This is a genomic window from Dyadobacter sp. OTU695 (assembly GCF_038440355.1).
Lineage (GTDB): Bacteria > Bacteroidota > Bacteroidia > Cytophagales > Spirosomataceae > Dyadobacter.
Genome location: NZ_JASATN010000002.1, coordinates 1 through 115,343, shown reverse-complemented (window position 1 = coordinate 115,343; position 115,343 = coordinate 1). Strand labels below are relative to the sequence as shown.

Here is a 115,343-nt window from a genome sequence, read left to right as displayed (position 1 = left end):
GAGAAAAGAAGAAGGTAGGGCCTGGTTCCGTTATTTTCCAGGCGTCGAATCAAATGCACACGCTACGCAACGCAGGCAAAACACCGGCGACTTATCACGTGATCAGCTGGCATTCGCCGGGGACGATGGAGAAGTGATTATTTCTTTTTAAAAAGGTGTTCCGGGACTGGGTTAAGTTCCAGAAAACGCCTTGCTTCCTCGGCTTTCTTTTCGAAGAATTCGTAATAATTAGGTGGCAACTCGTCGTGGACGTAGTCTCGCTTCACCTTTTTTTCTTTTATAGCTGGCATAGTGTTAAATATTAAATAGTATCTCCAAGTTAGTGATTGCAGGGTCAAAAAGCAAAAACGCTTTGTAGGATTTCCCCAGCTCAACTTCCTGCCACTTTGGTTTACGGCCATACCTGGCCGATTCTGTATAATCAGCTAGTCTATCTTCGCTGGTCGATCCAACAATCTGGTACTGTTCCAGCGTTGGTAAAATCCGGTTAATCCCCATTTGATACAGCCGGGTTCGCGAAGGCGTGCTTCCGGTTGCGTATATCACAGCGCCGGGGTGATCTTCCATAAATTCAAGGGCGATTGCGGCGACAGTTGCCAGTATTTTTTTACTATCACCATTCCTGACCTCAATCAAATCATTCAATCGGCCCGACGCAGATTCTACAACACCGAAACCGAGATTAAATATATTACGCCCCAGATAACTAAACCGGACGTGCATTTTGAAAGCTCCCTTTGGTCCATTGCTGTAAAATCGAAAGCCAAACTCACTAAGTTGATCAATCTTATATCGTTCCAAATCCATAACCAACAGATTATTTAGCAAAAAAATAGCCAGCGAAAAGTCGCTGGCTATCCTCTCATTCTGCTAGTATACAAACTATTCCGTCTTCGCGTACGCTGCTGCCAGGTCGTTTAGCGTGGCATCTTTCAAATGCTCGGAAGCAATTACCAGGCGGTAACGGAAAGTGGTCGATTCGCCTTTCTTCAACTTAAAATTGAGCGTTTCCTTGCCGTCGCTGAGTGCTTTCATCCCCAACGGGTTCACTGCAAACAATCCGTAGCCTCTCGCGTGCCAGTAGGCTGGATAACCTACGTTCTTGGGATGATCGATCATCGCCACGCTGATGTTTTCGTCCTTGATCTTGCCCGTCAGGTTACACCAGATGGCACGTTTACCCCATACCGTTTCACCTTCAATGCCATTACTGTTGCGGTAGTTACCAGTGATACCTTCATTGTTCATCACAGGCACTTTGGTGGCGATACCGCTTGCATCGGTAAAGATCTCAGGCTTGTTAGAAGGCAATTCCAACTCACGCGCCACCCGTATTGCGTACATACCATCTTTTACGTCGGGCATACTCACCTCTGGTAATACGGCCGTCAACGTGGTACTGCGGTCGATGATGCGGGTATCGCCTTTTCCGCTGAAAGTGTATTTGGTAACCTCTTTCAGGGTCAGCGTACCGTCTTTGTCCACCCAGTCGGCAGTTACCGTAAGCTCGCCTTTGTCCTTACCGCTTTTTACGGAAGTAATGCCGGTATGAATGATGGTTCCGTATGCGCGTTTCTCATGGTTTACGGCATCGGAGTTGTTCCAGTAATCATTACCGTTCACATCCTCGTAGTTGAGCCAGATACCCACGTGATGCGGGTGATCTACGCGCTCTCCCGCGCGAGGGTCCAGCGGCCAACCACGGGTAATTACCGTTCCTTTGGCAGTCATTACCGGGTACAAAACAGCTTTTTTTAACGTTTTTTCGCCCGGGTAATAATATGCTGTGAATCGCTTGCCATCGATTTTAACCTCCACTTTTTTGTCGTTGTCGTTGCGGACAAGATCAACCTTCTGCGCAAAAGCACTTCCGGCAAAAGCGACAGCGGTAAGTGCCAAAGCAGTATGTTTTAAATTCACTGTCAGATCTTTTAAAATGATTAGCTAAGCACGATTTCCTTTTTCTTCGGATCCCAGTTCACACGTTTTCCCGTATGCAATGCCTGGGTAGCCATAATGTTCGCTACCGAGTGGTTAAATCCTACACGGGCGGGGGCATTCGTCTCCTTGCGGCTGCGGATACATTCCATCCAGTTGCGCATGTGCAGGGAAGTCATCGGATCGGCACCGGTATTGGCGTCGGTCGCGATTTTGTCACCGGTTTTCAGCGACATTTCGGGCAGCAAATTTGCCTGCATACCCATTCCTTTGGCATCCTTCTCCTTTAATCCGCCTTCGGACGTGATCTTGTTCGTATCGAGGTTGATCATCCCCCCGTTCGAATAGTAATATTCCTTCACACCACCTGCCTCATTGTTGAAGCGCGAAGAATAAATTACCTGGAAGCCTTTGCTCTTGTCATCGAAAGGACCGTATTCGAATGCCGCGCTGAATGTATCGACATTGGTACGGCCATCTTTCCAGGTATAAATACCACCATTGGCGACCACATTGCGTGGTGCATCAAGGCCTGAGAACCAGTGCACGGTATCGATCTGGTGGGCCATCCATTGCCCCGGAATACCCGACGAGTATGGATAGAAAAGACGGAATTCGAGATAGTAACGTGGGTTCCACTCCACTTTTGGACGGTTCATCAGGAAGCGGTCCCAGTCGGTATCCTCTTTGCGGATTTGTGAAACGAGCTCTTTACGTCTCCAGCGGCCAGGCTGATTCACGTTCCAGGTCATTTCAACCGTGGTAATATCCCCGAATTTGCCCGATTTGATATATTCATAAGCTGCCCAATAGTTCGGCGCACTGCGGCGCTGCGAACCTACCTGAACAATCTGCTTCGACGCCTCCACGGCTTTCAAAGCTACTTTCGCATCTTCCAGCGTTTCAGCAAATGGCTTTTCAACATACACGTCACGGCCCGACTTCACGGCTTCCGCGCAATGCAATGCGTGCTGAAAATCGGCGGTACTAATGATCACCGCGTCCACATCCTTGCGGCCAAGCAATTCTTCGTTATTGCGTGCCTTTACAAATTCGCTTGCTGCATAGGGTTTGCTCTTCATGAATGCCTCCGCTTCGTCACGGCGACGGTTCCAAAGGTCGGAAACGCCCATAAACTCAAAGTTCAGTTCCTTGGCGTGATCCGAGAAGGAAGGTGCAAGCGAGCTGCGGAAACGGTCCGAAAAACCGATAATACCTACCCTTACGCGGTCATTGGCTCCCACGATACGACGGTAGCTGGCCGCACTGAAAGCATTGGCGCCTACTGCGACACCCGCAGAAGCCAGTGCTGCATTTTTAAGAAAATCCCTTCTACTGGTCATGATATTGGATTTGAATAAAAGTTGATTTTTTGATTGCCTTTGGGTCCGATTTGCGGGCAATCGTTTCTAAATGTCCGGCGCCCGTTTATCTACTGTAATTTTTTACCTTTTTTCACCTGTTCGCCTTATTTGATCTCCTTCACTTTCAAACTGCGGAAAAACACATTGTCACCGTGATCCTGCAACAACAAATTCCCCTCTTGCGACAGCCCGAAACCTTCGAATTTGGCAAATTTCGAACCTGCAACAAACTCCTTGAACTGCGGTGAGCCGCGCACATATTCCACCACTTTATAACCATTGAGGAAATGCTGCACGGTACCGTCCTTCTGCACCACAATGCGTCCCTGGTTCCACTCACCTATCTTTTTTACAGCATTCCTCGGACGGTCGGCCGGAATGACGTCGTAGAACGAGGCGATCGTACGGTTGCCGTTTTTACCCAGTTTCGCGTCCGGGTGACGCTCGTCGTCGAGCACCTGGTATTCGCAGCCGATGCCCGATTTGCCATTGGAATTGAATTTCTGGTCTACAAAATATTTGACACCACTATTAGCACCTTCGGTTAGCTTAAATTCAAATTCATATTCGAATGCCGGGCCGTAAAGCTTGCGCGTAACGATATCATTCCCGGTTTCAGAGCCATCCGATTTGGTAATTGTAATGGCACCGTCCTGATAGTTCCATCTCTTGGTCGGGAATTCTGTCCCGCCGTAAGAACGCCACTGATCCACCGATTTACCATCGTACAATAGGGAATATCCCTGCGCCTTTTCGGCTGGATCGAGATTATTAGGGATCAGGTTCACAATGCGGACATTGGTTGCCGGGCTGGGTTTCAGGTTCGTGGTTTTAATGCGGACATTTTTCCAGCTCACCTGCGTGCCCTCCATTTCTTTGCTGCCGATCGCGTGTACTTGCAGACATATGAAACCTACGGGCGTCATATCATCCACCACATGCGCCACAGGCACGCCATTCAGGAAAGTCCGGATCGAATGGCCGATCGCTTCGATACGGTATTTGTTCCAGGCATCTCTTTTGAATGCTTTTTTGGCTTCCGGGTTCAAATCGAGCGGGTATAGCCAACCGCGGCGTGCCTCGTCATAAATGCCTGCCGAGTAAGCGCGGTCGCTAGGATCGATCTCGACCTGGTAACCATGCACGCGGCCGTTCATGTAGTCGGGTTTGGACAAGCTGCGGATCTGAATGCCCGAGTTCAGTTTATTATCAACCTTTACGTCGAGTTCGAGAATAAAATCGCCGTAGTCTTTTTCGGTTGTCAAAAACGAATTGGGCGTGCCCATCACGGAGGTGCCTACGATTGCCCCGTCTTTCACTTCGTATTTGGCCTGGCCGTTGAGTTGTTTCCAGCCGGTCAGATCCTTGCCATTGAAGAGATCTACCCAACCATCTTTCGACTTCTGGGCCTGCAACGGAGCGGTAAGGAGGAACGCGGCCATCGCGACCAGCGATAATCGGAATTTTTTCATTGTGTTGAATAAAAAATGATGAATAACTGAAAAATGCGAAAGGGTATCCTATCTAATATCAGTTATTACATTAATAACGAAATATTAATAGGAATACCCTTACAAATCCAGTTCGGGCTATACCGGATATTTCAAAACCTCGGTAATGTACTTTTTATTGATTTCCGCACAAATCAGCGGCGATTTCTCCGGATCCGGCACGCCGTCGAGTTCCACCACGGCCCAGCCTTTGAACTTCACCTTGTCCAATGCTTTAAAAACCGCCGGAACATCCACCCTGCCCTGCCCGAGTTCCACAAACTTGTAGCCACTTTTGGTGTCAGCCGGTTTGGTGTCTTTCAAATGCAGCGAATGCAGGATATCCTTGTATTTAATGATCGCCTCGTGCGGCTCGCCGCCTCCTTGCTTGTAGTGCGCAATGTCGAGCAGCAACTTAATGTAACGCGGGTCCATTGCCTGCACGATCACATCCACTTCTTCGGGTGTTTCGCCCAGCTGGTTCATGTGGTTATGGTAAACCGCCTGCACACCGAGGTCTGCAGTTTGCTTTCCAACTTCGTTCATTACCTGTGCCAGCTTTTTCAGTTCTTCCACTGAAGGTGCGCGATCTTTGGGCCGGAGGCTGTTGGTGAGCTGCATAGCATTGCCGCCCAGGGCCTTCACAAAACTGGCGTGCGCAACGTGTGTGTCGACGGTACTTTCAAATTTTGCAGGGTCTATCTCTACATTCCCACTCGAAAACATGCAGAGTGTCAGGTTGTTCTTCACCAATGCATCTTTTAACTCGGAAGGTTTGTTACGGTACGGCCCGAATGTATTGGCCCTCAATTGGATGCCTTTAAAACCAAGCCCGGCCAGGTCGGCCATCGCCTGTTCGTCCTTACCGCCCCAGGTAATCGCCGAGTAGCCGATTTTTATGTCTCCTTTTTTCACGGCGGCTTCCAGCCAACCGGCGCCAGCCATGGTGGCAGCCATTGCCAGTGAAGTGTTTTGTAGAAAATTCCGTCTGTTCATTTCAGGTTTAGATTGATGTAAAAATCCATAACTCCCAGACGATATAAAACAGCAATGACCCGCTATCTAGGGGCCATTGCTGGTAATTTTATTTAGGTATCTCCGTCAGTGGCGGCACATTTCGCTCATAACCTGCATATCCCTTGTTCTGATTGATTCTAGCCTGCGTATTCCCGTCGATCGCCGACTGTGGAATAGGCCACAATACGTGGTACGGACTCATGGTGTATTCATCGGCGTGGCGTGTCTTTACACCTTTGTTATAGAAATCATTTTTCTCCATAACCCTGTCATAGAAATAATTGTCGTCCGAAAACTTGTCGAGGCTGTACGTTTTGCCATTCGGAGCGGGTTTGCCGGTTTGTGCGAAAATATAGGCAATGCGCGTCAGCTCGGTTTTACGCGGCTCTTCGAAATACAGCTCACGTGCCCGCTCGTCGAGAATGGTGCTTATGCTGATTTTACCAGCCGGGATCGGTGCGCAATTGGCACGGGTCCGGACCGCATTCACATCCTCGGCCGCCTTCGCGAGGTCTCCTTTCCACGCATATGCTTCCGCACGCAGCAGATAGGTTTCCGCCAATCGGAATACATACCAATCGGAATTCCCTCCCTGCGGCTGTATGCGCAGAGGGTCTTCGACGAAAAGTTTGTAATTCGGCCAGTCGAACCAGCAGCGGATGGTATCGATCGTAAGCACTACACCTTCGGCATTTTTCAGCTGCAAATTCTTGCCGTAGAAGCTATCCTTGTCTTTAAGGGCCGGATTGTTATACAAAATATCCTCCATTCTCGTCCAGTTACCGGGTGCATGGCGCAGATCGTTCTTATCATCCCAAATCTGGTTCTGAGAGTAATCGGTTGGACGAAGACGTCCAATCCCGCGTCCATATTTCACAACCTGATCGATCTCGATGCCGTAAGTGTCTATGGTCCCGCGGTTTCCATTAGGAGTGTTAATGTTGTTGAACCAAAGCGGAACGGCGTTGCGCATGATGAGCATACCGCCTTCGACATTCCCTTCAATATTCAAGCGGTCGATCACCAGCATTAACCCTTCCGTGTTATTCGCGATCGCCTTGTTCTGAGGCCGGTGCAAATCCCAGATCACATTCCGGCTGGCATCATTGGCGTTTACGCCGAAACGCGAAGTCATTAGCTTGTGTGTACCGCCGTCGATCACATTCGTCGCCGATTTGATCGCGTCGTCAAACAGCCCCAGCGCGAGATTGACTTTGGTCAGCAAATGGCTTACCGAACCCTTGTTGACCATTCCCTTATCCGTGACGGCAGGCACCCATTGCTCGGCAAATTCGAGGTCTTCCTTCATTTTTTTCAGGATTACCTCGCGTTTCGTGGTCTGAAAATCCAGCTTCGGACCATTGATTTCGCTGAGAATCAACGGGACATCGCCGAACTGCTGTGTGAGCCGGTAGTAGCGTGCCGCTCTATGGAAATAAGCCGCGCCCAGCAATTCGTTCTTTTCTTCCTCGCTTTTGTACTTGGGCAAATTGATGCGCGAAATAGCAGTATTGGCGTACTTAATGCCCTTATACCCTTCCAGCCAGTACCAGCCGATCCGGTTATAATCGATGTGGTTCAACTGAGCATCGGGGGTGATCAGCAGATTCAGGTTTTGCGCCGGTCCTGATTTATCGGTCGTTCCGTCGACGGCAATATCCGAAAAGATCGATTCGGTGATCATCGGCATTGCGTCTCCGTACCATTCCAGACGCAGGTTGCGCTCACAGGCCACGAGCGTTGCCTTCAATCCGCCCAGGTCCTTGAATGTCAGATCTGGCTCGTAAAACGAAAGTGGTTCAGGTTTTAGCCAGGTTTCTTTGCAGGAGGTCATCGCCGCCCCCGCACCGAGCAGGCCTATTGCCAGTATATATTTTGATGTTTGGTTAAACATAATCCATATAGTTTTGTGTGATAGTGATTACAGGGTGATATCCAGCCCGATAGTATAAATCCGCGGGCTCGGAACGGACGTGGCAATACTGTTGTTGGTGGTTCCGTTCGTTCCATTTTCGGGATCCCAGAAATTCCACTGAGGCGCCCAGAAGCCTATATTGCGGATGTTACCGTAAATGCGCAGATTCTGTACGGCCACCTTTTGCGAAACAGCTTTCGGTACGGTATAAGCCACGGAGAGGTTTTCGAATCTCACGAAAGATTTGCTCCTGTAAACCGCATAACCCGTTGCCGAACCTTCGCTGGAATAGAGCCTTGCCCATTCGTTCGAGCGGTTTTCTTCCGTCCAGTAAGGAAATACATAAGAACTGGTGCGGTCTACGAAGCCATCGCGGTTCTTCATCTGGTTAAATGTGCCTTTCTGTCCCCAATAGGAATAGATCATGAACGACACGTCCAGGCTTTTGAAGAGTTTGAACTCATTCCGGAACGTCCAGCGAAAGCGTGGGGATGTGTAGCCCAGAAACTCCTTGTCGTCGTTGGTGAACTTGCCGTCGTTATTCACATCTTTCAGCTTGAAATCACCGGGTTTTACCCCATACTTGGCCGCTTCGGCTTCCTCCTCTTTCTGCCAGACGCCCAGGATCCGGTAGTTCCAGATCTCGTCCAACGCATGACCAATGAACCAGCGGTTGGTAACATCGTCCGCCTCCCTGCGACCGGTCACCTTGCCCGCACCGTCCTTGATGTCGACATAATTACCGTACAAATGCACGATTTTGTTGCGGTTGAGCTGGAAGTTGAAAGTACTGCGCCATGTGAAATTTTCCCGGCGCATATTGTTGGAATTCAAACTGATTTCCAGCCCTTTGTTGTGTACTTCGCCGAGATTGTCCCAAACGTTGTCAAAACCCAGCACATTAGGCAGCGCCCGTTTCACGAGCAAGTCCTTCGTGGTCGACTTGTAAAATTCAATGCTACCGTCGACCAGGTTGTTAAACAATGCGAAGTCGAGCCCCACATTCAATGCATTGGTTTTCTCCCATTTCAAATTCGGGTTCGCCATCCGGCTTACGTAGAGCTGGCTCACCTGGTAGACGGTCCCATCCGGTTTTACGTGCAGGTATTTGCCGCTCGCAAGGTCGGCAAGTGCATCATAGCGTGGAATGTCGCGGTTGCCGTTGTTACCATACGAAACGCGCAGTTTTCCGTAACTCAGCCATTTGGAATGCAAAAATCCTTCATCCGTAAATACCCAGCCCAATGCCGCCGACGAGAAAACGGCCCGAGGGTTTTTCTGCCCGAAAGCAGAATAACCATCCCGCCGGCTCGACAGTGTAAGCATGTATTTATCTTTAAATGAATAGAACAGCCGGGCCATCAATGCGTCCGCGGTGCTGGTCTGGTCGTCGGTATAAACTACCGGCAGCCCGCCAGCCTGGATATTATGGTATCCCAAAACGTCGGTCGGGGCGAAGCCTTTGTTGGAAATACTGTCGCGCCAACTTTTAAAACGCTCGGCATTGGCTAGGAAAGTGAGGTCTATCTGATGTTTTCCGGCAATGGTTTTGCTCCATTTGAGGATATTATCGACCTGCCAGTTGAATACTGTCGAATCCTTGCGCGATGCCCGGCCACCTTCGGCGGCCCATTCGGCATGCTTGGAAGACTCGGCATTGTAGCGGTGTGTATAGTCGAAACGGGGCGTAAAATTGATTTGATAGGTAAATCCAAAAGGCAGGCTAACCTTGGCAAAAAGAACGGAATTCAATGTCTGGGCGCCCTGGTCACGTTTGATGAAGCTCGGGGTATAGTATGGATGGTTTCCTCCGCTTGCCTCGCCGTTGGGCCGCCAGGAGTAATTGCCATTCGCATCGAACTCCGAGCCCCAGGGAGAAATGACTCTTGCCAGATCGTAGTTCACCGGCACCTGACTCTCGTCACGCCGCGCGAATTGCGTGTTCATGCCCACTGTCAAATGCTTATTCACTTTGCCTTCGAGGTTCAGCCTTGCACGAACGGTACTGTATTTATCGCCGACCACAATGCCCTCATTATTCAGGTATCCCAAAGACATGTAGTAGGAAATACGGTCGTTACGGCCTGAAAGGCTCACTGTATGGTCTTGCCTGAAACCTTTCTGAAACACTTTGGAATACCAGTCTACGCTCTTGCCGTCCTTGTAGTTCTGGATTTCCGCGGGTTGCATTCCCAACCGTTGGAGCCAAACTGTCGTCGGGTCCCCTTTCGAACCATCATATGCAAGCCACTGATCAAGCGTTACGCCAGCCGGGAGGTGGTTAGGATCGGCGAAGCGCGCAGGCTCGGCCGTAGCGTTGATGTTCCGCATTACTTCCTGCCGCCAGCTGATAAAACCTTGCGGGCTAAGGACCGGCTGATTTTTAGCGACCTCGGCGAATCCGAAATTGCTGTTGATATTGATGACGGGCTTGCCTTCCTTTCCTTTTTTAGTAGTAATCAAAATAACCCCGCTGGCCGCCTTAGCGCCGAAAACGGCCGACGAACTCGCGTCTTTCAGCACATCGATGGTCTCAATATCGTTCGGGTTGATATCTTCCAGACCTCCGTAATAAATCGTCCCGTCGAGCACGATCAATGGGCTCGAACCTGCATTGACAGAATTCTGTCCACGCACCGAAACACTTCCGCCGCCTTTCGCAGAAGTTGAAAACCCGACGTTCATACCCGGCACATTGCCGCGCAGCACATCCTGGACCGACTGTGGATTTTCATTTTCGAGCCGGGTCGCATTGACCTGTGATACCGCGCCGGTGAGGTCGCGTTTCTTTTGGGTTCCGTAGCCAACCACCACTACTTCATTGAGCGTCTTCAAGTCGGTTGCAAGCGAAATGTCCACGACATTGGCATTGCCTGTCTCCCGCTCCTGTGTAACGTAGCCGACGGCCGAAAATACGAGCACCGCTGAATTGCCGGTGATCTCGATGGTAAACCTGCCTTCCGCATTGGTTGTCGTGCCCTGGTTTGTTCCTTTGACAACCACCGTTACACCGGGAATCGGCGTGTTCCCGTCTTTGGCCAGAACGGTGCCGGTAATGGTCCTGTCGGCCTGCATGATATGGCCAACGCTTGCAAGCGGACTCGCGACGACACTGGCGGGCACCGGCGGGTGCAGGCATATCGCACATATGCATACCCCGCTTATGCGCCGCAAAGAGGTAAAAAATCCTTTTGTGATGTGCATAGGTCAGTGAATTAAGATGATGTTTAGGTGAAATATACCACCCTGACGCCACCCATTCCAGCCCGCCCGCACTGACAAACTGTCCTAATTTTTAACCGTATAGTACCAATGATTCACCGGTAATATTTTTTTATTTTTTGTCCTGAAAAACAAAAAAGGATGGCTGCACGGGGCAACCATCCTCTTGACTTCTATACTTTCTGAACTGCTCAGTACCCCGGGTTCTGCGGGAATACCGACTTGCCATCGGATGTTTTCGCACTCCGGTCGATCTGCGTTTGAGGAATAGGTCGTACCACGTGATAGGGCTGGATGTTGGCAGCTTGCGGGTTGTATTTTTTCACCCTTTCCACAAGCAATCCCCAGCGTTTCAGGTCCACCCAGCGGGTTTGCTCACCGGCCAGCTCTCTGGCACGCTCCTCAATAATCGTCTCCATCGTAAGATCCTTGGCAGCAATGAGCATCTTTTCCTTTTTACCAGGCCAGCCTGCGCGGTATCTCACCATATTCAGCGCTTCTGCCGCACCTGTTTTGTCACCGGACTGGAACAATGCCTCAGCGAGCATCAAATACACATCCGCCAGACGTACCACGTAGTAATCCCGGCTACCTGGCTCATAAGTCATGTCAGGGCGTTTCGAATCGAAGAACTTTTGCAGAGTCGGAAATAAGGCTTCCGAGTACTTGCTCGGCACAAGCACCTGATATGGTTTCTTAGCACGTTCCTCCTTGGTCATTTCGTAACCTGGGATAAAAATCGTCGTATCGCCGGCCGCAAACGTCACTTTCGTTTTGGAATCATCAAATGACGCTGCATTATAGGTGCCCGGATTGTTGGAAAGCCAGGTATCGCGGAAAGTTTTCTTGTAACGCGAATCGTTGACACGATCGGCGAAAACGGTGTTGAGCAGATATTCGGTCGGTCTGAGACGTTTGAATGGCCGCCCCCAGTAAGTATCCCGTTTCATACCCGGCTGCACATCGTACTGCATACCGAAATAAAGGTGCAAACTGTTACCCGTACCGTTCGTCAATGCATCGCTGGTATATTGCACGGCAAACACTACCTCGCTGTGATTTTGGTTATTTTCATCGAATACAGCCGAGAAATCGTCGAGCAATTTGTAACCGTATTTGGTAGAAACCTCTTTCAGCAGATCAGCTGCTTTGGTAAAATCGTCCGGCGCTTTTTCAGTTGAGTATCCTTTTGCCAGATATACTTTCGCCAGCAAAGCCTGGGCGTGAGGCTTGGTAGCGCGGCCATAGTCGCCCGACTGTGCCTTCGCTTCAAGATCCGTCACCGCGTCGCTCAAATCTTTGATGATCGTCGCATACATCTCGGCATCGGTTGCGCGCTTAGTATCCTTGGTTGGCACCAATGTTTCGGTCAGGCGAAGATCTACACCGCCGTACTGCTGATGCAGCAGATAATAATAATGTCCACGCAAAAATTTGGCTTCTGCCACCCGTAGCTTCTTAACATTATCTGCAATGCCCGTCACATTCGGGGCACGGTCGATGACCGCATTACAGGTGTTGATCCCTCTGTAGAGCTCATCCCATGTGGTTGCCAGGTAATCCACCGTCGGGTTCAACTGCCCGTCGTAGAAATGAAATCCTTTATAACCACCATCCGCGCCGGTTGCGTAGATATCAGTACCATACTCGCTCAAAGTCAACCCCTGCTGAGTAGCGTAATAGAAGCGAAGCGACGAATAGGCGGCCTTCACGCCGTCTTCAAAGCCTTTGGGGGTGTTCAGATAATCGTTGCCAACCCCCGAGACGATCTTCTCCTCCAGAACATCCTTACACCCCTGCCCCGCAAGCATCAGCGCCGCCATACCGCACACCACAATCGATTTTCTTATATTTTTCATTTGTCAGTATCTTTTAAATTTCAAAACCAGGCCGTTAGAATTTGGCGTTCAATCCGAATGTGATTACCATCGTAGCTGGGGTTATACCTGTACCACCCGCTGCCAGTCCGGTAGTTTCAGGGTCAACACCGTTGTATTTGCTGCGGTATTTGGCCCAGATGAACGGCTGCTGAATGCTCGAATATAAGCGCAGCGATTCCATTCCCAACTTTTTCGACAATTCCGGCGTGAATGTATAACCTACGTTCACGTTTCTGAGCTTCACGAATGTTCCGTCGAAGTAGGTAAGCGTGCTTCCGTAAACCGGAAACTCCTGGTTGCTTTTCGGACGAGGAAACTCGTTGGTCGGGTTGTTTGGCGTCCAGTAATCCACTTTCATTTGCTGATAGCGGCCAGCCAGTGCGTTATTGTTTCTGTGGAATTCGCTGCGGATCAGGTTACCTACACGTGCAAAGAAGAAGAACGACAGGTCGAAGCCTTTGTAGCTCAGACGGTTGGTAATACCTCCGCTAAAATCAGGAACGTCGGAACCGATGATCTCGCGGTCCTGGGCGTTGATCTTTCCATCACCGTTGATATCCTTGATTTTGATCTGACCCACTTCACTACCGAATGATTTCGCAGCATCCGCCTCGTTAGTTTGCCAGATACCCACTTTTCTGTAATCGTACACCGTGCTGAGCGGACGTCCGATAAACCAGCCGTTACCCAGGTCATCCACTTTTCCATTGTAAAGCGACAGGATGGCTTCGGTATTTTTGGTAAACGTAAAATCGGTGGTCCATTTGAAACCGCCAGCAGTGTTAACGTTATTGGTTGTCAAACTCAGCTCGATACCACGGTTGCGGGTCTCACCTACGTTACGGGTAACCGCCGCAAAGCCGATAGATCCTGGCAGCTGGTCAGATAAAAGCAAATCGGTCGTATTGGTCTGATAAAATTCCAGTGAGCCCTGGATCTTTCCGCGGATAAAGCTGAAATCCAGACCGACATTGGAAGTTGCCGAAGACTCCCAGCGCAAATCGCCGTTTCCGATCGTTCCCGGGCGGTAACCATATGCGGCGTTGGTGTTCCAGGCGTAGCTGGTGCGGCCAAGGAATGCCTGCGTTTGGTAAGGGGCCAAACCGGTATTACCCACTTTACCCCAACCGGCGCGGATTTTCAGAAGATCAAGCCAGGTTACGCTTTTCAAAAAGTTCTCGTTGCTCAGGTTCCAACCTAATGCTATACCCGGGAAGTTACCGTATTTACTGTTTTCCCCGAAACGGCTCGAACCGTCGCGTCTGATGGTCAGCGTCACCAGGTATTTATCGTTGTAGTCATAGTTCACACGGCCCATGTACGAGTTGATCGTCCATTCCACCAGAGCGCTGGCAGGTGAGAAGATCGTCGTTGCAGCGCCCAGGTTGTAGAATGACTGCGTTTCAACCGGTACCCCCTGCACGGAAGATCCGAAACCTTCGGCACGGTCGCGCTGAATGGAGTGGAGCAAGGTCACGTTCAGATTGTGCTTCCCTCCGAATGTTTTAGAATAGTTTACAATGTTTTCCAACGTCCAGTTGAAACCGAAGTTGTTAATGTTACTAGCCTGCGAGTCTCCACCTTTTCTGGCATTGGTTTGTGCGCCAATGAACCGCCCGTAGCGGGTAATGGTAAAGTCCGGACCAAAGTTGACGCGGTATTTCAAGCCCGGCAGAATGCTGAACTCGGTATAAACACTGTTAAAAATCCGGTAGCGTTTCAGCTGGTCAATCTGCGCACCCTTCACCAGTTCCGCAAGCGGGTTGGTAAGCAACGCATCGTTGGTAGGCGAGAAAATCAGCTTGCCATTTTCGTCATAAGGAACCGCCAGTGGGTTTTGGTTGATCGTCATCCCGTAGGTATTCAGGTTTTCACCATTACGGATGCTGTTCATCATATAGGACGATAAACCCACTTTCAACCATTTGTTTACGTTATGATCGATATTCGAGCGCAGTGACAGACGGGTAAAATTCGCTTCTTTCACCACACCCTTATCCTGGAAAAATCCTCCCGAAATGTAGAACTGTGTGCGATCGTTGCCGCCCTGGATACCCACCGAGTGATTCTGCATGACGCCCGTTTTAACAATGAGGTCCTGCCAGTCGGTGCTGGTTCCATTTGCAATACCTTTGGCAACATTAGGGTCACCGCCGAGTACGGCCACTTTTGCATCTGCCTCCGCGTTGATCACACCAGTAGGAATGGCATTACCGGCAGCATCCTTATAACCACCCGTAGCACGGTAGGCCTCCCGGACGAACTCCGCAAATTCGGTTCCGTTGAAAAGCTCCACTTTGTCCAATGCTTTGGAAACCCCTACATAACCGTCATAGCTGACCGTCGTCTTACCCTTAGGCGCCCCACGCTTGGTTGTTACGATCACAACGCCGTTGGCGCCGCGTGAACCATAGATCGCCGTCGCGGTAGCATCCTTCAATACCTCCATCGACTGAATATCGTTGGGGTTCATATCGTCATAACCTGCTCCCAAAGGAATACCGTCCACGACATAAAGCGGATCGTTACCTGCATTGAACGAGCGGCGGCCGCGGATCAGGATCTTTGGCACCGTTCCCGGCTTGGAACCCGATTGCGTTACGTCCACCCCGGCAGCACGGCCCTGCAAGGCCTGGCCGAGGTTGGTAATAGGCATTTCATTGATTTCTTTTGAACCGACCGAAGAAATTGCGCCGGTCAGCTGGCTTTTCTTTTGCGTACCGTAGCCCACAACCACAACCTCGGTCAATATTTTCTGATCGCTCGCAAGCACTATATCCACCACACTTTTATTACCAACAGCAACTTCCTGCGTCACGAAACCTACTGCTGAAAACACAAGGACCGCATTATCTTCCGGGATGCTCATCTTGAAAGCGCCGTCGGCATCGGTATTGGTACCGGTTTTACTTCCTTTCAACACTACCGAAACGCCGGGGATCGGAAGGTTGTCCTCTACGGAGGTCACCTTGCCTGAAACTGTCCTGTCGATAACCCTGATGGTCGGATTTGAAGGCCTCATTGCATAGACCTGCCCTGTAAAACCCGTCATCACCGCACCAGCCATTGCCCAACGCATCATACAGTGGCCAATACTCGTAAAGTTTCTTTTCATACGCATTGATTGTTTAACCATTAATAGTTCACCATAAACTGTCATTCTGACGATCACTTGATAGATTTCCCCTTACAAATAATTATATTTTTCCTACCAATAGTCACAAACATACATGCGGTTACTTGCACAGATTTGTAACTAATCTGTCGGAAAATTTTATCTGGAAAGAGGCACAGGGATGATAAGTACTCTTGATTTCCGATGGTATGGCAATTTGAACAATTCCAATAAGTACATTTTTTGCACTTATAATACCATTCGGAACTCAGTTTGAGGATAGAGATTCGGGGAGAAAATTGAAAACGATCTGCGAAGTTTATTTATGCAATCGTTATCGGGAACGTTGCCAAAATAGACTAGTTCCAATATTTTATTATAAAATATTTGCACGAAGCAATACAAAACTGCCATATTCACCGGGCAAGCTCCGCCTCAATATTGCATTTAAACAATATTTAGTAAGAGAATTACCAAGCAGACATGGCAGTCAGGATGTTGATAAAGCGGTAATCTGACGCCTATTTATAATGGTCCGGATTCTCATCCTGCCACTCGTTTACACCATCACGGATACGGTTCCGGAAGGTTAATGTATCCTGGGCAAACGAAGTGGTACCATCCTCATTTTCATATTTATAACTTAAAAATAATTTACGGTCCTGCAACAGTTTCGGCCGGTTGAAACTGCTCGGGCCGTCGGGTTTCACGTTGACAGCAGAACCATCGGCTTTGCTGATCCGGACGGTATTTCCCTCGAGCGTAATCTTGAAGGAGCCTTCCTGGTCGCTGATCTTATTGGTCAGAAGCGCATCGGGGGCAACCGTTTTCAGCTTGAAAATTTTTGCCTCGGGCGAGGGTATGCTCGTGTAGTACTTCACGGTCTTCACTACCTTGCCCGCAGCGTCTTTCACCGTCGTGACGCCTCCATGCCAGTAGTTTCCAAAAAGCATGTTCTCATATTTGAGCGCCACCACGGCCGATCGCTTCGCATGGATGACCGAATCGGCATCTGCGGAGGTGATGTAGAACGGAATGGCATATTGAGCGCGGATCGTGCCGGCGTCTTTCAGGAAACGCGCCGAATCGGCTTTGATCACCACCGAACCCATGTGCGTTCCGGCCTTGATCACCATCCTGGAATTATCCGAGATCGTAAAATAGTCGGCCGGCAACGGTATGAGCGTATCAACCCCGCTCACAGCCTCCCGGATGTAACCCGCCCCGGCTTTCATCGCTTCCAGCGCTTTGGCATTCACCAGCGCTGCGTCCATCTGAAAGCCCACCACACGGTCGTGGCGGTTTTCGCGTACACCTGCAAGCGCAGCGCCTACTTCTATGCTCATTCCCTCGCCCACCACGAACGTGCGCGCGTTGGTCTGGTACATAAAATACACGGAAGTGTAGTCGAAATCCTTGATGTAATCGTCATAACAGGCACTAAGCGCCATGGTGAGCCCCAGGGCGACGGCAATTCTCTTTTTCATAGCATTCATATTTATTTCCAGGCTTCCCAGCCATCGTTTTGTACCAGGTTTGACATTCTAAGCATTTCATCATAGGGAATCGGCAGGAATGCGGATGAATACGACCGCGCTTCCACTACTTCATCGAGCTTATATTGAAATGTGCCATCGGAATTGCGGGTAATCTTCGCCATTCGCACGGGCTTGTTCAGGTCGGAGAGACTGGTCGTCCAGCGGCGAAGGTCGAAAAATCGCAAACCTTCAAAACAGGTTTCGATCCTCCTTTCATTCTTGATAAATTCATTGAAAGCAGCCTTTCCCTTCGACGCGATTTCGGTGAAATACGGGTCCTTTTCGAAGCCCTTGCCACCGTCCGAATTGTCTTTCTGCCGAAGGTATTGCATGGCTTCCTTGGCCGACATGCCGTATTTGCCACCGTCGGGTCCCTCCACCTGATTAGCCGCTTCGGCGAATGTGAGCAGCATATGCTCCCAACGGATAAAGAACTTCGAATGCGGCTGACGGTTAATGGAGTTATCCGACCAGTTAAGGCCCATGAACACCATCTTTTTGATGTGGTAATTGGTACGGCTGTTCACGGCCGGGCCGGCGGCATCTTTCGCATTTTGCCAGTTTTCGAACGTATACATCACTTTGTCTGAGTTGATCCGAACGGCCTGCGCATTGTTGTGAAAAATAGCCGCGTAAAACCGTGGATCGCGGTTGGCATATGGATTGGCTGGGTCGTAGTTACCGCGCGGATCGGTGATGGGGTAGCCGTTTTTCATCGGGAATGCATTCACCAGGTCTTGCGTTGCGCCTACCGAGCCCGTTCCCTGAAAGCCGCCAGGGTAATACATCCGCTCCATGGCGTCGTTGGCATTGTTATAGCGCGAGGCCCACACGATTCCCGGATAATTGGGATCGAACCAGTTGACGCCCTTTTTCACATTGAAACCATTGGTAACCGCATCGGTCTTCATCTTGAAATCGATCACCTCCATAGCGTTCTGCGCGGCCAGGTCCCAACGCGTTACGTCGTTCGTAGGGTTGAAGCGCGGACTGGCCCAGGTAAGGTATACCATCGCTTTGATCGCCCGTGTGGTAATGCCGTCCATCCGGCCCCAGAAGCGGCCGCCCGCATAAGCCCTGTCATTCGAATTCTTGACCAGAAAATCGCGGTGTGCGATGGGCAGGTACTTGTGCGCAGAGTCGCAGTCGGCGACGATCTGCTTTACGCATTCCTCGTACGTATTGCGTTTGAGGTTCGTTTCCGCTTTCACGTCCACGGGTTCAAGTACGATCGGGAAGCCCAGCAACTGGCCACCAGCCATGCCGCCAAACTTCTGCAACAAATCCCATTGAAACCACGCCCGCAATGCATAAGCCTCGCCCTGCAACCGGTTTTTGACCAGGCTATCCAGATGCGGGTCCACCAAAAAACGGGTATTATAGCCCCTCCGGTCTTTCAAAAACAGGTTCACCAGAAAGATAGCCCTGTAATCCCTGTCCCAGTAGGTACGGAACGGGTCTTGGCTGGTGGGCAATGAGCCCAGGGCAAAACGGGTCAGGGCGTGGGTGGTGCTGGTGATCACCACGTCGTCGGTCGCCCCATCCAGGTACACGCCTTCGTTGTCGTTGTAGTTGCGGGGCATTACGTCGTAGCATTGCCCAACGAGGCCCTGTACCATATCCTGGTACTTCCAAATGTCCTCGGTGGTGCGGTTGCCGTTCGGATAAGGTTCGAGGTAATCGACGCAGGAAGTGAATGCCAACGCGGCAAGCGCCAGCGACAGGATGTTTTTGATATATATTGATTTCAAATGCATAGCTCTGGCTTTAAAATGTCAGTTTAACCCCGCCGGTGAATGTGCGGAACAACGGATAGCTGGTAATCCCTGAGTTGATCGACTCGGGATCTACGTCTTTGATTTTCGAAAAAGTGAGCACATTGGCCCCGCGCACATACACACGAATACCACGCGCAGCGATCATATTGCCCAGGCGTACGGGCACATTATAAGCAAGTTCCACATTCTGGATCTTGAAAAAGCCACCGTCGCGGAGCCAGAAATCCGAAGCCTGGAAGTTATTGTTCACCTTATAATAGGTCAGCCGCGGATATTGCCCGTCCATATTCTCTTTCACGAAATCGGAATAGTTGTTGTCGCCCCAGCCGTTCCAGAAATATTTGTTGGTAAGCGGTATCTGGTAAAATGCGCGGCCTGTGCCGATGGCGGTAAGTTCGAGGTTGCGAAAGGCTAGTTTCAGATTTAACGCATACACCAGCCGTGGCGAAGTGTATCCGACCTGCACCTGGTCATTGTCGTCCACAATACCGTCGCTGTTCCGGTCGAGGTATTTAAGGTCGCCGGCTTTAAGGTCATCGTCGTAAACCTGCCGAATGACGCCGGTTTCGGCATCGGTGGCAAATTTTCCGATGTAGGTGTGCCCCCAATAAGCGTCGGTAGGCTTTCCAACGCGGGTCTGGTAGTCGAAACGGTAATTGGGCTCGTCCCATTTCAGAACTTCGCTGTTCTGCACGGTGGCATTACCGCCGACCGAAAAGCGGACGTCCCCTACCCGCTCGGTAAACTGCAATGCGGCCTCCAATCCGAAGTTCCTGATTTTGTTATAGTTATACCAGGGGCGAGCGCCGGATACGCCTACCACGAGCGGCAGCGTATTCGCCAGCTGCGAGACAATGCCGTCGCGCAGCTGATTGAAATAGTTTACCTCGACCGAAAGTCTGCGTTTGAGGAACAATCCGTCGATCCCGATATTGAACTCCCTGCGTTTCTCCCAGGTCAGATCGGGGTTACCTACGCGACCTTGCGTGGTTCGGTATGCCAGGTTGTCGGTATTACTTCCAAACCATTGGTTCGTCGAGTAAGGACCAAACGCGGAGCCTGTCGAGTTGACGGCCCAGCGGTCGAGATAATAGAACGGCGGCAGGAAGCTCTCATAACCGAGCGTGCCGGCCTCAGCCCTGATTTTGAGATAGTCGATGCTTTTCAGGTTCTTCAAAAAACCTTCTTCCGAAATTACCCAGCTCACGCCCGCCGCGGGAAACATGGCATAGCGTTTGTTTTTATCGAAACTGTAAGTCCCCGCGTAGTTGAGCACACCGTGGAACACGTAACGGTCTCTGAAAGAATACACCCCATTTAAAACCGCATTTTGCTGGCGCTGAGGCTCTTCAATACCATTACGCGTCGATTTACCCAGGTAGTAGGTAAGCCCCGCCTGAAAGCTGTGTATGCCCCAGTTTTTTTCATAGCTCAGGTTTTCATATACTACAAACCGCTGCGAATAATAGTCGTGCAGCTTTGCCTGACCGGCCATGTCCACGCCATCATGCACTTTGGAAAGGCGGACTGTGTCCATGCCCGCATCGGTTTTTCCGGGAGTGACAATGTAGGCTATGTAATCTTCTGCCTTACCGATCCGCAGGCTGTTGAACAGGTTGAAGCCGGCATAGGTGGTCGATTTAAGGCCGGGTACCAATTCTCTCAAATCATATTCAAAAGTGAGATTGGAAGCCCCTGTGCGGCCTGTCTCGGTGTAATAGCCGTTGTGCATGAGGTTACCCACCGGGTTGGTCTTGAAATTGGAGCTTACCCCATACCAAGGCGCCACCGGATTGTCGGCGAATGCGGCGTACACGGGGAATGCGATCGGCGGGGTGTTGGTAATGTCGTTGATCGCCGAGTTGAATTCCACCAGGTCAAGCGCCGTGTTGGTATTGCCGTCGTCGCTTGTGAAGTTGGAATTGTAGCCGTAGTTAGGCGAGCGGCGCAGGGTTAGCCCTCCGAAAAAGTCGAACTTGACCTTAATCAGCGGATTGATCTTGATATCGATATTTGACCGGACATTAATGCGGTTGTAATCCGACTTCGCGCCGATCTTGTAGATATCCCCTTCGCCATTATAGCCTAAATAGGCGCTGTACTGCACCGTCTCATTCCCGCCTGTCGAGGAAAGATTGACCCTTGTAAACGGTTTTGAGTTTTTCAGCATCAGCTTGCGAAAGTCCACGCTTGGGTGATACGGATCGTACGGGTCGTTTTTTCCATATGCAGCAATGTCGTTTTCGTTATAGAGCGGCGTGAGGGCGCTGTTTGTCCTGGCTACATTATTTAGCTGTGCGTAGCCGGCGCCCGACGCCCAACCGGGAAACCTGTCAACCACGCTCACACCCTGCTCGGCATTCACGCTCAGGACGCGCTCGTTCACCTTTCCTCTTTTTGTTTTAATGTAAATAATGCCGTCGGCACCCCGCGGGCCGAGCATGGCTTTACCTACAATATCCTTGATAATCGTCACCGACTCGATTTCCTGCGGGTCCATCGGCATTTCCGTGATGTCGGTCGGGATATCGTCGATGATAAAAATGGGGCTGCGCCCCCGGGTGGCCAGACCGATCTTTTCGGTGATCCTGAAATTCCCCAGTTCTTCCTCGGCGGTAAGGCCGGGCGAACCATCGCGCTCGACCACTTCCAGGCCGTTCACCAGCCCGGCGAAGGCATTACGCAGGTCGTTGGTAGGGTATTTTTCAAGATCGGCAGTTTTCAAGGTCACATAACTGCCCGTGGCCAGTCTTTTGGGAATGCTTGTGAATGGCATCGGCACGGCGTCATCGGGGGTAGCGAAAAGTTTGGCCTTTTTCAGCTCGACTACGCTATTGGTAGCGATATCGCCCACGAGCGAAACCGACTTGCTGTATCCATACGACGAAACCGTTACGAAATCCTCCGGCAATGCTTCAAAATCGAAACCGCCGCTGGCATTGGTTTCGGCGTGGATCTGCCCTTCGCCCACAATTACCGACGCATTCGGGATGGGGTTTCCGTTTTCGTCGGTTACTTTCAGGCTTACATTGACGGGTTTGGGCTTTTTGGCCGGTTTGTCCTGGGCCAGCGCATCACCGCCCCACAGCAGGCATAGCATTATCATTCCGATAAAGACCTGCCCTATATAATGCATCATTTTATTCATCATTGGATTGAGCGTTAGGGGTTACCAGACTTCGTTCGGGACGAAATTTTTCATTTTGTACATATCCTCGGTATTGAACGGCAGATAGTACATAGCTTCTTTCCAGCGTGTCTGGCGATCGGACGAGAGCGGCATCCGGGTATATTTGAATCCGGTCGGGTAAGCAGTGCTCGCAGGCACCTTCTCCACATTCATGCGGTAGAGCGTACCGCCCATTACTTTGGGCGCGTCCTTCCAACGCCGGATGTCGTGGTAGTAATGGCCCCCCTCGAAGCACAACTCTATGGTTCGCTCATTTTTGATGCGGTCGCGGAGTTTGTCCTTGCTGGTCGCGTACGCGGGTAGCACGTTCGGCATACCTGCACGGGTACGTATGCGGTTGAGCGCCTGCAGGGCGGTCATGGACGCCCCCGGAGCGGTGCCGTTTGGTCCGTAGGCCTCGTTGGCAGCTTCCGCATAGTTCAGGTACAGCTCACCCAGGCGTATCAGCGGGTCGGTGTATTGCGGGGTCGTTTTGTTATTCACGCTCTGCTCGCCCCAGGTTTTGCGCTCGTAGTATCCGGTGCGTGTAATGCCTGCATAGGACTGGTCGAGCAGCTGGCCGTAAACGGCAGCACCATCTTTGGTTTCATAGTAGATTTTGGCATTACCGTAACCTGGTACCGGCGCGGTATTGTAGATGATGTCAATGTAAAAACGCGGATCGCGGTCCTTATAAGGATCCTGCTCGCTGTAATGCCCGGCGGCGGCGGCGGCCTGACGGTCGGCCGGGGTATTCAGCGGTTCGCCCCATTTGGTTTCGAACTTATCGACGGTGTTCTGCGTGGGGCATTCACCCGACCAGCCTGTTTTGCCACCTCCGAAAACGCCGTTCATCTGGCCGTTCAGATCGCCGGCATTATAGGCTTTCGTGCCCGCATACCACGCCCAGAGTTGTTCGTTGGAATAGGTCGTGCCGATGTAATTCTTCTTGTAATCGTCGAGCGGAAGCAGTTCGTAGCCGTACTTTTCGGCGATCTGGATCGCCTCCCAGCTGGCCTTGGCCGCATCTTCCCAGTCGACATTTCCTTTTTCATTATTCAACGGACTGGCCGCGTACAGCAACGCCCGTGCTTTGAATGCCTTCGCTGCCACGCCGGTAGGACGTTTTTGCTCGGGATCGTTCAAATGCCCCGCTACACCAGGGCCTGGGTCGCGCCGCATGAGGTCGGCCTGCTCGAAATACATGGCGGCAGAATCCATATCCATCGCAATGCGCACCAGTGTCTCCCGTTTGGAGAGCCGCGGAATGTCCCATTCATCGTCCTGACCCATCACGGTCGTCAGGTAAGGCATCGGCCCCCATAACCTGAACAGCTCGAAATGCGCGAATGCCCGGATGAAATGCGCCTGGCCTTTGAAATCATTGATATCTGCCTGGCTTGCATCTTTGAGCATGCCGATGTTTTTCAAAGCCGTGTTGCATTTGCGGACAATGTAAAACATCGACCCCAGGATCGGCCGTCGCTGCGGATCGTAAGTCATCTTATTGATAATCGCCGAAATCTGCCCGGCTTTGATGACCTGAGCGTCCATCACACGGCCCATGTCGCTCATGTCGGTAAGTGCTTCCAGGGTGTACTTCTGATCCCAGAAATCGAAATAGAGCGAATAGGCATTTTTGATGTTGTAGGCACGCCAGGTGCTGCCGTCCAGCCTGTTGCCTTCATAAATATCATCGAAGTACTTTTTGAAATTCTCGTATTTGGAAAAAACATCGTCGGGAGTGAGCCCCGACTCGGGTGCTTTGTCGAGGTAGTCTTCCACACACGAACCGAGCAACAAAATCAACAGCACCGGTATACAAAGTATCGTAATTAATCTTTTCATCATCAGTTGGTTTGGTTTAGAATGCAGCCCTGATGGCAAACTTTACGGTGGTCATCTGCGGGTAAAAGCCCTGGTTGAAATCTTTCCTTTCCGGATCGCCTTCGATCAGCTTGGTGAAGGTCCAGAGGTTATTGCCGGTCACGAAAAACACCAGGTTCGAGGTGCCGATAACCCGTCGGAGGAATTTGGAATTAAATGTATAGGCCGCATATACCTCCCTTAATCTCAAATAATTGGAGTTCCGCCAGAACCGGTTCTTGATCATGATATCGAAGCCCCTGTCGGCCTCACCGCCGCCCCAGAAAAGATTGTCGGTGCTGCCGCCGCCGGAGTAATGCAATGTGGCATGGTTCGCGCCCGGGTTTGTGGGTGTCCAGTAGTCGAGCTGCGATGCGTGCACACGCCAGTCGCCCTTGATAAACTCCACTTCGTAGGGTTGGTTGAACTCCACGTACTTGCCCACATTACCCTGGAACATGAAGTTGAAATCGAACCTTTTCCAGGAGAAACCCGCTGAAAACGAATAGGTGATCGGCGGATAATCCGAACCTGGGATCGGGTATTTGTCCAGATTGGTCACCTTGCCGTCGCCATTGTAATCAAGGAATTTGTAGTCGCCCACATTCAGTTTTTGCAGGTCGATCGCCGAAACGTTATTATGTATATCATCCACCGAAGTGTAATAGCCGCTGCCTGTCAGCTCCACCCCGCTCAGCTGGGCGCCAAGTGGTTTGCCGGCTGCTTTCTGGTAGTCGAATGCGTAAGGAAGGTCGTCTTTAAAGAGAATACGGTTCTCATTAAACCCGAAAATACCTTTCACAAAATAGTTCAGGCCCGAAGCGGTGTGGTTGCGGTATTCCGTTTCGATCTCGATGCCATGTTTTTTCAACCGGCCCAGATTCAATTCCTTGAATGAATTACCCACCAGCATGGTTACGCTTTGTGGGATCAGCAGCATTTTCTTACGTTTTTCGTCGAAAAGGTCGATACCAAATGTGAATGTATCATTCCAGAGCCCAAGCTCGACCCCGAAGTCGCGCTTGCGGGCTTCTTCCCATTGCGAAACGAGGTTCGGGCCGAGGTCTTCGTGAATGTAGCCTGCATTATCCTTGAAAAATTCGCTCAGATAAAGCCACCGGTTGTCGGCGATATCACTTCCTACCTTCCCATCGGAATAGCGGAGTTTCAGTTTGCTGATCCAGGAAATGCGGTCTTTAAAGAATTTTTCTTCTGACACCACCCAGCCAACGGCGCCTGACGGGAAGAAACCGTACCGGTTGCCCGGGGCGAAACGTTCCGATCCGGTATAACCCACGTTCAGTTCTACCAGATATTTATTAGCGTAATCGTAAGTAGCGCGGCTTACCAGCCCCTGGTTGTAATAAGGGAACTCTGTGGTTTTGTCCTTCTGCTGACGATTGACCAAAACGAGCCCGGTCACATTGTGCTTTCCAAACGCCCGGTTGTAGCTTGTCGAGAGCTCGTAGTAGAAGTCCTTGTAATAGTCGTTCTCCAATTCGCCTACATTGATATCCAGCGGCGATTGTTCGAAGACCTCGTTGCCCTGCCCGGCCCGGAACCACGGATTTTCCTCGGTACCAATCTTATCGTAGTTGAGCTGATATTCGGGGAAAGAATAACTGGCCGTAAGAGAACGGTTTCGGTAATAGGTGCTCATTGACACCTTTGCTTTGACCGACAGCCCTTTGGTGATCGCATCCAGTTTCTGATCAAGAATGAGGTCTGTGAAAAGCTTCGAATCCAGGTACCTGTTGAAAGACCCCTGGTTCATGGACGTGTAGGGGTTGCCGGTGAACTCTCCGAAGTTCATGGCAAGGCGGTCGCCGGTAGCACCCGGATAGTCCGGATCAGGCACCTGTTCAAGCACCCAGGCAGGGAAATAGGCCGGGTAGCGCGATGGACCTGTCGAATACAAGTTACGCCAGGGGGAATTGCTGGGCTGGTTCTTTACGCCGGTCTCGCCACCCACATTCAGCGTCAATGTGGTGTTGCGGGTCAGGTTAAAATCGATGTTGGTGCGGTAGTTGAACCGGTTATACCAGTAGCGTGTGTCGTCGTATCCTTTATGATATGCCTTGAAAAAGTCACCCTGGTAAGCATAGCCGAGTGAAGCGAAGTATTTGATAAAATTCGTGCCGCCCGAAACGTTGAAATTCGCATTGGCATTGGTTGCAAATGGCTTGGTCATCAGTTCGAACCAGTTCACATCGGGGTACCGCAGGCTGTTCAGCGGCGTCGACGGATTGCGGTATTCGTTCAAGGCATTCTGGGGAATAAGGTCGGTAAACTGCTGGCCGTTCATCAATGCGTGGTTGTACATCGACATCGTCTGGTAGGAGCTGATGTGGTCCGGAATGCGTGTCGCCTTGGCCAGACCATAGGAGCCGGTAAAATCGAGCTTGGGCTTGCCGATCGTACCGCGTTTGGTGGTAACGATAATGACCCCGTTGGCCCCCTTCGCACCAAAAACAGCCGTGGCCGACGCATCCTTCAATACCGAAATGGTGGCGATCTCATTGGGGTCCATGTCGCGGAAATCACGTTCCACGCCGTCGACCATTACCAGCGGCTGGGAGCCGTTCCAGCTCGAAAGTCCCCGGATCACGATCTCCGAATGGTCGCTGCCCGGCTCACCGCTTTGCTGCATTGTAAGCACGCCCGAAAGCTTGCCCGAGAGCGCGTTGGTAACATTGGACGTACCCGAGCGCATGAGCGCCTTGTTGTCGACCTGCGAAATAGCGCCCACTACGCTTTCCTTGCGCTGCGTGCCGTAACCCACCACCACTACTTCTTCCAATGCTTTATTTTCGGGTATCAGTTTTACGTCCAGCGACCGGCGGCCGGCGACCTGTATTTCCTGTGAAACATATCCTATATAACTGAATACCAACACCGAAGCATTATTGGTAACCGTTATTTTGTATTTACCATCGGTATCTGTGGAGAGCCCGTTAAGGGTCCCTTTTTCGACTACGTTCACGCCCGGCAATCCATTCCCGTTTTCATCTCTGATCACCCCGGTTACCGTCACGGTCAACGAGGCAATCGCATTGTCCATTAAATCCCGCAAGCGGCGCGCATGATAGGCCTCCGCCGATCCTGTAACTGCTTCCGGTTTGCCGGTGGCCGATGCCTTGAACACCGAAGTGCCGTTCAGTACCTCGGTAACCGCATGCTTTTTGGCATTGGACACATAGATGGTTTCGTTGACCCTGCTGAAACTCAGGCTCGTTTCCTGGGAAATATGCCTGAGCAGCTTCCCCACGCTTGCCTGCGGGAAACTGAGGTCGACCGTCTTGTCCCGCACAAGTTTATGGTCGTACTGGAAATTGAAATTGGTTTTATCGTTGATCACCACAAAGGCATCTTCCAGCGGCACGTTGTGCAGATCGATGGAAATGTAGATTTTCTCAATGCTCTGCTCCTGGGCCTTGCCGTCGGAAGCAGACAGCAAACCCGCAAAAATGCATTGCAAAACCGTCCCGATTACCGCATACCTAGACATCGCTACAATTTGTCGTAGTAGTTTATATTGCATATTTTTGATCGTTTTGAATTGCACGTTCATTACACGTGGCTTTCTCCGTTACCTGATTGAGCGCCAACTCCTAGCACGGGAAAGTCACACGGACCGGTAATCAGTAATGGTTACCGGTTCTTTTTTCAGCTGGTATCAGAGGGCATAGGCTGTTTCGGTTATTGAAGGTTTACAATGCGGTTGTTGACTTTGTATGAAAATCGGTTGGGATAACTCATTACCCCGAGGATATAATCCAGCGGTTTATCCTGAAACTTGCCGCTAAAGCGCCAGTCGGCGTCGATGCGTACGTCCGGAGAGATCTCGAATTTCACGCCGTACCAGCGTTCCAGTTTGAGGATCGTTGAATGGAAATCCGATTTCTGGAAATAAAGCATACCGTCCTTCCAGCCGATCTGCTCCTTTTCGTCGTAGATACTCACAATGAGCTCGCCGGCTTCTTTCTGGAAGGTCGCCATTTCGCTTTTGCTCAGGAAAACGCATGCATTCTGATCGTCTGAGCCTATTTTAGCATTCACCTTCACCTTGCCCTCTACTACTGCCACCTGTACAGCTTTGTTTTCGGGATAGGCGCGGATGTTGAACGAGGTACCTAATACCTTGGTGACCACTTCGCCGGTCGTGATCACGAACGGAGCTTTTTCGTTTCTGGTGACATCGAAGAAAGCCTCGCCGGTAAGGCTGACCTTACGGATCTTTTCTTCAAATTTCTCGGGGTAAGAAATCGACGAGCCGGCATTGAGCGTCACGCGGGTGCCGTCCGGAAGTAGAAGCCTTCGTTGCTGGCCGTTAGCCGACTTATGCTCAACCGGCATAAAAGCAGAGGCAGGGGCAGTGTGCGAGGTCAGGTACCGGCTTGCCAGAAAGAAAGCCCCCACCAGCATACAGGCGGCCGTAAGGAGCCTGAACACCCGGCGAAAAGCGATACCCCGGGGCCGGTCGACAATGTTTTTATGAACATCCGGGGCGATTGACGATTCCAGCCGCTTCCATTGCTGCTCAATGTCATAGGTGGGTACCGGCTTCCCTTGGAAATGCAGGGCATAGACGATCTTCCGGGCTTTTTCGATTTCGGGGTGTCGGGATGGGTTGGCAAGTAGCCATTTCTCCCACAGATGATCATTTTCGGGGGCGGAGCCGTTGAGCCATGCACGAAAATCGTCGTCGAGGACGAAATCCTTGTAGCCAAACCGGTCGTATTTGTGCGCTTCCAATAGGATAATATTTATTCTTTACTTTGATAAAGCCAGAATAAATACCGAGTGACCCTCGACTGGTTAAATTTTTTGTAAAAATTTTTACATTTTGTTCAAATACCTTCTAATTGATATTAAATGATATCGTTAACAACTTCTACATGTTCTATCAGTAAGCTCCCCGACGTCAGCAATGACCAGTAAATGCCCAATACAAACGGCATATCCCTGCCCAGCGGCGCAAGTTCTTCATTAAGCGCATCCAACGCTTTATAAATGAGCTTATACACGGCCCGGGTAGAAATATTCATGATCAGCGCGATCTCTCCAAACGATTGATCATTGTAGAACCTGAGGTACAATGCCTCTTTCTGGCGGGCGGGCAGGTTTTGAATCGCCTTTTGAAGGGAGACCACATTTTCTTTGAGCGTCTGATCGTGGATCATCTTCATTTCCGCCGACAGCTCTACATGGAACAGCGAATCTTCGTCTTCCAACGCGATCATTAACGGGTTCACTTTCGCTCTTTTAAGGATCAGCCGACGGAGCGAAGCAAGCAGGTAGTTCCGGATAGAATCAGAGTTCCCCAGGAACGCTTTCCGCTCCCAGATATTCATAAAAAGTATCTGAATACAATCTTTGACCTCCTCGTCATCCTTATTGAAACGGAGACCATAGTTGAGCAGCGACGGGTAGTAATGCCTGAATATCTGTTCGAAAGCGTCGCCGCTTCCCGCCCGCAGCATGTTCCAGAGCGGGGAGGCCGGTTCATGAGCTTCCAGTGCGTCCGTTTTCCGGTTCTTTGTCAGGTTAATAGCTTCCATGTTCACTGAGATTGAGCAATTTCGGTCCAGGAAAAATCACCGGCAGTATGTCACCGCGCAATGATTTCTAGGTGACGCAGAATATGGCGATCACCCTTAAAAAGTCAAGATTTTTCAGGAAATAATAAAATTAGCAGCGAGGGTACGACAGGCTCAGTAGTTGCCCAATATAAAGTAAAAGATAAAAAGCAGGAAGGTAACAGACATCAGGATCAGGACGATATTGCCTGCCGAAAGTCCGCTAGCCGGCCGGTCCTGGACGCTTTTTCTAGAATCCCGGTCTCCCATAATATCCAGCGAGCTCATAATGCGGCCCCAGATGGAATTCACGTCCTGACCGGAAAGGTTGTCGGTCTTCCAGTCGGAAGCGATCAGCACCAGTTCGCGCGCTTTGGCGACGGTGTCCTTCTGAGCGGGATATTTGAGGATCCAGTTTTCCCAAAACGAGCGGATAGGCGGATCATCAGGAAACCGTACCCATCTTATGAAGAGGTTTTCCATTGCCAACTCCTCAGCCGATAACTCTGAAAACGGTTTCATCGATATTAGTAGATTGAATTTTAGGGCCTATCAAACTTAAGTCCGAATTCAGACCATCCCGGGTATTATCTGTTTGTTAAGCTTTATGTCTGAAAAAGGAGGCATCTGCGGGTTTATACTCACTTTCCGAGGAGTAAGGATATTATTTCAAAAATAGCCATCCTGTACTGTGGGGTGTGCTGAAATTTCGAATATGCGGAGCGGCAGTAACTTAATCTCAATGCAACTGTGTACCTTTGCGGCAAATTTCATGATGATATAAGTACCAAAACAGACACAATGACCTCGCATCAAATACGTCAGGCTTTTCTTGATTTTTTCCGCAGCAAAGGACATTTAATAGTACCCTCGGCGCCCCTGGTGGCTAAGAACGATCCCACACTGATGTTCAACAACTCGGGGATGGCGCAGTTCAAGGATTTTTTCCTCGGAAACGGCACACCTCCTTCACGCCGAATTGCGGATACCCAGAAATGTCTGCGCGTATCGGGAAAGCACAATGACCTGGAAGATGTAGGTTTTGATACCTATCACCACACCATGTTCGAAATGCTCGGCAACTGGTCGTTTGGCGATTATTTCAAAAAAGAGGCCATCGCCTGGGCGTGGGAACTGCTGACGGAGGTTTACAAACTGCCCAAAGACAGGTTATACGTGTCGGTATTCGAAGGAAATGAGGCCGACGGTGTGCCGTTCGACCAGGAGGCCTGGGACCTGTGGAAAGGTATCGTTGGCGAAGACCGCATTATCCTTGGAAATAAAAAGGACAACTTCTGGGAAATGGGCGACACCGGCCCTTGCGGCCCATGTTCTGAAATCCATGTCGACCTGCGCTCGCCGGCGGAGGTAGCCGAAGTGTCAGGTAAATCGCTGGTGAACAACGATCATCCCCAGGTTGTGGAAATCTGGAACCTGGTATTTATGCAGTTCGAGCGTAAGGCCGATGGCTCGCTGATCCCCCTTCCATCGACACACGTTGATACCGGAATGGGTTTCGAGCGTCTTTGCATGGCCATCCAGCAAAAAACTTCAAACTATGACACCGACGTTTTCCAAAACACCATTCAGGTACTGGAAACGCTTTCGGGCAAAAAATACGGGCAGAACGACGAGCCTTTCGCGGACATTGCCATGCGCGTGATTTCCGACCACATACGGGCGGTAGCCTTCGCTATTACCGACGGTCAGCTGCCATCCAACGTGAAGGCCGGTTATGTGATCCGCCGGATCCTGCGCCGCGCCGTGCGTTACGGATATTCCTACCTGGGCTTCCAGGAACCATTCTTCCACAAGCTGGTGCCGGTACTGGCCGAGCAGTTCAAGGATGTGTTCGCCGAGCTGAGAGACCAGGAAGAATTTGTGACCCGTGTGATCCTGGAAGAAGAGAAAAGCTTCCTGCGCACGCTCGAATCAGGTTTGAAACGGCTGGACGCCATAACCTCCGGCCTGAAAGAAAAAGGTATCAATACCATCCCGGGCGACGAGGTGTTTGAACTGAGCGACACCTTCGGTTTCCCGGTCGATCTTACTGCATTGATCGCACGTGAGAAAAGCTTCCAGATCGATGAAACAGGTTATCAAGATGCATTGGCCGAGCAGAAAAAGCGCTCCCGCCAGGACGCAGCCAAAGAAGCGACCGACTGGATCGAACTGCGTGAATATGATGGTGTGGAATTCCTGGGCTATGATTTTGAAGAAACCCACAGCCATATCGTAAAGTACCGCAAGGTGAAAACCAAAACCGGTGAGGAATACCATATCGTGCTCGACCGCACCCCTTTCTATGCAGAAATGGGGGGACAGGTTGGGGACACTGGCGAACTTCTTTTAAATGGGGAGAAAAAGGAGGAAGGAGGAAGGAGGATTGCGATTGTTGATACTAAGAAGGAAAACGATCTTTTTGTACATATTTCCCGCGATAAGAACCTGGATGAGGCATTGTCGGAAGCCGGGATTATCACTGCCAAAATCGATATCGACCGTCGTAATAAAATCAAGTCGAACCACACCGCTACGCACCTGATGCTCTCGTCTATGCGCGAGGTGCTGGGTACACACGTAAGCCAGAAAGGCTCGTTCCTAAATGACGAAGTGTTGCGTTTCGACTTTGCCCATTTCTCGAAAGTGACCGACCAAGAGCTGAAAAGAATCGAAGACCGCGTAAATGAAAAGATCCGCGAGAATATCGCTCTGGACGAAAGAAGGAACGTACCTATTCAGCAGGCGCTGGACGCAGGTGCTACGGCTACTTTTGGCGAGAAATATGGCGATTTCGTGCGTCTGATCATCTTCGACCCCAAGTTCTCTTTCGAGCTTTGCGGGGGTACGCATGTACCTTCTACGGGTGAGATCGGCGTGTTCAAATTCATTTCAGAGGGTTCGGTATCAGCCGGCGTTCGGCGGGTTGAAGCTGTTACCGGTGAGAAAGCACTGGAATTAATGCGCCAGCAGGAAGAAACTTTGAACAAAATCAAAGATTTGCTTAAAAGCCCTACCGACCTTGTCAAAGCGGTTGAAAGTCTGATCGAAGAGCGCTCAGCATTACAGAAAAAGATTGCGGCACTCGAAAACGAGAAGATTCAGGCCCTGAAAACCACTTTGGTTGAAAACATGGAAACCCACAGCACATTCAACCTGATCGTGCAGAAGGTGGATGTCCCAAGCGCGGATTCATTGAAACAACTCTCCTACGAGCTACGTGACCAGGTCGAGAACCTGATCGCAGTCTTCGGGGCCGAGATCGGCGGCAAGCCGCAGCTTTCGGTGTTCATCGCCGAAAACATCGTTCAGGAAACCGGGCTGAATGCAGGCAAGATCGTGAAAGACCTGGCCAAGGAGATCCGCGGCGGCGGTGGTGGACAGCCATTTTTCGCAACGGCGGGTGGTTCCGATGCCAGCGGACTGGACACTGCCCTAGAAAAAGCCAGAGGCCTGTTCTAAAAAAGTATTACTACTTATCCGCTCATAGCAAAAAGAGCGGCTCCATACGGATGCCGCTCTTCTTTTTGCTCTATCTGAGTGAAATCAGTGGTTATTCCTCAGCTTTCAGCTGACCTCTGATCTCGCCGTTCGGATATTTGGCTGTATGAATGTTTACATAATACAAACCTGCTTTCAGATCGGCCACTTGCGCCTCGGTGAGCGTGTCTTTAAATGCAAAGGGTGTTTTGAAATCGGTGCCGAAGTCTATTACTACTGCACCTGTCGAATCGGCAGATCCCTTGTGGATGTGCCAGCCGGTCGGAGTAAAAACCGAGTCGGCCGATGCCGAATCCGACGCTGCGGAGTCGCTGTACACGATGTTAAGGCTCAAAATCCTCGATTCCTGGTCTAATATACCATCTACTGAACCCGTAGCTGTTGATGGATTAGCGGGTACTTCGTTTGCACCGGAAAGTGTTGTGGAAACTTTCAGTTCGGGCAATACGGGAGTTGGGTCTGTTGTCTCGTCGTCGTCATTACATGCAGCCACCATCCCGGCGATCACAAACACACCCATGAATGCTAATTTTCTCATAATGCTTTGTTTTAGTAAATAATTGGTTTGACCGCCGCCTGGTAAAATTATGGTTCCCACCGAAACCCATTTCTAGCAAGGAACTCATTTCCAATATTTTACAAAAACAACTTTAAAATCTCGGATTGGGGAAAAGACCTACCGTTTGCTGAATATTACAACAATTTCAGGGCGCTGACAGGCTTCTGACCATCCCGGACATGGAACTTCCATCGGTTATGAGACCACAACCATAACTCCGGTTGCCGTTGAATGGTGTTTTCCAAGGCTTTATAATAATGTTCCATAATCCCGGCTTCCCCTAGCTCACGCGCCTGCGAGGTAATGAGCCGGAATCTGAAATGATAAGCGTTCCGGTTCTTTTTGGTCACATCCAGGTACACGACCGGACAATCGCGCTGGACGGCAATGCGCGCCGCACCCGACTGAATAAATGTCTTTCGGTTCATGAAGTTGAGGTAGTACTTGCCCGACGCCGGCGGCCGCTGGTCGGCAATGGTCACGAAAATGGCAGGAGAACCCATGTCCCACCCCAATGTCCGCCGGTACCATTCCGATTTCGGGACCAGCATTACACCAAAGCGGCTTCTCAACTTCAACAACCAGCTGTTCAACCACTTATTTGATACCGGTGAATAGGCGGCCAGTACCTGGCAATTGGTTTGAAGCGGCAGCGATAGCAGATATTCCCAGCTTCCATAGTGTGTAGCCATGACTACAATCTGTTTGTTGTCTTGCAAAAGCCTGTCGATCAACGCGGTATTTTCAAAGTTGACCAATTTCCCGAGGCTGCCCGGCGCAACACCGCCAATCATGAACGGCTCAACAATCAGGTCGGCCAAATGGCGGAAATAGGCCGTGACCATCTGCCGAATCTCCTTTTCGGAACGCGTCGGAAAACAGCGGGCCATATTCAGCAGCACCATATGGCGGCGGTAAGGCCAGAGTTTAAAGAGCACCAGGAAAATCAGGTCGGACAGGGAACGCCAGCCCCATAGGGCCAGCCTGAACCGGAGCGCCTGCATTAGAATAGGTACTGCACGCCTACGTTGAACCCTACAAACAATCCCTGGAAGTCCTTGGAGCTGTTGTTTTTCCAGATGTATTTTTTGACAAAATCATAATTGTTCTCGCGCTCGTAGGACACGTAGTTGAGCGTCGGCCCGGCAAATGCTTCGAAACGGTTGCCGAGTCTCAATGCAGGCAGCACGCGGAGGGAGTTTTTGTTATAATGGCCCCCGTCAAAATCGGTTAGCGTATGACTAACTGCTTCCAGGTTAAGGCGTAGGCTGCTAGCCAGGGGGATGTGCGCGCCCAGGCCACCTTCCGCAGCATACATGGCCTTGGCGTTATCTTTGAAATTGTACCCTACCCCGGCGATGCCATACAGCACACGCCCACCCGAGCGGAAGGAGACGATTCCGGTCATCGTCTCGTCGAATGTGAGTGCGACCGATTTTTCACCGTTTTTGATAAAGTTGAAAAGCGCGATGGGGTAATCGCTGCTGTCGGCAATATTGATCAGCCCCGCCAGCTGGATGCCCCTGACCTTTTTCGCTACGTTGGCAAAACCGCTTATCTGGGCATTTACGTCACCGGCCTTGTTGAGAAAACCTGCCACCTGGGCTCCTTTTATGTTTTTCCGGGCAATGTTTGTAAATCCGGCCACCTGCACCGCGCCCGCATTTTCGGCCAGGTTCATAAAACCTGCTATTTGTGCCCCTTTGGCTTCATGCGCAACAATATTGCCAAAGCCAGCCAGTTGCGCTCCTTCCGCGTTGTTGCCCGTTACGTTGGCCACACCGGCCAGCTGGGCACCACCCGCATTCTTCCCGATGACATTCGCTACCCCGGCCATGTGTACACCGTGCACATTTTCTTTCACCACATTGGCTACACCCGCCAGGGCGACGCCTGTCTCGCCTTTGGAAAGGCCGGCGATCACATGCAGGGAAAACCGGTTGGTCATGGAAGCGGCCTGCTTGCCATTGGAACTGATCGGATAGATAAAGCCGATATGCACCAGGGCGGTGTCCCGCTGGGCGGCACTCCGCTGGGCGGCACCCCGCTGGGCAATGGAGCGAAACGAAATGGCGACTAACAGTATGGTGATGAAGAATATTCTGGATGGATCAAAAAGCAAATTTTTCATGGTAATGCATTTAAAGAAACTGATGGTTGAAATGCATACGCTTCCGCTGTCTTGCAGGCCTTCAAGTCGAGCGGTTCAAACCGTATGCATTTAACCGACAACCGGAATGCTGCTTACCCTAACTTTTTGTCAAAAAAATTAAAGTAGACTTAGTCAAAACTACAAGTCAATATATGTCTACAAACTGTATTCGCTATCTGGATTTTTTTATAGAAATTATTTTACTCAAATATCTAGCATTCTTTAAATGTTTATATACATTTATCTAAATTGTCACATTTTCTTACACCCAACCCCAATCTCTATGACGAAACGTTATCTACTTTTCTGTCAGTTGGCATTACTTCCAACCCTGGCCGCCCATGCTCAGTTTACAGCAGGAACCGATGGTTTCTTTATCGCTCAAAACACGCAGGTCTTTATCGACAGCCTTACGCTGAAACCAAGCGTCGATTTTTCGCTTGTTTCGCAAACGCTCACGATCACGCCTACCCCCATTCCGGGAGCTCCGCCCAGCATTGCGAGGGTCTACAACCTGACTACACCAGTTAATTTTACAGGTGTTGCAGGGTTCTTCTACCGGGCTTCGGAGCTTAACGGCAACACCGAAAGCACATTGCAGCTCAATCACGGCAACACCAATTTCGTATCGACGACCGGAAGCACCGTAAACGTCGGCCAGCACTACATTTCCAACACCCTTCCCCTTACCAATTTTACCTCGCTTACCGCCGCACAGGAAGGTGCATTACCGGTAAGCCTGATTGGATTTCAGGTGAAACGTGTGGAGAATACGACGGTACTTTACTGGCAGACATCGGAAGAGAAAAACAGCGATCACTTTGAAATTCAGCAAAGCGAAGATTTACGAAAATGGAATGCATTGGGTATGGTCAATGCGGCGAATACAAGCTCGCACCAAAAAGATTACTCCTTCCAGGATCTGGCGCAGCGGTTCGGAACACAGTATTACCGGCTGAAAATGGTCGATGTTGACGGCAGCTACGCTTACAGCAAAATCCAGTCTATCCAGCTCGGCTCTTCATGGCTGATCAGCGCTTATCCCAATCCCGTGGTCGACAAATTGCTCATCGGTTCCAAAGAAGCACTCGCCAGCATAAAAGTCACCGATCTGGCAGGGCGGACGTTCCTGAATCTGTTAAAACCGACGCCGGGAGAGGAGTTCAGCATGAAAAACTACCCTGCCGGCACTTACCTCGTGAAGGTTGAAACAGAAGACGGCAAAGTGCAGATTCTAAAAATTATTAAACAGTAAACCTTGCATCCCTATGAAAAACAGATATTTAGTCCCTATCTCTTTCCAAAACATAAAAAGAGCCCTGTTAAGTTGCCTCCTGGCCCTATTTGCATTCACTACTTACGCGCAGGTTGGAATCGGGACCATCTCGCCTGATCCAAGCGCGCAGCTGGATGTTCAGGCTACCGATAAAGGTCTTTTGATACCAAGAATGACGCTACTCAACCGGTCACTGATCGCCAGTCCCGCCACTGGTCTGCTGATATATCAAACCGACTCGACACCGGGTTTCTATTACTATGACGGCACTACCTGGTTACCACTGACATCCGCGGCCGCCGGTGGAGGTGCAATTATTCCCTATGCCTCCGGCGCTCCCGCTGTGTTGACGACTGTATTGGGAGGCTTGCTCAACACCGGCACGGTACTGGGCTTCGGGTCTTCTGCGACAGGTATATCGGCATTGGGTGGGATCATAGACGGAACATCGCTTACCAACATGGCCTTTACAGTTCCCCGTGCAGGTACCATTTCCTCCATTTCCGGCACTTTCAGCAGTACTGCCGCGGTGGTCCTGATCGGATCGACCGTTACCATTCGGGGGCAATTGTATCAGGCCGCCGCAGGAACCAACCTCTTTACAGCCATTCCCGGTGCTACCGTAGACATGTCCCCCTCCGCGACAGGGATTCTGGCGATCGGCACGGCATCGTCAGGCACTGCCAACCTTGCGGTTCCCGTTACCGCGGGCACGAGGCTGTTACTCGTCTTTTCGGCCACTGTCACAGCAGGTATTGACGTTGCCACAGTCATGACAGGCTACGTCAGTGCAGGTGTTGGTATAGACTAACCCGCATTATACCTGAATACTATAAAAGCCCTGGCACAAGCTGAGGGCTTTTATATTGTCTTTACAATTTCCCGTACCGCCAGCTGACACCCGCCTGCCAGCCGATCCAGGACGAAGTTTTATTGCTCCCGAGATCGATTTTCGGATAGCCCGATGGCGGAAATTGCTGATAGCCTTTGCCAGTCTCCACGCCGTCATGATCGTAAATCGTATAGGAAGGGCCGCCGAACAGCATGAAATGTTTTCCGAGCTTGTAAGTAGCCGCAATCTGCAGGCGGTACAACGACGGCATCTTCTCCCAATCTCCCAGGTAAAGGTTCTGGTTTAATATCTCCACAAAAAATCCCGCCTTTTTGAAAGGGAAAAACTCGCGTCCGAAACCGGCTCCGTAGGTTCGGACTTTTTTATCGCCATTAAGTCCCATACCGGCCATCAGCAGACTGTAAAACCGGTGCGTTCCCATCTTCCAGGCCACATTCAACGGCGCTATATCGGTTGCATATACCGAGATATTGGAAGTGCTTTTCCGGACAAAATTGAAAAGACCAATGCTGGCACCGGACGAGCTATCGGCAATGTTGACGATGCCTATTTGCACGCCTCGCATTATTTTGGCATAATTGAATGGCGCAAGCTGTACTCCCCTGATGTTGCTGGCCATGTTGAGCCCCCCCGAAATCTGGGTCGCACGGATCGAATCGCGGGCATTATTAGCCGCACCGGCAATTTGTACGCCTTCAAAAACGCCGCGTACCTGATTGTATCCGCCGGTGATCTGCGCGCCATGGCCTCCGTTGCGGGCCAGGTTGATAGTCCCCGAAATCTGAGCTCCTGCAATGCCGTCTCCGGCCCTGCTTAAAAAACCGCTTATCTGCACACCTTCGACGTGTTTGCGAACCATCCCGCTGAAACCGGAAACCTGCACGCCTTTGAGCGAATCGAGCACATTGTTGCTGAAACCGGCTATCTGCACGCCATTAACATGCCCCGAAACCACGTTAAATGCTCCCGCAAGCTGCACATAGCGGACATTTTCCTTTGAAATATTAAAACCGCCGGCGATCTCGACCCCGTTGACACCCGCCGTATATCCGCCTGCGACATTCAGCGAAAACTTATTGACTACCTGCCCGCTCATGCGCCCATGCGTACCCAGCCCGGGCGTGAGCGATGCCTGGTAGGGCAACGCGACAAAGAACCTGCCAATATTCCGGCTCTGCGCGCGTAGTCGCTGTGAAAGGAACAGGCGGCCGAGCCAGGTGGACTCGCCTTCCGAATACCGTACGATCAGCGGGTCAAGGTCTACCGCTTTGGGTTGAATGCGCATGGTCCGCGCCGCCTCGTCGGTGTTGCTGATAACCATCGTCGTATCTCCATACCCTACCTTACTCACGGTCAGATAAATGGGAAAGGAGCGTTCCCTAATGCGCAGGCGGAAGCCGCCGTCGTCTTGCGAAAGCGTCGACACAAGCAGTTGCCGTGAATAGACGCTCGCATAATCGACCGGCTTTCCAGTCTCATCATCGAGAATGAGGCCACTGATATGAAAAGACTTTTCCCTGGCCGCCGGCAAGATAATCAGGTAATCGCCCTTTTCCTTGTATTGAAATTTGTTGGAAAAAAGCTGATCGAGCACTTGCCGCACCGGCTGCCGGGCCGCATTTACTGTAACCAGGCTGTCACCGGAGATCAGGTTACTGTTGTAGGAAAAATAGAATTTCCCTTGCTCGCTTATGGATTTCAAAACAGCAGAAACCGGCTGCCCCTTCACGGAGATATCAACCGGTTTATTCAAAATCTGCTGGGCAAAACATCCGCACGGGTACACTACCAATATCACAGCCAGCCTTAAAACACATCGTAATATAGAATTCTGATTCATCCCGAAAGATAAGGCTATTTCAAAATGATCTGGTCGCCATGGTGTTCAACTTTGAGTGAAAGGGTTTCGCTGACGACACCCAGGATACTTTCAAGTGAATTCTGATCAAATGTGGTATTGATAGGCAGGTTCTTCAATCGTTGGTTACCGATGACGATGTCTGCCTCATAGGCTTCATTCAGGATTTCAACCAGTCGCCAAAGGGGGGTACCATCACAAAACAGCCTGCGGGTACGGTAGTAATTGTGGAATTCGTCCACGGTAACACCCTTTCGCATTTCAGCGCTGGCCTTCACGATCGTTGCCTCCTCCCGGGGGGTAATGCGTATGCGCTGGGTGTCCCTGGAAACCTCGACAATGCCCGTTTCGACGATTACCTCCGTTTTCTGTGCATTGTCTTTCACATTAAATGAAGTACCCACTACCTTGACCGTTACATCATTGACAGAGATCAGAAAAGGTTTCGATTTATCAGGCTGCACATCAAAAAATGCTTCTCCTGTTAGCGTTACGGGGCGAGTGCCGCCCGCGAATTCACGGGGATAGCTAATGCTCGATTTCCTGTTGAGGGTTACGATCGAACCATCCGGCAGCGTATCGGTAACCGTCTGGGCCCCGGAACTGATCGTCAGCATTTCTTTGGAGGAACTTCGTATCGCGAAGATGTAGCTTAGCCAGCCTACGCCGACTGTCATGAGCGCCATTGCTACCATCCTCAATATCCTGAACACTGGTTTGGGGTACATGGGGATTACCTCTGCCGCCTTTTGATCCTTGCCTTGCGCACGTACCTTAAACCGCTCCCAGGCTGCATTTTCGTCTATGGTACTTGTTCGCGCGAGGCGTTTGCTTTCGTTCCAGATCAGTTCGAAATGCTCGAAATACTGCTGGTTGTCCTCGTCGTCCAGCAGCCATTGTTTAATCTCGATCTGCTCGGCAATGCTGGCTTCGTCGAGCATCGACTTCACCAGCAATTCATCTATGTTCGGGTTGTGTTCTGTTTTCATGACTGATCAGCTGAGGAAAAAAAGTAAAAAGGAAGCCGGAAGAAAATCCGCCAGTTTGACCCGTAGAAGCCGCAATGCCTTGCCCATCTGGTTCTCGACCGTTTTGACAGGCATTTGCAGTCGGTCCGCTATTTCCTGGTATTTCAATTCTTCGAACCTGCTCATCTGGAAAATCGTCCGGCATTTCTCGGGCAGCTCCCGCAATGCATTGTCCAGGCGTGTTTCGAGCTCCGACAGTTCGAGGGCGTGCGAAGCGTGGGCGGTCTGTTGTTCCTGATGCAAGGTGTAATCGCGATGTGCTTCCCGTACTTTCAGGTGTTTGAGATAGTTCAGGCTTTCGTGGTACACCGACCGGTAAAGGTACCCGCTGACCGACTCGCGGATATCGATATGATCGGTTTTCTCCCAAAGCCTGCAAAACACATTCTGGACCATTTCCTCGGCCATGATATCGTCCTTCAAAATAGTGCAGGCATAGGCGTGCAGTCCTTTGAAATGTTTTTTGAAAACTTTCTCAAACTCCGATTCCCTGTCCCTGCTCAAAACCGTTAGGTGGTCATCCGCGAAGGCTGCATTCATTGCATTGACTGGTTTATGTAAAAAAATAAGCGCCCGACTCGGGTTGTACGGTATATTGACAACCGGTCGGGCGCTTACCCTAAATTTTCCCAGAAAATATTCGGGCTGATGTATTCTGCTTGTTATTTTTTCTTTGCGGCCTTGGTGGTATCGGCCTTGTTTGCTTTATAACGTTTATCGGGCGTACCGTCTTTTTTGAGATGCTTGTTTTCTTTGTAACGTTTATCGGGTGTACCGTCCTTTTTCAATTTCGCTTCCGTCTTCTGCTTTTCTGCGGTAGTCTGCGCAAAAATCGGTGTCGCCACCGCCATCAGGGCCAGCAACATCCATGCTTTCAGGTTCTTCATAGTTGATAAAAATTAATGTGAACGATAATTTAAGGAGAGCTAAGTTACAATTCCAGAGGGAAATGTAATGGAATGGAGCCTTCGAAGAATCGAATTTAATGGTAGTTTAATGCTACTACAAGCTGTTGCCTTTTCAAAAGCGATGCGTATCAAGAAGAATGTTAAACGCTAAACATTCTTTCAAATGAAAAATCAAAAGCTTGTCGTTAAGAATCAGGAAATTGGCATATTGAGTCGAGAAAACAGCGACTATATTTCACTGACCGACATTGCCCGACAGAAGGACAGAGCACCGGGCCTAGTCATTGCAAACTGGATGCGTAACAGGTTTACCATTGAGTTCAATGGTCTGTGGGAGCAACTGCACAATCCCGCTTTTAACATACTCGAATTCGAGAATGTTAAAAGTGAATCCGGAAGTAACAGCTATGTGCTAACCTCCAAACATTGGATTGAAAAACCAATGCGATCGGTATCATATCGAAATCAGGAAGACATTACGGTGGAACATTCGCGCATCGCGACATCGCTTTCGAATTTGCCTCGTGGATTTCACCGGCTTTCAAGCTCTATCTGATCAAGGAATTCCAGCGGTTAAAAGACGAGGAAAACAAGCGCTTGGAGCTTGACTGGGATCTAAGGCGCAGTCTGGCAAAGATCAATTACACCATCCAGACCGACGCCATCAAGGAAAATCTGATCCCCAAGGAGCTCGATCCGGTCGCCATCAGTAAAATCTACGCCGGGGAAGCCGACATATTAAACCTGGCATTGTTTGGCATGACTGCACGTGATTGGAATAATAAAAATCCTAACCTCGGCAACTTGCGCGATTCCGCAACACTGGAACAGCTGGTGGTGCTGTCGAATCTGGAGAGTATTAATGCAATGCTGATTGGGTAGGGGCGACTTGCCGACGAAAGAATTATCGAGCTAAATAGAATCGCGATTATTCAGATGAAGTCCCTGGTCGCTAATCAATCATTACAAAAAGCCGCACTTTTACTAGATCAATCAAAGTGATAACTATTACTTTTGCATAAATGAAATTTATACAGCATTCAAAATGAATATCCAGCAACTGGAATATATCGTCGCCGTCGACAATCACCGTCATTTCATACAAGCCGCCGAGCACTGCAATGTGACCCAGCCTACTCTTTCTATGATGATAAGAAAACTCGAAGAGGAGCTTTCTGTGAAAATTTTCGATAGGACCAAGCAGCCCATCGTCCCAACCAGCATCGGGCGCGAGATCATCGATCAGGCGAAAACGATTCTGCGCGAAACCTCCCGCATCAATGAGATCGCCAAGCATTTTAACGGCGACTTGTCGGGAGAGCTGCACGTGGGCGTTATACCCACCATAGCGCCCTATTTACTACCACATTTTGTAAACCCGTTTATTTCAAACTTTCCGGATATCAAGCTCCACGTCTCAGAAATGATCACCGACCGGATCATTACCGAACTTAAAATGGGGAACATCGACGTTGGCATTATCGCATCGGTTTCTGAGGAAAACAGTTTGCAGGAAATTCCGCTGTACAAGGAGCGGTTTTACGCTTATGTCTCTGAAAAAACGGATCTGTATTCCAAACAATACATCCTGCCAACGGACATTGAACCGAACGAGCTCTGGCTGTTGGAAGAAGGCCACTGTTTCCGCACGCAGATCCAAAGACTTTGCGAGTTGAGCCGCAGCAGCCAGTTCGGCAGCAGTTTCAGCTACCGGTCGGGGAGTATCGAAACGCTGATCCGCATGGTCGAACGAAACGGCGGCATTACCATCCTGCCCGAAATGGCTATCATGGAGCTCTCCGAAGAACGGCAGAAACACATCCGCCATTTCCGCTTCCCCGAACCCGCTCGGGAAGTTTGTCTCGTCGTAAATCGGGAACAAATGAAAGCCCGGCTGATAGACGCATTGCGAACCGGAATCACCGCGAACCTGCCGGAGGGGATACTCAACAAGGAAGAGGAAGTGCGGGTGCTGTGATGTAGGATGGCATTGGGGAGGGCTTACAAAAGGAAGCCTCCCCAAACGAGTCCATCGAACAGCCGTACAGGGTGCCTGCCGATGACAAACGATTCGGTAATGCTTAGGTTTTTTGCCAGCGGTTCGGTGCCCTTAAAATCAGACTCCGTTGCCGTTTCTTTTACTTCGAAGCATTATTATTTTACAAGTACACTATCAAAATAGTAATACTATTTTACAACTGCGCTTTAAGAATAGTTAACCTACCCTTCCAGCCCGGCCTCTCAGATACTCTTCCATTTGACCCAGGCCCAACGCATTAAAGGTCATATCCTTCGTCAAGCCACCCTTTCGTGCATTCGCTACGCCATAATGCATATCCAGATAACCTTCCATTGCATGGGCGTCCGGATTGATGCTGAGCATAACGCCCTTTTCCATACAGTAGGCGATCCAGCGCCAGTCGAGGTCGAGGCGCCAGGGGGAGGCGTTGATCTCGATGACGACGCCATTGGCCGCACAGGCATCAATGATAACCTGGTGATCGATCGGGTAACCTTCGCGGGAAAGGAGCAGGCGGCCGGTCGGGTGGCCCAAAATGGTTGTATAGGGATTTTCAATCGCTTTCAGCAAGCGTGCAGTGGCTTTTTCCAATGTCATCGTCAGATTGCTGTGAACCGAGGCAACGATGTAGTCGAATGACGCCAGCACATCTGTTGGGTAATCAAGCGAGCCGTCGCCGAGGATGTCCGATTCTATACCTTTGAGGATTTTAAAGGGCTTTGCAGGATTTTCGACAGCAAATCGCGCATTGAGTCTTGCTATTTCTTCATGCTGACGGATCACATCTTCAACCTTTAGTCCCTGCGCATAAGTGGCAGTTTGTGAGTGGTCGGCGATGCCCAGGTATTCGAAGCCCAGCTCCCGGCAGTAAAGCGCCATCTGTTCGAGGGTGTGCTGGCCGTCGGAATAGGTGCTGTGATTGTGCAAAATACCTTTGAGATCATCCCATGTGACCAACTGATCGGGCGTGCGTGTTTCTGCCCAGGCGAGCTCCCCTGCCCCCTCGCGCATTTCCGGAACGATGTATGGCAGGCCGGCCTTTTCATAAATAGCCTGTTCGGTGTCGACGGTTTCATAATAGGCATGCCGCCAGATGGTACCGCCGGAAACCCCTGCCAATCCAAGGTGGTCCTCGCCGGCGGTTTCAAGAAAAAGCTCGTTCACCAAACGCTTAGGTTTTACAGCCACGATTTCAATCGCCACTGCCACGTCCTGCACATGCCCCCGCCATACAAACGGCGATGAGATCTTTTCGTCCTGCACCAGCAACTCTATTTCGCCGATAGTATTTTGCAAAAGCGCCGGAGAATCGGTTCCAACAAGAATACGGATCGTTTCTACGACCTCCGATTTCCTTCTTATTTCACCGGCTGCTTCTACCTGGTCAAATGTCTTTTTCAATTCAGCGACGATCAATTGCGCAACGGCCTCGGCTTTGTCCATGCGCAGTTTCCCGGCCTGATCTTTCAAGAATGCCAGCGAATCCAGGATTTTCTGCTGGGTATTCGCCCCGAAACCTTTCACTTTGGCGACCGTGCCATTCAGACAGGCCAGTTCCAGCTCATGCAGGTTATCAATACCCAGCTCCTGCCATAGGACAGCGATTTTCTTCGGACCAATGCCTTTGATATTGAACATTTCCATCACGCCCAGCGGGGTGTTGGAAATCAGCTCTTCCAACTCGGGGAATGTGCCGGTTTTTGCGATCTGCACAATTTTTGTGGCGGTACTTTTCCCTACCCCCTGTAATTTGGTCAGCTCCTGCTCGGTCATGAATTGCAGTTCGCTTTCCTTGTATTTATCCAGGTAAAAAGCAGCTACGGAATATCCTTTGATTTTGAAAGGGTCAGCATTGTGCAGTTCCAGCAGCTTGGCCGTTAGTTCGAGGACTTCTACGATTTCAGAATTACTCATGGGGATCGGGATTGATGAATTCATTGCGAATTACGAAGTATGGATCAGCATTTGCAAATTACGCGCCTTTGCCCGAGTCTGTCAGAGAGTAAATATTCCAGAAAAAAATATTTATAGTGATAATCGCCGTACCGATAGCCAGTACGACGGCCCTTGAAGTAATATCCAACAACCATTTAACACTCTGACCATTTCTTAGACCAATGAATGTAGATCAATTGAAAAGTTACCGCGAAGAAATCCGCCAGCATTTGACCAACGAGCTCCTGCCTTTTTGGGAAAATCGTTGTGTGGACAAGGAAAATGGCGGTTTTATTACCCACTTCGATAATGCCGGCAACGATTCGGGCGAGGATGAAAAGTCTCTGATCGCTCAGACACGCACGGTTTATACCTTCTCCTCCGCCCACCGGGCAGGTTATGGGGACGGCCGTTACGCCGACATTGCCCGGCATGGGGTGGATTTTCTGATCAACAAAATGTGGGACAATGAATATGGCGGCTTTTACTGGCTAATGGACCGCAAAGGCAACGTCAAAATAGACGAAAAGATAGTCTACGGGCATAGTTTTGCAATTTACAGTCTTGCCGAATACACATTGGCCACGGGCGATCCGCGCGGTTTGGAATATGCAGAAAAGGTTTTCGATTTATTGCAAAAACACGGTGCCGATACTTACTATGGCGGCTATTTCGAAATGTTCCACCGCAACTGGGACCTCAAAGGGCCAGGCGCTGCAGGCGGTGACCGCAAGACGCTCGACGCGCATATGCACCTTATGGAGGCATTCACGACATTGTATGAAGCGTCGGGCAAGCAGGTCCATCGCCGCAAACTCGTTGAGATTATCCGCCTGCTGATCAACAAGATCATGCACCCGCAATACAGGACCGGCATCCCGCAGTTCTGGGAAGACTGGACCGTTGCACCGCAGATCAAATTCGACATTATCTGGGGCTGGGACCGTTTCACCGAGGACGGGCTGAAAAGTGCTGCTGAGGACAACACCAGCTATGGCCACAATGTAGAGTTCGCGTGGTTGCTCATGCATGCGCTCGACATCGCGGGCATCCCTTACGACGAGTACCACGACCAACTCAGAGCGTCCTACGACCACGCCGTGGAACACGGGATCGACTGGGAATTCGGGGGCGTGTACGTGGAAGGATCACATGCGGGCGAGGTGTACGACCGGGAGAAGGAGTTCTGGCAGCAGGCTGAGGTGATCATCGGCATGCTCGATGCTTACCGGGTGTATGGCAACGAAAAGTACCTGAAAGCATATGACGCCACCCATCGTTTTGTATTTGATAAAATGATCCATCATTCGGTAGGCGAATGGCTCCCGCTGCTGACGCGTCAGGGCGAGCCTATCTGGAAGCACATGAGCCACTCATGGAAGGTCAACTATCACTCGGTGCGATCGATGGTGCAGGGCGTCGTGCGTTTGAATAAGCTGATTGGATAATGTCTGTCAGGAGCGGACCGGGCGGCCGGGCGGTCGAAGACGTGCCGTATGGACTGTCTTCGACTTCGCTCAGACTGACATCTATCGCGGCTCACTAGCGACGCTTTTGGGACGTTCCGTGTAATTTTTTGCTCATTGATTACTGTAAAACACGCGCCCAGGGCCGGTTTTCATGTTGGAATGGTTCTTTAAATTGATAATGCAGAAAGCGTCGCAAGGCGTCATTACCAAACTAAAAACCACACAATCATGAGTGCATTCACACAACAAGTCAAAGGAAACTGGAACGAACTTAAAGGAAAGTTCAAGCAACAATACGCTGACTTGACCGATGACGACCTGCTTTATGAAGAAGGAAAAGAAGACGAACTTCTTGGAAAAATTCAGAAGAGGATCGGCAAGACCAGAGAAGAAGTGGAAAGTGAAGTGGAAAGCTGGTCACGTTAGATCTTAGAACAGGTCGATATAAGCCCCGGAATCAATGGTTCCGGGGCTTTTTTTGTAGTAACCGGTCTGCCGGAGGTGCTTTTAACGCTATATTACCTCCATAATCCTAAATCCGCCTTTGAAATGAATCCAAATGAAATACCCGTCGGCATCGTGGGCCTTGGTTTAATGGGTTGCAGCATTGTAACGTGTTTACTGATCGCTGGTCACCCGGTGGCCGCCGTTGCCCCTATTTCCGCCGATCTCGATCATGCCGAACGCCGCATCCGCGAACATTTGCAAAACGCCTGGGAAAACGGCATTATCGATAACGAACCTGAATTTTATCTTCGGAGACTGATCATTACCGAAGACTATTCGGTGCTTTATCCCTGCAAGCTCGTGAACGAGTGTACCATTGAGAATATCGATATCAAGAACGTGGTGTACCAAAAGATCGAAAAGGAGATTTCGGCCGATGCATTGCTTACCAGCAATACTTCGGCTATCCCGATAAGCCAGCTTCAAAAACTGACGCAACATCCCTCACGTTTTCTGGGCTTGCATTGGACCGAGCCCGCGCATACAACCCGCTTTCTGGAAATCATTTGCGGAGATGACTCCGATATTAAAAACGGCGAATACCTTTATGAACTCTCACACCTGTGGGGTAAAGAACCTATTCTGGTCAGAAAGGACATTGCCGGCTTTATCACCAACCGCCTGATGTACGCCATGTACCGCGAGGCCATCAGTCTGGTAGAGAACGGTTACGCAACCATCGAGGACGTCGACCGCTCCTGCCGGAACAATGCGGGCTATTTCATGACGCTCGTGGGCGTTTTCCGCTGGATGGACCTCACCGGCGTTCCCGCTTACCATACTGTGATGAAAAACCTGCTTCCTACGCTTAATAACAGCACGGAAGTACCCGAGCTGATCGACAAAGTCGTACGCGAAGATGGAAAGGGCATTCTCAACTCACATGGTTTTTACAAATACGAACCCGGCGAAGCGGAGATTTGGGAAGAAACTTTCAAAGAATTCACCTACGACATTCGCGAGCTGGCGTTAAAATATCCGGGAGATATTGTCAAACGGCGGCTGGCCGAGAAGCGTAAAACGAACGAAGAGGAAGAAGTGTAACAACTATTTTGGAGGAAACTTCTTGTAAATATCGCCCCGTGACTGGATTGTGATGATCGTGACGATCTTGATCATTCCGTTTTCATATTTTAGGCCAATGCGATACCCGCCTACCCTTATCCGATAATATGCCTTTTTCCCCTGGCCTTGAATTATGGTACAATCGGGCACATGCGAGATCTCCGTTGCACCCGCAATACTTTTCAACACACTGTCAACCTGCCTTTGAACAAATACAGGACATTTTTTCAATTCCTTTATAAAGGATTTTTCCAGGATCAGTTCCATCCCATTTCTTTACGGAATTGCTCATAAGTAACAGTATCTCCCTTGTCTCGCTCTCTGATAATTTCCAACAAAAAGAAATCTTCAAGCTCCTGGTTATTAATTACTGAGAGAACACGCTCCATCTCTTCCAGCGACCAGTTGCCCCGTTTCTTTTTTTGAGAAAAGTTGGATGCAGGTATGCCGACCCTATCAGCTATGTAAGCATTTTTGTAACCGGATTGGTCGATCAATGCGCCAAGACGCTGTCTTAGTTCTTTGTAATCTTCGATGATCCCAAGCATGTTATTCGTTTTATTACCACATAAAATTAGCAAAATAACAAATAAAAATCAACCCAACAGCTAAGCTAAGCGACAGTCAGATCATCGACACTGATATGCCGGGCGTTGATCAGCCACGGATTTGTGAACTGTGCGTGCGGGGACCGGGAGAGCAATAGTATTATGACAATGGTTTTTGTAACGCTTGAAACATTTTGATAAAAAAAGGCCAAAAACCCGATCATTTTAATGCAAATGATGGTTCTTCTAAAAAGTCTTGACTAGTTTTGAATACCCTTTGGCAGCTGTTCCTAAACCGGAAAACGATATTTTTTCAGTAAATCTACTCCCATGAACGACTTCATAGCCGCCAGATCCCAAATGGCCCTTTCGCTGGGGTTTCACATCATATTTTCCTGTATCGGAATGGTCATGCCGTTCTTTATGGCCGTCGCCCATTACTACTATCTCAAAACCGGTCAGACCGTTTATAAAAACGTTACGAAAGCTTGGAGCAAAGGTGTTGCCATCTTCTTCGCAACCGGCGCGGTGTCGGGCACGGTACTATCGTTCGAGCTCGGGCTTTTATGGCCGGAGTTTATGAAACATGCCGGACCGATTTTCGGAATGCCGTTTTCCCTCGAAGGAACGGCATTTTTTATTGAGGCGATCGCCTTGGGCTTCTTTCTGTATGGTTGGGACCGGTTCAATCCGTGGTTTCACTGGTTCACGGGTGTGGTCGTAGGTGTGAGCGGGCTGGCGTCGGGGATACTCGTTGTCGCGGCCAACGCGTGGATGAACAGCCCGGCGGGTTTTGAATATATCAATGGGCAATACCTTAATATAGATCCCATTGCGGCCATGTTCAACAAGGCATGGTTCTCACAGGCGTTACACATGACGATCGCCGCCTTTGCCGCAACCGGCTTTGCAGTCGCGGGTGTACATGCACTCATGATCCTGCGGGGGAGCAATGTCCCTTTTCATTCCAAGTCCTTTACCATCGCGGCGGTGTTCGGCTGCGTGGCGGCGCTGGTGCAACCGCTGAGCGGCGATATTTCCGCCAAGGATGTCGCCATTCGCCAACCAGCCAAGCTGGCGGCCATGGAGGCCCATTTTCATACCGAAAAATCGGCTCCCCTGATTGTGGGTGGTATCCCGAATGAAGCAGAAAAAAAGGTCGACTTCGCGATCGAACTGCCCGGCTTTCTGAGTTTTCTGGCGCACGGTGATTTCAAATCCGAGGTAACCGGCCTCGACCGCATTCCCAAAGAAAACCACCCGCCTGTTGCCATTACCCATTATGCATTCCAGGTCATGGTCGGTATGGGCATGGCAATGATGGCCATTTCCGTGCTCTATTTTGCAGCATTTTGGAAAAAGCGGGAATGGCTGCGGGCGCCATGGCTTATGAAACTGTTTGCCATAGCAACGCCGCTGGGTTTTATCGCCGTCGAAGCCGGCTGGACCGTCACCGAAGTGGGCCGCCAGCCCTGGATCATTTACGGCGTCATGCGGACCGCCGACGCCGTCACCCCCATGCCCGGCATTGCCTACTCCTTCTACCTGTTCACCGCCATCTACGTTTCCCTGGCCGCATTTGTAGTTTTCATGCTCTACCGGCAGATTAAGATGGTTGGGAAATTGTACGACTTGCAATGAGTTTAGGAATTGTGAATGACTGAATAAAGGTCAGGTATGGTCAGAAATAGTCAGGTGTGGTCAAGAGTAGTCAAGATCAGGTTAAACACAACACTGACCATACTTGACCCTGCATTCACTCATTCCCCGTTCCACGGCGGCTCATTCAATCATTCCCCGTTCCACGGCGAATCATTCAATCATTCAATCATTCAAAATTAAACAATGCTCTACATCGTCATCACATACCTCTGGGCGTCGATTTTGCTTTATCTCCTGCTGGGCGGGGCGGATTTTGGTGCGGGGATCATCGAGCTCTTCACTTCGCAGAAAAACAAGCAGGTTACCCGTAAAACGCTCTATTCAGCCATCGGGCCAATCTGGGAAGCCAATCACATGTGGCTGATCATCGCCATTGTTATCCTTTTTGTTGGCTTTCCGGTAATTTACTCGACCATGTCGGTGAACATGCACATCCCGCTCACGGTCATGCTGATCGGCATTATCGCGCGTGGTACGGCGTTCACCTTCCGGCATTATGATGCGGTCGTGGACGATATGCAGCATCTTTACAATACCATTTTCGCTATTTCCAGCTTTACTACCCCGCTTTTTCTGGGAATCATCGCGGGAAGTGCTGTGTCGGGTCGTATTAATCCACAGGCCGGTTCATTCGCAGATGCATATATTTTCAGCTGGCTGCATTGGTTCGCCATTACCGTCGGGTTATTTACGGTGTCGATATGCGGGTTTCTGGCCTCGGTTTACCTGATTGGCGAAACCAATGTCGAGCACGAGCGGCTCCGGTTTGCGCACAAGGCACAGTTTTTCAATATTGCCGCAGTCGCGTGTGGCGCGCTGGTTTTTGCGGCAGCCTGGTTCGAACATATCCCGCTGTTCGACTGGGTGTTTGGTAACTGGATCGGGCGCATTGCCATCCTTTCGGCAACGCTTTCGCTGGTATGGATGTGGACGCTGCTTTATCAGGGAAAAATTGGTCTTCTCAGGCCGCTGGCTGGTTTTCAGGTGACTATGATCCTCCTGACGACGACTTTCAAACATTTCCCGAACATTATCATCCTGAAAGACGGCGGCTATTTATCCCTCACCGAGCATGCGGGGCACGAGAAAACGATCGAGGCCCTGGGCTGGGCATTACTTTTAGGCAGCATTCTCATATTGCCAGCGCTTTTTTACCTGATTTACAGCTTTCAGAAGAAGCCCTTGGCTTACGGAAGCGAATCGCATTAACATAGCAGGTCGGGCAGTAAGCAAAAGGGGATCCGGTATGCTCCCTTCCTTTCAATAGCCGTTTGGTACCATACGGACATTGGAATGAGTTGGGTTGTGCCCGCTATCATACTTTGTGAAAAAAATTGCAGCCGGGTTAGCTGCTATTTACAAGGGATTTTAACACTATACCCACTAGGATAAAAGCGCTGATCATCGACGACGAGCCAAGGGCCCGTAATGTTTTGCACCAGTTTATCATCAGTTTCGCGCCCGAGATTTCAGAGGTACGGACTGCCGCATCGGTAGAGGAAGCCAAAGGCGTGCTGGAATTCTACCAGCCCGACCTGGTTTTCCTCGACGTGGAAATGCCCCATCAGAACGGGTTTGACTTTTTGCAACTGCCCAACAATCCCGACTTCGATGTCATTTTTACGACCGCCCATAACCAGTATGCCATCCAGGCAATCCGGTTCAATGCGCTGGACTACCTGTTGAAACCTATTAATCCCGATGAGCTGCGGGCGGCGGTGAAACGGCATTTCACGAAAAGCGAGAGTTTCCGGCAGCGCAAAATGCTTTTCGAAAATCTCGCGGTAAATATCGACAAACGGGACGTCAAGGATTTCAGGCTGGCGGTGCCTTCCAGCGAGGGTGTTTTCTTTTTATGATACATGAAATTCTTCGCCTGGAAGCCGACCGGAACTACACGATCATTCACCTGATTAATAAACGACCGTTCATCGCCAGCAAAACGCTGAAACATTTTGAGGACATGCTGGCCAAATTCCGTTTTATCCGGACGCATAAGTCACACCTGGTCAATCTGGACCATATTATCCGGATCAGTAACAACAACGAGTTCATCATCCTTTCGGGCGGCTCGCGTATAGAGGTCTCGCGCAGGAAAAAGGACGAGGTCCAGCGGCAACTGAATATCTGAAAGCAGGCGTTTACAAAACAATGTACTGGAATATTTATGGGACAAAGAAGTATTTCCCCTTAAAAAAATATAATTCCTTTGCATTGTTTTGTTTTACTTTACAGCCGTTCCTGCATTTACTAACATTCAACCTTTATGACCGATCGTAAGACGCGGCTGGCTGTCATCCTTATCACGTCACTGTTTTTCCTTTGGGGCTTTGCCCTTAATCTCAACCCAATCCTGATCCCGCATTTAAAGAAAGCCTGCCAGCTCAGCGACTTTCAATCAGCGCTGATCGATTCCGCTTCCTACATCGCTTACTTCCTGGTAGCATTACCTGCCGGGCTTTTTATGAAAAAGTACGGCTACAAAGCCGGTATCGCTTTCGGATTGCTACTTTTTGCCACCGGATCGTTTCTGTTTTATCCTGCGGCCGAAATGCGGCATTTCGGGTTCTTTCTGTTTGCATTGTTTGTGATCGCAAGCGGGCTTACCATGCTTGAAACAGCGGCTAATCCTTACATCACCGTCCTGGGCGACGCCGATTCGGCGACGCAACGCCTGAATTTTGCCCAATCCTTCAATGGCCTTGCAGCATTCCTGGCACCGTTAATGGGCGGGAAATTCATTCTTTCGGGCAAAACACTTAGCGGAGCAGAACAACAGGCAATGTCGCCTGACCAACTCAATGCCTACCTGAATGAGGAAGCATCCTCGGTTCAAGTCCCGTTTATTTTGATCGGTCTGGTCGTATTGCTGGTCGCCGTGATGATCTGGCGGACCTCGCTGCCTGAAATCAAGGAAGAAGAGGAAGTAGAACAAAAACCAAGTGGCTCGATCTGGGGCGAAAAGAACCTGATTCTTGGAACCACAGCACAATTCTTTTACGTAGGTGCGCAGGTGTGTATCAGTAGTTTCTTCATCCGCTTTGCTGATCATGTGGCGGGTATTGATGAAAAAACGGCAGCCTACCTGCTTTCCGGCGCATTGCTTGCATTCATGATCGGGCGATTTATCGGTACCTATCTGATGCGTTTTGTAGCGCCACCACGTTTGCTGGCCATTTACAGCGTCGCCAACATCGTATTGCTGATCATCGCGGTGCTTACCGATGGCATGTTCTCTGTTTATGCATTGGTGGGTGTCGAATTCTTCATGTCGATCATGTTCCCGACCATATTCGCTTTGAGTATCCGCGGCTTGGGCGAAAAGACTAAAATTGGCTCTTCGCTTGTGATTATGTCGATTGTCGGTGGTGCTTTTTTCCCGGTAATTATGGGTCAGGTGTCCGATATTTCGTCCATTCAAACGGCTTACATAGTTCCTGCGGTATGTTTCCTCGTAGTACTGTACTTCGCCATACGCAACAGTTCGGTAAAGAGTGTTACCCTGAGCACTTCACATTAATAGTTAAGTAATTCATTTACAAGTTTTCTATATTAATACTAATGGATTTAAAGCTTCAAAATAAGGTGGTCATCGTGACCGGCGGGGCCAAAGGCATTGGCGAGGGCATCGTGCATGTGCTCGCATCAGAGGGCGCTATACCCGTGATCGTGGGCAGAAACGCAGGTGACAACCAGAAAGTAGTCGACGCGCTGGCGGCCGAAGGTAAAGAGTCCTTCCAGGTACCAGCCGAGCTTACCCGCCCGGAAGAATCGGAAAAGGCGGTGAAAGCAGTGCTCGAAAAATACGGCCGGATTGACGGTTTAGTCAATAATGCAGGAGTGAATGATGGTGTAGGGCTCGAAAACGGCAGTTATGACGGCTTTATCGCATCGCTGCACAAGAATGTGGTACATTACTATCTGATGGCACACTACGCATTGCCTGCATTGAAGGCTTCCAAGGGTTCTATAGTTAATATCAGTTCCAAAACGGCCGATACCGGCCAGGGTGGAACATCGGCATATGCCGCTTCCAATGGCGGGCGCAATGCATTGACGCGTGAATGGGCGGTCGAACTGCTGAAATACGGCATCCGGGTGAACTCGGTGATCGTAGCCGAATGCTGGACGCCACTTTATGAAAAATGGATCGAAACCTTACCTAATCCAAAGGAGAAGCTGGCCTCGATTACGGCGAACATTCCCTTGGAAAACCGCATGACAACCGCAGAAGAAATTGCCAATATGACGATTTTCCTGCTTTCAGAAAAATCCAGCCACACGACCGGGCAGCTCATTTATGTCGATGGCGGCTACGTCCACCTCGACCGTGCGCTGGCCAATTCCTGATAACCTTCCATGGAAATACTCGTTTGCACCACACCCGGCTCGTTTTCTTATGAACAGGCCGAAGCTCCGGTAGCCACACCGGGACATAGCATTTTGAAAATCAGAAGAATAGGTATTTGCGGAACGGATTTACACGCCTTCGAGGGAACCCAGCCTTTCTTTAATTATCCGAGAATCCTCGGTCATGAACTGGCCGGCGAGATTGTCGAGACCGACGCGCCGGGTTTTGTAAAGGGCGAGGCTGTCACATTCGTACCCTATTTCAACTGCGGCAAATGTGTTGCCTGCCGCAATGGCAAGCCCAATTGCTGCACCAGCCTGAAAGTATCGGGTGTACATATCGACGGCGGAATGGTGGAATACCTTTCTGTTCCCTCCTACTCGCTCGTACACGGCGACGGCCTGACCTTTGATGAGCTCGCGCTCGTGGAGCCGCTCGCGATAGGGGCGCATGGCGTACACCGCGCGGACGTGCGAAAGGACGAGTTTGTACTCGTGGTAGGCGCCGGCCCCATCGGACTAGGGACAATGGAATTTGCTCGTATTGCCGGCGGAAAGGTGATCGCGCTGGATATCAACGACCAGCGCCTTGCATTCTGCCGAGATCGCATCGGAGTGGAGTATACGATCAATGGCCTGACCGAGAACGTCACCGAACGCCTGGCAGAGATCACCAACGGGGATATGCCAACCGCGATCATCGATGCGACCGGTAATCTACGCGCCATCAATACCGCATTCGCTTACCTTGCGCATGGCGGCAAATATGTACTTGTAGGCCTGCAAAAAGGGGAAATCGCATTCAGCCATCCTGAATTCCACAAACGCGAAGCGACATTGATGAGTAGCCGCAATGCCACCAGGGCGGATTTTGAGCATGTGATCCACAGCATGAAAAACGGCTTGGTTGACCCAAAAACCTACATTACCCACCGCGTAGCATTCGGGCAAGTGAAAGATGAATTCGAAAGCTGGCTCGACCCGGCCAACGGGGTGATCAAGGCCATGGTTGAAGTGGGTTAGCATTTTATCGGACGTTTTTAATGTAATGGTCAGATGTGGTCAGGGATTGTCAGGTTTGGCCATGGGGTGTTCGATACAGTCAGGTTTGGTCTGGGATTCTTAGTTGGTTTTTTTATAGTTGAAAACGGCCCAGCTATTTAGTACCAGCGCCATTAATGATACTATTCCAACATGCGGCAGCACATCTTTGAAGCTGCTGCCTTTGAGCATCACCATTCGCATGACCTCAATCATATAACGTACCGGATTGACGCGCGTGATCAGTTTTGCCCACTCGGGCATGCTGTCGATCGACGTGAACAGGCCACCCAGCAGTATGAACAGCATCATAAAAAAGAACATGATGAACATGGCCTGCTGCTGGGTGTCACAAAACGTCGAGACAAGCAAGCCGAATCCTAAAACTGCCAGCAAGTAGACGGAAATAAAGGCGTAAAGCGTTAGCAAACTGCCTACCGGCACGATTCCGTAAACAAAGCGCGCTACCAAAAGGCCGATCGTAAAAACGATATTGGCCAGCACCCAAAAAGGGATCAATTTACCTAAGATAAAAATGTGCTTTTTAATGGGCGTGACGTTGATCTGCTCGATGGTGCCTATTTCCTTTTCCCGCACAATATTCAACGCCGACAAAAAGCCGCCGACCATCGTTACCAGGATCGCCAGAATGCCCGGGACGATAAAAACCTTATAGTTCAAAACCGGGTTGAACCAGTTGGAAGCCACCACCTCGATCACCGGAAACTGGCTGAACCTCGGCGGCGTGACCAGCTGCATCCGGATATCCGCATTGAAATCTCCGATAATACTGCCAAGGTACGACCCTCCCAGACTGGCCTTGGTACCATTAATCGCGTTCACCGCAATAAACAACTTCTCATGGTCTTCGCGGATCAGGTTTCTCTCAAAATTATGTGGAATTTCAAGGATCAGATCGGCTTTATCGGACTCAATCAGGCCGAATGCTTCCTTGAATGAGGGATTATAACCCGCAAGCCGAAAGTAGCCTGATGCCACAATTTTAGAAATCAGCCTCTGCGAATAGGGCGATTTATCATGATCAACCACTGACAGATTGATGTTCCTGACCTCGTAATCGGCCGCGAGCGGCATGAGTATCAGCTGCACCATCGGCATGAAAAAGATCATCGCCACAATGGATTTGTCCCTGAAAATCTGCCGGAGTTCTTTGCGTAACAAAAATCGTAATGTCCTCATTGCAAACGGATTTTAAAACTTCTCAAACTTACCAGCAGCAGAAACCCGGTCATGCCGAGCAAAATCAGCGTTTCCTTCCAAAGCGCAGTCAATCCTAACCCTTTGATCATGATCGATTTGACGACAATATAAAACCATTTGGAAGGGACAATGTTGGAGATAATCTGCAACGGCACAGGCATATTCTCGATCGGAAACAGAAACCCGCTGAACATCATCGTCGGAAGCAGCATGCCCATCAGTGAAATCAGCATCGCGATCTGCTGGGATTCGGTTTTAATGGATATAAAAATGCCCAGCGCCAGGCAAGTGATAATAAACAATGTACTTTCCGCAAACAGCAGCGGTACACTCCCTTTCACCGGTAAATCGAGCACGAAAACGCTCAGCAGCAAGATTGCCGTCACATTCACGAGCGATAAAGCCAGGTAAGGAAATGCTTTGGCAAAAATTACCAGCACCGGCTTGAATGGCGACACCAGCAGGACCTCCATCGTTCCGGTTTCCTTCTCGCGTACGATAGAAATGGCCGTCATCATCACCGAAACCAGCAGCAGCACCAGCGCCATCACCCCCGGCACGAAACCGTGCGCACCTTTGAGCTGCGGATTATAGAGCATTCGGACCTCAGGCGTAATGCGATAAGGGATTTCCAGGTTCTGGTTGATCTGATTTTGATAATCGACGATGATCGATGTCAGATAATTAGTGATCATACTGGCCGTATTCACATCGCTGGCATCAGTAATCACCTGTATTTGAGCCTTGTTATGATGCAGCAGGTCCTCATTAAAATTCGCCGGAAACACGACCACCGCCTTGATTTTCCCCTTTTGAAACGCGCCCAGTATTTCCCGATGGCTTAATGCCGCCTGCCGGATGTTGAAGTACCGGCTGGAACCGATCTTGGTAAGCAGTTCCTGAGAGGCATTGTCTTTGGCATAATCTACAACCAGGATTTCGGAATCCTTCACCTCGTTGGTCAATGCAAAACCGAAGATCAATATCTGTGCAATAGGCATTCCAAAGAGAATCAGCAGCGTGCGGCGGTCGCGTAGCACGTGGTAAAATTCCTTTCTGACAAACGCGAGAAACTGTTTCATGGCTAATCCCCTCTTTTGGCGCCGCGCGCGAGTTGGTAGAACACTTCGTCCATCGATCGTGCATGAAAGCTGTTTTTCAGGTTCATGGGCGTATCAAGGACCTCCATCCTGCCGTCCACCATGATGGATATACGGTTGCAATACTCGGCCTCATCCATATAATGCGTGGTCACGAAAACAGTAATGCCGCTATCGGCAGCCTGGTAGATCATATCCCAGAATTGCCGCCGTGTCACCGGGTCTACTCCCCCGGTAGGCTCGTCGAGAAACACAATTTTGGGCTCATGCAGCACCGCTACCGAAAACGAGAGCTTCTGTTTCCAGCCCAGCGGCAACGACGCGACCAGCTTGTTGGCCTCGGATTTTAACCCCAGGGCATGGAGCATTTCATCGGTTTTCGATTTAATGCGTTCGTCGGAAAGACCGTAAATGCCTCCGAAAAATTCGATGTTTTCCCTCACCGTCAGATTTTCATAAAGCGAAAACTTCTGGCTCATGTACCCGATGTTCTTTTTGATCTGCTCGGTTTGCGTGTAGACATCATACCCCGCGATGGTTGCCTTGCCCGAACTGGGCGACGAAAGGCCGCATAGCATACGCATGGCGGTTGTTTTGCCGGCACCGTTCGCGCCGAGGAACCCGAAAATCTCGCCTCTGTGCACATGGAATGTAATTTCGTTGGTAGCTATAAAGTCCCCGAACCGCTTGGTAAGCTTCTCGCAGACTATCACTTTGTCGTCCTGCATCATGGCTGTGACGGTTTTAATGTAATAATTTGATAAATGAATCCTCGATTGTCACCTCGGTATCCTTCACTTCCACACCGGTAAGCCCGCGTTCGCGCAGGTAGGCCAATAAGGCGTGCGTATCCGCGTCGTGGAACGCCGCGTGCGCGTATTCGCCGAAAGCGTAGCTGTTGAGAATGTCCGGATGACTTTCCAGTACTTTCAGAAGTTGGTACATTTCGTTGGCTTTAATGGCCAGCAGCCGGTCGGGATAGGTATTTACGATGTTCTGCGGCGTGTCGATGGACAGGATTTTGCCGCCCTGGATCAACGCTATGCGATCGCAGAGCGAGGCCTCGTCCATGTAAGGTGTCGAAACGAGAATAGTGATATTCTGCTCTTTCAACCTTTTGAGCATTTCCCAAAACTCTTTCCGCGAAACCGGGTCGACGCCCGTGGTAGGCTCATCGAGAAATAATGTGGTCGGTTTGTGGATCAATGCACAACACAATGCCAGTTTCTGCTTCATCCCGCCGGACAGCTTGCCCGCCCGCCGGTTTTTGAATGGTTCGATCTGGACGTAGATGTCTTTGATCAGATGATAGTTTTCTTCGATCGTGGTGTCAAAAACGGTGGCGAAAAAGTTCAGGTTTTCTTCAATGGTAAGGTCCTGGTAGAGCGAAAATTTCCCCGGCATATACCCTACCGAATTGCGTATTTGCCTGAAATCCTTCACAATATCGTGTCCGTCGACGCTTGCCGAACCTCCATCCGGAAGAAGGAGCGTAGTCAGCATCCGGAAAATGCTCGTTTTTCCCGCGCCATCCGGGCCTATCAACCCGAAAAGCTCACCCTGGTTTACCGAAAACGATACATCATCGACGGCCACGGTCTTTTCCTTGCCATACGTTTTGACCAAATTTTTGACGACAACCGCTTCCATTATTTCAGCGCGACTTCACCGTACATACCTATTTTCAGATAACCATCATTCTTCACCCTGATCTTCACCGCATACACCAGATTGGCCCGTTCGTCTTTGGTCTGGATAGTCTTGGGGGTAAATTCCGCCTTGCTACTGATCCATTCGATCGTGCCCGGCAATTCGCGGTATCTACTATCTGCGCTGTCTACGAGCACTTTTACCTGCTGGTTCAGCTTGATGCCCGTCAGTTGGTCGCCTGTCACGTATGCCCGCAGGATGATTGTCGAAAGGTCAGCGATTTTATACAAGGGTTTCCCGGCAGCGGCCATCTCGTTGGTCTCGGCGTATTTTGTCAACACAGTTCCACCGACTTCATTGACTATTCTAGACTTTGAAATCTGATCGTTAATCTGCTCGATTTGAACATACAACGGCAATGCGTCCGCCCGCAGGCCGGAAGTTTGTGTTTTTAAAACCGAGGCTTGGGCCGCATCCTGTTTACGGATCACGTCCAGTTGCTTTTGCAGTTCCTCTATCTGCGCATTGATGTCGTCGAGCTGCTTGGGCGTCGCCGCATCGGCCTTCAGCAGGTTTTGAATGCGTTTTTGCTCGTGCAGCAGGTTATCCAGTCGCACTTGGGAAACGGCGATCTGCTGTTTGTAAACATTTGTCTGCGCCGCAATGTCAGGCAGGCGGCTGCCGGTAGCCCTGATCTGCGCTTCGAGCTGTTTTTTGCGTAACGACAACTGTAAACTATCGATGTAGCCCACCGTCTGGCCGGCTTTCAGTTGCTGGCCTTCTTGCACATTAAGCGCTATAATGCGGCCCGTAGCCTCGGCGGACACGATCGTTTCGACGGCCTCAAAGGTGCCGGAAGCGTCGTACGGATTCTCTTTTCCATCGCAAGCCGCCATCCCCGCGGCCAATATGATCAGATAAGAATAGGATTTCATATGCTTGTATTTAAATGCTTATTCAATGTTAGTTCCGAGTGTGTTATCCAGACTGTATTGCGACATTAGCAGCTGAATGCCGTGCAGGATCTTATTTTGCCGCGCCTGATCTTCGGCATTCACTTCGCGCAGGAAATCGTTGGTATTGATCACACCGTTTTCGAGCTGGGCGGCAGCAGTGGTTTTAATGCTTTCTCGGAGCGCAATGATCTCCTCGTCGGTCGTCAGCAATTGCCGGAAGCGGCCGAGTTCGGCATTTTGCTGTTTTGCTGCCAGGTTAGTGTTGAAAAGGAACGTTTCCTTTTGCAGTTGAATGGCATCCCGGTTGTTGCGGATCAGCTCACGGTCTTTTTTAATGGTATACAATCCTGAAAGTGACCAGTTCAGCCGCATCCCGGTTAGATAATAAGAATCAAAGCCATTGTTGAGAATATTCAGCGCCGGTCTTCCGTAACCTCCCTGGAAAAAGAAATTGAGTTTCGGGCGGTTGCGGACGTCCAGCAGTTGAGATTGAACATCCAGGCTGCGGTTCTGGGCATCGTAAAGTTTAAGCTCGGGCCGGTTGATTTCGCCACGGGAAGCCGATTCCGCCGGTTTTTCCAGCACAGCCGAATCCCCGAGCGGCTGCCCTGTCAGCAAACCGAGCATTTCCAGATAGGCTTTCCGGCTGGCGTTGAGGTCGATCGTCCGCTGGTCCGCTTTCAGTAACTCCGCCTTCAAAGTGTTTGCATTGCTTTTAAATGCGGTGCCATTATCGATGAGCGCCTGGATCTTTTTAATACCCAGGTTAATATCCTTTTTCAGCAGCTCATTCTGCCTGAGCTGTTCTTCAAGCATTAACACCCCGAAAAACAGCTGATTGACCCGGTCATTGAGCTTGTAGAGCTCTACTTCCAGTTTCTGCGTCTCCACCTGCGCATTCGCCTCATGCGAGCGTATCTGCGTGCGGACGTTGCCACCGTCGTAGATCGTCTGATTTACCTCGCCATACACTTTGTACTGATCCTTACTAATGCTGGGAAACTCCACGCCGGGAACCGACACGGGCAGTTTAAATTCGGTCACCGCCGACTGGTAGGTAGCCTGCCCCTGCACCGTGAGTTGGGGGAAATATCCCTTTGCCGCATTGCTTACCGAATAATCCCGCGTCTTTTCAATCAACCCCTGCTGGCGGATCATCGGATAATTTCGCCGCGCGAGCTGGTAAGCATCCCGGATCGTCAGCAGCCTGGTTTGCGCCTGTAAGCCCGCCGGTAGCAGCCACCAACAGCTGACTATCAACATCGTTTTAACTACATTAATCATTTTATTTATTCGTTTTATTTAATCATTTGATTAATTAAAAGGTAAAAAAAGAGGAGCAGCCTCCTCTGTATTCTCAGGCAGATCTACCTCAGGTTTGGTCCAGCATCAGCTTCATCCAGGCGGGAACCAGCTTCTTACGCTGCTCCATCAGTTGGCGGTATGCTTCTTCACTGCCTACAATTGGTTGCAGAACGGGCTTGGCCACAAACGGGAAGAGGTTCATTCCCAGCAAATTCATCAGAAAATGAAACGGGCTAATATCGCTTCTACGCGTTATTAGCTGTTTAACGAAAACCGATTCGGTCAGATGCTTGCGCGCCTGGAAACGATTTGCCAGTTGTTCCGGGTTACTACGGATTTCACTTAGCACGAAAATCGGCAAATCGGGATGCTCAAGAAGCATATTAATGTAATTCTCGGTAATCTTTTCCAGCTTCTCTTCCAGCGTGGTCGATTCGTCATTAAGTACCGGCCCGAGCACACCGAAAAGCTTCTCGATCCGCTCTGCCATAATGATCTGGAAAAGCTTCTCCTTACTGCGGAAATAGTAATTCAGCAGCGCCAGGTTAATGCCCGCTTCTTCCGCAATGCCCCTCGTTCGCGCATTGCCGTAACCCTTTTTGGTGAATACAATACTCGCCGCCTCCTTGATTCTCTCTTCCGTACTCAGGTCCAATTCTTCCTTTTTCGCTTTCGCCATCACTCAATTTCCATTTGGTAGGTCAAAGGTAAAAGCGATTTTTGATTTAACCAAAATATTTAATCAAATGATTAAATATTTTGGTTAATGCGACTAAATATCGTGCATGCGGCCTGTTTGTCATCTTCCACCAGCTACCTATTTCAGTTACGGATCCTTTTTTATTAACTTTTACAAAAAACCAGTAGAACCTGCGATAGCTGTATGTATGTAAATCTATCCCGCTGATATGACCTCTTCAACGCTTAAAAAATGGCTTCCCGGGCTGCTCTTTCTATCGACGCAGCTCGTCAACACACTTTATGAGCTCACACAGGACACCCGGACGCTCTCATGGGCACCGCATACCACGCAGGTATTTTACCGGATCGAGGCCTTTCAAAACGGCGCTGCCCTCGGCAAGCAGGCCGTGGAAGCCCGTTATGGTATTGCCCAAACCCAGTGGGAAGCCCACGCGCCGGGCAATCTGAGACGGCTGATAGCATCGGTCGAAGCACAATTACCGGGCGGTCCCGACAGCGTCAGGATAGCATACCGGCGCAATGGAGCTCCTGAAAGGACCTATTTGTGGAAAGCCCGCCTGTGAAACATATGCGCCATCTCAATCCTTTTTATGTCAGGGAAAAAGCCGTCGTCCCCGAACTTGTACTGGCGGTGAGGGCATTGGCCGTTTACTTGCTATTGACCCAGGAATTTCCGTTCAATGGTAATCAAGGCGGGGGCAGGTTCTATCCTGTTATAGGCTTGCTGGCCCGTATAGGCACCGACGAGCAATTCAATATGGCCGTCCGGCTATTGTTTCTGGCCGGCACTGGTATGCTCCTATTCTCCCGTTTTGTGCGGCTGGGCGCGCTGGGTGCAGGCTTGGCATTTGTGATGGGGCCGCTTTCCTGTCAGACATGCATTTCCGTGGCGCACCTTTTTACGGGCTGCGTGTTCCTATGCACTGCGCTCAGCAACGATGTCACGGGAACGAACCTTATCCGCTTCCAGTTGGCTGTGCTTTATCTGGGCGCTGATCTGAACAAGATATCGGACACCGATTGGTGGACCGGTGCCAGTATTGAAACGCTGCTGGTGACCAAGCATCAGATCGCATCCTACATGAATGCGGCCAGCATTTTCCCACCTGGCTTTTTATCCCAAATCACTGGCATAGGAGTTATTGTACTTCAAATGAGCATTGCTATCCTTCTGTTCTTCCGAAAAACAGTCGTTTACGCCACACTGCTGGCGCTTGTGCTACATTTACCAATGGTGCTGTTAATGCACATGACATTCGGGCCTTTTCTTTTCGCGCTTGTTGTAGCCTACGGCTCGCTGCTCAGCTGGCCACCGAGCCTGGCTTGCGACAGCCGGTTGCACAGTAATGTGCTGGTCAAATGGCTGGGAATCCTGGATTTTAATGACCAGATCAGCCGGTGTGCGGGTCATGAAAGGGACAGTCCGATGCGCTGGCTTAGGACCGCTCTTTATTTTCTGCCCCACCCTGTTATCCTGTTGGCGCTCACCGTGCTGACCGCCGCGATGGTCCGTTACGGCAAATTGTTACCGCTAACAATTCTTACCATCGCCGCGTTTTGGATGTACGTCTGGCCGCAGCGGAAGTCTGCCGCAATCGAACCACGGCCTGTGAGCTGATGGGCAGGCTTGTCATTTTTAGTTTGAACTTCTGTTTGAAAACATCTTGAAATATTAATTACCCTCGTAATTTTGTGGTTGCTTTGACCTGAACTATATATTCAAAGCATTCGAATAGGAACAACTTTCATGAAGAAAATCCGTAATTTTTGCATTATTGCCCATATTGACCACGGGAAAAGTACCCTGGCGGACCGTCTGCTGGAATTTACCAAAACTGTATCGCAGCGCGAAATGCAAGCGCAATTGCTCGATAATATGGATCTGGAACGTGAACGCGGCATTACCATCAAGAGCCACGCGATCCAGATGAACTATGTTTACAAAGGTGAAGAATATATACTGAACCTGATCGACACCCCGGGGCACGTGGACTTTTCTTACGAGGTTTCCCGTTCGATCGCCGCCTGCGAAGGCGCATTGTTGCTCGTGGACGCCTCCCAAGGCACCGAAGCGCAGACGATCTCCAACCTCTACCTGGCGATCAACCATGACCTGGTCATTATCCCCGTCCTGAACAAGATCGACCTTCCCGGCGCAATGCCTGAGGAGATCAAGGACGAAATGGTGGACCTGCTGGGCTGCGAGCGCGCCGATATTATTCCGGCCAGCGGCAAGGAGGGTATCGGTATCGAGGACATTCTCAACGCGATCGTCGAACGCATCCCTGCTCCCGTGGGCGACCCGGAAGGCCCTCTGCAAGCATTGATCTTCGACTCGGTTTTCAACTCCTATCGGGGTATCGAAGTAATCTTCCGTGTGAAAAACGGCAGCATCAAAAAAGGCGACAGGGTGAAGTTCATGGCGACCGGCAAGGAATACATTGCCGACGAGATCGGAACGCTGGGCTTACAGCAAATACCGAAACAGGTCGTAGAATGCGGCGACGTAGGTTACCTGATTTCGGGGATCAAGGTAGCGAAAGAAGTAAAAGTCGGTGATACATTCACCCATATCGACCGTCCTGCCAGCGAAGCGATCGTAGGCTTTTCGGAGGTTAAACCAATGGTTTTTGCGGGTATTTACCCTGTCGATACGAGCGAATTCGAAGAGCTTCGCGAAGCAATGGAGAAATTGCAGCTCAACGACGCGGCATTGGTCTGGGAGCCGGAAACATCCGCAGCCCTTGGTTTCGGTTTCCGGTGCGGCTTCCTGGGAATGCTGCATATGGAGATCGTGCAGGAGCGTCTGGAACGCGAGTTCGACATGACTGTGATCACGACGGTACCATCGGTGCAATTCCGGGTTCTGACCACGAAAGACAAGCTGCTTAACATCAGCGCTCCTTCGGAAATGCCTGAGCCTAACCACGTAAAATACATCGAGGAGCCTTATATCAATGCGCAGATCATCACTAAATCGGATTACATTGGTCCGATCCTGAACCTGTGTATGGACAAGCGCGGTATCCTCAAAAACCAGATATACCTCACCGCCGAGCGCGTGGAGCTGCAATTCCTGATCCCGCTCGCCGAGGTTGTTTTTGATTTCTTTGATAAACTCAAAACAATATCCCGCGGTTACGCCTCGCTTGACTATGAACTGGCAGGTTACCAGGAGTCGGACATGGTGAAGCTCGACGTGATGCTGAACGGCGAGCCGGTGGATGCGCTATCGGCGATTGTGCACCGTTCGAAGTCCTATGAATGGGGCAAGAAGCTTTGCGAAAAGCTCCGTGAACTGATCCCGCGGCAAATGTTCGAGATCGCTATCCAGGCGGCAATCGGGCAGAAGATCATCGCCCGCGAGACGGTGAAGGCCATGCGCAAGGACGTTTTGGCCAAATGTTACGGAGGTGATATTTCCCGTAAGCGCAAGCTTCTCGAAAAGCAGAAGAAGGGTAAAAAGCGAATGCGGCAGGTGGGTAATGTAGAAATTCCTCAGGAAGCGTTCATGGCTGTTTTGAAGATCAACTAGCAATGCTCAATATGAAAGCAAAATACCAGCAGTGTTACCTTCGAGGGTTATTGCTGGTATTTTTGCTTTATCATGCGCCTACCATTTTCCTGGGCCCGGGCGCGTTCTTCAATGCGTTCGATTCCCTCGATTCTTTTGTGGTGTGGTACCGCCTGGCCACGCAGGATGCGTACGCCTGGTCGCCTCCGCATACGATCATTGAACCTTTTATGGGAGGTGTGCCCAAATTTACGCTGGTCAGCACCTTCAATGTCTACTACTGGCTCAATCTGCTGCTGCCGACCTTCTACGCCTTTCAGGTTTACAACCTCTTTATCAGCGCCGTTGCACTGATCGGAATGTGGCTGCTCTGCCGACGGCACCTGGGCACCAGCGAACCGGCCTCGGCTTTTCTGGCGTTGTCGTTTGCCTTTACCCCTTTCCTGCCGACGTGGGGATTAAGCATTGCAGGCCAGCCCCTGCTTTTATTTGTTATCCTGAACATTCGCGAAGGAAAGCCTGCGATCTGGCACTGGCTGATCCTGGCGGCATTTCCCTTTACATCGAATTTTCAATCTGCCGGCGTATTTATCCTTTTTGCATTCGCGGTGCTGATTGGTTTTGATATGATCAAAAAACGACCGGTTCGGCCGTTGCTTTTAGCATTTGTGATCCTTTTGGCCGTATATCTGGCGACAAAGATCGATCTGATCCAAAATCTGCTGGGCGGTGATGGGTTCGTCTCCCACCGGACGGAAATGCGCCGGTTTCCCGTCAAATTAAGTGTGTGCCTAAAAATATTTGCCCGGTACTTCCTGCTCGGCAACGTCGATGTCGCGCTGTCGCTGCATACGTTCGTGCTCCTCCCGTTTGTCTGCCTGACTTACGCCGCACATGTTTTTCGTCAAAGGGAATTGCCCCGTGGCCTTACTACCACTTTGACCATTATCATTCTGATTTGCTTTTACATTGCAATCCTGAACCTGGAACCGGTGGTCGGGCTTCGGAACAGCTCGGATGTACTCCGGATGTTCAGTCTTGAAAGGTTTCATATTTTCCTGCAACTGCTCTGGCACATTGCGGCCGCTCAGGCATTGCTGTTGATTGTCCCAAAGTACCGAAATCGCATATTGTTGGTAGTGGCAGTCTTGCAGTTGGTCATTTGCTTCGCTTACCAGCCGACCTACTATCAACGTTTTGTCAAGAAGTTCGTGACCATTGTCCCGTACCACTATATATTTACTTACGAGGATTACTATGCTGAGCGGATGTTTGACAATATCAAGGCAACGATCGGCAAACCCGGAAATACCTACCGCGTGGCCAGCATAGGGATTCCCCCGGCGGTGGCCCAATACAACGGTATTCGGACCATCGACGGGTATTCGAGCAATTATCCGCTTTCCTACAAACACAAATTCCGCAACATCATTACCGCCGAACTTGAAAAGAATGCCAACAACCAAGGCTTTTTCGACTACTGGGGCAGCCAGTGCCTGATCGTCTATGACCAGGGGCTACCCTATTTCGAGACGCATATGACGCGCGGCAAGGCGGCCCGCGAACGGCCGGTCGAACTCTCTTATGAGGCGTTACGGAGCCTTCATTGCGACTATATTCTGTCTGTAGAAAACATTCGCGACCCGGAAAAATCGGGATTACGCAAGCTGGCGATATTCAGTTCGGCGATATGGCACGTAAGTTTATATGAAGTTACTAGTAATCAGTGACGTATATTTAACAGAAATTTCTCGTCACCGGTTAAAAAGTCATTGTTAGCTGGTTGCTCACCAGGGACATTTTTGCGTATATTGTCCAGGTCAAAAAAGGAACCCCATGACTTATGAGCATCGTCATCTCCAATATCAAATTCCACAACAACCAGCAACTCGACTATTTCGGGCAGAAAATTAAAAAAACGATGATTCCGGTTGCTTCGCCTTACGTGCGAAGGCATGTAAAGGAAGTGATCGACTTTGCCGGGATCAAAAAATCCGACCGCATCATAGACGTGGCGTGCGGAATGGGGAAATACACCCTGAACTTCCTTGCCCAGGGTTACCGCGTCGAGGGGCTCGATCTCTCGCCATTTCTCCTGCAACAGCTGCTGGTCTATAACGACAACAAATTTCCGGTGAAGCTCCATGCGGCCGACATTCTTGACGCACCCGAAGAGCTCAACGATCAGTTCGATGTCGTGATGGGCTTCATGGCCCTCCATCATTTCCACAGCCTGCACGCTTGCTTCCAGGCGATGTACCGGATAGCAAAACCAGGCGGGAAACTGGTATTCCTAGAACCAAATGCCTACAACCCGCTTTACTACCTGCAAATCGCGCTTACGCCTGGAATGTCATGGGAAGGAGATAAAGGTGTGGCGGATATGACCAAAAAGAAGTTATTCGAAGCGATGGACTATGCCGGTTGGGAAAATTTACAGATTAAGCGTTTTGGCTTTTACCCACCCTTCCTGTCCAACACGACGTTGGGCCAGAAAAGCGAACCTGTACTCGAAAAGATTCCGGGATTGAATACGTTTCTGCCTTTCCAGATCATCACAGCCGAAAAAAGATGACAGGAGACAACAGAGAAAAATGGCTTGTTTCATATCCCGCCGACGGCAATTCGGTGTGTTTTGAAATGGAAGACATGTCATTCTGGTATCAGCACCGGAATGAATGCCTTGTAGCAACCATGCAAGCCAACGATTTTCCCAAAGAATTTCTGGACATCGGGGGCGGGAACGGCATTACTGCATTGGCCATGCAAAACGCAGGCTATGAGGTAACACTGGTGGAGCCCTACCCCAGCGGAATCGAGAATGCAAAGAAAAGAGGTATCCGGTCGACCATCCAGAGCACCCTGGAAGAATACGTGGCGCATGGGATCGGAATGGCACCCGCGGCGGGGTTCTTCGATGTAATGGAACATATTGAAGACGACCAGGCCTTTCTCGAAAATATCAACAAGTTGCTTACCCATGACGGGCGGATCATGCTGACCGTACCGGCATTTCAGAGTTTATGGTCCGAAAACGACGTTCAACTCGGACATTTCAGGCGGTATACGCTCGGGCAGCTCTCCACGCTGCTTGAAAAGTCCGGTTTCAGGGTGACGTATGCGACCTATTTTTTTTCGCTTGTGTGGGCACCCATGTGGTTTGCGCGGGTATTGCCGGAAAAATTCGGGATCAAAAAAAATAATACCCCGGACAAAAAGCGGAATGAGCACATGGCCGGCCGGCCGGCAACTGCGCGTTTGTTGATGCGGCTGCTTGGCTGGGAGATAAACGCCATTCGAAATAAAACCAGAATACCCTTTGGTACCAGTTGCCTGATCGTTGCACAGAAAACAAGAGCCTTGTGAACCAAAATTTATCCGCAACCACCCAATTCCAACTTTTTTTATTCTCGACTGACCCGGCTGTCGTCCGAACGGCCATAGCGGCGGGCGTGGACGGCATCATTGTCGATTGGGAAAATCAGGGGAAGAAGCTCAGGCAGGAGAAATTCGACACGCAGATCAATTATGATACTTATGACGATTTGTGCCGTGTGCGCGAAGTGACCCCGGAAGGCAGGCTGATATGCCGGATCAATGGTTTCTCGCAAGCGCATACACAGCAAGAGGTAGAGCTCGCGCTTCGCGCGGGGGCGGATGAAATCTTTCTGCCCATGGTCCGAACCGTTACCGAAGCACATCAAACGCTGGAGATGATCGGCGGACGGGCCGGGTTCAATATACTGATTGAAACGACCTCGGCACTCGAATGTATGGCCGAGCTCAGCAAACTGCCGCTCCGCCGGGCCTATATCGGATTAAACGACCTGCATATTCAACAAAACAGCAGGAACATTTTCGTTCCACTTATGAATGATACCGTAACAGATATCCGCAGGCATTTCGAAATACCGCTTGGCGCTGGCGGGGTGACCTATCCCCCCAACGGGCTGCCGATCGCCAGCAAATACCTGATCAATGAATATGCCCGCCTTGGAATCGATTTCAGTTTTCTGCGCCGCACGTTCATCAAAGACCACGCCAGCCATAGCATGGACCACATGGTCTATCATATCCGGAAAGCCTATGACGAAGCCCGCCGGCGGTCGCATGAACAAGTCTCAGCAGATTTCCAGGCGTTCCGTGAACAGGTCGAAAGCTGGACAACCAATCCGCATCACGCATGATCCTCCTGATGTATGAGCCGGTACCGGCCCATTTGCAGCGCCTGCGACAAGCCGCACCGGATCACCCGATAGCCATCGCGCATTCGCTGGAAGAAGCCTGCCATCTCATTGAAAAGGCCGAAATCGTTCTCGGCAACCGATATTTCATTCAAAGCCTGCCCTTTGCGGAAAAGCTGCTCTGGATGCAGTCCAATTCAGTAGGCGTAGACCTTATTCTTACCAAAAAACAACAACTTCTCGATAAGGGTATTACTCTGACCTGCGCCAGAGGTGTATACGACGCGGAACTGGCGGAACATACCCTGACGCTTCTGCTAACCCTGTTTCGCGGAATGCATCTCTTGCGCGACGAGCAGAACGCACATATCTGGCGGCGGCACAGGCTACGCACCCTGCAGGGCAGTCATTGCCTGATCCTGGGTTGGGGCAGTCTGGCACAGGCGATCACCCGGTTGGTCACGGCGATGGGCGGACGCGTATCGGCAGTCAGAAACCGCCCTGATGATTCGGAAGAAGACGGTGTTTCCCTATTCGGCCAGCAAAACTGGCAGTCGCATTTACCCGCAACGGATGCATTGATCAATTGCTTGCCCAAAACCCCGGAAACGCATCATTTTGTCGACAGCCATATCCTGGAACAGCTACCTGGCCACGCATTTGTAGTCAATATCGGCAGGGGCGGCACGCTCGACGACCAGGCGTTACTGGAAAGAGTGCAGGCAGGCCGTCTGGCAGGAGCCGCACTCGACGTGTTCGAACAAGAGCCGTTGCCTGCATCTCACCCGATGTGGGCCGAACCACGGATTATGATTACTCCGCATGTGGGCCGCAGCCTGGAAGGCCCGGAATATAAATGGCAATCCCTTTTTGAAGAAAATCTGGCGCGCTACGTGCGCGGGGAAACACTGCTGAATATCGTCAACTATGAAAAGGGTTATTGATGCTCAGTATTGTCATTCCTGTATATAAAAGCGCATCGACACTCGCGGCTTTGCATGAACGGATCGGCCGGGTGGCCGCGTCTCTTGCTGTCCCCTGCGAGGTGGTATATGTCAACGATGCTTCTCCGGACCATTCGCTGGCGATTCTCCGGAAGCTTCCACCGACTATTTCATTCCATATCGTTAATTTGAAAAAGAATACCGGCCAAAGCAATGCCCTGATCGCCGGCATGGCATTCGCCCGGGGAGAACTCGTTGCCACGATGGACGCCGATTTACAGGACGAGCCTGAAAACCTCGCTGCGATGATTCAAGCGATGCAACCGGGAATAGACGTTGTTTTTGCCAAACGGCAGGGACAGTATGAGTCGGCAGGCCGGCTGCTGACTTCCTTTCTTTTCAAAGGCATGGTTCATTGGTTTTCCGCCAGGAGAATCCCTATGAATGCAGGCTTGTTCATGGTGCTGCGAAACGAGGCTGCTACTGGTTTCATCCCCTATTTGCCATATTCTCCCTACCTGATCGGGCTGGTTGCCAGAAGCGGGTTGCAGTGCGCCTCGGTAACGGTGGAGCGGCCGGAAAACGCCCTGGGCGAGACCTCCTATACATTCAGAAAACGCCTTCGGGTGGCGCGAAGCTTTTTCCGGACCCTTCGCCTGCCATCTCCACAACAAGGCCCCCAGGCTGCGGCATGGCTTAATTCACATCTTTTGGCCGATCATTACTATATCGCCCGAAAGCAATAAAAACACCGTATCGGTATGCAGTTTTGCAGGCTGTATAGTGAAAGAACCCTGGCAAACGGCCCTAGCACACTGATTATCAAGCATTACAAGAAAGGCTATTCTCTAAAACCGGAGCCAGACCGATAGCGAGGGGCAATTTTATAATGTCAAACATCTCTCCTATTCACCTTTTATTGTAATTTTGACCAAAGTCTAAATTTCGACCAAGAACAAAAATACCTTAACAAGCGATATGGCAGAAGTAATTCGTATGCCCAAAATGAGCGACACCATGGAAGAGGGTGTTATCGCGGAATGGCACAAAAAAGTAGGCGATAAAATTAAATCGGGTGAAGTGATTGCTGAGGTGGAAACCGACAAAGCAACCATGGATCTTGAATCTTACTGGGACGGCACCCTTCTTTATATCGGCGTTAAAAAAGGCGACGCGGTACCTATCGACGGTATCATGGCGATCGTTGGGTCCGAAGGGGAAGATTACCAATCGCTGCTTGCCGGTGCCAGCAATGGAAATGGTGCCGCCGCTGCGCCTGCTGCCGAAGCTCCAAAAGAAGCTGCCCCTGCTGTCGAAACCGTCACTCCCGAATCCGCACCTGCTGCGGCAGCCGCTGCTGGGGCAACCCCTGCTGCGAAACCTGCCGCGTCTACTGAGAAAATCAACGCTGCCGTAGTTCGTATGCCCAAAATGAGCGATACCATGGAAGAAGGTACGCTGGTTTCGTGGCAGAAAAAAGTAGGCGATAAAGTAAAATCAGGTGATATCCTGGCCGAAGTCGAGACAGACAAGGCTACGATGGAACTGGAAGCATATGAAGACGGTACACTGCTTTACGTAGGTATCAAAGAAGGCGATGCAGTGCCTGTGGACGCTATCATCGCTGTGATCGGTGAAGAAGGGGCTAATGTTGAAGGCCTGCTTGCACGTGAAAACGGCGAAGCTCCTGCTGAAATAGCCACCCCTGCACAAGCTGCGGCACCGGCTGTTAATGGTTCTGAAAAGGCTGTTTCGGTTGCCGATTCGAGCGAGCGTGTGAAAGCGTCTCCCTTGGCAAAACGCCTGGCCGACGAAAAAGGCATTAACCTGAGCGAAGTTGCCGGAAGCGGCGACAACGGACGCATTGTGAAACGTGATGTAGACGAGTTCAAACCATCTGCACAGGCATCTGCTCCTGCGGCTCAACCGGCACCTGCTGCGAAAACAGAAGCAACTCCCGCTGCGGCTGCTCCGGCAAGCGTTCCTGCCGCGGGTGATTTCGTCGACACCCCGATCTCGCAAATGCGCAAAACCATCGCGCGCCGCCTGAGCGAGAGCTTGTTCACAGCGCCTCACTTCTATGTGACGATGGAAATTAACATGGACAAGGCGATGGCATTGCGCCCGCAGCTGAACGAAGTGGCTACTGCCAAAATTTCGTTCAACGACATGGTGATCAAAGCGTGTGCTGTTGCATTGAAGCAACATCCTGCCGTGAACTCCGCCTGGCTGGGTGACAAGATCAGAAAATACAATTATGTCAACATCGGTGTTGCAGTAGCGGTAGACGAAGGTCTGCTCGTTCCTGTGATCCGTGAAGCTGATAAGAAAACGCTTTCTGCCATTTCGGGTGAAGTAAAAGACCTGGCCGGCAAAGCGAAAGATAAAAAGCTGCAACCGAAAGATTGGGAAGGCAACACATTCTCTGTGTCCAACCTGGGTATGTTTGGTGTAGACGAATTTACAGCGATCATCAACCCGCCGGATTCTTGTATCCTGGCGATCGGCGCGATCAAGAAAGTGGCTGCTTTCAAGGAAGATGGAACGGTTTACCCCACCAACATCATGAAGGTAACGCTTTCGGCCGACCACCGCGTGGTAGATGGCGCAACCGCCGCTCAATTCCTGCTGACAGTGAAGAAACTGTTGGAAGAACCGATGAGCATGCTGGTTTAACCAAAATACAAGTGCATGAAAAAGTGTCAGGCCCGCAAGGTCTGGCACTTTTGTTTTCAGAGGCATTTGTCTTATACGCGACTAATATTTGCATTAAATATCAATATGGAGAAAATACATGCTACCACCGTCCTGGGGGTGCTACACAACGGAACTGTCGCCCTCGGCGCGGACGGTCAGGCTACAATGGGCAATACTGTTGCCAAGAGTAATGTTAAAAAGATCCGGACATTGATGGCCGGCAAGATCCTTGTCGGCTTTGCCGGCTCTACGGCCGATGCATTTACGCTTCTCGATCGTTTTGAAGAAAAACTGAATGCCTACGGCGGCAATATGAAGCGCGCAGCCATTGAACTCGCAAAAGACTGGCGCACCGATCGCTATTTACGTAAGCTGGAAGCGATGATGATTGTTGCCAATAAAGAAGAGATCCTTGTCATTTCAGGAACCGGAGATGTTTTGGAACCGGAGAATGGCATTGCAGCGATTGGCTCGGGTGGTAACTTCGCATTATCGGCCGCGCAGGCGTTTAAGAAACATGCCACGCATTTGAGCGCCGAAGAAATGGTGCGGGAAGGGCTGACGATTGCGGCTGATCTTTGCATTTACACCAACCATAATCTGGTGATTGAGAAGGTGCAGTAGTTGGATTGAATACAATGTGAATTGGGAATGTCACGAGCGCAGTCGAAGAGCATGTACGACGACTTTGTACGGACTGTCTTCGACCGCCCGGCGGCCCGGTCCGCTCAGACTGACTTTTCACATGTTCCATTCCTCGCCATCTCTTCAATCCCTCATAACTCCGCCATGAGCGTCATCAGCTTCACCAGCGAATCGGAAATCACCCGGTTGCTCCCAGGCACATACTTGTGCGCTATGATCGTAAAACCAAGCAGTGCACCCGACTTTGCATTCACGTACCCCGCAAATGCCCGCGTACCTTCGATAGATCCGCTCTTCGCATGCATGTTACCTGCCGCGCGTGACCCTTTTCCAAGATTACGGATTGTCCCGTTTTGTCCCAAAATGGCGATACTCTGATAAAAGTCCTTGTAACTGACGTCCTTATTCGCAAGACTGAGAATGTCAGTCAAGCTACCGGCAGTGATGGACCCGGAAGGCGAAAGACCACTTCCGTCCTTGATATAAAAACCTCTCAAATCCGCTCCCCTGCCCGACCAGTAGCCGGTAATGGCAGTTGCCGCATCGTCAAACCCGGAACTTCCGGAAAGCCGCTTGCCCGCCTGTTTGAAAAACACGTCGGCAAAGAGGTTAATGCTCCAAAAGTTGGCTTGCTGGCACAACTCGCGCAATGGGGGTGATTTGTATTCGTCGATGATCTTCCTGGGGTTGGAAGCCGGACTTGTGGGAAGTTGCTCGGCTTCTGCCACCAGTATTCCATTGCCCGATAATGCATTTTTCAACGCGTAGGCCGTGTACCATGCCGGATCAGGAATGGAGCCTTTTACGGTAAAAACAGGGTTTCCAGCGGGTACAGTGCCGGTTAGCAACACATTATTTCCCAGCGGACTGCTGTAAATGATCGTTTTATCACCCGAACCGCGCTCGCCGGTCGTGACCTGGTTGGTAAATGACAAATACGGAATCGCAGGCTCCGTTCCGAGCACCGTGGTAGGATCACCGGGATCCACGCCCGGCTTGAATTTGACCCGGTAAAGGTTTTCATTAAAATTAAGTCCCTGCACGCCAGCACCATAATAATTGCCCATATCGCCCCAGATCCACGTGCTGGCAACGGCCTCTTTGTCAAAAAATGAAGCGTCACCTATGACTTTTCCCTTGATGTACTTGATACCTGCGCGCTTTACGGCAGCTACCCACCGTCCGATCATTTCCGGGGCCGTTGGATAACCTTTAAACCGGTCACTTCCAAGAGATGGGTCGCCCGTACCGTGGATGTAGAGGTTCCCCGTAAGCGTATCGCCACGAAGGGCACCGTCGTATTCGAGAAAAGTTTGAAATTTGAAATCACCCCCAAAAAGTGCCAGAACCGTTGCTGTGGAAACGAGCTTTAAGGTGGAGGCCGAGGGTAACGACCGCTCAGGATTCAGTGCAAATACATTTGTTCCCTCCTTTACGGCCTTAACGCTCACCGCCAGCGAGCCGCTCCGCATGAATTCGCTGTTTTGCAGTTCCAGCACGGCGTCGCTGAAACGGATCAATCCGGCGCTGTCGATCGCTTGCCCATGGGCGGGGCGGGTGATCAGAAACACGCAAAATAAAAGAAGGGTGGCTCTCATCATATTAAATATTCACAAGGCACAAAATCTAAGCGGCTTTGTCTAATCTAGTAACTAATGTCCGTATCTCAGGCTGTTTTTTGGTACTTTTGTAAGATATTCGACAATTGATTAGTAGTTTACAAAGAAAAGATACAATAGTCATATTGATTTTTCCGCCAGAGGAAAAATACCAATATAGCTTTCACCCCATACTATTTATATGAAATTGACATTTTGGGGGGCTTCACAGCAGGTCACGGGTAGCATGTTCCTTTTAGAATCGGACGACTACCGCATATTGATCGATTGTGGCTCCGATTTTGATCTGGATGAGATCGGCAAGAAAACAAGATACGAACAGCAGAAGAGCGTTTTTCCGTTTGAACCCAGTCTGATCAACACCGTACTGCTCACACACGCGCACATTGACCACTCGGGTAACATTCCGAACTTGTACAAGGAAGGTTTTGAAGGACGGGTAGTCTGTACAGAACCCACTTTGGCCCTGACCTCGCTTCTGCTGAAAGATGCGGCCAACCTGCATCAGAAACGGCTCAATTCCCGCGTCAACTCCAAAAAACGAAGCGGCAAGAAAAAGCGCGAAGTGCCCATGGATTATTATGTTGAAAAACATGTGATCGAGGCAATGGACAATTTTGTTCCCGTTGCATTCGGGCAGCGTTACCGCATTGCCGACAATGTGACAGTGACCTACTATGCGGCCGGCCATTTGCTGGGTGCGGCGCATATTGTGCTGGATGTGTATGAAAATGGCGAGAAAAAGCGGCTATGCTTTTCGGGCGATATCGGTCGGAAGAACTATCCGCTGCTGATCGACCCACAGGAAATCCCGCAGGTCGATTACCTGATTTGTGAATCTACCTACGGAAATCGTTTGCACGAAGACCAGCGGGGCACAGTGGAAACGCTCGCGGATGTAATCAAACGGACCTGCATCGATATTCCGGGTAGGCTCATTATCCCGTCATTCAGTGTGGGAAGGACCCAGGCGTTGCTTTACACGCTTAACAAGCTGTACCTCGACCGTTCATTCCCTTACATTAAAGTATTCTCCGACAGCCCGTTGGCACATAGCAGCACGAAGGTTTACCAAAAGCATTCTCGGATGCTGAACAAGGAGGCGCGTGACTTCAAGGAAGACAACGATATGCTTTTCGATTTCGAAAACCTGATCTACCTGGAAAGCTCCGATGCTAGCCGGGCGGTTTCGAATTACAACGAGCCATGCATTATCATCTCCTCGTCGGGAATGGTGCAGGGCGGACGCGTGGAAGCACACGTGGAGGCCAATATCGGCAACCCCTACGCGACGATCCTGATGATCGGCTACGCCTCGGAAGGGACGCTTGGCTGGCGGTTGCTCAACGGCCAGGACACGATCTCTATTCGCGGAAAGCAGTATCCTGTCTTGGCTAATATTGAAAAAATTGACGTATTTAGCGGCCACGGAGACCAAAACGACTTAATTAATTTTGTAAAAATGCAGGATCCGGAAAAACTGAAACGCATTTTCCTTGTCCACGGAGAGCAGCAAAGCATGGCTGAATTCCAAAATAAAATTCAAGAAATCGGCTATCATTCGGTGGAAACGCCGTTGCGGGGTGCTACTTACGAACTCTGACCGCCCCTGATCACGCCCACTAATCACCAGAACCTGAATTATGAGAACATACCTGGATTTTGAAAAGCCTATGGCCGAGCTCGAACGCAAGCTCGAAGAAATGAAAGCGCTGGCGAAAGAAAACAATGTGGATTTTTCGGACGCCATTGCGTTGCTGGAAGGCAACATCACCAACCTTCGAAAAGAAATATTTGAAAACCTCACGCGCTGGCAGCGTGTGCAGCTTTCCCGCCACCCCGATCGCCCCTACACGCTTGACTACATCGAACTGATCTGCGACGAATTCATCGAATTGCATGGCGACCGCCAGGTGCGCGATGATCCGGCTATTATCGGTGGGCTGGCGAATGTCGGTGGACAGTCATTCATGCTGATCGGCCAGCAAAAAGGCCGCAATACCAAGCAACGCCAGCACCGGAATTTCGGCATGCCGAACCCGGAAGGTTACCGCAAAGCATTGCGCCTGATGAAACTGGCAGAGAAATTCAACAAGCCTATCGTAACGCTGATCGACACCCCGGGCGCATTTCCCGGTATGGAAGCAGAAGAGCGCGGGCAAGGTGAGGCGATCGCACGCAACCTGAAAGAAATGTTTATGCTGAAAGTACCTGTGATCTGTATCGTGATCGGCGAAGGTGCTTCCGGCGGCGCATTGGGTATTGCTATCGGTGACCGCGTATTGATGCTTGAAAACACCTGGTATTCGGTGATTTCCCCTGAAAACTGCTCGGCGATCCTTTGGAGAAGCTGGGATTTTAAGGAGCAGGCTGCCGAGGCAATGAAGATCACAGCGAAAGATATGACCAACTACAAGCTGGTAGACGGCATTATCGCAGAGCCGCTGGGCGGAGCGCACCTCGACCACAAATGGATGGCCGAAGAGCTGAAAAGAACAATTCTCGAAAATATCGCCGAACTGGGCGCCATCAGCGAGCAGGACCGCATCGATCAGCGTATCGATAAATTCTGTGCAATGGGCGTCGTAGTTGAAGCGTAACAATATCCATGAAAAACGACAAGATCAAGAATATCATTTTCGACCTCGGGGACGTCATTCTTAACATCGACGTCCCCATTGCCTCCAAGTCGTTCGCCGATCTGAGCGGGCGGGAACAGAGCGAGATAGTGAGCATTTTCAAGGAGAACGAACTTTTCCGCCAGTTTGAAACCGGTTTGATGGACGAGCCCACTTTCCGGAACTACGTGCGCGAAATTCTGAACTTTCCTGATCTGTCGGACGAAGCGATCGACACTGCATGGAACAGCCTGCTGCTCGACCTTCCGCCTGAGCGTGTGGAACTGCTCAAAAAGCTGGCTACCCGCTACCGGCTGTTCCTGCTAAGCAACACCAGCTCGATCCACATTACCCAGGTCAACAAAATCCTGGAAGCGTCGACTGGCGTTGAAAAGCTCGAAGACTTGTTTGAAATCGTCTTTCTTTCCTACGAAATGGGCCTGATGAAGCCCGATACCCGCATTTACCAGGATGTGCTTGACAAAGCTGGCCTGAAAGCGGAGGAAACGCTTTTCCTCGACGACAACGCCGATAATATCGGCGGCGCGGCACAGCTCGGCATCGAAACCATTCACGTCCAAAAGCCGGTCACCATTCTGGAATACCTCAAAGACTATGCAGTCTAACACACGGACCCACATCATTCAGGCAGCACTTTTTATCATCACCATCATCACCACGACGATGGCCGGCGCGGAATGGATGTTCGGGAATATTTTTGGTTTTGTTTACGATATTTTCTTTTTCCTGATCGGCAAACAGGAGGGTAAGGAAATTCCCATTCCCACCAAGCCAATGGGCTGGGGCGAATTTGTTCAGGGTTTCCATTTTTCGGTCCCCTTCCTGCTGATCCTGACCATTCACGAATTCGGCCATTACTTCGTGGCGAAAGCGCATAAAGTGAAGGTTACCTTGCCATTCTACATTCCCTTGTGGTTTGGCATTTCGCAAAGCATCGGAACGCTCGGCGCCTTTATCCGGATCAAGGAGGCTGTCAGGTCGCGGGTAAAATTCTTTGATATAGGTATTGCAGGACCGCTGGCAGGTTTTGTGGCGGCACTGGTCGTGCTTTGGTACGGCTTTACCCACTTGCCACCCCCGGATTACATTTTTAAAATCCACCCCGAGTATGAACGATTCGGACTGAATTACCCGCAATTCGTCTATGAAAACCCGGCGGGTAACCTCATGCTTGGTGACAATATCCTGTTCTGGTTTTTCAAAACTTACGTGGCCGATCCCGCCCGCCTGCCTCACGCGTACGAAATCATTCACTACCCCTATCTTTTTGCGGGGTATCTGGCATTGTTTTTCACTTCACTGAATCTGATTCCGATCGGACAGCTTGACGGCGGACATATCCTTTACGGAATGATCGGCAAAAAGCGCTTTAATGTGGTTGCTCCTGTGCTTTTCGGCATATTTGCATTCTACGCAGGTTTGGGCATGTTCCGCACCGAATCCTTCGCCACCGGCAGCGACGCGGTATTTTACGAGCGGCTGCTTTATCTGGCCATTTACATTTATTTCCTGTACATCTGTTTCAAACGCGCATTCGATAACCCGTCGACCGCGTTGATGATCAGTTTGCTGATCGTCGTGGGCCAGTTTGCTGTTTGCTATGTTCGCCCCGATTGGGACGGGTCGGTCAACCTGCTGCCGTTTGTACTGATCCTGGGCCGGTTCCTGGGCATCCGTCACCCGGAAACCGAGGACAACACGCCGCTGGATTCGAGGCGTATGATTTTAGGAGTGATCGCCTTTGTCATTTTTGTCATTTCGTTCAGCCCCACCCCGTTTATTATCATCGAGTAAATAGGAGATCTTTCCGTTTGTGACCTTTTATGCCTGTTCTTAAAAGGTAATATGGACAACATCTCCCGAAGGCAATTCCTGGCAACCCTTGGCGCGGCGCCGATGGCTGGAAGCATGATCCATGCCGATGCCCCCTATACTTACGCCGTCAAAGGAAAGCTTCCGGTTTCCCAAATGGGCCTAGCGCTTATTCATGAACATATTCTCGTAGATTTTATCGGCGCGGACAAGATTTCACCGAACCGCTGGCAACACGACGAAGTAATACGGAAAGTCCGTCCCTATTTGCTCGAAATTAAACAACGGGGCATCAAAACGCTGGTAGAATGCACGCCGGCATTCATTGGCCGGGATGTGGTTTTGCTAAAAAAGCTTTCCGAACAATCAGGTCTCAATATTCTGACTAATACCGGTTATTACGGTGCTTCCGATAATAAATATCTACCCAAATGGGCATTCACTGAGACATCTGAACAACTCGCCAGCCGCTGGATCACAGAATTTGAAGAAGGTATCGAAAACACAGGCATTCGTCCGGGATTCATCAAAACCGGCGTTAATAACGGCAAATTGTCGGAGCTTCATCAAAAACTGGTCAAAGCGGCGGCGATTACGCATTTGAAAACCGGGCTTACCATCTGCTCGCATACAGGCCCTGCATTACCTGCACGTGAAGAAATTGAAATATTGAAACAATCGGGCGTGCATCCGTCCGCATTCGTGTGGGTACACGCGAACGGGAGCGCGGAAGAGCTGGAAAATGTAGGCCAAAGCGGCTGCTGGATCAGCCTGGATGGCGTGAACACCGACAATATTGATAAGCATGTAGAATGGATTTCATTCCTGAAAAACAAAGGCCGCCTGGGCCAGGTGCTCATTTCGCACGACGCGGGCTGGTACCGGCCCGGGGAACCTGATGGAGGCCATTTCCGGGGATTCACGACGATTTCCGATATGCTGGTTCCCGCACTAAAAGCAAATGGCTTTACCGAAGCTGACATACGCATATTGATGGTCGCTAATCCGGCCCGAGCATTTGCGATAAGGATTCGCAAAGGTTAATCCACCTACTTTTCAATCCTGAACTCCGTCCAGCCGTCGGGTCCGGTTTCCAATGCAAAGTCGAAGCCATGATTGCCGAGTATTTCACGGGTCAATGTGAGACCAATGCCCTGGCCATCGCGTTTGGTGCTGAAAAACGGGTTGAAAAGTTTGGCACTAACGTCCGGATCGATCGGCTTACCGTTATTGCGGATGACAACGCGGTCCTGCGTGGCCACTATCCGCACCTCCTGCCCGCTCTCGCAAGCCTCGACCGCATTTTTGATCACATTGATCAGCACCTGCTCCATTTGACCCTTATCGACATTCCAGAACACATGATCCTGCGCTTCGCTGGTGACTTTTATGTTTCGAATTGACGCTGCATTCTGCATAAACACGGCCACGTCGCGTACGAGCAGGCCCATATCTGTCCGCACCGGTACCGGCGCAGGCAGGCGTACCACATCCGCGAAGTTGCGCATGAAGCGCGTGAGCTGCTGATTTCGCTCCGAAGCGACATGCAACGCATCCTTTATATCACCATAGTCGGCAGCAGGCAGTAAATGGCTCGTCGTCTGCAAAATTGAATCAGTGGCGCCCAGGGTGTTATTCACCTCATGGGCCATCATCCTGATCACCTTGCCATAGGCATTCTTTTCCGATTCCAGAATTTCGTTGGTCAATTCTTCAATCATTAAAAACGAACGCCGGAAGCCGCGATCCATGAAATGCGAGCGCTGCGCTTTGAATGTAGCGATACCATTGGTCTTGATCATCCTGGACTCACCATCGAGAATGCCCGCCAGCTCGGTGAGCAGCGCAATATCCGTTTTTTCCAGCTTTTTACCGATCAATGCAAGGCTATCCGGCCCCAACTGGCTCTTTCCCTTGCTGTTGAGCGACTCGATACGGTCGTCATAATCGAGTATAACGATGGAAATAGGCGATGCTTCAATGAGTTTTTCCAAAAAGAAGTGCTGCTCGTTCAGCTTGATACGCTCTTCGCGCAGCTGGTCGATCATCATGTTGTAGACCTCTATCAGCACATCGACTTCCCCTTTACCCGTCGGGACGAACTTGATCGAAAAGTCTTTGTCCTTAATAGCTTCAATTCCGGACTTCACAAATTGGATAGGTTGCATAAAATTGTTGTAGAGAACGATAGACATGCCGGCCGACAGCAGCAGAAACACCTCCGACGCAATAAAAAGGGCCTTATTCTCGAATAATAACTTGTAAACCAACAGGATCAGCACCAGGTGCAGGATCGTGATATAGGCAATGTATTTCGTCTTCGTGGATAATCTCATACCTCCTCCGAATCAAAGGATATGCCAAACTTCTCCAACCGCCGGTATAATGCAAAACGGGTGATCCCCAGCGAGCGGGCGACTTTGCTTACCTTGTTCTGATGGTGCTGCATTGCCCTGATGATCATTTGGTACTCCATTTCCTCCAATGTAATGCTACCGACTTCGGGGACCTGCTTTTGTGCGGACGCGGCATTACCTGCGTGGAGATTCCGCTGGAAATCGTCGATATCCAGCACATTGTTTCCGGCCAGCAGGACGGTACGCTCAACCAGGTTTTTAAGCTGACGGATGTTACCTTGCAACGGCAGTGTTTTAAGCCATTTCAAAGCAGCATTGCTGATCCTCAGCTCGGGACGGTTATAAATTGTTTTAAGATTATCCGCAAAAAAAGCCGATAACATAGGAATGTCGTCCGGCCGCTCACGCAATGCTGGAAGTTTTACGGTGATCAGGTTGATGCGGTAATAAAGATCCTCGCGGAATGTACCCTGCGCCACCATTTCTTCCAGATTACGATTGGTAGCACAAATAACGCGCACGTCCACGGTACGGCTTTTGCTGCTGCCCAACGGCTCGAACGTGCGCTCCTGCAATACGCGCAGCAGCTTCACCTGGCTCGCCAGATCCAGTTCGCCGATTTCGTCCAGGAAAATCGTTCCCTTGTGAGCCATTTCAAAACGGCCCATACGGTCGGTTTTGGCATCGGTAAATGCGCCCCGCACATGCCCGAACAGCTCGCTTTCGAACAGAGTCGAAGAAATGCCGCCAAGGTTAACTTTTACAAAAGGACGCCCTTTCCTGCGACTGTTCAAATGGATAGCCTCGGCGATCAACTCCTTCCCTGTGCCGCTCTCGCCCGTAATGAGCACCGGCGCGTCCGTAGGAGCAACCCGGCCAATGGTTTCAAGGATATCGAGCAACTTAGGATCCTCACCGACGATATTTTCGAAATGAAATCGCTGATCCAGTTTCCTCCGGCTACCGGCCTGCTGGGCCGGCTTGGCCAGGTTGAGGATTGTGCCGATGGACTGTATCAGGTAATCATTCTGCCAGGGCTTGGTCACAAAATCGGCCGCCCCTTCCTTCATCCCGCGCACAGCCAGGTCGATCGTCCCCCACCCGGTAATCAAAATTACGGGAATCGCTGCATTATGCTTCTTAATGCGTTGCAACAGGTCCATTCCCTCCATCCCCGACGTCTCGATCGAAAAGTTGAGATCGACCAAAATCAGTTCGGGCGTTACCACTTTCAGTATTTCAAAAGTTTCTTCGGGCGACGCCGCACCACGCACTTCAAATCCCTCCTTCTTCAAAAGGAGCGTCAGCGAGGTGCGAATGGCAAGATCGTCGTCTACGATGAGGAGCATGGGCGTTTTTAATTTTGAATGATTGACCGGGTCGCCGGAGCGATGACTGAATGATTGAATAGAAAGCATTCTATTCAATCATTCCCCGTTCCACGGCGGATCATTCGGTCATTCGGTCATTCGTTCATTCATTCATTCAATCATTCACTCATTCCTCATGCAACGCCACAGCCGGATGTATAGACGCGGCTTGTTTGCTGGGGAACCAGGCGCATAGTGTTACAATGATATAAATTACCGCGACGGCCGCCAAGATCGCTATGATGTAAATTTCCTTGTCCAGGTCAAAAACGTTCATGAGCGGGAACTGGACGGCAAAAATAAGCCCGATAATGAGGCTGAATGTTGCCAGCACCCATATTTCGCCCAGAAACTGGCTCGTAACCCCCGATTCTGTTGCACCCATCGCCCGGCGCAGGCCAATTTCGCCTTTCCGTTTTGCAATGTTGAGGTTCAGCACCCCGAAAAGACCCAATGCGACATTCGTCAGTAGAAATCCGCTTACTATCAGGAATATAAGCACAGGCACAAGCGTCAGGTTCTCGCGGTTCTTGCGCGAATCTTTGAGATACCCCACCTCCACACCCCAACCGGGCAACATCGTCGCCATATCTTTCACGAGCCTGGCTTCGAAGTTAGCGTCCGTTCCGGGCTTGGTTTTGATCAATATATTCGAATTCCAGCGGTCGTCCTTGTCCAGTATCTGAAAAAGTGCGGGGTTATCTGACATAAACAGTCCTTTCCCCTTGAACTTGTCGACGATACCAACCACCTTATAGGAAGTCTTCTCGTCGCGTTTGACCACCTTATTCAAACCCGACTCGTTCTGGAACAACTTGTCTTCCATCACCTGATTGATCACAATCGGTACGTATTTGCCCGTCCGGTCGCTTTCAACATACCAGCGGCCCTTCTTTAGTGGTATATCCAGTACTTTCGTCAGGTCACTATCGGTATAATAAAAGTCAGCGCCTACATTGACCTTGTTATAGGTTACGGAGTTACCAATCTGGTTAGCCGAAAAAGGTGTATTACTACTCATCCGGCTTGCTGCGGTCACTTGCGGATACGATCGCACGCGCTGAATAGCACGTTGCAATTTCTGGGCGAGTTCGGTCGTGTCTTGGTTGGACGATAATTCAAGGTTCCAAACTTGCTCGTACTGAAAGCCGATGGGTTGCAGGTAGTTGCGAAGGTTGAAAACGATGAGCGTCAGCACGCCGAAAAGCACCATAAAAGCGGCCCATACCTCGATGATCAGCAGGGAATGTGTGCCTTTTTTATTCCATATCAATTTAAAAAGATGTCGTAGCATGGCTATCCAAGGTTAAATGAGAGAATCGACGTCACACTTTCAGCGCTTCCGCTATTTTCAGCCGCGACATCCTGACTGCCGGTAAAACACCTGATAGCAAGCCGAAAACGAGGCAGACCAATATACTGGTCAAAAACACCGGCAGATTGATTGTCAGGTCGGCGTAGGCGATCCAGCCGCTGGAATTGATAAAATGGATGATCGCGAACGTAAGCAGCAATGCAAAAGCTCCTCCGATGAAAGTGATGAAAATATTTTCAATAATAAACTGCCATAAAAGCGCTTTCGACGGTGCACCAAATGCCTTCCTGACTCCGATCTCGGACGCACGTTCCAGAATGCGACTTACATTGACGTTCACCAGGTTCACGGCCGGCAACCCCATGATCATCAACAGGACCAGCCCTACGATCCCGTAAAGCGCAATGCGGTCTTTGTCGCTGCGTGTGAACATGCTGAGGAAATGGTCGAAATAAGTGTCCGCCTTGACGACGAGCACATTAAAATGGTTATTATCCGAGTACTCCGAGCGCGGAATGCGCGCAACGTGGCCGTCGAACTCGGCCTGTATTGCCGGAAGATCAGCAGATTTCCTTGCGAGAACGATCGCTACGAAGCGTCCGCGTATTCCTTTCCCTTCGTAATTGCTTTTAGGGGCGGTATAAGGAAAATAAACATCGGAATAAGTGTAAACCCGTGTCGGAGGGCTGCCCTTTACGACCCCGATTACCCGAAAGTTAATATTCTCGATGTCAATGGTTTTCCCTACTACGGATTTCGTTTCCTGGCCAAAATATTGCTCTCGCAACGCATCCGTAATCACTGCCACGTGGTCGGCATTGCGGATATTCGTTTCGTCATAAGGTTTGCCTTCCAGAAATTCAAAATCGGTTACCGACCAGAAATCGATGTCAGTATATTTGGTATTCAATTTGATCCGCTTTCCATTCGAATACGCGTTCGAGAAGCTGAAATTGCTCATGATCGCCACACGTTCGGCCGATTTGAGCGTCTTGACATACTTCGTCAGAAAATCGAAAGACGCGGGCCCCGACGACATTGTCGTATTGGCCGAATCGGTTTGGATCACAGAAGCAATGTACAGCGATCGCGCACGCTTGGCTTCCGGATAATGCGCCCCGAAAAGATGGTCGAGGAACGAGGTCACCACCATCAGCACCGTCAGCGTAAGTGTGATGCCAAACAGGGTGATGAAAGTATAGAAAGGATGCCGCAGCAATACCTTCCAGGCGATTTTGATATAGTTCGTTAGCATTTATGTTTAATGATTGAATGACCGAATGACTGAATTTTGAATGACTGAATTTTGAATGGGTGAATGAAAGGTCGGGGGTGACTTTTTTCTTGACAATTTCATGACTGTTCTGGCTAATGACGACCTGTTCAATCATTCAAAATTCAAAATTCATCCCCCCATCAGCTAACCTGCGTTCCGTCAAACAGCCGTATCAGCCTGTCCGTCTTCTTCGCCATGGCCTCGTCGTGCGTGACCATTACAATCGTGGTACCCCCGCTGTTCAGCTTTTGAAGAATATCCAGGATTTCGTTGCCCATCGCACTGTCGAGGTTGCCGGTCGGCTCGTCGGCGAGAATGATTTCGGGCTTACCCACGATCGCACGGGCGATAGCGACGCGTTGCTTCTGCCCGCCGGAAAGTTGCTTGGGAAAGTGCCTCATACGGTTGCTTAACCCCACCTTTTCCAATGCCTCCTGCGCGAGCTCGCGACGTTCCTTCGCCGAGGCATTCCTGTAAAGCAGCGGAATTTCGACGTTATCTATCACCGATAGATCATTGATCAGGTGAAAGCTCTGAAAAATGAAGCCAAGTTTACGGTTGCGCAATTCGGCCAGATGCTTGTCGGTATACCGCTCCACCGGCGAGCCGTCGATCTCGATCCGTCCTTTCGAAGGCGCGTCGAGCAAACCGATAATATTCAGCAAAGTACTCTTCCCGCAACCCGATGGCCCCATTATCGAAACAAACTCCCCCTTTCTGACATCAATGTTGATGTTATTCAAAGCCAGCGTTTCAATGGAACTGGTACGGTAAACTTTTTCTACATTTTGTAATTTGATCATGGCAGGTGACTTGAATGTTGAATGATTGAATGTGTAAATATTTTGGGAGAAGAGGGAGGAAGGAGGAAAGGGAGGAAGGACGAAAGGGAGAATATAACTAGACCAAAATACTTTCCTCTCCGTCCTCCCCTTCCTCCCCTTCCTCCCTTTCCCCCCTTTCCTCCTCAATAACTAATCTTCCGGTTTTGCTCAAAATCATAAAGCGTTAGGAGCCGCAAACTGTAATATGCTTGCCAGTAGTCTCGCAGCGCCAGAATGTAATCCCGGCGGGCGATATCTTTTTCCTGGGTGGCGATGCCCAGGTCGGTTACACTGAGGTCGCTCAGGATGAAACGCTCCTTGGCGATCTGGTAGCGGTCGGCCGCGATTCCATCGGTCACCTTCGTGAGTTTTACCTGCTTTTGTAGCATTTGCAAAAGGGTTACCTGTGTGAAAATTTCCTGTTCAAAGGTAAGCTTATCCTGCTCCACCGATTGCTGCGCGAACTCCTGCGCTGCACGGGCCACCTCCGTTCTTGCCTTGTTACGGCCCCAGGTCAGAATGGGTAGTGTGAGTTGCAGCTCGACAAACTCGCGGTCCTGCGGGCTCACGTACACATCGCGGGGAAGGTTACCCTGGTTCGACAATCCGAAGGTAGCATTCAACGTCGCATTCAGTCCGTTGTTTTTCCGCGCTTGCTGCACATCACGTTCGGCTTCGAGTAGCCTGCGCCGGAATGCTACGGAAGCCGAACGGTTCGCAAACGCCTCGTCAAGGGCCAGTTGTGTGTCAATCGCGAACTCCGCCGCCTCCGCCGGAATGGCCAGTTCGAGCTCGCGCTCGTCGCGGGAGCCCATGTACATTTTTAGTTTGAGCGAGGCCACGGCGGCCGACTGCTGGGCGGAAGCAAGGTCTTTCTGCGCAGTAAGCAGTCCCATTTGGAGCTGCAAAAGGTCGTTTTGAGAGATCTTGCCCAGTTCAAGCTTATGCTGCGCGATTTTAAAAAGCGTATCGTTATTGCTCCTGTTCTTCTCCGCGATCTGCAAATTCACCTGCGAGACCAGCAGATCGAAATAGAACCCGGTAGCATCCAATGCCACCTGTTCCAGCGATTGGATATATTGCTGGTTGCCTTCCTGGTATTTCAACGGTGATATTTTCCGATCCCATTTCAGCGGGTTGTACTGAAACAACGGCTGCTTAATGCCTATTTCAAAAGGGATACCATTATAACGTGTCACATCGCGCTGAAAATCGTCAAAGCGCTGCATCTGCTGTTGTACGTATACCGTACCGCCGGTCATAGCGATGCTCTGACTGAGCGACAGATTGAGCGTCGAATTGTTATTGGAAACCTGCTGAAACGAAACCGTGCCATCGGGCTGCACGACCTGGATATAGGAGCGTGTAAATCCCGGGACTGTCCCCAGCAGACTCAATTGCGGTTTGTAGTCGGCCATAAACGAACGGTACTGCCAGTAATTGGTCTTTTTTTGCGTCACCGCCTGTTTGGAGGCGATCGATTGGTCTTTCGACTGCTGCACCACTTCTTCGAGCGTCAGCTTGCGGACCTGCGCCGTTACACTGCCTGAAAACAGGATGAAAATCCAGATGAAAAGCTTTCTCATAGCGGTCATTGAACGGTAAGCTCTTCCAGGTGTTCGTAATCGTTCATATTGATCAGGATCACCTTTTCGCCTGGTTTCAGCCCGCTTTTAATCTCGACATAATCGAAATTGGAAAGGCCCGTCTCTATCTCCCGCCTGCGCGCCGATCCGTTTTCAAGGACATACACGTACTGTTTCCGCTTACCCGTAAACGCGGGACCATTGGCAACCCGCAATGTTTTGGCGCTCTTGCTCGTCACCACATACACCTCCACTTTCATATTGGGCCTCAATGCTTCGTTCCGCGCATTATCAAGTTGGATCGTAAAGCCGATCACACCGTCCTTCACGGCCGGTTTTACCTGCGTGATCACGCCCCGTAACTGCGCGTCATTGATTTTGACAATAGCACCTAGCCCGGCCTTCACCTGTTCGGCATACACATCCGAGCAGCTGCCCTCTACCCGGAAACTACCCAGATCGGCCACTTTTGCCAGCATTTCGCCTTCATTTACGGAAGAGCCGATATTCTCGTTCACCCACGTGAGCACGCCCGGGCGGTCGGCGACGATATCGGCCATTCTGAGTTTATGCTGCAACTCCTGCAAATTCTTCCCCTCGATCCGGGCGCCCAGCTCGGTTTCGCGCAAGCTCGCACTCATCGACTCCCGGTTATACTTCAGGTCGTTTTCAAGCTGTCGCTTTTCGAGTTCTGCAATTTTCAATGCATTCTCAGCACGGGTAATATCCTCGATAGTACCACCGCCAACCTTTTGCAGCCTCCTGGCGTCTTCAAAATCAGCTTTCAATTTGTTGATATTCAATGACTTGATCTTGTCATTAATCTCGGCATCATACAAATCCTTGTTGAGCTTCATCCGCAACTGCTCGATGCTGTTCTTTTTCAGTTCGAGCTGGTCTTCATAGCGTTGGGATTCGATCTCGGTCAACGATTTGTCGAGCTCTACTATACCCTGCCCTGGCTGAACGCGGGTGCCGGGCGTGAGCAGAATGCGTTTGATACTCGCGCGGATAGGACTGGTAAAGATCTGTTCATAGGCAGGGATGATCTCCCCCGAGGCCGTAAGGGTGTTTTCAACATCTCCCGTTTCAACGACACCTGTTCTGATGCGTGCGCTTTCGAGTGTGCTGGAAAGCGATTTTTTGAAAAAGTAAAGCAGCAGCGCCAGCCCTGCTGCTACGCCACCGATGACCAGCCATCGGCGGTTCCTGGTTTGCCTGACATATTCTGGTGCAATTTCCCGATCCATGTGGGTTTGATTGGAGGTTTTCAATGGATAAAATTCATGGCTAATACGCCTTCTTTTATCCGAAATCCGTGCCAATCACTAAATAATTATAAATCAATCAGTTACAACATCCAATAAAAACAAAAAACCGTGCGATAACGCACGGTCGGTGTGATTTCAAACGTATTTCTTCCGCTGTTAACTTTCCGGTCAGGTCTTCAATTTTTTCTTTTTCGCGGCGGGAAAAAGGATGTTGTTCAGGATCAAACGATAGCCTGCCGAGTTTGGATGCAGGTTCAGATCGGTAGGCTCTTCTCCTACCCGGTGCTGGTAGTCCTCCGGATCGTGGCCGCCGTAGAAGGTGAAAAATCCTTTGCCGTGTGTGCTGTGAATGTAGCGTGCCTCCTTGGCATTTTTATTCTCAGCGAGGATGATTACCTCAGGCTTAATCAACCGGTTTTTAAATGCGGTGGTCTGTCCCAGGAAACCTTTGATAATGGTCTGATGGTTCTGCGTCAGCATACTGGGTACCGGGTCCCATTTGGCCGAAAACTGGAACAGCGAGAAAAAATCGTTCGCTTCGACCATCCCCCGCTCGTCGGGCTGGTTATCTATATCCGAGAATTCGATTTCGTAGGGATAAGGTATCGTTTTAAAATCCTGGAATGCAAACGAATTATTGTAGTTCAGCTTTCCGTTCGCGGTAGGGTCAGCCGGTGTGCCGTCGTACATCGCATCCACGATATCGACACCATCGGCTGCCAGGGCGATATCGAATGTGTCCGTCGCATTGCACATGGCGAACATATACCCTCCCCCGGTCACAAATTCCGAGATCTTTTTAGCTACCGCCAGCTTCATTTGCGGCACATTGTTAAACTGAAATTTCGTAGCAGTTTCCTCCGCTTCCTTTTTCTGCTCACGGTACCAGGGGTAATCTTTATACTGGAAGAACTTGCCAAACTGTCCGGTAAAGTCTTCATGGTGCAAGTGCAGCCAATCGTATTCGGGTAACTTATTGTTCAACACTTCATCATCATAAACGACATCGTAAGGAATCTCCGCGTAAGTAAGCACGAGTGTGACCGCGTCGTCCCATGGAAGTTTGGATTTGGGAGAATATACGGCAATCCGGGGCGCCTTTTGAAGCTTCACGGCATCCATATTGACGTCCGGTGCGCTGATCTGGTTGAGGATCTGCCCGGCCTGGCCTTCGGAAATCACCTCGAAACTCACGCCTCGTACCGTCATTTCCGATGCGAACTGCTGGTTGTAGGCTACCATAAAACTGCCGCCCCGGTAATTGAGGAGCCAGTCCATTTCCATTTCATAGTTTTTCAGTATCCAGTACGATATGCCATAAGCCTTCAAGTGGTTTTTTTGCGACTCGTCCATCGGGATCAGCAGACGGTTTGCCATAGCATTCAGCGAGCCGATCAAAAAAATGACGAGCGGGACATAGAGGCGTATCACTGGTTTGATTCTTTCGACTTTCATGCGCAGTTTTACATTCAGGTAAAGATTAAATATAATAAAGAAACCGTCACGTTTCGAAATTTAACACAAAACCCGTACCGGTTTCCCTTGCAGGAGCTTCGTATGGACTCCAATACTAACGACCAAAACCTGTTTCTGGTGCGCCAGCTCTAAATGCCATGATAATACGCGAAAATATCGAAGAAGGTCTGCGTTCGATCCAAAGTAACCTCCTCCGGACTGTGCTTACAGCAATGATCATCGCCATCGGCATTACCTCCCTGGTAGGGATTCTGACGGCCATTGACGGCATCCAGGGGTCGGTTAATAGCAGCTTCGCTGATCTGGGCGCCAATACCTTCACCGTCCGCAACCGCGACGATGACGAGTTCCGTCAGGGTGGCCGCCGGAGCAAACAATATCCGGCCGTTACCTACCGCCAGGCCAGAACTTTCGCCGACAAGTTTAAAGCCTCCTATCAGGCCACAGCATCGCTCTCGGCCGATATTGCCGGTGCCGTGCAGGTCAACTACCGGAGCAATAAAACCAACCCGAACAGCAACGTAGTAGGGTCCGACGACCAGTATCTGGGCATTAACGGCTACAAAATCGACCTTGGCCGCAATCTGGACAAAAATGACCTCGAAAATTCACTGAATGTTGCAGTGCTCGGACAAGAAATTGCGCGCAAACTTTTCGAGCGGAACGATCCACTGAACAAAGAGATTACATTTATGGGCAGCAGGTATAAAGTAGTGGGTGTGTTGGCAAAAAAGGGATCGCTGGGTGGCAACAACAACTCCGACCGGCTTATCCTCATCCCACTCGAAAGCGGTCGTGGGTTGGCGGCCAACCGCACGCTGACCTATAACATTACCGCCTCTGCACCGGACGCAGTCGACGGCGATCTGATCGTTGAAGAAGCCCGCGGTATCATGCGACGCATACGTGGCGACGAGCTCGGCAAGGAAGACTCATTTACCATCGAGCGTGCCGATGCCATGGTGAAAGATTTTGCTGAAATTACCGGCTACCTTCGCATTGGCGGCTTCGTGATCGGGACCGTCACGCTCCTGGGCGCTGCCATTGCATTAATGAACATCATGCTCGTGTCAGTGACCGAACGGACGCGGGAAATTGGTATCCGGAAATCCCTGGGCGCCACACCACGCGTGATCCGGATGCAATTTCTCATCGAAGCGATCGTGGTATGCATCTTGGGTGGCATCGGCGGACTGATACTCGGTATCATAGTGGGCAACTCCATCACCGGCCTGATCAGCGAAAACAGCACTTTCGTCGTTCCCTGGCTTTGGATGGCCGTCGGTATTACGATATGCGTGATGGTAGGCGTGCTCTCGGGCATTTACCCGGCCATAAAAGCCTCCCGTCTCGACCCGATAGAGGCACTACGCTATGAATAAGCCGGTTAGCGTGGGTGTTTACAATTTCCATCAAAAATCTCCGAAAAATTTGCTTTGGGGACTTGCTTAATCTTTTTTTCTGTCTACTTTTGCACTCCCAACAAGTAAGAGAATGCCCAGATGGCGGAATCGGTAGACGCGTTGGTCTCAAACACCAATGAGGTTACACTCGTGCCGGTTCGACTCCGGCTCTGGGTACACAGGCTCCTGGCGAAGCACCAGGGGCCTTTTTCTTTACGTCATTCGAAACATCATACTTCAATGTTCGAGGCAACCGGTTCGATTGCGGTTCAGTTACCCTTAAAATAGTTAAAGATGCGCTTTTACGCCAGGCCGCGCTTATCTACCAAATTCCTGCGCTGCTGTACTTTATCTTTTTTATTATCCTAACTCTTGGTTGTTTTGTTTCAGGCAAAGCAATCTTGGAAAACAAATCTTTCATATCACTGTATTGGAAGTGCCAGCTTACAGGCTGGACAGTCGCTTCTTTGTACTGGACCGTTCAGGGCTGGACTGGTGGCAGGTTCAGATGGGATTTGGCGTTGGTCCAACTCGTTTCGGATGTGATGATGTATATTCTGATCACCCATCTCTACCGCACTTTTGCTTTGAAAAACCGATGGCAGGATCTTTCGCTCAACGATTTATGGTGGCGTATTTTGGTCGCCATACCGGTCATGGGCGCTTTCTATACGGCCGTTACGCTGGGAAAGCTTCACTTGATCCGGGTCCTTTTCCTGACAAATAACCCTCAGCGCTTTGCCGATTTTTTCGAATTGAATGGATTGAGCATTTTCATGGCGGGTATCCGATTAATGGCTATATGGCTGCTGGCCTACCATTTATATCATTATGCCAAAAGGGAGATCCGGATATCCGGCGAAAATGCGAGACTCGAACTTGGTTTCAAACAGGCGCAACTCGATAACCTTTTTGCGCAGCTTAATCCGCACTTTTTATTCAACTCCCTCAATATAATCAAATCGCTCATTTACACGAATCCTGGCTCTGCCGGCAGAGGTATTGATTTATTGAGTGAATTGCTGAGAAGCGGACTTTACAGCGGCACCTCCATGCCGATTAGCCTGAAGGAGGAAATGGAGTTGGTAAAGGATTATCTCGAATTGGAGCAACTGCGGATGGAGGAACGGTTAAGTTATCATCTGGATGTCGATGTATCACTTTCAGGTCGCATAGTGCCGCGTCTGAGTGTGCAGGCCCTGGTTGAAAACGCGGTAAAACATGGGGTCGCACTTCGAAAAGAAGGCGGAAAAATCGATATCTCTGTATTAGAAAAAGAGGGATTTTTATATCTCAGGGTCACCAATCCGGGCAGGTTTGAGCGAGATAACAGCCCTGCTGGCATTGGTCTGCGCAATCTGAGGGAAAGGTTGGTTATCAGTTACCAAGGGCAGGCTGCATTGAGCCTGGTTCAGGAAGGTGAAAAAGTTTGTGCCGAAATCAAGATCCCGATCCAATGAAAACAATCAAGGTAGTGATCATTGACGATGAGCGCGGCGCGAGACTGGAATTGTTGCGGATGCTGAATGGATATCCCCAGGTAACGGTTTTGGGCGAAGCAGCCGACGCCGATGAGGCCGAGTTAATGATCAGATCTTTACGGCCCGACCTCATTTTTCTCGATATCCAGATGCCCGGCCGGTCGGGCTTGGATCTGCTGGAAACGCTGGACCACCTGCCGCACGTGATATTTGTTACCGCTTTTGACCAATATGCAATCAGGGCTTTTGAAGTAAGCGCGATGGATTACCTTATGAAGCCAGTGCGCGAAGAGCGTTTCGCAAAGGCAATGAGCCAGGCCATTGAGAGGATCGGTGGGCACGATGAGCCTTCGGTGTTTGTAAAGGACAGAGGGAGGTACCATCTGATCAAATGGAAGGATATCCAGTTGATCGAATCGGTGGAAAATTATGCCAGGCTCTGGTTTGGAAAGAACCAGGTACTGTTCAAAACTTCACTCAACAAGCTGGAAGAGAACCCGGATTGCAGGATGTTTTTCAGGGCAGGAAGAGGACAAATGTTCAATATGGATTTTATCAAATCAATATTGAAAGAAGATAATGCGATGACCGTAGAGCTTACCACGGGCGAATTGATCCGCCTTTCGGAGCGGCAGGCCACCAAATTCAAGAACCTCAGAAGACAATAAAACAAAACTTATTCATGAATATGAAATCGAAAAAATTCGGTGTGGCTGTGCTATGCCTTTTGATCAGCCTTCACTGCTTTGGCCAGCAAAAACCCGACTTGCCGGATACAACAGGTTATCTCATCCAGGACAACGTGATGATCAAAACCAAATATGGCATTACGCTCTCTGCGGTGATGGTGAGAAAAAAGGGGGTGAAGGATAAATTGCCTGCGGCTCTCTTCTATTTTATTTATTCCAATACAAACAGGAGTCTGACGGAAGCGAAATATGCTGCGGATCATGGATATGTGGGTATTGTTGCGGATTCTCGCGGCAAACGGCTGAGCCCTGACAAACCCGAGCCCTACGAGCATGAGGCCAAAGACGTGAATGCTGTCATCGATTGGATCATTGCTCAGCCATGGAGTGATGGCAGGGTTGGCATGTATGGTGGCAGTTATTCAGGTTTTGCACAATGGGCGGCGACTAAAAACCTGCACCCTGCCCTTAAAACGATTGTACCTTATGTGGCGGCGATACCCGGTCTCGGGCTTCCTATGGAGAACAATGTATTTCTTACGGCAAACTATCAGTGGGCATTTTACGTGACCAATAACAAATACACGGATGATGCCGTGAACAACGACAATGCCCGCTGGCGAAGGATGAGGGGCAACTGGTGGGAAAGTGGTGCGGCTTACAACCGGATCGATAGTATCGACGGAACGCCCAATCCATGGCTCCAGAAGTGGCTGTCGCATCCGGATTACGATGCCTACTGGCAGTCGATGGTACCGTATAAGAAGGACTTTAAAAACATTAATATCCCGGTGCTGACCATTACGGGATATTACGACGACGGACAGGTTTCGGCTCTGGAATATCTGCGGGAACATTATAAATACAATGCGGCCGCAGAACATTACCTGATCATCGGGCCTTATGATCATTTCGGCGCCCAGCATGGCGGTTCTGCTGATTTGAGAGGTTATAAAGTGGATTCAATTGCTTTGATCAATACCCGGGAAATCACCTTTCAGTGGCTGGATTACATTCTCAAAGGCGGAAAGAAACCGGATTTGTTAAAGGATAAAATCAATTTTGAAGTAATGGGTGCCAATACCTGGAGGCACACCCCGTCCCTCGAAAAAATGGAGGGCAATAAAGTAAGGTTTTACCTCGACAGCATCCCGGGCGGAACTTCCATACTCTCGCAAAAACGACCGTTGAAGCCGGATTTCATTTTTCAGAAAGTCGACCTGGCCGAAAGAAAATCATCCAACAATGATTACTATCCCGACCCGATCATCAAAAAGGAAATCGACAGGAGCAACGGGCTTTTCTTTATGACCAGGCCATTTGAAAAAGCAGTTTCGGTCAGCGGCGCTTTGCAGGGCGAATTGAAAGCGGTCATCAATAAAAAAGACATGGACGTGGGGCTGGTGCTCTACGAGGTCACGCCGGACGGATCTTATTTTCAGCTATCCTATTACCTGGGCAGGGCAAGTCATGCATATGATATGAGCAGGAGGGAACTGCTTGTGCCGGGTAAATTGGAAACGATCCCTTTTTACAGGTCGAGGCGGTTTAGTAAGCAATTGCAAAAAGGCAGCAGGTTGCTTTTGGTACTGAACATCGATAAAAATCCTTTTGCCCAGATCAATTATGGAACGGGCAAAGACGTAAGCTTCGAAACAGTAAAGGATGCAGGCGACCCACTTGAAATCAGGTGGTCGACGGAGAGTTTCATTGAGCTGGGGGTTTCTGACAGTGGTTTTTAAGGCACTAGATAAACACGTCAATGATACCGATTCTACTACAAGCCACCTTCCAGCAAACAACTCAAATTCAAATAGTTAATTGTAAAATCAATTTCAAACCATCAGAAAACCGGCTCGACATTTGTTCGGCTCCGGGTACAAAAGCTCCTCAGCGCAAGCTAGGGGGCTTTTTTCGTTTACTCTTCTCCGAAAATTTCAATTCAAACACTTCATTGTCTTATTTTTTGTGCGTTTTGGTTCGACTCCGCTTGTGGGGACTAAGCGGAAGTCGAACCAACCTCTCGTCTTTTTAGAATTTCTGTTTTAAGTATCCAACTACCGCTTCTCAATAACCCAAGACTAATTCCGTACAGGCTTTTACCCGCTGTCCCTCATGCCCAGCTCGGAACCATTCCCAAGGCCTCTGGCAAGGACAGATCTTTGGGCTTCCCATAAAAGCAAAATCTCAAGTAGTCCCGGGACGTCCCTGTACGTGGCAGGTGCTTTCGTTGACAAGTTGGTTAAAACCCAGCATGGCTGGCGTATAGCCCACCGAAAGCTGGAAATTCATTTTATGGATCTAGTTGCCGCACAACAATTTCCAGCTCTGTAATAAAAGACCAAGCCCAGAATTCTACCTATCGAACGCGCCCGGACCTGAACTGCTTGGTATCCTTCATGATATCAATACGGGTTTGTATTAAAAAGCGCCGGTATTTTTGGTTAAAATTTAATTGCAATGAAAAATTTGGAAGGGAAAAACGCGCTGGTTACCGGAGGCAATAGCGGCATCGGCTATGCCACCGCACTGGAATTGAAGCAACAGGGCGCGCAGGTAATAATCACGGGAAGGCGCACTGAGGCAGTCGATAAGGCCGCGGCCGAGCTAGGGGTCTATGGCAAAGTTGCTGATCAGGCAAGCCTGGATTCTATTGAGGAACTGGCTCAGCATGTTTCCGATCGATTCGGAAAGATCGATATCTTGTTTATCAACGCTGGCGTGACCGGAAAATCGACGATTGAGCAAACTTCCGAAAGTTTTTGGCATCAGCTCACAGATGTCAACCTTAAAGGAGCATATTTTACGCTGAGTCGCTTAATTCCCATCCTCAGAGACGGCGCATCGGTCATATTCCTTTCCTCAACCGTTGCTACCAGAACAATACCAGGTTCGTCTGTATATGCTCTGTCAAAGGCGGCAATCAATTCCGTCGTCAAAACAGCAGCCCTGGAACTGGCTCCCCGCAAAATCCGCGTGAACGCAATTAGCCCGGGACCGACTGAAACAGAAGTTTTTGATAAAATGGGACTGGATCATGACCGAATTCAAGAAGTGAAAGGAGCTTTGAAATCCAAGATACCACTGGCCACGCTGGGCGATCCGGCAGATGTCGCAAAAATGGTAGCTTACCTGTCCTCAGCACAATCTAGATTTATTACCGGATCGGAGATCCTAATCGATGGTGGCATGACACTTCTTTAAGGCCCAGCCGCCAAAATAAAAATGCGCAAATAGGCCCCTTTATCTGGCCTGCCCTGTGCGCCATCAAGTATTCGCACGCACTGTTTTGCCATTGTCGGTGCCACCTATTGCCCTCTCAGAATTTAAGCTATGATTTTTGACAAAGCAATGATGACGCCCAGGTGCCGGCCCTCATGTACCAGGCTCGTCATAATCGCATCCTGTATACTTCCGATGGCAATCCCAGATGGCAGGTTCCAGCCCGCGTAGCCAGCAAATAGTCCGGACTGCAAATCAAACTCAAGCTGTTCGATTGAACCAATCAAAGCGCCCCATATTTTTTCAAGTTCCTTCGCGGTGATCAAAAACTCCGGACGCGTGCCCGGCGCGAACCGCGCGTAGAGAGATATATCCACTGCCGGCCTGATCCCTCCGAGTTGATAACACAGCATCTGCTGCGTAAAAAGGATATGTCCGACATTCCAGGCAACATTATTGTTGAAGCCATCGGGAATTTCATTCAACTGTTCATTGGACATGCCCCCCGTTAGCGCCAGGATACTCTCACGAACGTATCTGATCAGCTCCAAGCCCTTATTCAGTTCTTGATTCATTTCATCACAATTTTAAGATTGGCAGTCGATCATCACGTTCTCCAGGTTCCCGGCGGTCGCAGCTGCATCCATCGCTGCTTCCAGCGCAGACATTTCGAATACATTTGGTGTTATAACTTCGATCGGCAGCTGACCGCTACGTACTAATTCAAGCATTTTGAGAGTAGCGTCTTTCGGATACATGAAGTTGCCAAGTATTGACCAGCCATTGATCATCATGTAGATGTAGGGCACCGGCAAGTCAACGGCCATACTGCCCATAAGCACGAGCCGGCCACCAGGAACCAAGCTAAAGAGCGCAGACAACGTTGAATTAGGATCTTGTGCATTACCCACCATATCAAATGCCATGTTCGCACCGCCACCACAAGCCTGGCGGATACATGCTGCATCCCTATGCAGGTCTCCGGACAAAACCACAGGCACTACGCGGGCTTGCGCCTTACCGGCAATTTCTATCAAGGACTGCCGGTTACGGCCAGTAATCACAACCCGGGCTGCCCCCATGGCAAGGCCTACAAAAACGGCCGCAGTGCCATAGGACCCGGTGGCGCCATTGACCACCAATGTTTCTCCGGCAGCGAGCTGCCCTTTCAGCAGCCCTCCGTATGGAACTACAAACCGGGTGATCGCAGAAAGCTGGGCATCACTGTATTGCTCCAGACCGTCGAGCGGTGTAAGCGTCTCCACCGGCGCCAGCACGTAGGGCGCCAGTGTTCCATCCGGCCAATCCAATTGCGCAGGTAAGGCATCCTCGCCATTCTTGGTGATGCCCAACAGGAAAGCCATAGGGTTCCACACGTTGTCCCTGGCGACCATGTGGGATGAAAGAGCAACCCGTTGACCGGGCTGTAAGTGCCAGACGTCCCTGCCTACGTCCTGGATATGCCCAATAGCATTGCTCCCTATCGTAAATTCCTGGGGTGGCGGGCTATATACCCCTAGTTCACCTTGCGTATAGGCTTTCAGGTAAGAAACCAGCGCGGACACCGACACCTTGACCAATACGGTACCCGCGCGGACAACCGGGACAGGGACCTGCTTCCATTCCAATTTGCCGCCCATTTTCTCTAGGCGCCAGGCGTTCATGTTTTTCTCCATCTTTCTTTGCGTTTTTATAAAGCAAAGTTGAATTGAAACTGGTGAGAGCTGTGAGCGCCAATCAAAGTGAAAAATACTAAAATCAAAGAATTTGATTACGAAGAGAAAGCGGCGTCTGCCCGGTGTGCTTTTTAATGAAGGCGGTGAAATGGTTGGGATATTCAAAACCCAGGCAGAAGGCAATATCACCAATTGTCCAGTCCGAGAACCGAAGCATGGTCCTGCCCTCGGCAACGATACGTTCGGCGATTAAAGTCCTGGTAGACTTACCTGTCTGTTGTCGCACGACTGCGTTCAGGTGGTTAACATGTACCGCCATTTCGGAGGCGAACTCGGAAGGTTTTCTCAGCCTCAGCTCGTCTTTTTGGGAAACGATGGGAAACTGACTTTCCAGCAAATCCAGAAAATGGCTGCAAAGACGCGACGCAGCATTTTTGGCGGATGTTTTTACAGCCCTGCTTGGCGAGGCAAGCGCCTCATGGACAAGCAACTCAACCAGATTACGGGCAACTTCCCTGCGAAATACATAATCAGACCGGGTGGATTCGACAATTTGTTCAAAAAGAAAAGTTACTCTGTTCAACGCGCTCTGGTTCAAAACACAAACCTGCGGACCCTCAGTTGTAAATAAATCACTGTCATGCAACGGCTGAAACAGACCCGATGAAGACAGGAAACTTTGTGTAAAGATGCACCAGTAACCTGAACGTTCGTGGACAGCCGGCTCGAAAGTATAAGGAACCAAAGGGTGGAGGAAAATCAGCGCTGGTTTAGCCACCGGCAACTGCTGCCCGTGATAAAGCAAAGCGCCCGGCTGCTCAATGAGCCAAACCTTATAAAAATCCCTCCTTGAAGGAAGATTATTGCTCAGCGTTCCCACTAGCTCATAGCGCGCCGCCTTTACAGCACCTGCATCCATCCATGTTGTTTTTTGCAAAAATACACAAAACAAATAATCACTTAGCGCTCCATGACCAACACATTATCTCACTAATCAACAGATGCTACACCCAGCCTCCATTTAACCCCTGTGAAAACAAAAATCACAGGGCATCAATACCTTCAAATCGCGCATTGGAACCACTACATTATGCCAAGATTCTGGGGATTCTTTATTTTTACTACTTAATTTGACCAAAAAAACGCTTTCTCCCATGCATGATCATGACTTGCCGATCACCCAAAAGATCAAGTTCATCCAAGATACCCTCTACACAATCAGCGGCAAATGGAAACTACCAATTTTAATGGCAATGTATTCAGGAGCTGAACGGTTTCGGGATATACAACGAAGCGTGGGTGGCATTACCACCCGGGTGCTGTCAAAAGAACTTAAAGATTTGGAAGCACATCAATTGATCGTCAGAAAAGTTGACGATACTTATCCTGTCTCCATCACTTATTCTGTGACCAATTACGCTTTTACTCTCAAGCCGCTCGTAGATGAAATGATCTTTTGGGGACAAAAGCATCGTCGGGCGGTCACGAAAAATTAGGTCTTCCGTTAAACGTCCAGTTCTCATTCAGGCAGTTGCATCAGTTCTATCAGGTTTCCTTCCGGGTCTTTTACATAAGCGAAGCTGGCACCCTTCTGAACGGCCGGGGCCGGTGGGGAAACTGAGGTAGCACCGTGAGAAAGCAACATATTGTAGGCTGCGATTAGGTCATTCACGGTTATTGCCCAGTGCCCATACCCCAGCTGGGAAGCAGCATCGAGTGCGTCTTTGAAAGCCCTTTCCCTCGATGCGCCCGCAACTTCTATCAACTCAATACTTAGGCCGTTATCTGCCAGAAGCAGTACTGTCCTTACATGATACTCTGGAATCTCCAGCTTCTGGATTTCTTTCATTCCAAAAAGGGATGCATACCACTGCTTTGCAGCTTGAAGGTTTTTCACAGACAGCCCGACATGGTTTTCTAAGGCGCTGATAGGCATCGCCCCGAGCGCTGCATGCTGGCTTTTTGCAGAGAAGGATTTCAAAACAAGCATTACGAAAAAAAGAGCAATCCGGCCGAACAGGAGATTTTTGTTACGTTTCATTCGCTGAATCTTTGTTTGTGTTTAAAATCAGCTCAAAACTAACTCATTTCTGATATCTAGATGATACCTATTACCTAAAGGATATCAAATCAAACGCTTCCGGTCAACATATCAAAGTGTTGGTTAATGGATTCTAGTTTCAATTGTGGAAAAGTTTGATATCAAGGTACCAACGGTTCACATATCAACTTTTCAAATTCGTACCCTCTCTCCGTGCCTATCGCTCGTATATGTCAACCGGATTTCGTCAACATAGAGTACCAATCACAAAAGTGACTCGCTGACATACAGGCGCTGTACATAAAAACGATCGTATAATCGTACACTAGCTACGACGCGCAGAAATATCAATTAAGCTCATTATCAGGGTTTTATATTTGAAATTAACCTCAGGTCGCCCAGAAATTGGTTCGACATTAGTTCCGTTGCGGGTACAAAAGCTCCTCAGCGCAAGCTGAGGGGCTTTTTTGCTTTTATAGCCAATTAAAAACCGCATTTTTCGCGCTTTTCAGCACATTTATGGTTCGACTCCTTTCCTGGTGACTAAGCGGAAGTCGAACCAACCTCTCGTCTTTTTAGAATTTCTGTTTTTGCCATCTCCGTTTTTGTTCTGGCATTTATCAAGCTCAGCCCTTTTCAACAGCAGCTAGTTTCTGCTTCAATGCCAAGAGTTCACCAGATTCTTTTTTCATTGGAACACGTGGTTTAGTCCTGAGCCAACGACCAAGACGGTACCGAAAGTACCAACGATGCCAGGCCTTAAGTGGAGTTCGAGAAATTTTGAGTTGACTCAAAAGCTGTTGGTCAGAAAATATGCCTGATCGGCAAAGCTCAACAACCTGTGATCGGAATTTACCGTTTTTGTAATTTTTCTTGACAACAATTAATTTGTTCACTTTCATTAGCTTGCAGGATTAGTGTAAGGCTATTTCAGTGTAATACAGTACCAGCGCTCATGGAAGGCACATACCGCCATGGACCATACATTTGCCCGGTGATAGCTGTAACCGGATCGTAATGATTCGGGATCAATGTTTCCATTAGATATGCACTTCCTATTTCTTCGTCAGGCGTAGGCGACATTGTTCCTGGGTGAGAATCCATAATTTCTTGAATCTCCTGTTCAGTCAGTTCCTTTTCATAATCCAGATCATAAACAAGCCCAAATTGTACCATTGAATAAGTATTTGGTTACTTACTAGTAGTTCGCAGTGGCGAATTCCTTATACCATATTGATTTTCAATACGATTGCCTTTTCCAAACCAACCGATCAATCCACCGGCTTATGAACTCCAAACCTACAAATTCCGCCATGGGCAGTTCAGGATCTACATGCGCCGCTACCCTGTTTTTATTCTTCTTGAAACTGTTTTACGTACTCATTTTTCTCGTACCGCTTTTTGCACATGCACAGGCTCCGAATGTGTTGTGGAAAAAAACGCTCGGAGGCACAGCCGATGAGTTTGGACGCGCCGTTATCCGGACCCTCGACGGAGGATCCCTTGTAGTCGGCGGGGCCAATTCCAACAACGGGGATGTTACGGGTGTGCATGGGCTCTCCGATTTCTGGGTCGTGAAACTGGATGCTAATGGCAATGTCGGTTGGCAAAAAGCTTATGGGGGAACCGGGTACGAATCTGCATCGGGTGCACTGGCGACCACAGATGGCGGCTTCTATATTTTTGGCTCCACAATGTCCAATGATGGTGATCTAACGGCAAACCATGGTAGCTCCGATGCGTGGATTCTCAGGATCAATTCTTCTGGGGCTATCATCTGGCAAAAAACCTATGGAGGCAGTGGCTCAGATGGGGTAACAACCGGATGGGCACTCGCAGATGGCAACCTGGTACTTTCCGGCTCCACTAGTTCTAATGACGGAGACGTGTCGGGCAATCACGGAGATGCTGATTTTTGGTTTTTGATAATCGATGAATTTGGGGCGCTTATTATGCAAAAATGCTATGGGGGCACTTCCATGGACCTTTCGGCAGGTATGACCTTTTCGCCAGATGGCAATGTTATCATTACCGGAACGGCTTATTCAACGGACGGTGATGTTACCGGGAATCCAAGCCCCTGGTTCGCCGGCTCATGGACAATCAAAATAAATTTGGTGGGCATATTGCTGTGGGAACGGTTTGAAAAGCCGGAATTTTGGGCGCAAGGGGCCATTAGTGTTGCGAGCACAAAAGCCGGGGTTGTCATAGCAGGTTATAAATCAAACAGTGTCTACCCCGATGGGGCGGATTTGTGGCTAGTCAGATACGATGAAGACGGAAACAAACTCTGGGACAAAAGGTATGGCGGCTTTGCGGCGGACGATGCTTATTGCATCGTCCCGATGATCGACGGTGGACTGATCGTAGTTGGTGAGACGTGGGAAACGGGTTTGGACGGGGTTTCCAGGGGATGGTCTAACTTCTGGGTATTGAAAATAGGTCTGCCAGGTAATATCATTTGGCAGAAAATAATGGGTGGTACAGCTGGTGAAGAAGCCTGGGGCGCAGCGGTTAATCCCGACGGCAGTATAGTTGTAGTGGGAGATGCCGCCTCCAACGACGGCGATGTGTCGGGTAATCACGGGTTGGACGACATATGGGTTGTCAAGCTCGATGTCGACCCTGCATTTCCAGTCTCGCTGATCCGCTTTTCAGCGCAAACCCGAGATCACAATTCCGTTGAACTGAAATGGGTTACCGCCAATGAAGTTGATAATGCCTACTTTGAAATTGAGAAAAGCAAAGACCTGAAAGATATCGTTCCATTATGCCGCGTTTCACCTGATGAGCAACCTGCGGCAACACATACCTATCATTACACTGATGACATGCCTTTTCAGGGAACAAGTTACTACCGGTTGAAACAGGTGGATATCGACGGCAAAACGACAACTTATCCATGGCGTGCCGTAGTCTTGAGCGGCGACTATTCAGTATATCCGAACCCTTCCACGACAGGAAGTTTTCGCCTGCGGCTGGATGAGCCGGCAAACGCCGTCATTCAATTATACGACCCCTATGGCCGGCAGGTACCTATTCAGACAAGCCGTAGTGAAACAGGCGTTGTTGAAGTGAAACTTTCCGGAAAATCCAGCCCGGGAGCATATGTTCTGCAAGTGACCGAGCGCGGCCACGTCCGCGAGCATCGGATGATTCTTGACTAGACAAAAACCTAATTTATCTCAGAACGTAATTAAATGCGAAATGACTATGATAAAAGTGTTACTTTCCACTGCTTTTGCATTGTTCATCTACGACAGAAGCTTGGCCCAAACCTGTGGGACAGACGGCATTTTACTTGAAAGCCAGGCACAGGTAGATGCGTTTGCGACGACCTACTCGGGATGCACGCAAGTAGGGCAACTTGAAATAACCGGACCGGGAATTATGAACCTGAATGGTCTTGGCGGCATCGCTTCCATTCAGGGATATTTAAACCTGCACGATTGTCACAACCTTATGACAATGGGCGGGTTTAATCTCAGCGGAGTAGGCGCCCTGAGTTTGACCAATAATACGCTCCTTACCGATTTTGCCGGTTTCGAGGCCGTCACATCGTTGGAACTCTATGTCATCAACTGCCCTGCCATTACCAGTTTGTCTGGTCTGGGAAACGTTGCGAGCCTCCCTAACCTTCACCTGGAAGGCACTGGCATCACCAATTTCACCGCTATGACTTCCCTCACCCAGCCAGGCTATATCAAGTTCGTAGGCCCTAATCCCAATCTAAAAAATTTTGTCGGTTTTGAAGCTGCAACGACACTTGCAGGCGGCATTACGATTGGGGAAGGGATGGTAATGACCGATTTTACAGGCCTCGACAACGTCACCGGGATGTATTACCTGGATATCTGGGGTAAGCTCGACAGCTTTAAAGGGTTGGGTGCGCTTAAAGCGACACTTGGCTGGATGGACATCTATGAAACCGCCGATATCCCCAATTTCAAAGGGCTCAATTCCCTTGCTTTCGTCGATCGTCTTTCGTGTGCTAGTACTACCCTGACCAGCCTCGAAGGCCTGGAAAGTTTAGATTCGACATATTTTGGTGTAGCGTTCGTCAATTCCAAGATTCAAAATCTGATAGGACTTACAGGAATGTCCAAGGTCAGTCTCGGTTTGCTGAACAACGCGCTGCTAACCGATGTGTCAGCCATTGAGAACACTCCGATCACAGGCCTGCGGATCGAAGGCTCTCCGCTCCTATCGGATTGTGCCGCCAAAAGCATTTGTATCTATCTTACAAATCCAACCAATCCGGTTACTTTGGCAGGCAATGCTGTGGGCTGCAATACACGTGAGCAAATCGTAAATTCAATTGATTGCCAGACCATCTTACCCGTTGAACTACTTTCATTTACGGGAATGCAGACCCCTGAGGGCAATAAATTGATGTGGCAAACAACCTGGGAGACCGGTAATAAAGGCTTCGAAATCGAACGCAGCGCCGACATGCGAAACTTTGAAAAGATTGGTTTTATAGAAGGTTATGGCGAAAGCAACACGCAGAAAAAATACTCATTCACCGACGCGGGCATTGGCAAAGTTTCTTACTATCGCCTGAAACAGATCGATTACGATCAGACTTATCATTATTCAAAAACCATTGCGATACATAATAGGCCCCGGGCGACTCGCGTATATCCGAATCCTGCGAAAGAGCGCCTGAACATTGATGCTGCCGATCGGAACCAGGGCTTCACCATCAAAAACTCGCAGGGTGTTACCGTCATGGAAGGATCGATATTACCGCAAGACGCGATGAATACGAGCTCTTTGCGGTCTGGAATCTATATCTTGTCGGTTGGAAAAGAGGCTTTCAAGGTGGTCGTGCAGCAGTAACGTTTATGTGCGCAGCTAGCCCATTCATCCTCTACCGGCCAGAGGGAAAGACACGGCCGGACGGGAAGCCAGTTTGAGTTTGGCGGTATGATAATTTGCCCCCGCTCAGCAACGACCAAGCCTTCGTCGTGACGATCCGGAACTCGTACTTTCCGGCATTAAATCACACGTTAATGTCTAAAATACAGCCAAACCAAAAGCACGCCACTCAAAAATGCTTGTCCTCTGGATGAATACGTCAAGTTAAGAATTTGTCTCTAATTTTTGTCACTTAACAAAGGCGGAATTTCTTCGTTTTATCCGATCTTGACACATGACACTATTAATTCGCAGGATATGCTCAACATACCCAGCCTTATTCGAACATCGTTGATGCAGGAATTCGTCGCGAGTTGGACTAAGCTTCAGAAGCTGTCTTGCTTCTTGGGCTTTGCGAACGAGAGCCTCAAGTCGTTTAGCGTGGTGGTCGCGTTGGGATGGCAAGGTTGAATATTAATCTTTATGGTCAAGCTCCTGTAATGATGCTATGGCAGATATTCAGCTTAATGTAGAATCCAAGACATCTTTCGATCAGAGCCAGATCATACGTGGAATTTCTAAATCGCCAATAAGTTCATCTGCGTGAGTTAAATATCATCTACTTAAATCGCATACTTTTCGTAAATCATCGAAAAAACGGTTCGACATTTGTTCGGCTCCGGGTACGAAAGCCCCTTAGCGAAAGCTGAGGGGCCTTTTTCGTTTAAAATCCTGGAAAAATACAATTCAGACTTTCTTTGATCACTTCTTAACAGGCTTTTGGTTCGACTTCGGTTGTGGGGACTAAACAGGATTTTTCATGCAACCCTGTAAAACCAAGGGGAAGATTAGACTATATTAATTTGATTTTCAGATAGATACAAATCAAAGTCGAAGTATATATTCGGTTCGACATGCTATGCTCTGAAAGCCACTAAACAAGCCATGAGTTTAGGTGCCATTGGATAATTTGTATCATAAGCCAGTAGATCAAAGTTTTTGAGTCATTCAAATGTGAGATGGCTATATGATATTAGGTCTCCGGGCGCTGGTAGGTGCTTGTCACTATTCTTTGGTCTTGGAAAACGTCGGTGGCAGTTGTGCAACAGCCACGGAGGTTTTCGGAGACTAAGATATTTGGTGTAATGAAACTATTAAGGACGTTACATCCGTGATTAATAAAATTCCAAGGTTTCCAACTATTACGGATCAACACCCATCCTATTCAAAAACTTCAAAATATGAAAAATCTCGTACTAGCACCAATACTCCTGTTTGCCTTTTTTGCTTGTAAAAGCGATAATCCAAAACCGGCTCCGGAAATCGAAGGCATTGTTGGCACTTGGAAATATGTGGCCACAGAAACAATTGTGAATGACAAACCAGAATGGGTTTCTGTCCCTGGAGAATCGAATGTCAGTTTTAGGCACGATGGTGTTATACTAGATTCTAGGAATTTGCCTAATTGCTGCGCACCCAAGGCGTATCAGGTAAACGGGGAGTGGTTTGTCATAAATAAAGATACAGCGAGGGAAATTTCCGAGAAATGTGGGCCAGTAGATTGTATGGTTTGCACTACTGCATGGAACATTTTTCAGACAAATGATGAGCTAGTAGTATTTTCAGGTTGCGCGCCGCGCGTGTTAACGAAGAAATACATCCGAGAGTAGTTACGAGATTGTTTACTTATCCATGAATCTCAAAAACCCACTTTTTTTTGTGACGAAGGTTGTCACATCCGTCTATTTGGCTGTATTTAAAACCGCTTGAATGTGCGGGTACATTCCGTTGCGGATATGATAGCACTTCAACGCGTTTAAGATTTTTTTTTGTGTGGTAAAATTTTAGGAATATTATAATCCCGTCCAAGCTGTTAGCCATTAGGAATAGGTCAACTAATTAATTTCTTCAATACCCGCATGCCCACTTGATATCGGAATATTGATAAGCATCGTCAGTGACGTTTCCGTTCGAATCGTAGGTCAGACTAAACGTTTGGTCGCGAAACGTTTTGCCACCGTAGTCGATCGTCAACCGTTTCATATTATTAGTTGAAAACATCGACGGAGCGGATTCCATACCAAAGAAAAAGAAGTAGTGCAGCGGCATTCGTGTATTTGGCCTTTCGTCATAAAAGTATTCATATAGATAATCCGCTTCCAGGATGTTTTGTCTTGCGAAGACATGCATTCTTTCACTTGCCAGGTTACTATTAGCATCGTACTGAAAAATGCTTTCATGACTTTTGTAAAGTTGGCCCTTCCCGTCAGCAAACCAGCGTATTAACCCATTTGGCTTGTCACTGGAATTGTATTGAAAGTTGATACTTTCTTTTAGTTCGACATTGACGGTCGTACTGTTTACAGTTCGTTCTGCATCAAAATTCTGAATGCGTATCAGATTGTTATTCTGATATTCGAATTCGGTTTTCGGATATTTGACTCCGTTTATCTCAATAAAAATCGTCGACAGTCTCCCGCTTTTATATTCGAAAAACAGCGTAGGGTATCCTGGTCCTCCACCACGCACACGCGACATGACTGTTGGTTGGCTTCGGGAGTCGTATTCAAAAGCATAGGATATACCCGATTGTGTAAACTCGGTCAGCTTGCAATTTTTCGACAACACCTTTTCAACCGGATTTTTCTTTTTACAAGACAAAGTGATATAGGCTAGCAATATTGTACTAAAAAATATTTTGTATACACGCATTCAGGTACATTCATTACGTTGGTCGTTAACAGTCAGAAAATCGGCTGGCATATTGGCAAATAGCGTCACTTGTAAAACCACCTATGGATTAGCGACAAATATTGAATGGGGTTGCAAAGATGTTGCATCGCCTGAAAGTGGGACAGGCGTGTTATTCTTAAGGTAAGAAGGATTGCAATTTGGACAAGACGTTGTAGGCGTAATCACATAGACATTGCTATTGAGCGTTGCGATGCTAATCGCATCGCTACCATTCAGATTACTTTTGACTCCATTTTTCCATATCACAGCTTTACCAACCTGGTTTACATATTCAATCCCAACAATGTAAACATCTTCGCCAGCAATAGCGATATCTCTTGCCAACGCACTATTTCCACCGTCATCAAGATTGTTTTCGATACCGTTTTTCCAATATTTTGGGACAAATCGACTCGTGCCAGGAGCAAGTTCAAAACCGACTATATGCACATCGTTTCCCGAAGCAGCTATGGCAAGAGCGTTTGTAACATTTTTGCTTTTCGAGAGATTAACCTCGCTGCCATTTCGCCAATATTTAGCAACCGGCCCAATCTGATTTTGAGTAAAACCACAAGTGTGTACATCGCCTCCGGATACAGATATTCCGGTCATGGTCCCAAGATCCGTTTCGTTACCGATTATAGCAACTCCATTCTTCCAATAAGCTGGTACATGTATATTAAAAGGATCATAAACCGCACCTGCAATATAAACATCATCTCCAACTACCGTAATGTCGTCAAAAGATGTGGGGATTCCGCCAGGTAAAACATTCGATATCACGCCATTCTTCCAATAAGTGCCAAAACCTTGGATACCTGCACTTAAATAACCGCTTCCGATCACGTGGACATCCCCGCCGGACACAGCAATGCCAGTCGCTCCGATGAATGCAAATTGGTGGGAAGGACTTGGCAGATCAAACGATTGTCCATTTTTCCAATAAACGACCTTCGAGTCACTATTTATCCCTTCTGTGCCAGTTACGTAGATATCTGGTTCAGGTTCAATTGGCGAAACACGTTTAGAGGAACAGGATGATAAGAAAAGACAAATTAAAATAATGCACAGGCAACTATAAGGATTTTGCATTTGCTGATGTAAATGAATGTAATAGGGTTAGCCAAAATCAAAAATAACCGAATGGCAAGTTACCTAAAATTCCCAATCGCTTGTAGCCCAAGTAAACGGCCACCTTTCAACTGTTTGGGTTCGAGTCCACTTGTGAGGACTACGCCTGAGTCGAACCGGGAACTCCGTCGGCGATTGGCAAAATATTCTCCCATATCCTCTTTCGATACCGGCCAGTCATGTAGCGAAAGATCTACAATAAATACGTACTAATTGGTACTTCCGTTTGCATGACGCAGATGTACCTTTCGAGGGAAAAATAACTCTGAGTAATTTAATATTCAACCTGAAATTTCCCATATGAACAAACTCTTTACATTCTTGCTTCTCATCTGCGCACTCCATGCAAACGCCCAATATATCACCGTTTGGAAATCGGATAATCAAGGCACCAGCGCCAATAATCAGATCATCATTCCGGCAAAAGGAAATGGGTATAGTATTGCCTGGGAAGAAATCGGCAATCCGGCGAACAACGGTACGGCAATTGGGACCAACAACTATACACTCACTTTTCCCACCCCGGGAACATACCAGGTAAGCATTACGCCCGGCAGCGGAACGTTCACAAGAATTTCATTTGCCAGCCGTGTCGACTATTACAAACTGCTGGAAATAAGGCAGTGGGGCGACATCCAGTGGGAAAGTATGGAAGATGCCTATTTAGGCTGCTATAACCTGAAAGTTACCGCAACCGACGCCCCTGACCTGCACAATGTAACTTCCATGAAGAGCATGTTCAGTACGTGTCAGGGTTTACAGACTGTTCCCGGAATCAACAACTGGGATGTCAGTTCAGTAAAGGATATGACCTTTCTCTTTTCCGCGACTACCGCGTTCGACGCACCACTCGACCAATGGGATGTCAGCAATGTCACAGATATGACCGGCATGTTCCGAAACTCGGCCTTTGACCATCCGATAGGTAACTGGAATGTAGGCAATGTCACCAATATGTATCTCATGTTTGGAGACGCATTTAACTTTAATCAGCCCATCGGGTCGTGGGATGTCAGCAAAGTCACCAGAATGAGTGGAATGTTTGGCGGTGCGACAAACTTTAATCAACCTCTTAATGACTGGGATGTAAGTCGGGTTATTTACATGGATGGCATGTTTTTCAACGCGCAGGCCTTCAACCAACCTGTCGACAATTGGAATGTCAGCAAAGCGCAATCTATGGCATCGATGTTTTCCAAGGCCGCCGCGTTTAACCAGCCGGTCGGATCCTGGGACGTTAGTAACGTGTTATACATGCAGGGGATGTTCCGCGACGCAACAACCTTTAACCAACCGCTCAGCACATGGGATGTAAGTAAAGTAACCGACATGCCTTCCATGTTTGAGAATGCCGCCGCATTCAACCAGCCGATCGGCAACTGGCGTGTCGATGGTGTGCTTGATATGTCTTCCATGTTTCTTGGAGCCGTCGCATTTAACCAGCCGATCGGTAACTGGAACGTTGGGCAGGTAATCAATATGAAAGCCATGTTTCAGCAGACAGCGGCTTTCAATCAGCCTATTGATAGCTGGGATGTGAGCCAGGTTACCGACATGTCTTATATGTTTTTCTATGCAAGTGCTTTTAATCAGCCCGTTAACAACTGGGATCTAAGCAAAGCCACCAACATTTTCGCAATGTTTTATGGCGCAGCGTCGTTCAACCAGCCCGTCGACAAATGGAATGTGAGCGGGGTTACGAATATGTTCGGCGCATTTGCTGGTGCGACGGCATTTAATCAATCACTCGGTGCGTGGACGCTTGCGCCGGGAGCCGACATGACATACCTGCTTGCTGGCTCGGGGTTGGATTGCGTGAATATGACCCTGACCTTACAGGGATGGGCTGAGAATACCGCGATGCCAAGTAACATCACATTCGGCGCCCAGGGCATTACATACGGATCTCCCGGAACCGCGGCATTGCAGACTTTGAGAACTGCTAAAAACTGGACGATAGACATTGGTGGAGAGGTGATATGCGAAGCTTTGGCTGTCACGCTGATCAGTTTCAATGCAAAAAGCGCCAATGGAATTGTTAAACTTGACTGGGCCACGGCTTCGGAAACCGACAATGACTATTTCGACGCGGAACGCTCGGCCGATGCCAGAAATTGGCAGGCGATCGGACGTGTCAAGGGCGCCGGAACTGTGAATATCGTCCACAACTATACAATCATCGATGCAAGCCCATTGGAAGGCAGATCATTCTACCGTTTGAAAATCGTGGATTTCCAGGGAAAGGCAGAGTACTCCCACATACGCGCGATTCAAATAAACAACTCCCCTGCCCCAACCGTTTACCCCAATCCGACGACAACCTCGCTGACACTTTCAGGAAAGACGACAGGCCAGGTCAGGATATACAGCCTGTCTGGCCAAGAGCTTAAAAAGATTGAGGTGAAGGGGGAAAAGACGCTAATACCCATCAAAGAACTTCCTGTTGGAGGCTATTTGCTAAAATCAGACGATGGATGGAGCACGAAATTTATTAAGCAGGGATCTACATACTGACTTTGATTATTCTGCGCCAAAGGAGCCATAATCATGGACGGTTGTCTGCTCGTCTTTTAATCCAACCCATAAGATCGCCGCTCGCTCCGTAATTTATTCTGCAGCTCTGCAATCGCTTTCTTTTTATTCTGCCTGATCTGGGCAAGCAATGGCTTGGGGCCGCCGTCTGGGTTGTACCTGGATCCCCAGTCAAGAACTTCTACCATAACCGGCACCAGCTCGATGCCTTTGTCCGTGATCAGATAGAGGAATTTCGATGCGTTTTTGGGCGAGACTACCTTCGAAACGATTCCTTCGTCCACCAGCGTGTTCAACTTCTCTGTCAATACCGCAGAAGATATTTTCTCGGCTGATGCCCGAAACTCCAGAAAAGAATTTTTGCCGTTGAACATCAAGTCCCGCAAGATTAACAACATCCATTTATCTCCGAGGATTTCCACTGTGAAATTGATGGGACATGTTGATCTTCTCTCCATTGTTTTTATAATATTACGGGCCAAAAGTGGTTTGTTTTTCGAACCACTTTT

At 49.7% G+C, this 115,343-nt stretch carries 95 protein-coding genes and 1 tRNA gene (1 of these 96 running past the window's edge); 44 read left to right on the top strand and 52 right to left on the bottom strand.

The features are described from left to right. Positions 1 to 137, top strand: the end of a protein-coding gene (locus tag AAHB90_RS06250) for a cupin domain-containing protein (RefSeq protein WP_342084083.1). It extends 307 nt beyond the left edge of the window; 137 of the gene's 444 nt are visible here — the last part of the coding sequence; the start codon falls outside the window, past its left edge; it ends in the stop codon at positions 135 to 137. On the opposite strand, the gene AAHB90_RS06245 is transcribed toward AAHB90_RS06250, so the two are convergent. From AAHB90_RS06245 to AAHB90_RS06160, 18 genes are all read right to left on the bottom strand, one after another. Next, positions 138 to 290, bottom strand: a complete 153-nt coding sequence (locus tag AAHB90_RS06245; RefSeq protein ID WP_342084082.1) for a hypothetical protein — start codon at positions 288 to 290, stop codon at positions 138 to 140. It lies immediately after the preceding gene. Between the two features lie 4 nt (positions 291 to 294). Continuing rightward, positions 295 to 807 carry a DUF6934 family protein gene (locus AAHB90_RS06240; RefSeq protein WP_342084081.1) on the bottom strand — a complete coding sequence of 171 codons (513 nt, stop codon included), beginning with the start codon at positions 805 to 807 and terminating at the stop codon, positions 295 to 297. Between the two features lie 75 nt (positions 808 to 882). After that, on the bottom strand, positions 883 to 1,899 hold the full coding sequence (locus AAHB90_RS06235) for a DUF6807 domain-containing protein (protein WP_342084080.1): 1,017 nt from the start codon (positions 1,897 to 1,899) through the stop codon (positions 883 to 885). 41 nt (positions 1,900 to 1,940) lie between these two features. Beyond that, positions 1,941 to 3,281 carry a Gfo/Idh/MocA family oxidoreductase gene (locus tag AAHB90_RS06230; protein ID WP_342084079.1) on the bottom strand — a complete coding sequence of 447 codons (1,341 nt, stop codon included), beginning with the start codon at positions 3,279 to 3,281 and terminating at the stop codon, positions 1,941 to 1,943. Positions 3,282 to 3,406: 125 nt separating this feature from the next. Beyond that, positions 3,407 to 4,774, bottom strand: a complete 1,368-nt coding sequence (locus tag AAHB90_RS06225) for a 3-keto-disaccharide hydrolase (protein WP_342084078.1) — start codon at positions 4,772 to 4,774, stop codon at positions 3,407 to 3,409. 117 nt (positions 4,775 to 4,891) lie between these two features. Continuing rightward, on the bottom strand, positions 4,892 to 5,788 hold the full coding sequence (locus AAHB90_RS06220; RefSeq protein ID WP_446717881.1) for a sugar phosphate isomerase/epimerase family protein: 897 nt from the start codon (positions 5,786 to 5,788) through the stop codon (positions 4,892 to 4,894). Between the two features lie 88 nt (positions 5,789 to 5,876). Next, entirely contained in the window at positions 5,877 to 7,703 is a 1,827-nt protein-coding gene (locus tag AAHB90_RS06215; protein ID WP_342084077.1) for a RagB/SusD family nutrient uptake outer membrane protein, read from the bottom strand. 27 nt (positions 7,704 to 7,730) lie between these two features. Further along, complete coding sequence (locus tag AAHB90_RS06210; RefSeq protein ID WP_342084076.1) at positions 7,731 to 10,928, bottom strand: SusC/RagA family TonB-linked outer membrane protein; 3,198 nt, start codon at positions 10,926 to 10,928, stop codon at positions 7,731 to 7,733. A 209-nt stretch (positions 10,929 to 11,137) separates the two neighbouring features. Further along, positions 11,138 to 12,805: a RagB/SusD family nutrient uptake outer membrane protein gene (locus AAHB90_RS06205; protein WP_342084075.1), complete on the bottom strand. Its 1,668-nt coding sequence runs from the start codon at positions 12,803 to 12,805 to the stop codon at positions 11,138 to 11,140. A 34-nt stretch (positions 12,806 to 12,839) separates the two neighbouring features. Then, a complete protein-coding gene (locus AAHB90_RS06200) occupies positions 12,840 to 15,893 on the bottom strand; it encodes a SusC/RagA family TonB-linked outer membrane protein (protein ID WP_342084396.1) in 3,054 nt (1,017 codons plus the stop codon). Between the two features lie 569 nt (positions 15,894 to 16,462). After that, entirely contained in the window at positions 16,463 to 17,428 is a 966-nt protein-coding gene (locus AAHB90_RS06195; protein WP_342084074.1) for a DUF1735 domain-containing protein, read from the bottom strand. 11 nt (positions 17,429 to 17,439) lie between these two features. Next, a complete protein-coding gene (locus tag AAHB90_RS06190) occupies positions 17,440 to 19,236 on the bottom strand; it encodes a RagB/SusD family nutrient uptake outer membrane protein (RefSeq protein WP_342084073.1) in 1,797 nt (598 codons plus the stop codon). A gap of 10 nt (positions 19,237 to 19,246) precedes the next feature. Next, positions 19,247 to 22,396, bottom strand: a complete 3,150-nt coding sequence (locus AAHB90_RS06185) for a SusC/RagA family TonB-linked outer membrane protein (RefSeq protein ID WP_342084072.1) — start codon at positions 22,394 to 22,396, stop codon at positions 19,247 to 19,249. A 30-nt stretch (positions 22,397 to 22,426) separates the two neighbouring features. Further along, positions 22,427 to 24,277, bottom strand: coding sequence for a RagB/SusD family nutrient uptake outer membrane protein (locus tag AAHB90_RS06180; protein ID WP_342084071.1), 1,851 nt, complete (start codon positions 24,275 to 24,277; stop codon positions 22,427 to 22,429). A gap of 13 nt (positions 24,278 to 24,290) precedes the next feature. Next, entirely contained in the window at positions 24,291 to 27,833 is a 3,543-nt protein-coding gene (locus AAHB90_RS06175) for a SusC/RagA family TonB-linked outer membrane protein (RefSeq protein WP_342084070.1), read from the bottom strand. A gap of 158 nt (positions 27,834 to 27,991) precedes the next feature. Further along, positions 27,992 to 29,047 carry a FecR family protein gene (locus AAHB90_RS06170; RefSeq protein ID WP_342084069.1) on the bottom strand — a complete coding sequence of 352 codons (1,056 nt, stop codon included), beginning with the start codon at positions 29,045 to 29,047 and terminating at the stop codon, positions 27,992 to 27,994. Between the two features lie 116 nt (positions 29,048 to 29,163). After that, the gene (locus AAHB90_RS06165; protein WP_342084068.1) at positions 29,164 to 29,853 is read right to left on the bottom strand and encodes an RNA polymerase sigma factor; all 690 of its coding nucleotides are present in this window, start codon (positions 29,851 to 29,853) and stop codon (positions 29,164 to 29,166) included. A gap of 153 nt (positions 29,854 to 30,006) precedes the next feature. Further along, a complete protein-coding gene (locus AAHB90_RS06160) occupies positions 30,007 to 30,393 on the bottom strand; it encodes a hypothetical protein (RefSeq protein WP_342084067.1) in 387 nt (128 codons plus the stop codon). A gap of 279 nt (positions 30,394 to 30,672) precedes the next feature. Here AAHB90_RS06160 and alaS point away from each other — a divergent pair, with 279 nt between their 5' ends. Next, entirely contained in the window at positions 30,673 to 33,333 is a 2,661-nt protein-coding gene (gene alaS, locus AAHB90_RS06155; protein WP_342084066.1) for an alanine--tRNA ligase, read from the top strand. A 91-nt stretch (positions 33,334 to 33,424) separates the two neighbouring features. Here the strand turns inward: alaS and AAHB90_RS06150 are convergent, their stop codons facing one another. The 3 genes from AAHB90_RS06150 to AAHB90_RS06140 form a co-directional block, all read right to left on the bottom strand. Further along, entirely contained in the window at positions 33,425 to 33,910 is a 486-nt protein-coding gene (locus AAHB90_RS06150) for a CHRD domain-containing protein (protein WP_342084065.1), read from the bottom strand. 155 nt (positions 33,911 to 34,065) lie between these two features. Further along, the gene (locus AAHB90_RS06145) at positions 34,066 to 34,935 is read right to left on the bottom strand and encodes a lysophospholipid acyltransferase family protein (protein WP_342084064.1); all 870 of its coding nucleotides are present in this window, start codon (positions 34,933 to 34,935) and stop codon (positions 34,066 to 34,068) included. Continuing rightward, entirely contained in the window at positions 34,935 to 36,062 is a 1,128-nt protein-coding gene (locus AAHB90_RS06140) for a hypothetical protein (protein WP_342084063.1), read from the bottom strand. Before AAHB90_RS06140 ends, AAHB90_RS06145 begins: the two co-directional genes overlap by 1 nt. A 304-nt stretch (positions 36,063 to 36,366) precedes the next feature. Here AAHB90_RS06140 and AAHB90_RS06135 point away from each other — a divergent pair, with 304 nt between their 5' ends. Then, positions 36,367 to 37,338, top strand: a complete 972-nt coding sequence (locus tag AAHB90_RS06135) for a T9SS type A sorting domain-containing protein (protein ID WP_342084062.1) — start codon at positions 36,367 to 36,369, stop codon at positions 37,336 to 37,338. A gap of 13 nt (positions 37,339 to 37,351) precedes the next feature. After that, a complete protein-coding gene (locus tag AAHB90_RS06130) occupies positions 37,352 to 38,170 on the top strand; it encodes an exosporium glycoprotein BclB-related protein (RefSeq protein ID WP_342084061.1) in 819 nt (272 codons plus the stop codon). A 61-nt stretch (positions 38,171 to 38,231) separates the two neighbouring features. On the opposite strand, the gene AAHB90_RS06125 is transcribed toward AAHB90_RS06130, so the two are convergent. From AAHB90_RS06125 to AAHB90_RS06110, 4 genes are all read right to left on the bottom strand, one after another. Then, positions 38,232 to 39,965 (bottom strand): STN and carboxypeptidase regulatory-like domain-containing protein, encoded by a 1,734-nt coding sequence (locus tag AAHB90_RS06125; RefSeq protein WP_342084060.1) that lies wholly within the window; start codon positions 39,963 to 39,965, stop codon positions 38,232 to 38,234. Between the two features lie 101 nt (positions 39,966 to 40,066). After that, positions 40,067 to 41,059, bottom strand: coding sequence for a FecR family protein (locus AAHB90_RS06120; RefSeq protein ID WP_342084059.1), 993 nt, complete (start codon positions 41,057 to 41,059; stop codon positions 40,067 to 40,069). 6 nt (positions 41,060 to 41,065) lie between these two features. After that, a complete protein-coding gene (locus AAHB90_RS06115; RefSeq protein WP_342084058.1) occupies positions 41,066 to 41,638 on the bottom strand; it encodes an RNA polymerase sigma-70 factor in 573 nt (190 codons plus the stop codon). Between the two features lie 122 nt (positions 41,639 to 41,760). Then, the gene (locus AAHB90_RS06110) at positions 41,761 to 41,985 is read right to left on the bottom strand and encodes a hypothetical protein (RefSeq protein ID WP_342084057.1); all 225 of its coding nucleotides are present in this window, start codon (positions 41,983 to 41,985) and stop codon (positions 41,761 to 41,763) included. A gap of 184 nt (positions 41,986 to 42,169) precedes the next feature. Here AAHB90_RS06110 and AAHB90_RS32750 point away from each other — a divergent pair, with 184 nt between their 5' ends. The 3 genes from AAHB90_RS32750 (at position 42,170) to AAHB90_RS06100 (ending at position 43,984) form a co-directional block, all read left to right on the top strand. Further along, positions 42,170 to 42,562, top strand: coding sequence for a KilA-N domain-containing protein (locus AAHB90_RS32750; RefSeq protein WP_446717880.1), 393 nt, complete (start codon positions 42,170 to 42,172; stop codon positions 42,560 to 42,562). After that, a complete protein-coding gene (locus AAHB90_RS32745) occupies positions 42,454 to 42,888 on the top strand; it encodes a KilA-N domain-containing protein (protein ID WP_446717885.1) in 435 nt (144 codons plus the stop codon). The genes AAHB90_RS32750 and AAHB90_RS32745 overlap by 109 nt, the downstream gene beginning before the upstream one ends. Before the next feature lie 163 nt (positions 42,889 to 43,051). After that, positions 43,052 to 43,984, top strand: a complete 933-nt coding sequence (locus AAHB90_RS06100; RefSeq protein ID WP_342084056.1) for a hydrogen peroxide-inducible genes activator — start codon at positions 43,052 to 43,054, stop codon at positions 43,982 to 43,984. 237 nt (positions 43,985 to 44,221) lie between these two features. Here AAHB90_RS06100 and AAHB90_RS06095 read toward each other — a convergent pair whose 3' ends face one another. After that, on the bottom strand, positions 44,222 to 45,940 hold the full coding sequence (locus AAHB90_RS06095) for a helix-hairpin-helix domain-containing protein (RefSeq protein WP_342084055.1): 1,719 nt from the start codon (positions 45,938 to 45,940) through the stop codon (positions 44,222 to 44,224). A 203-nt stretch (positions 45,941 to 46,143) separates the two neighbouring features. Between AAHB90_RS06095 and AAHB90_RS06090 the strand changes: the two genes are divergently transcribed. The 3 genes from AAHB90_RS06090 to AAHB90_RS06080 all read left to right on the top strand — a co-directional run bounded on the left by AAHB90_RS06090 (position 46,144) and on the right by AAHB90_RS06080 (position 48,981). After that, positions 46,144 to 47,409: an AGE family epimerase/isomerase gene (locus AAHB90_RS06090; protein WP_342084054.1), complete on the top strand. Its 1,266-nt coding sequence runs from the start codon at positions 46,144 to 46,146 to the stop codon at positions 47,407 to 47,409. Between the two features lie 249 nt (positions 47,410 to 47,658). After that, a complete protein-coding gene (locus AAHB90_RS06085) occupies positions 47,659 to 47,856 on the top strand; it encodes a CsbD family protein (RefSeq protein ID WP_342084053.1) in 198 nt (65 codons plus the stop codon). Positions 47,857 to 47,979: 123 nt separating this feature from the next. Further along, positions 47,980 to 48,981, top strand: a complete 1,002-nt coding sequence (locus tag AAHB90_RS06080; protein WP_342084052.1) for a 3-hydroxyacyl-CoA dehydrogenase family protein — start codon at positions 47,980 to 47,982, stop codon at positions 48,979 to 48,981. Positions 48,982 to 49,259: 278 nt separating this feature from the next. Here the strand turns inward: AAHB90_RS06080 and AAHB90_RS06075 are convergent, their stop codons facing one another. Continuing rightward, on the bottom strand, positions 49,260 to 49,550 hold the full coding sequence (locus tag AAHB90_RS06075) for a hypothetical protein (RefSeq protein WP_342084051.1): 291 nt from the start codon (positions 49,548 to 49,550) through the stop codon (positions 49,260 to 49,262). Between the two features lie 330 nt (positions 49,551 to 49,880). Here AAHB90_RS06075 and AAHB90_RS06070 point away from each other — a divergent pair, with 330 nt between their 5' ends. From AAHB90_RS06070 to AAHB90_RS06040, 7 genes are all read left to right on the top strand, one after another. Beyond that, positions 49,881 to 51,191: a cytochrome ubiquinol oxidase subunit I gene (locus tag AAHB90_RS06070; protein WP_342084050.1), complete on the top strand. Its 1,311-nt coding sequence runs from the start codon at positions 49,881 to 49,883 to the stop codon at positions 51,189 to 51,191. A 204-nt stretch (positions 51,192 to 51,395) separates the two neighbouring features. After that, a complete protein-coding gene (locus AAHB90_RS06065; RefSeq protein ID WP_342084049.1) occupies positions 51,396 to 52,421 on the top strand; it encodes a cytochrome d ubiquinol oxidase subunit II in 1,026 nt (341 codons plus the stop codon). Positions 52,422 to 52,645: 224 nt separating this feature from the next. After that, positions 52,646 to 53,071 carry a LytR/AlgR family response regulator transcription factor gene (locus AAHB90_RS06060; protein ID WP_342084048.1) on the top strand — a complete coding sequence of 142 codons (426 nt, stop codon included), beginning with the start codon at positions 52,646 to 52,648 and terminating at the stop codon, positions 53,069 to 53,071. Then, positions 53,068 to 53,343, top strand: coding sequence for a LytR/AlgR family response regulator transcription factor (locus tag AAHB90_RS06055; RefSeq protein WP_342084047.1), 276 nt, complete (start codon positions 53,068 to 53,070; stop codon positions 53,341 to 53,343). Before AAHB90_RS06060 ends, AAHB90_RS06055 begins: the two co-directional genes overlap by 4 nt. Positions 53,344 to 53,478: 135 nt before the next feature. Continuing rightward, positions 53,479 to 54,732 (top strand): L-fucose:H+ symporter permease, encoded by a 1,254-nt coding sequence (gene fucP, locus AAHB90_RS06050; protein WP_342084046.1) that lies wholly within the window; start codon positions 53,479 to 53,481, stop codon positions 54,730 to 54,732. Positions 54,733 to 54,773: 41 nt separating this feature from the next. Then, entirely contained in the window at positions 54,774 to 55,562 is a 789-nt protein-coding gene (locus tag AAHB90_RS06045; RefSeq protein WP_342084045.1) for an SDR family oxidoreductase, read from the top strand. Between the two features lie 9 nt (positions 55,563 to 55,571). Then, the gene (locus AAHB90_RS06040; RefSeq protein ID WP_342084044.1) at positions 55,572 to 56,585 is read left to right on the top strand and encodes a zinc-binding alcohol dehydrogenase family protein; all 1,014 of its coding nucleotides are present in this window, start codon (positions 55,572 to 55,574) and stop codon (positions 56,583 to 56,585) included. 99 nt (positions 56,586 to 56,684) lie between these two features. Here the strand turns inward: AAHB90_RS06040 and AAHB90_RS06035 are convergent, their stop codons facing one another. The 7 genes from AAHB90_RS06035 to AAHB90_RS06005 all read right to left on the bottom strand — a co-directional run bounded on the left by AAHB90_RS06035 (position 56,685) and on the right by AAHB90_RS06005 (position 63,514). Continuing rightward, positions 56,685 to 57,803, bottom strand: coding sequence for an ABC transporter permease (locus AAHB90_RS06035; RefSeq protein WP_342084043.1), 1,119 nt, complete (start codon positions 57,801 to 57,803; stop codon positions 56,685 to 56,687). Continuing rightward, complete coding sequence (locus AAHB90_RS06030; protein WP_342084042.1) at positions 57,800 to 58,906, bottom strand: ABC transporter permease; 1,107 nt, start codon at positions 58,904 to 58,906, stop codon at positions 57,800 to 57,802. The genes AAHB90_RS06035 and AAHB90_RS06030 overlap by 4 nt, the downstream gene beginning before the upstream one ends. A 2-nt stretch (positions 58,907 to 58,908) precedes the next feature. Then, positions 58,909 to 59,655: an ABC transporter ATP-binding protein gene (locus tag AAHB90_RS06025; RefSeq protein ID WP_342084041.1), complete on the bottom strand. Its 747-nt coding sequence runs from the start codon at positions 59,653 to 59,655 to the stop codon at positions 58,909 to 58,911. Between the two features lie 13 nt (positions 59,656 to 59,668). Further along, positions 59,669 to 60,574 (bottom strand): ABC transporter ATP-binding protein, encoded by a 906-nt coding sequence (locus AAHB90_RS06020; protein WP_342084040.1) that lies wholly within the window; start codon positions 60,572 to 60,574, stop codon positions 59,669 to 59,671. Then, complete coding sequence (locus AAHB90_RS06015) at positions 60,574 to 61,509, bottom strand: HlyD family secretion protein (protein WP_342084038.1); 936 nt, start codon at positions 61,507 to 61,509, stop codon at positions 60,574 to 60,576. The genes AAHB90_RS06020 and AAHB90_RS06015 overlap by 1 nt, the downstream gene beginning before the upstream one ends. 18 nt (positions 61,510 to 61,527) lie before the next feature. Further along, the gene (locus AAHB90_RS06010; protein ID WP_342084037.1) at positions 61,528 to 62,814 is read right to left on the bottom strand and encodes a TolC family protein; all 1,287 of its coding nucleotides are present in this window, start codon (positions 62,812 to 62,814) and stop codon (positions 61,528 to 61,530) included. Between the two features lie 88 nt (positions 62,815 to 62,902). Beyond that, complete coding sequence (locus AAHB90_RS06005; protein WP_342084036.1) at positions 62,903 to 63,514, bottom strand: TetR/AcrR family transcriptional regulator; 612 nt, start codon at positions 63,512 to 63,514, stop codon at positions 62,903 to 62,905. 229 nt (positions 63,515 to 63,743) lie between these two features. Between AAHB90_RS06005 and AAHB90_RS06000 the strand changes: the two genes are divergently transcribed. The 11 genes from AAHB90_RS06000 to hslV all read left to right on the top strand — a co-directional run bounded on the left by AAHB90_RS06000 (position 63,744) and on the right by hslV (position 75,500). After that, positions 63,744 to 64,100: a hypothetical protein gene (locus AAHB90_RS06000; RefSeq protein WP_342084035.1), complete on the top strand. Its 357-nt coding sequence runs from the start codon at positions 63,744 to 63,746 to the stop codon at positions 64,098 to 64,100. A gap of 5 nt (positions 64,101 to 64,105) precedes the next feature. Then, the gene (locus AAHB90_RS05995; protein ID WP_342084034.1) at positions 64,106 to 65,155 is read left to right on the top strand and encodes an HTTM domain-containing protein; all 1,050 of its coding nucleotides are present in this window, start codon (positions 64,106 to 64,108) and stop codon (positions 65,153 to 65,155) included. A gap of 129 nt (positions 65,156 to 65,284) precedes the next feature. After that, a complete protein-coding gene (gene lepA, locus AAHB90_RS05990; RefSeq protein WP_342084033.1) occupies positions 65,285 to 67,072 on the top strand; it encodes a translation elongation factor 4 in 1,788 nt (595 codons plus the stop codon). 11 nt (positions 67,073 to 67,083) lie between these two features. Further along, a complete protein-coding gene (locus tag AAHB90_RS05985; RefSeq protein WP_342084032.1) occupies positions 67,084 to 68,781 on the top strand; it encodes a DUF6044 family protein in 1,698 nt (565 codons plus the stop codon). 113 nt (positions 68,782 to 68,894) lie between these two features. Continuing rightward, complete coding sequence (locus AAHB90_RS05980) at positions 68,895 to 69,626, top strand: class I SAM-dependent methyltransferase (protein ID WP_342084031.1); 732 nt, start codon at positions 68,895 to 68,897, stop codon at positions 69,624 to 69,626. Then, positions 69,623 to 70,417 (top strand): class I SAM-dependent methyltransferase, encoded by a 795-nt coding sequence (locus AAHB90_RS05975; protein WP_342084029.1) that lies wholly within the window; start codon positions 69,623 to 69,625, stop codon positions 70,415 to 70,417. The genes AAHB90_RS05980 and AAHB90_RS05975 overlap by 4 nt, the downstream gene beginning before the upstream one ends. Further along, a complete protein-coding gene (locus tag AAHB90_RS05970) occupies positions 70,414 to 71,238 on the top strand; it encodes an aldolase/citrate lyase family protein (protein WP_342084028.1) in 825 nt (274 codons plus the stop codon). Before AAHB90_RS05975 ends, AAHB90_RS05970 begins: the two co-directional genes overlap by 4 nt. Continuing rightward, the gene (locus AAHB90_RS05965; RefSeq protein ID WP_342084026.1) at positions 71,235 to 72,179 is read left to right on the top strand and encodes a D-2-hydroxyacid dehydrogenase; all 945 of its coding nucleotides are present in this window, start codon (positions 71,235 to 71,237) and stop codon (positions 72,177 to 72,179) included. The genes AAHB90_RS05970 and AAHB90_RS05965 overlap by 4 nt, the downstream gene beginning before the upstream one ends. Beyond that, complete coding sequence (locus AAHB90_RS05960) at positions 72,179 to 72,925, top strand: glycosyltransferase family 2 protein (protein WP_342084024.1); 747 nt, start codon at positions 72,179 to 72,181, stop codon at positions 72,923 to 72,925. The genes AAHB90_RS05965 and AAHB90_RS05960 overlap by 1 nt, the downstream gene beginning before the upstream one ends. 232 nt (positions 72,926 to 73,157) lie before the next feature. Next, on the top strand, positions 73,158 to 74,855 hold the full coding sequence (locus AAHB90_RS05955; RefSeq protein WP_342084023.1) for a pyruvate dehydrogenase complex dihydrolipoamide acetyltransferase: 1,698 nt from the start codon (positions 73,158 to 73,160) through the stop codon (positions 74,853 to 74,855). A gap of 105 nt (positions 74,856 to 74,960) precedes the next feature. Beyond that, complete coding sequence (gene hslV / locus AAHB90_RS05950) at positions 74,961 to 75,500, top strand: ATP-dependent protease subunit HslV (protein WP_342084022.1); 540 nt, start codon at positions 74,961 to 74,963, stop codon at positions 75,498 to 75,500. Positions 75,501 to 75,652: 152 nt separating this feature from the next. Here the strand turns inward: hslV and dacB are convergent, their stop codons facing one another. Next, complete coding sequence (gene dacB / locus AAHB90_RS05945; RefSeq protein ID WP_342084021.1) at positions 75,653 to 77,122, bottom strand: D-alanyl-D-alanine carboxypeptidase/D-alanyl-D-alanine endopeptidase; 1,470 nt, start codon at positions 77,120 to 77,122, stop codon at positions 75,653 to 75,655. A gap of 199 nt (positions 77,123 to 77,321) precedes the next feature. Between dacB and AAHB90_RS05940 the strand changes: the two genes are divergently transcribed. Genes AAHB90_RS05940 through AAHB90_RS05920 form a run of 5 tightly spaced genes read left to right on the top strand, consistent with a single transcriptional unit; the run spans position 77,322 to position 82,635 of the window. Continuing rightward, complete coding sequence (locus AAHB90_RS05940) at positions 77,322 to 78,743, top strand: MBL fold metallo-hydrolase (RefSeq protein ID WP_342084020.1); 1,422 nt, start codon at positions 77,322 to 77,324, stop codon at positions 78,741 to 78,743. 40 nt (positions 78,744 to 78,783) lie between these two features. Next, positions 78,784 to 79,740: an acetyl-CoA carboxylase carboxyltransferase subunit alpha gene (locus tag AAHB90_RS05935; protein ID WP_342084019.1), complete on the top strand. Its 957-nt coding sequence runs from the start codon at positions 78,784 to 78,786 to the stop codon at positions 79,738 to 79,740. 8 nt (positions 79,741 to 79,748) lie between these two features. Beyond that, positions 79,749 to 80,384, top strand: coding sequence for an HAD family hydrolase (locus AAHB90_RS05930; protein WP_342084018.1), 636 nt, complete (start codon positions 79,749 to 79,751; stop codon positions 80,382 to 80,384). Continuing rightward, positions 80,374 to 81,573: a site-2 protease family protein gene (locus AAHB90_RS05925; RefSeq protein ID WP_342084017.1), complete on the top strand. Its 1,200-nt coding sequence runs from the start codon at positions 80,374 to 80,376 to the stop codon at positions 81,571 to 81,573. The genes AAHB90_RS05930 and AAHB90_RS05925 overlap by 11 nt, the downstream gene beginning before the upstream one ends. Before the next feature lie 51 nt (positions 81,574 to 81,624). Beyond that, entirely contained in the window at positions 81,625 to 82,635 is a 1,011-nt protein-coding gene (locus AAHB90_RS05920) for a phosphotriesterase family protein (RefSeq protein ID WP_342084016.1), read from the top strand. A 5-nt stretch (positions 82,636 to 82,640) separates the two neighbouring features. Here AAHB90_RS05920 and AAHB90_RS05915 read toward each other — a convergent pair whose 3' ends face one another. The 8 genes from AAHB90_RS05915 to AAHB90_RS05880 form a co-directional block, all read right to left on the bottom strand. Then, a complete protein-coding gene (locus AAHB90_RS05915) occupies positions 82,641 to 83,927 on the bottom strand; it encodes a sensor histidine kinase (protein ID WP_342084014.1) in 1,287 nt (428 codons plus the stop codon). Beyond that, positions 83,924 to 85,297, bottom strand: coding sequence for a sigma-54-dependent transcriptional regulator (locus tag AAHB90_RS05910; RefSeq protein ID WP_342084013.1), 1,374 nt, complete (start codon positions 85,295 to 85,297; stop codon positions 83,924 to 83,926). Before AAHB90_RS05910 ends, AAHB90_RS05915 begins: the two co-directional genes overlap by 4 nt. Positions 85,298 to 85,445: 148 nt before the next feature. Beyond that, positions 85,446 to 86,612 carry an ABC transporter permease gene (locus AAHB90_RS05905; RefSeq protein WP_342084011.1) on the bottom strand — a complete coding sequence of 389 codons (1,167 nt, stop codon included), beginning with the start codon at positions 86,610 to 86,612 and terminating at the stop codon, positions 85,446 to 85,448. Positions 86,613 to 86,643: 31 nt separating this feature from the next. Then, positions 86,644 to 87,888, bottom strand: a complete 1,245-nt coding sequence (locus AAHB90_RS05900) for an ABC transporter permease (protein ID WP_342084010.1) — start codon at positions 87,886 to 87,888, stop codon at positions 86,644 to 86,646. Between the two features lie 161 nt (positions 87,889 to 88,049). Then, positions 88,050 to 88,712 (bottom strand): ABC transporter ATP-binding protein, encoded by a 663-nt coding sequence (locus AAHB90_RS05895; protein WP_342084008.1) that lies wholly within the window; start codon positions 88,710 to 88,712, stop codon positions 88,050 to 88,052. Positions 88,713 to 88,876: 164 nt separating this feature from the next. Then, complete coding sequence (locus AAHB90_RS05890; RefSeq protein ID WP_342084007.1) at positions 88,877 to 90,328, bottom strand: TolC family protein; 1,452 nt, start codon at positions 90,326 to 90,328, stop codon at positions 88,877 to 88,879. After that, complete coding sequence (locus tag AAHB90_RS05885) at positions 90,325 to 91,569, bottom strand: efflux RND transporter periplasmic adaptor subunit (RefSeq protein ID WP_342084006.1); 1,245 nt, start codon at positions 91,567 to 91,569, stop codon at positions 90,325 to 90,327. The genes AAHB90_RS05890 and AAHB90_RS05885 overlap by 4 nt, the downstream gene beginning before the upstream one ends. A 189-nt stretch (positions 91,570 to 91,758) precedes the next feature. Next, positions 91,759 to 93,045, bottom strand: coding sequence for an asparagine synthetase B (locus tag AAHB90_RS05880; RefSeq protein WP_342084005.1), 1,287 nt, complete (start codon positions 93,043 to 93,045; stop codon positions 91,759 to 91,761). A 158-nt stretch (positions 93,046 to 93,203) separates the two neighbouring features. On the opposite strand from AAHB90_RS05880, the gene AAHB90_RS05875 reads away from it, so the two are divergent. From AAHB90_RS05875 to AAHB90_RS05850, 6 genes are all read left to right on the top strand, one after another. Further along, a complete protein-coding gene (locus AAHB90_RS05875; protein ID WP_342084004.1) occupies positions 93,204 to 94,448 on the top strand; it encodes an ABC transporter permease in 1,245 nt (414 codons plus the stop codon). A gap of 114 nt (positions 94,449 to 94,562) precedes the next feature. Then, a tRNA-Leu gene (locus AAHB90_RS05870) sits at positions 94,563 to 94,646 on the top strand. A gap of 224 nt (positions 94,647 to 94,870) precedes the next feature. Further along, positions 94,871 to 95,929 (top strand): sensor histidine kinase, encoded by a 1,059-nt coding sequence (locus AAHB90_RS05865; RefSeq protein WP_342084003.1) that lies wholly within the window; start codon positions 94,871 to 94,873, stop codon positions 95,927 to 95,929. Beyond that, complete coding sequence (locus AAHB90_RS05860; protein WP_342084002.1) at positions 95,926 to 96,618, top strand: LytR/AlgR family response regulator transcription factor; 693 nt, start codon at positions 95,926 to 95,928, stop codon at positions 96,616 to 96,618. The genes AAHB90_RS05865 and AAHB90_RS05860 overlap by 4 nt, the downstream gene beginning before the upstream one ends. 20 nt (positions 96,619 to 96,638) lie before the next feature. Then, positions 96,639 to 98,381 carry a CocE/NonD family hydrolase gene (locus tag AAHB90_RS05855; RefSeq protein WP_342084001.1) on the top strand — a complete coding sequence of 581 codons (1,743 nt, stop codon included), beginning with the start codon at positions 96,639 to 96,641 and terminating at the stop codon, positions 98,379 to 98,381. A gap of 718 nt (positions 98,382 to 99,099) precedes the next feature. Continuing rightward, entirely contained in the window at positions 99,100 to 99,843 is a 744-nt protein-coding gene (locus AAHB90_RS05850) for an SDR family oxidoreductase (protein WP_342084000.1), read from the top strand. A 122-nt stretch (positions 99,844 to 99,965) separates the two neighbouring features. On the opposite strand, the gene AAHB90_RS05845 is transcribed toward AAHB90_RS05850, so the two are convergent. The 3 genes from AAHB90_RS05845 to AAHB90_RS05835 form a co-directional block, all read right to left on the bottom strand. Beyond that, the gene (locus tag AAHB90_RS05845; protein WP_342083999.1) at positions 99,966 to 100,436 is read right to left on the bottom strand and encodes a DinB family protein; all 471 of its coding nucleotides are present in this window, start codon (positions 100,434 to 100,436) and stop codon (positions 99,966 to 99,968) included. Positions 100,437 to 100,448: 12 nt separating this feature from the next. Then, positions 100,449 to 101,501 carry a medium chain dehydrogenase/reductase family protein gene (locus AAHB90_RS05840; RefSeq protein WP_342084395.1) on the bottom strand — a complete coding sequence of 351 codons (1,053 nt, stop codon included), beginning with the start codon at positions 101,499 to 101,501 and terminating at the stop codon, positions 100,449 to 100,451. 118 nt (positions 101,502 to 101,619) lie between these two features. Continuing rightward, positions 101,620 to 102,456, bottom strand: a complete 837-nt coding sequence (locus AAHB90_RS05835; protein ID WP_342083997.1) for a helix-turn-helix domain-containing protein — start codon at positions 102,454 to 102,456, stop codon at positions 101,620 to 101,622. A 235-nt stretch (positions 102,457 to 102,691) separates the two neighbouring features. On the opposite strand from AAHB90_RS05835, the gene AAHB90_RS05830 reads away from it, so the two are divergent. Beyond that, entirely contained in the window at positions 102,692 to 103,033 is a 342-nt protein-coding gene (locus tag AAHB90_RS05830) for a winged helix-turn-helix transcriptional regulator (RefSeq protein WP_342083996.1), read from the top strand. A gap of 23 nt (positions 103,034 to 103,056) precedes the next feature. On the opposite strand, the gene AAHB90_RS05825 is transcribed toward AAHB90_RS05830, so the two are convergent. From AAHB90_RS05825 to AAHB90_RS05815, 3 genes are all read right to left on the bottom strand, one after another. Next, a complete protein-coding gene (locus AAHB90_RS05825) occupies positions 103,057 to 103,578 on the bottom strand; it encodes a VOC family protein (RefSeq protein ID WP_342083995.1) in 522 nt (173 codons plus the stop codon). A 626-nt stretch (positions 103,579 to 104,204) separates the two neighbouring features. Then, positions 104,205 to 104,480 carry a hypothetical protein gene (locus tag AAHB90_RS05820; protein WP_342083994.1) on the bottom strand — a complete coding sequence of 92 codons (276 nt, stop codon included), beginning with the start codon at positions 104,478 to 104,480 and terminating at the stop codon, positions 104,205 to 104,207. Between the two features lie 28 nt (positions 104,481 to 104,508). Further along, a complete protein-coding gene (locus tag AAHB90_RS05815; protein ID WP_342083993.1) occupies positions 104,509 to 104,754 on the bottom strand; it encodes a hypothetical protein in 246 nt (81 codons plus the stop codon). A 110-nt stretch (positions 104,755 to 104,864) separates the two neighbouring features. Between AAHB90_RS05815 and AAHB90_RS05810 the strand changes: the two genes are divergently transcribed. The 3 genes from AAHB90_RS05810 (at position 104,865) to AAHB90_RS05800 (ending at position 110,108) form a co-directional block, all read left to right on the top strand. After that, positions 104,865 to 106,745, top strand: coding sequence for a T9SS type A sorting domain-containing protein (locus AAHB90_RS05810; RefSeq protein WP_342083992.1), 1,881 nt, complete (start codon positions 104,865 to 104,867; stop codon positions 106,743 to 106,745). Positions 106,746 to 106,791: 46 nt separating this feature from the next. Then, entirely contained in the window at positions 106,792 to 108,420 is a 1,629-nt protein-coding gene (locus tag AAHB90_RS05805) for a T9SS type A sorting domain-containing protein (RefSeq protein ID WP_342083991.1), read from the top strand. Positions 108,421 to 109,679: 1,259 nt separating this feature from the next. Continuing rightward, complete coding sequence (locus AAHB90_RS05800; RefSeq protein ID WP_342083990.1) at positions 109,680 to 110,108, top strand: hypothetical protein; 429 nt, start codon at positions 109,680 to 109,682, stop codon at positions 110,106 to 110,108. 238 nt (positions 110,109 to 110,346) lie between these two features. Here the strand turns inward: AAHB90_RS05800 and AAHB90_RS05795 are convergent, their stop codons facing one another. Continuing rightward, on the bottom strand, positions 110,347 to 110,976 hold the full coding sequence (locus tag AAHB90_RS05795) for a hypothetical protein (RefSeq protein ID WP_342083989.1): 630 nt from the start codon (positions 110,974 to 110,976) through the stop codon (positions 110,347 to 110,349). Between the two features lie 255 nt (positions 110,977 to 111,231). Next, on the bottom strand, positions 111,232 to 112,263 hold the full coding sequence (locus tag AAHB90_RS05790) for a hypothetical protein (RefSeq protein WP_342083988.1): 1,032 nt from the start codon (positions 112,261 to 112,263) through the stop codon (positions 111,232 to 111,234). A gap of 339 nt (positions 112,264 to 112,602) precedes the next feature. Here AAHB90_RS05790 and AAHB90_RS05785 point away from each other — a divergent pair, with 339 nt between their 5' ends. Beyond that, positions 112,603 to 114,816 (top strand): BspA family leucine-rich repeat surface protein, encoded by a 2,214-nt coding sequence (locus AAHB90_RS05785; protein ID WP_342083987.1) that lies wholly within the window; start codon positions 112,603 to 112,605, stop codon positions 114,814 to 114,816. 56 nt (positions 114,817 to 114,872) lie between these two features. Here the strand turns inward: AAHB90_RS05785 and AAHB90_RS05780 are convergent. After that, a partial coding sequence (locus AAHB90_RS05780) for a winged helix-turn-helix transcriptional regulator (protein WP_342083986.1) occupies positions 114,873 to 115,343 on the bottom strand: 471 nt, incomplete at its 5' end.

Bases quoted from the DNA above. Each gene is read 5' to 3' on its own strand.
- AAHB90_RS06150 (WP_342084065.1), bottom strand. From the start codon at position 33,910: ATGAGAAAATTAGCATTCATGGGTGTGTTTGTGATCGCCGGGATGGTG.
- AAHB90_RS05895 (WP_342084008.1), bottom strand. From the start codon at position 88,712: ATGATCAAATTACAAAATGTAGAAAAAGTTTACCGTACCAGTTCCATT.
- AAHB90_RS05985 (WP_342084032.1), top strand. From the start codon at position 67,084: ATGAAAGCAAAATACCAGCAGTGTTACCTTCGAGGGTTATTGCTGGTA.
- AAHB90_RS06175 (WP_342084070.1), bottom strand. From the start codon at position 27,833: ATGCAATATAAACTACTACGACAAATTGTAGCGATGTCTAGGTATGCG.
- AAHB90_RS05925 (WP_342084017.1), top strand. From the start codon at position 80,374: ATGCAGTCTAACACACGGACCCACATCATTCAGGCAGCACTTTTTATC.
- AAHB90_RS05800 (WP_342083990.1), top strand. From the start codon at position 109,680: ATGAAAAATCTCGTACTAGCACCAATACTCCTGTTTGCCTTTTTTGCT.
- AAHB90_RS06210 (WP_342084076.1), bottom strand. From the start codon at position 10,928: ATGCACATCACAAAAGGATTTTTTACCTCTTTGCGGCGCATAAGCGGG.
- AAHB90_RS06130 (WP_342084061.1), top strand. From the start codon at position 37,352: ATGAAAAACAGATATTTAGTCCCTATCTCTTTCCAAAACATAAAAAGA.
- fucP (WP_342084046.1), top strand. From the start codon at position 53,479: ATGACCGATCGTAAGACGCGGCTGGCTGTCATCCTTATCACGTCACTG.
- AAHB90_RS06120 (WP_342084059.1), bottom strand. From the start codon at position 41,059: ATGAAAACAGAACACAACCCGAACATAGATGAATTGCTGGTGAAGTCG.
- AAHB90_RS05815 (WP_342083993.1), bottom strand. From the start codon at position 104,754: ATGGTACAATTTGGGCTTGTTTATGATCTGGATTATGAAAAGGAACTG.
- AAHB90_RS05790 (WP_342083988.1), bottom strand. From the start codon at position 112,263: ATGCAAAATCCTTATAGTTGCCTGTGCATTATTTTAATTTGTCTTTTC.
- AAHB90_RS06225 (WP_342084078.1), bottom strand. From the start codon at position 4,774: ATGAAAAAATTCCGATTATCGCTGGTCGCGATGGCCGCGTTCCTCCTT.
- AAHB90_RS05900 (WP_342084010.1), bottom strand. From the start codon at position 87,888: ATGCTAACGAACTATATCAAAATCGCCTGGAAGGTATTGCTGCGGCAT.
- AAHB90_RS06230 (WP_342084079.1), bottom strand. From the start codon at position 3,281: ATGACCAGTAGAAGGGATTTTCTTAAAAATGCAGCACTGGCTTCTGCG.
- AAHB90_RS06045 (WP_342084045.1), top strand. From the start codon at position 54,774: ATGGATTTAAAGCTTCAAAATAAGGTGGTCATCGTGACCGGCGGGGCC.
- AAHB90_RS05830 (WP_342083996.1), top strand. From the start codon at position 102,692: ATGCATGATCATGACTTGCCGATCACCCAAAAGATCAAGTTCATCCAA.
- AAHB90_RS06095 (WP_342084055.1), bottom strand. From the start codon at position 45,940: ATGAGTAATTCTGAAATCGTAGAAGTCCTCGAACTAACGGCCAAGCTG.
- AAHB90_RS05835 (WP_342083997.1), bottom strand. From the start codon at position 102,456: ATGGATGCAGGTGCTGTAAAGGCGGCGCGCTATGAGCTAGTGGGAACG.
- AAHB90_RS06070 (WP_342084050.1), top strand. From the start codon at position 49,881: ATGAACGACTTCATAGCCGCCAGATCCCAAATGGCCCTTTCGCTGGGG.
- AAHB90_RS06085 (WP_342084053.1), top strand. From the start codon at position 47,659: ATGAGTGCATTCACACAACAAGTCAAAGGAAACTGGAACGAACTTAAA.
- AAHB90_RS06065 (WP_342084049.1), top strand. From the start codon at position 51,396: ATGCTCTACATCGTCATCACATACCTCTGGGCGTCGATTTTGCTTTAT.
- AAHB90_RS06165 (WP_342084068.1), bottom strand. From the start codon at position 29,853: ATGGAAGCTATTAACCTGACAAAGAACCGGAAAACGGACGCACTGGAA.
- AAHB90_RS05905 (WP_342084011.1), bottom strand. From the start codon at position 86,612: ATGCTACGACATCTTTTTAAATTGATATGGAATAAAAAAGGCACACAT.
- AAHB90_RS06185 (WP_342084072.1), bottom strand. From the start codon at position 22,396: ATGATGCATTATATAGGGCAGGTCTTTATCGGAATGATAATGCTATGC.
- AAHB90_RS05910 (WP_342084013.1), bottom strand. From the start codon at position 85,297: ATGCTCCTCATCGTAGACGACGATCTTGCCATTCGCACCTCGCTGACG.
- AAHB90_RS06010 (WP_342084037.1), bottom strand. From the start codon at position 62,814: ATGATTAATGTAGTTAAAACGATGTTGATAGTCAGCTGTTGGTGGCTG.
- AAHB90_RS06075 (WP_342084051.1), bottom strand. From the start codon at position 49,550: ATGCTTGGGATCATCGAAGATTACAAAGAACTAAGACAGCGTCTTGGC.
- AAHB90_RS06040 (WP_342084044.1), top strand. From the start codon at position 55,572: ATGGAAATACTCGTTTGCACCACACCCGGCTCGTTTTCTTATGAACAG.
- AAHB90_RS05960 (WP_342084024.1), top strand. From the start codon at position 72,179: ATGCTCAGTATTGTCATTCCTGTATATAAAAGCGCATCGACACTCGCG.
- AAHB90_RS05875 (WP_342084004.1), top strand. From the start codon at position 93,204: ATGATAATACGCGAAAATATCGAAGAAGGTCTGCGTTCGATCCAAAGT.
- AAHB90_RS05795 (WP_342083989.1), bottom strand. From the start codon at position 110,976: ATGTCGCGTGTGCGTGGTGGAGGACCAGGATACCCTACGCTGTTTTTC.
- AAHB90_RS06140 (WP_342084063.1), bottom strand. From the start codon at position 36,062: ATGAAAAATTTGCTTTTTGATCCATCCAGAATATTCTTCATCACCATA.
- AAHB90_RS32750 (WP_446717880.1), top strand. From the start codon at position 42,170: ATGAAAAATCAAAAGCTTGTCGTTAAGAATCAGGAAATTGGCATATTG.
- AAHB90_RS06215 (WP_342084077.1), bottom strand. From the start codon at position 7,703: ATGTTTAACCAAACATCAAAATATATACTGGCAATAGGCCTGCTCGGT.
- AAHB90_RS05955 (WP_342084023.1), top strand. From the start codon at position 73,158: ATGGCAGAAGTAATTCGTATGCCCAAAATGAGCGACACCATGGAAGAG.
- AAHB90_RS06080 (WP_342084052.1), top strand. From the start codon at position 47,980: ATGAATCCAAATGAAATACCCGTCGGCATCGTGGGCCTTGGTTTAATG.
- AAHB90_RS06115 (WP_342084058.1), bottom strand. From the start codon at position 41,638: ATGAATGCAGCCTTCGCGGATGACCACCTAACGGTTTTGAGCAGGGAC.
- AAHB90_RS05915 (WP_342084014.1), bottom strand. From the start codon at position 83,927: ATGAGATTATCCACGAAGACGAAATACATTGCCTATATCACGATCCTG.
- AAHB90_RS06145 (WP_342084064.1), bottom strand. From the start codon at position 34,935: ATGCAGGCGCTCCGGTTCAGGCTGGCCCTATGGGGCTGGCGTTCCCTG.
- AAHB90_RS05890 (WP_342084007.1), bottom strand. From the start codon at position 90,328: ATGACCGCTATGAGAAAGCTTTTCATCTGGATTTTCATCCTGTTTTCA.
- AAHB90_RS06025 (WP_342084041.1), bottom strand. From the start codon at position 59,655: ATGATGCAGGACGACAAAGTGATAGTCTGCGAGAAGCTTACCAAGCGG.
- AAHB90_RS05840 (WP_342084395.1), bottom strand. From the start codon at position 101,501: ATGGGCGGCAAATTGGAATGGAAGCAGGTCCCTGTCCCGGTTGTCCGC.
- AAHB90_RS05825 (WP_342083995.1), bottom strand. From the start codon at position 103,578: ATGAAACGTAACAAAAATCTCCTGTTCGGCCGGATTGCTCTTTTTTTC.
- AAHB90_RS05940 (WP_342084020.1), top strand. From the start codon at position 77,322: ATGAAATTGACATTTTGGGGGGCTTCACAGCAGGTCACGGGTAGCATG.
- AAHB90_RS05930 (WP_342084018.1), top strand. From the start codon at position 79,749: ATGAAAAACGACAAGATCAAGAATATCATTTTCGACCTCGGGGACGTC.
- AAHB90_RS06240 (WP_342084081.1), bottom strand. From the start codon at position 807: ATGGATTTGGAACGATATAAGATTGATCAACTTAGTGAGTTTGGCTTT.
- AAHB90_RS05855 (WP_342084001.1), top strand. From the start codon at position 96,639: ATGAAATCGAAAAAATTCGGTGTGGCTGTGCTATGCCTTTTGATCAGC.
- AAHB90_RS05805 (WP_342083991.1), top strand. From the start codon at position 106,792: ATGATAAAAGTGTTACTTTCCACTGCTTTTGCATTGTTCATCTACGAC.
- AAHB90_RS05810 (WP_342083992.1), top strand. From the start codon at position 104,865: ATGAACTCCAAACCTACAAATTCCGCCATGGGCAGTTCAGGATCTACA.
- AAHB90_RS05880 (WP_342084005.1), bottom strand. From the start codon at position 93,045: ATGAAAGTCGAAAGAATCAAACCAGTGATACGCCTCTATGTCCCGCTC.
- AAHB90_RS06020 (WP_342084040.1), bottom strand. From the start codon at position 60,574: ATGGAAGCGGTTGTCGTCAAAAATTTGGTCAAAACGTATGGCAAGGAA.
- AAHB90_RS05820 (WP_342083994.1), bottom strand. From the start codon at position 104,480: ATGAAAGTGAACAAATTAATTGTTGTCAAGAAAAATTACAAAAACGGT.
- AAHB90_RS06055 (WP_342084047.1), top strand. From the start codon at position 53,068: ATGATACATGAAATTCTTCGCCTGGAAGCCGACCGGAACTACACGATC.
- AAHB90_RS06190 (WP_342084073.1), bottom strand. From the start codon at position 19,236: ATGCATTTGAAATCAATATATATCAAAAACATCCTGTCGCTGGCGCTT.
- alaS (WP_342084066.1), top strand. From the start codon at position 30,673: ATGACCTCGCATCAAATACGTCAGGCTTTTCTTGATTTTTTCCGCAGC.
- AAHB90_RS06200 (WP_342084396.1), bottom strand. From the start codon at position 15,893: ATGGCTGGTGCGGTGATGACGGGTTTTACAGGGCAGGTCTATGCAATG.
- AAHB90_RS06005 (WP_342084036.1), bottom strand. From the start codon at position 63,514: ATGGCGAAAGCGAAAAAGGAAGAATTGGACCTGAGTACGGAAGAGAGA.
- AAHB90_RS06205 (WP_342084075.1), bottom strand. From the start codon at position 12,805: ATGAAAAATATAAGAAAATCGATTGTGGTGTGCGGTATGGCGGCGCTG.
- AAHB90_RS06090 (WP_342084054.1), top strand. From the start codon at position 46,144: ATGAATGTAGATCAATTGAAAAGTTACCGCGAAGAAATCCGCCAGCAT.
- AAHB90_RS05860 (WP_342084002.1), top strand. From the start codon at position 95,926: ATGAAAACAATCAAGGTAGTGATCATTGACGATGAGCGCGGCGCGAGA.
- AAHB90_RS06195 (WP_342084074.1), bottom strand. From the start codon at position 17,428: ATGAAAAAGAGAATTGCCGTCGCCCTGGGGCTCACCATGGCGCTTAGT.
- AAHB90_RS05920 (WP_342084016.1), top strand. From the start codon at position 81,625: ATGGACAACATCTCCCGAAGGCAATTCCTGGCAACCCTTGGCGCGGCG.
- AAHB90_RS05965 (WP_342084026.1), top strand. From the start codon at position 71,235: ATGATCCTCCTGATGTATGAGCCGGTACCGGCCCATTTGCAGCGCCTG.
- AAHB90_RS05885 (WP_342084006.1), bottom strand. From the start codon at position 91,569: ATGGATCGGGAAATTGCACCAGAATATGTCAGGCAAACCAGGAACCGC.
- AAHB90_RS06100 (WP_342084056.1), top strand. From the start codon at position 43,052: ATGAATATCCAGCAACTGGAATATATCGTCGCCGTCGACAATCACCGT.
- AAHB90_RS05995 (WP_342084034.1), top strand. From the start codon at position 64,106: ATGCGCCATCTCAATCCTTTTTATGTCAGGGAAAAAGCCGTCGTCCCC.
- AAHB90_RS06220 (WP_446717881.1), bottom strand. From the start codon at position 5,788: ATGAACAGACGGAATTTTCTACAAAACACTTCACTGGCAATGGCTGCC.
- lepA (WP_342084033.1), top strand. From the start codon at position 65,285: ATGAAGAAAATCCGTAATTTTTGCATTATTGCCCATATTGACCACGGG.
- AAHB90_RS05980 (WP_342084031.1), top strand. From the start codon at position 68,895: ATGAGCATCGTCATCTCCAATATCAAATTCCACAACAACCAGCAACTC.
- hslV (WP_342084022.1), top strand. From the start codon at position 74,961: ATGGAGAAAATACATGCTACCACCGTCCTGGGGGTGCTACACAACGGA.
- AAHB90_RS05785 (WP_342083987.1), top strand. From the start codon at position 112,603: ATGAACAAACTCTTTACATTCTTGCTTCTCATCTGCGCACTCCATGCA.
- dacB (WP_342084021.1), bottom strand. From the start codon at position 77,122: ATGATGAGAGCCACCCTTCTTTTATTTTGCGTGTTTCTGATCACCCGC.
- AAHB90_RS06035 (WP_342084043.1), bottom strand. From the start codon at position 57,803: ATGAGGACATTACGATTTTTGTTACGCAAAGAACTCCGGCAGATTTTC.
- AAHB90_RS06245 (WP_342084082.1), bottom strand. From the start codon at position 290: ATGCCAGCTATAAAAGAAAAAAAGGTGAAGCGAGACTACGTCCACGAC.
- AAHB90_RS06135 (WP_342084062.1), top strand. From the start codon at position 36,367: ATGACGAAACGTTATCTACTTTTCTGTCAGTTGGCATTACTTCCAACC.
- AAHB90_RS06180 (WP_342084071.1), bottom strand. From the start codon at position 24,277: ATGATGAAAAGATTAATTACGATACTTTGTATACCGGTGCTGTTGATT.
- AAHB90_RS06015 (WP_342084038.1), bottom strand. From the start codon at position 61,509: ATGAAATCCTATTCTTATCTGATCATATTGGCCGCGGGGATGGCGGCT.
- AAHB90_RS06110 (WP_342084057.1), bottom strand. From the start codon at position 41,985: ATGAAGAACCTGAAAGCATGGATGTTGCTGGCCCTGATGGCGGTGGCG.
- AAHB90_RS05975 (WP_342084029.1), top strand. From the start codon at position 69,623: ATGACAGGAGACAACAGAGAAAAATGGCTTGTTTCATATCCCGCCGAC.
- AAHB90_RS06000 (WP_342084035.1), top strand. From the start codon at position 63,744: ATGACCTCTTCAACGCTTAAAAAATGGCTTCCCGGGCTGCTCTTTCTA.
- AAHB90_RS06160 (WP_342084067.1), bottom strand. From the start codon at position 30,393: ATGAAACCGTTTTCAGAGTTATCGGCTGAGGAGTTGGCAATGGAAAAC.
- AAHB90_RS05850 (WP_342084000.1), top strand. From the start codon at position 99,100: ATGAAAAATTTGGAAGGGAAAAACGCGCTGGTTACCGGAGGCAATAGC.
- AAHB90_RS06030 (WP_342084042.1), bottom strand. From the start codon at position 58,906: ATGAAACAGTTTCTCGCGTTTGTCAGAAAGGAATTTTACCACGTGCTA.
- AAHB90_RS05935 (WP_342084019.1), top strand. From the start codon at position 78,784: ATGAGAACATACCTGGATTTTGAAAAGCCTATGGCCGAGCTCGAACGC.
- AAHB90_RS05845 (WP_342083999.1), bottom strand. From the start codon at position 100,436: ATGAATCAAGAACTGAATAAGGGCTTGGAGCTGATCAGATACGTTCGT.